Genomic DNA, 105,920 nt, shown 5'->3' with positions numbered 1-105,920 from the left:
GAATGCACAGGTCATGATGGCTGTCTGGCGATCATTGAAAGCGATAAAGGGCTCTGTCACTCCGACGAGCCACGTTAATCCGACAGACTGCTAGATAAAAAAAACGGCGTTCCCCATCACTGTATATACAGCAAGGAATAAACACCGTTATCAAAAACCACTTGATGAGCGTCTGACCTCAGGTCGACCCACAAAAATAAAGCAGGTTTTATGCCAGGATATCGACTGCAAGGGTGAGTCGAAGGGCAACAGCACCGGTTGCAGTCACCGACGTTGATCTATGTTGGGTCAGTGGTCAGTCAACACCACAGCGCTCCCACCGGCGTATCGACCGAAAACCGGTCTGCGACCTGAGCCTGCAGCAGTTCGGCACAGGCCAGCGCATCGGTCAGGGCATGGTGAGGGCGATAGTGAGGCAGATGATAGCGCTCACGGCTCTGTGCCAGACGGATCGACAAGGGCCTGCGTCCACGCAGACGATCCCAGAGGCTCAGGGGCCTGCGCCGGTGCAGACGGGCTTCAAGCTCCATGGTATCGATCACCGGAAACTCGATCCCTTCGCCGATCCTGGCCTGCAGTGCCGCATTGAGAAAACTGCGTTCAATACCGCGATGATGCACCACTCCAACCCTGCCGCGCAGCTGTTCCAGCAGCTGATCCAGAATCTGGGACAGATCGGGGGCCGCCGCTATTTCGGAGTGGGTAATGCCATGCACCACCACCGACTCGGTGCTGAGCCGGGCGCGGGGCTTGACCACCCAGTGCCGTGCACCGGCACAGTGAATACGGTTCAGGTTCATCGGCATCAGTCCGATGCTGACGATACCGCCCTTGCGCGGATCCAGCCCGGTGGTTTCGAAGTCGACCGCCACCAGCGGCACGTCCTTCAGCGGTGTGTCCGGCATCACTGCACCGGCCTGATAAAAGTCCTTCAGGGCCGGATAGCGTGCCTGCCTGGCCAGTTCGGCAAACCGGGCCGACCAGTCACTCACCTGTGGATCCTGGGCATCCCGTGCCGGCTCATCCTGGAGTGCGTTTCGATCCAGATAGAACATCAGTTCGAGCGCCCGGGCTGGTAGCGATATTTCAGAAACTTTTGTGCATGGCTCAGTATCTGGAAGGCATCCTTGAGATTCTTGCGCTCGAAATCGGACAGGTTTTCCGGTTCCACGTTATTGTCCGGCTCCTGTCCCGCTTCAAGATCAAGTGCCTGATGCCGGATCCGAACCATGGAGATCAACTCCAGCGCATCGCGCAGGTCCGGCCCACGTCCGGGCGGCATCACCGCTGCATCAATCACATCACGCAGACGCTCGAAGGAGTTTCGCGCCCGAGACCCGACCGCCAGTGCATGCACGCGAATCAGATCCGCCACCGGTGCCGTGCCGCGCCGTTTCATATTGATCGAGTTGGTATGGCGGCCGTCGGTCTCCATCACGAAGTCCTTGAAGAACCCCAGCGGTGGCGTACGCAGCAAGGCATTGCGTGCCATGCAGGCCAGGAAGCGCGGATTGCGCTGCGACTTGCGCCGGATCAGATCGTTCAGCATATCCGCCCAGCGCGTTTTCCCCCAGACCCCTTCAAGATCGAAGAAGATGGCACTGTTGAGCAGAAACTCCGGCGTCGGCTTTTCGATCCACTCGGTGAAGTACTGCTCCCATACCCGCAGTGGCTGACGCCATTTCGGGTTGGTGGCCATGATCTTGCCGCTGCAATAGGTGTAGCCACAGGCATCCAGCCCATCACAGACAAACTCCGCCAGCGCCTTGAAGTAGCTTTCATGCTCTTTTGGGTCGTAGCGATTGTCGAGAATCATGGCATTGTCCTGATCGGTGACGATCAGCTGCTCTTCCCGCGCCATTGAACCCAGTGCCAGAAAACAATAGGGCACCGGGGGGGGGCCCAACTCCGCCTCGCCCAATTCCAGCAGGCGCTGCTTGAAGCTGCGACCGATCACCGCCATGGCGCCGCCGATCATGCGCGAGTTGGCATCCTCGTTCACCATACGAGTGAAACAGGCACGTACATCCTGCTTCAGCGCCACCAGCTCTTCCACACTCTGCGCACGGAAGATGCTGCTGACCACAAACAGGCTGTTCTGCGATTCATAGCGAATGATATCCGACAGGGCAATCACCCCGATCGGCTGCCGGTGTTTCAGAACCGGCAGATGGTGCACATTGAAGCGCAGCATCAGCAGCATGGCTTCAAACACGAATTGTGAGTGATCAACGTACCGGAGTTCAGCGGTCATGATCTCGGTCACCGGTGTGTCATACGCCAGCCCCGGCGTGACCAGCCGGTTGCGGATATCCCGGTCGGTGATGATACCCGCCATGCGACTGTCCCGTTCGGGGTCTTCAACTTCATCCAGAATCAGCAGTGAAGAAACACCCTCATCGGTCATCCGAATGGCCGCTTCGCGTGCCGTCGCGGTCACCGGCAGGCACACCGGCTCACGGCTCACCAGCGTATCAATCCGAGAGGTCATCAGCTCGTTGGCATCCTCGCGCCGTGCCACCGCATGGCGCAGGCGGGTGCGGTCTTCCACCTCAACAATATCGGCAAAGCCTTCGTTATTATCGAACAGGTCGTTGAACAGTGGCTCCGCAATCAAATAGACCAACGTGTCTTCCAGTGCCACCACCGGGAAACGCACCCGCCTGTTCCGCAACAGGCCGAACTCACCGAAGAAACCGCCTTCACTCAGGCGGTTGTAGAGATCACCGTTGCGTCTGAACACTTCCACGGCACCGCTGCGGATGATGTACCAGTCGCTGATCTCTTCACCAAAGTTCAAAATCCGGGTGCCCGCCTTGAAGTAGGCGACCTCGACCTGCCCCGCCACCTGCCCAAGGGTTTCCTCGGGCAGCTCCGTAAAGGGGGCGGTACGGCGCAGGAAGTCCAGAATCTCGATATGTTCAGCCTGCTGCGTCTCGACCATGGTTGATCACGCCCTCGGCTCTGAGGCGAGTCCTTTCACCATCGAAAAGGCCGCGACCAGCAACACGATGGTGAACGGCAGACCGGTCGACACCGCCATCGCCTGCAGCGCAACCAGCCCCCCACCAAGGATCAGTGCAATGGCCACCAGCCCTTCAAACGTACACCAGAACACACGCTGAGGCGTCGGCGCATCCACCTTGCCGCCGGCCGCGATTACATCAATGACCAGCGAACCGGAATCGGATGAGGTGATAAAAAACACCACCACCAGAATGATCGCGATGAACGAGGTGATCTGCGCCAGCGGCAGCACGTCCAGCATGGTGAACAGCTGCAGCGGCAGTTCCGCTTCGGCCACGGCGTTGTAGCCGGCATTCACCACCTGGTCGATGGCGGTGGTACCGAACACGGTCATCCACAACACGCAGGCCAGCGATGGCACCAGCAGTACCGAGATGATGAATTCACGCACGGTACGTCCACGGGACACACGCGCAATGAACATGCCCACAAACGGACACCAGGAGATCCACCAGGCCCAGTAGAAAGCGGTCCAGCCGGATGCGAAGTTGCTGTCCTCACGCCCGACCGGATTGGCCAGTTCAGGCAGATAGGTCAGATACGCCAGCAGGTTGTCGAAAAAGCCGGTGGCGATGGCCAGAGTCGGCCCAACAATGATCACGAACGCCAGCAGCAAGACCGCCAGCACCATGTTGATCTGCGACAGCCGCTTCACCCCGGCGTCCAGCCCGGCCAGTACTGAAACCAGCGCTATGGCGGTGATCCCGATCACCAGTACAATCTGGGTCGTGTTGCCCAGCGGAATACCGAACAGATAGTTCAGACCCGATGCGGCCTGAGAGGCACCAAACCCCAGCGAAGTGGCCAGACCGAACAGGGTCGCCAGCACGGCCAGAATGTCAATGATATGTCCCGGCCAACCCCAGACTCGCTCGCCCAGAATCGGATAGAACACCGAGCGAATGGTCAGCGGCAACCCCTTGTTGAAGGAGAAAAGCGCCAGCCCCAGCGCCATGACGGCATAGATCGCCCAGGGGTGCAGCGCCCAGTGATAGATGGTGGCGGCCATGCCCAGACGCGCGGCCAGTTCGGCATCCCCCCCTGCGGCCCCAAGTGGCGCCCAGTCAGTGCGCACACCGTTCTCAACACTGATACCGCCAAAGGCCGAGCTGAAATGGGACAGCGGCTCTGAAACGCCGAAGAACATCAGGCCGATACCCATACCCGCGGCAAACAGCATCGAAAACCAGCCCGCATAGCTGTAGTCCGGCGTGGCTTCAGTCCCCCCCAGGCGCACACGCCCCAGCGGCGTAAAAATCAGCACCAGACAGATAATCACGAAAATGTTGGCTGCACTGATGAAAAACCAGTCCAGATTGGTGGTCAGCCAGCCACGCAGGCTGCTGAACAGAGGTTCCACCTGGCTCTGAAACACCAGGGTAAGCAGTACGAACGCGATCACGGCAAGACCGGAAATCGCAAAGACGCGGTTGTGGATATCCAGGCCAAAAGGGCCTACGTTGACAACGATGTTGTCCTGACCGATCTGGTAATCAGTATCGATCGGGTTCACATCACCATCGGGGATCATGGGGTCTTTGTTGGCCGCCATCCGGTTTATCTCCCTCAGGTCAGATTTGAATCAAATGCTTTTTTAGTATGTTGGATCAGGCCGGGCATTCGCAAGTCGCAGTCTGTCGACAGCAAGGTCCTGTGCGACCCTTTGCCGCACATCTGCCGGATCACATCAGCCATATTGACAGGTATACTGCCCCATTCACCTTAGCGTAATTCCTCCGGGGCTGCCGTGTTGAGCGGATTTCACCACCACCTGCTGCAACTGACCTATATCCGTACTCTGGTGCTGTTTGCCCAGAGCGGTACCCTGCTGTTCGCCGTGTTTGTGCTGCATCTTGTACTGGATGTTTGGCTGCTGGGCTCGACGCTGGCAGCACTGGCATTGCTGAATCTGGTGACCTTTGCACGCCTGCACTCGCGCTGGCCGGTGACCGAACTGGAGTTCTTCAGCCAGCTCTGTGCCGATGTAGTGCTCTACGGCTGCCTGCTGTATCAGAGCGGCGGCGCCACCAACCCGTTCATCTTCATGCTGCTGATTCCGCTGCTGGTCAGCGCCGCCACCCTCAGCGCCCGCTACACCCTGTTGATGGCCGCCATGCTGGTGGTGCTGTATACCTCACTGCTGCGCCACTACATCCCCGTACTGGGACTGGAGCAGGGACACCAGCACCGCATTCTTGATCTGTACGATCTTCACATCACCGGCATGTGGATAAACTTTCTGTTTACCGTTCTGCTGATAAGCTGGTTTATCGTGCGCATGCAACAGACTCTGCAGCGCGGTGAACAGCGGCTGCAGGCTGAGCGCGAGCAGCACATTCGTGATCAGCAACTGCTGGCGCTGGCCACACTGGCCGCCGGCACTGCACATGAGCTGGGAACCCCACTGTCCACCATGCAGGTCACCCTGCGTGAAATGGAGCTGGACCATCCTGATGACGCATTGCTGCAGGACGACATCGCCCTGCTGCGTCAGCAGGTAGCCACCTGCTCGGCACGGCTGCAGCAGATGAGTCGCAGCGTGCAGGAAGAACAGCAACGCAGCCATAGCCGCATCGCCGTTACCGAACTGCTTGAGCGGGTGATTGAGGAATGGACCCTGATGCGCCCCGAGATCAACTACCGCATGCAGCCTTTTCCCTCAGGCCAGGTACCAAAGGTGAGTGCCTCAACCACGCTGCAACAGGCATTACTCAACCTGTTCAATAATGCGGCCGATGCTCACCCCGAGGAGATCGAGATTGCGCTGAGCTGGGACAGTGCACACATCTGTCTGCAGGTGCATGACCAGGGGCCCGGGCTGCCGCTGGAGCAGGCCGACCAGCTGGGCAAGCCGTTTGTGACAACCAAGGGACGAGGGCTGGGTATCGGTCTTTTCCTGACTTCTTCGACACTGGCACGACATCAAGGCGAGGTACGCCTATACAATCACCCCGATGGCGGCACGCTGACCGAAGTCATATTGCCGATCGGCCCTGCAGCAGCGGAAGGAGTTGAGCCTTGAGAGAACATTTTCTGATTGTGGATGATGACCCCGCCTTTACCCGTGTGCTGGCCCGTGCCATGACGCGCCGCGGATTTGAGGTTCAGGTTGCCCGCGACGTAGCAACCGCCGTTGCGCTGGCCCAACAACAGGCACCTGACCTGGCCACTGTAGATCTGAAGATGGAGGGTCCATCAGGACTGAGTCTGATTCCGCAGCTGGCCGCGATCAATCCGGACATGCGAATTCTGGTGCTGACCGGTTATGCCAGCATTGCCACCGCTGTCGAGGCAATCAAGTCAGGGGCACATAACTACCTGCCCAAGCCGGCGGATGCCGATCAGATCCTGCGGGCACTTGAAGGTGAAGCAGAGGCTTCAGAGCTGAACAGCGACATTCCGGACACACCGATGTCGGTCAACCGGCTGGAATGGGAACATATCCAGAAGGTTTTGCATGAACACGAAGGCAACATCTCAGCCACGGCACGGGCGCTGGGGATGCATCGCCGTACTCTGCAGCGCAAGCTTGCCAAGCATCCGGTGCGGCGCTGACGTCGACAGAGCTACTGCTCATCAATGTAATGGCGGGCGTCGAAAGTACGGATCCAGTCAGGATGAAACACCATCATACCGGTCATGATAATGCCGTTCAGCAGTCCTTCGGGGAACATGATAAGCGGCAAAAAGCGCACGTACTCCAGATAGATCTTGGCCCAGGGATACACACCATCCACCCACAGCAGAAGTGCCATCGCCATGCCGCCAACGGCAGTTGCCACACCGGCACCGAAGAAGGCACACAGAAACAGATAGACAAAGAAGTTGCGCGGCAATTTTGCTTCAACCAGGCGCAGTACTGCCATACTGGCAAGCGCCGGCAACACCACTGAACAGAGCACATTGACACTCAGCGTATCCCAGCTTTCCCGCCCGATCAGGGTCATGCCCAACAATGACAGCGTGCCCGACAGAATGGCCAGGTCCCAGCCAAACATCAGCGTCAACGTGGTCATACCGAGAAAGTGAATGCCCAGCCCAGGCGAGATACCTGCACGCATGGTCCACATCAGCATCAGTACAACGGTAGCGCCAAACAGCAGATGCTGCAGCCGGCGCTGCTGCACCAGCACTGACCAGGGAGCGGTCTTCAGCGCCAGCAACAGCACCAGCAGCGCTGCCAGGCTTGCTGCCCAGAGCCAGCCACCACTGATCAACCCCTGTGTCAGACTCATTCCGGCTCACTCCCCTTTCAAGGTTGCCAGCTGAACAACAACGCATCTTCACGCGCGTCACCCAGAGGGTAGTAGTTTTTTCGTCGACCGCAGGGCTGCCAGCCGCAACGATGGTAAAGGGCCTGCGCGGCGCAGTTGGATGCGCGTACTTCAAGGAAAAAGCGGGTTATCCCACGATCAGCCAGTGCGCCCTGAGCCTTGTGCAGCAAGGCCGCAGCCAGCCTCTTGCCGCGCTGTTGCGGGTCAACCGCTATGCGCAGCAGTTCTGCTTCACCCATTATCTCGCTGAACAGGCAATAGGCGACCGGCTGCCCCTGCCAGGACATAATCCAGCTGCTGGCCCCGGCGGTCGTCAATGCCTTCTGCCACCAGGCAGCCGCAAAAGGTTCGTTCTCGAAACAGATCGCATCAAGCTTGAGCACCGCATCCAGCTGCGCTTTCGCAAGCAAATGCAGCTGCAGATCAGTCACTTGAACGGGCCAGACGCAGCGGCTGAATATCACGCCAGGCTTCAGCTTTACGCTCGGGCAGCCGCAGCAGTTCACTCAGGCTGAGGGTTACCACCACCGGCAGCCCTGAGGGCAGTTTGAAGCTGCGCCCCTGCAGCGCATCCAGCGGCGCGGTTTCCCCAAGTACCCAGTGGGCGGCAGCCTCCCCCATCAACAGCACCTGAGTGATACGGCGATGTGACTCCAGCGTACGCCGGAGTTTGTGCTGCACGGCCCGGCGTGCCTCTTCGGCGCCCTGATCCAGCGTGCGGCTGGCCAGCATCGGCCAGGGCAGCATCATGGCATCGCTGAGTTCAGTATCAGCTTCAGCCCCCAGCGCGGTCGTAATTCCGGTCAGCAGTGAGCGGTGGTGTCGACTGAACCCCTGCGGTTGGTGCGGCGGCAGCGAATCGACAATCAGCAGATCCTGCCGCAGCACAAAGGCCAGCTTGAAACGCGGCGCTTCAACCACTGTTGAGGCCGGCGCCGTGCGAACCGATCGCTCAACCGCTGTCGGTGTCGCTTTCGGCACAGCGGCAGGCCGCTGATCCAGCAGGGTATCGGTGTCAATTCTGGCACGTGCAGCGACAGGTTTGGGAGCAGGGGTCGAAGCAGGTACCGCCTGCTCCTCAACGCTTTCGGCAACCTCTTCCAGCCAGGCATCGGTCTGGGCATCATCAGGGTAGCAAAATGATTCCACCCAGGGCGCGATCTCGGCCGCACCGGGCAGACTTCCACGCGGCAGCCAGCTGTCGACACCCAGTGCCTCCAGCCAGCGGTGACGATTCTGTTCCTGTGCCGCCAGCGTCATACCGGCCTCACACCTGCGGATGGGCTTTCTGGATGTTGGCATCCAGCAGGTTCAGTGCGTGCAGGTACGCCTTGGCCGAGGCGATGATAATATCGGTATCGGCGCCCAGACCATTGACAATGCGACCGGCCTTTTCCAGCCGCACGGTGACTTCACCCTGAGAGTCTGTGCCGCTGGTGATCGCGTTGACCGAATACAGCTGCAGGTTGGCACCGGAGGCGGCGACCTGCTCAATCGCCTTGAAGGCCGCATCCACGGGACCGCTGCCGGAGGCCTCGGCGCTGTGTTCCTGCGTATCCACGGACACCACCAAGTTAGCCACCGGCACTTCACCGGTCTGGGAAGTTACATTCAGACTGCTCAGTTTGTACTTTTCATGACCAGCAGAAGCACGCGCATCACTGACGAGCGCCACCAGATCATCATCAAAGATTTCGCTCTTCTTGTCCGCCAGCTCCTTGAAGCGGGCAAAAGCCGTATTCAGCTCGGCATCGGTTGCAAACACAGTGCCCAGCTCTTCCATGCGGGCGCGGAAGGCGGCACGACCGGACAGCTTGCCCAGCACCATGCGGTTGGTGTTCCAGCCCACATCTTCCGCGGTCATGATTTCATAGGTTTCACGGTGCTTGAGTACGCCGTCCTGATGAATGCCGGACTCATGGGCAAAGGCATTGGCACCGACAATCGCCTTGTTGGGCTGTACCGGGAAACCGGTGATGCTGGAGACCAGACGCGACGCGGGAACGATTTGAGTGGTATCGATACGGGTTTCCAGACCGAAGCAGTCCTTGCGGGTGCGCAACGCCATCACAATCTCTTCCAGCGCCGCGTTACCGGCACGCTCGCCCAGACCGTTGATGGTACATTCCACCTGACGCGCACCGGCATTGACGGCTGCCAGCGAGTTGGCCACCGCCAACCCCAGGTCGTTGTGGCAGTGAACCGAGAAGATCGCCTTGTCGGAGTTGGGAATGCGCTCGATCAGCTGACGAATGGTGTTGCCGTATTCGTGCGGTACTGCGTAGCCCACGGTATCCGGGATGTTGATGGTGCGAGCACCGGCTTCGATCACCTGCTCGATGATATGGCACATGAAATCCAGCTCGGAACGGCTGGCATCCTCCAGCGAGAACTCCACATCGCCGACCAGATTGCGCGCCCGCTTGACCGCGCGCACGGCGTTTTCCACCACCTGATCCGGCTCCATCTGCAACTTGTACTGCATGTGGATCGGCGACGTTGCAATGAAGGTGTGAATACGACCCGAAGCTGCATTTTTCAGCGCTTCACCGGCCCGGTCGATATCAGCGTCCAGCGCACGGGACAGAGAGCAGACGGTGCTTTCCTTGATGGTATCGGCGATCGATTTCACCGACTCGAAGTCACCGGGGCTGGCGATGGCAAAGCCCGCTTCGATCACATCCACGCGCAGCTTTTCCAGCTGTTTGGCGATGCGCAGCTTTTCATCCCGGGTCATGGAGGCACCGGGGCTCTGCTCACCGTCACGCAAGGTGGTATCAAAAATAATGACGCGATCGTTGCTGCTCATGCTGGCTACTCCCTTCTATACAGGCTGACAACCATCGCCTGCATGTAGATACTGAAGCTCTGATTGTAATATCGGACATTAACCCGAGTGAAAAACAGGATCAGGGCTGTGTTATGGCTATCATTGTATCATCAGATTGTCGTTGACCGCAGACCCGGCAAGGCCCGATAAGGGAATACCGATGAAGGAGTACCGATGAGCCCAACCCGTTTCGACCAGCTGATTGACCGCCGCGCCACATCCAGTGAAAAGTGGGAAAAATATGCCGACACGGAAATTCTGCCGATGTGGGTGGCCGATACCGACTTCATGGCACCTGAGGCCGTGATTCAGGCGCTGCATCAGCGCATCGACCATGGTGTATTTGGCTATACCAGCACCCCTTCCGAATTGAACCGGCTCGTGATTGAGCGCATGCAACAGCGCTACCAGTGGTCACTTCAGAGCAACGATCTGGTCTGGCTGCCGGGGCTGGTGTGCGGTCTCAACCTGGCCTGCCGTACGGCAGGCGAACCTGGCTCAGCCGTGATCACGCCGGCACCGGTCTATCCACCGTTCATGTCAGCACCGCGCCTGTCCGATCGGACACTGATCAAGGTACCGCTCAAGCGGGATACACTGGGCCGTTCGGTAATCGATCTGGACGCGCTCGAAGCCGCCATTACACCCGATGCCAAACTGTTGCTGTTCTGCAACCCGCACAACCCGGGTGGCACTCTATACCGCCGCGAGGAACTGGAAGCACTGGCCGAGATCATCATCCGTCACGACCTGATCATCTGCTCCGACGAGATTCACTGCGATCTGATTCTGGAACCGGGCCTGACACACACACCGATCGCCTCGCTGGGCGACAAGATCGCCGACCGTACCATTACCCTGATGGCACCGAGCAAGACCTACAATATCGCAGGCCTTGGCTGCTCCTTTGCCATCATCCAGAACCCGGAATTGCGCCAGCGCTTCCAGCGCGTACGCAAGGGAATCGTGCCCGATGTCAACCTGCTCGGCTATACCGCCGCACTGGCGGCCTACCGTGACGGGGATGAATGGAACCGTGCCCAGCTGGATTACCTGCGTGGCAACCGGGACTATCTGATCAGCGCCATCAACGCCCTGCCCGGCCTCAGACTGGATCCGATCGAAGCTACCTATCTGGCCTGGATCGATGTCTCCGCCGCCTGCCTGGAGAACCCGCCCCATTTCTTTGAACAGGCCGGTGTCGGCATGTCACCGGGGCGGGACTTTGGCGATGACCGCTTCATGCGCCTGAACTTCGGCTGCCCAAGGGCACTGCTGGAAGAGGCAGTGGAACGGATACGACGGGCATTATTGAAGGAGCTGCCGGCCTGAGCCTGCGACTGGCTCAAGCCCGCTCATGCATGAACGACACCACCTGATCCAGCCCATCGGCGCCCAGCGCCAACATCACCAGCCGGTCAACGCCGAGGGCCACACCGGCACAGTCCGGCAGTCCGGCTTCCAGTGCCTGCACCAGTCGCTGATCCAGTGGGCGCTGCGGCAGTCCCAGTGCAGCGCGCTGCTGTTGGTCGGCCTGCAGCCGCCGTGACTGTTCCGCCGCATCGGTCAGCTCATGGTAGCCATTGGCCAGCTCGATGCCGTTAACGAACAGCTCGAAGCGGGCGGCCACCGGGCGGCCCTGCTCATCCTCACGTACCCGTGCCAGCGCTGCCATGGAGGGCGGGTAGCTGTGGATAAAGACGGCACCCTGCAGGCGCGGTTCCAGCACATGCGACATCAGCAGGTTCAGCCAGGTATCGCGGTCATCATCCTCGAAAGGCGCATCCACATGTTCACGGCAAACTCGCTGTAGCTGCTCAAGACTGGCCGTGTGCGGGTCCAGCCCCAGCTCGGACTCGAACAGCTGAGCATAACTGAGATAGCTCACTTCAAGATCAGGCATCACCGAGCGCAGCAGGGCATCCACTTCCGCCATCAGCCGTCGATCATCAAGCCCCAGACGATACCATTCCAGCATGGTGAACTCGGGATTGTGCCGCCGCCCGGACTCGCCGTTACGGAACACCTTGGCCATCGAATAGATATCACCACTGCCCGCGGCGAGCAGGCGTTTCATGGCGTATTCCGGCGAGGTTTGCAGATAGAGCCGTTCATCCTCGATCCCGGGCTGAAAACCGAAACTGACTTCGAGGCTGTCGATAAAGGGATCACTGACGGCGCAATGAGACAGCACCGGGGTTTCGACTTCGAGTACGTTACGCTCGGCAAAGAATTGACGGATCTGAGCCAACACTCGGGCTCGGACGCGCAGATTGTGAATCGGGGCGTTGGGGCGCCAGCATGACTCTTGCATCGGAATTTTGCTCAAAGACAAGAACGGCAGCCGAAGCTGCCATTTCATAAGCGAGCGGATGCCGGTGAAGGTTTACGGACACGCCATGAATACATCCCTGTAGGCTTGACTGCGGCCATCCCTGGCCGCAGACAGTCCGTAAACCTCCTCCGGCTCCACTTCAGCAGAATCAGTTGGCGCGGCTGACGTACTCGCCGGTACGGGTATCGATGCGCAGCACTTCACCACGTTCGATAAACAGCGGCACACGTACCACAGCGCCAGTGCTCAGAGTGGCCGGCTTGGAGCCGCCCTGGGCGGTGTCGCCTTTCAGACCCGGATCGGTCTCAACCACTTCCAGCTCGACGAAGTTCGGCGGGGTGACGCTGATCGGGTTGTTGTTCCACAGCGTGATGATGCTCTTGTCCTGTTCCTTCAGCCACTTGGCTGCATCGCCTACCGCATTCTTGTCAGCCGCGAACTGTTCAAAGGAGCTGGGGTCCATGAAGTGCCACATTTCGCCGTCGTTGTAGAGGTACTCCATATCCAGATCCATCACATCAGCACTTTCAACCGATTCGTTGGACTTGAAGGTACGCTCCCAGATACGGCCGGTCAGCAGGTTACGCAGGCGCACGCGTGTAAACGCCTGACCCTTGCCCGGCTTTACGAACTCGACATCGACCATGCTACAGGGGTCGCCATCGATCATCACTTTCATGCCGTTCTTGAACTGGTTGCTGGAGTAGTTAGCCATAAATTGAAGATTCCGCGTCTTGGATTCCAGAGCAGGCTTAGCCCTTCTGCAGGGCAGCCCGATAAATTGACAGCCATTCTACTGCAAAGGAGAATGCAGGCCAATTTATCCTGCTCACCCTGCACCGGCACTTTTGATGAATCTGCTCTACCCCACTGCCTCTGACTGGCAGACCGAACTGCGCCAGTGTATTGAAGACCCGGCTGAACTGCTGGAGTTGCTGGAGCTGCCCGCAACCCTGCTTGAGGGTGCTCTGGCGGCCAACCGCGAGTTTGCACTGCGCGTGCCTCGTCCCTGGCTGAGCCGCATCCGCAAGGGCGACCCGAACGATCCCTTGTTGCGTCAGATTCTGCCACTGGCGGATGAGCTGCTGCAGGTGCCCGGCTTCAACACCGATCCGCTGGCCGAGGCCGACGCCAACCACGCCAGCGGGCTGATCCACAAATATACCGACCGGGTACTGCTGATCCTGTCCGGTGCCTGTGCCATCAATTGTCGTTACTGCTTCCGGCGCCACTTTCCCTATGCCGAAAACCAGCTGGGCCCGCGCCAGTGGCAGGCAGTGCTGGACTATCTACAGCAGCACCCACAGGTCAGCGAGGTGATCTTTTCCGGCGGCGATCCGCTTGCCACACCGGATAATCGGCTGCAGCGGATGCTCGGTGATTTGAGTGAAATTCCTCACCTTCAGCGTGTACGCATCCACTCTCGTCTGCCGGTAGTGATCCCTAAGCGTGTGACCGAGACGCTGACAAAGGCCTTGACCTCAACACGACTGCAGCCGGTACTGGTGCTGCATGTCAATCACCCTCAAGAGGTTGATGCTGATGTGGTCGATGCATGCGTGCGCCTGAAGCAGGCCGGCATCACCCTGCTCAATCAGGCGGTGCTGTTGCGTGATATCAATGACAACAAATCTGTACAAAAAATACTCAGCGAGACATTGTTCTCCTGCGGGGTCCTGCCCTATTATCTGTTTGTACTGGACGCAGTCGCGGGCGCTGCACATTTTGACGTTGATGACCGACAGGCGCAGCAGCTGGTGGGTGAGCTGCAAACCGAGTTGCCCGGCTACCTGGTGCCTCGGCTGGCGCGCGAAATTCCCGGACGCCCATCCAAGACACTGCTGTTGCCATTACAGCCGGGGCAGGTTGGCTGAACGCGTTGCTCAGCCGATGTTCAGATGTGAAGCTGCACCTTTGCCCACAGAATTAAAACGAGGATCATGAACTCCATGGAGACCTGCATGACCAGACCTTCAGCCCGTCAGGTGATTCGACTGGGCAGCCTGGCACTGACGGCAGCACTGCTCAGTGCCTGCGCCCAGAAGAAGCCTGAACCAGTTGCACAGCCCAAGCCGGCCCCTGTGCTCAAGCCGGTATTGATGATCAGCGACCACCGTGCCGGTGGCAGCAGTGATGCGCATATCAGCTTTATCAACGGTACGGACAAGACACTGCAGTACGTGATGTTCAAAACCACCGCCTTTACCCGCAACGGTCAGCGTGTGAACTCGAAAAAGAGCGGTCGTCCCGACACCTGGCTGCGTGTTGTCGGCCCCTTTGCGCCAGGCGAGCACAGTGGTGAAAAAGTCTGGAAGCAGGTCTGGCAGCACCGTGATCTGGGCTGTTTCCGGATTGAAGGTGCCGAGTTGATCTATGCCGAAGACCAGAGCGTGGAATACCATGCCACTGAGCGCTTTGCGCTGCTCAACGGCAGCGACCTGCGCAATCGCAGCTGCGGCAACGGCAACCTCACTGCCGAACGTGCCATTCAGTAACCTGTTGTCGCATCACTACTTGTCACGCCGCGGTGGAGCCAGGGGGAAAGCCGCAACATTCCCCTTGGCTTCACTGATTCTGGCCACACCCTCGTTGCGCACCTCGTCAATGCGGATAATGGCCTGCATGGGTATATAGCAGCTGCTCACATCTGCAAATTCCTGCTTCAGCTTTTCTTCACCCGGGTCAACCAGCAGCTCGGAGCGGTTTCCAAACACAAACTCTTCCAGTTGAATAAAGCCCCACATGTCGCTCTGATAGACATGCCGCACATAGACCTCATACACCTTGTCCTGATTGACGAAACTGACACGATAAAGACGCTCTTCACTGGCCATGGCCCGACTCACTCCGACAGAAACTCAATTGCTGCGGCGATTATGGGGGCTGCCCGGGGAAAAACAAGACTGGACATTTTTTGATCAGTTTATAGCCGACAACGCCCCCCTTGGGTATAATTCGCGGTCCTCTTTCGAGGCCCTTTTTATTTTCACGATGCAACACAGGTGATTCATGGCCAAAAAGCTGTTTATCAAGACACATGGCTGTCAGATGAACGAATACGACTCCTCCCGCATGGCAGACCTGCTGGGCGAGAGCCACGCGCTGGAGTTGACGGACAATCCGGATGAAGCGGATGTCCTGCTGCTGAATACCTGCTCAATCCGTGAGAAAGCGCAGGACAAGGTGTTCCACCAGCTGGGCCGTTGGCGCAAACTCAAGCAGAACAAACCCGATCTGATGATCGGTGTCGGTGGCTGTGTTGCATCTCAGGAAGGGTCCGCCATTCTGGAGCGCGCGCCCTACGTCGACATGATATTCGGCCCACAAACCCTGCACCGCCTGCCGGAAATGATCACCGAAAGCCGTAAGGGCAGTGTTGGTATCGTGGATGTCAGCTTCCCCGAGATCGAGAAGTTTGACCACCTGCCCGCCCCCAAGGTGGAGGGCGCCGAAGCCTTTGTGTCCGTGATGGAAGGCTGCAGCAAGTACTGCACATTCTGCGTGGTCCCCTACACCCGTGGCGAAGAGGTCAGTCGCCCGTTGGATGATGTCTTGGCCGAGTGTGTCGAACTGGCGGAACAGGGCGTGCGCGAAGTCAACCTGCTGGGTCAGAACGTGAACGCCTATCGCGGCGCTACCCATGACGGCGACAGCGCCGACCTGGCTGAGCTGATCCGCTGCGTGGCGGCCATCGACGGCATCGACCGCATCCGTTTCACGACCTCGCATCCGGTAGAGTTCAGCGATAGCCTGATCGATGTCTATGCCGAAGTACCGGAGCTCGTGAGCCACCTGCACCTGCCGGTACAGAGCGGCTCCGACCGTATTCTGATGGCCATGAAGCGCGGTCACACGGTACTGGAGTACAAATCCAAGCTGCGCCGCATCAAGAAATTGCGCCCGGACATCAGTTTCTCCTCCGACTTCATCATCGGCTTCCCCAACGAGACCGAAGCCGATTTTGAAGCCACCATGAACCTGATCGCCGAGATCGGCTTTGACGCCTCGTTCAGCTTTATCTACAGCCGACGCCCGGGCACTCCGGCCGCCGATCTGCCGGACAACGTGGACGAAGAGACCAAGAAGCAGCGTCTGAAGATCCTGCAGGATCGCATCACTGCGCAGGCGTTTCAGATCAGTCGCCACATGGTGGGCACCACACAACGCATTCTGGTCAACGGCTATTCCAAGAAGGATCCGGGACAACTGTCCGGTCGCACCGAGAACAACCGTGTGGTTAATTTCCGCTGTGACAACCCTGATCTGATCGGCCACTTTGCCGATGTACGTATCGCTCAGGCCTACGCCAACTCCCTGCTGGGTGAGCTGGTCAGTTCAGAACTTGATCACTGATTTTTCCGAGGAGCATTTTTTGACCCCGACCCAATCCGTCACCCTGCTGCTGGAGCCAAATAATCCGGCAGCCCTGCTGACTCTATGTGGCCAGTTTGACGCCCACCTGAAACTGCTTGAAGAGCGCACCGGTATCGAGATTCGCAACCGTGGCAACCGTTTTCAGCTGGTCGGACAGCCGACACAGGTCAAGGCCCTGACCGCACTACTGGAGCAGCTGTATCAACAGATTCTGGGCGGTGCCGACCTTTCTCCCGAACAGATCCACCTGCAACTGCAGGGCAGCGGCCTTGACCAGCCCAGGCGCGACAAGGCCGAAAGTGACGAGGACAAACGCTACGCCATCCGCACCCGCAAGATGCTGATCCGTCCACGCGGCGGCAATCAGCAGGACTATGTGCAGCGCATCCGCACCCACGATATCAACTTCGGCATCGGCCCGGCCGGCACCGGCAAGACCTACCTGGCCGTGGCCTGCGCCGTGGAAGCACTGGAGCGTGAAGACGTCAGTCGCATCCTGCTGGTGCGCCCGGCGGTCGAAGCCGGTGAAAAACTGGGATTCCTGCCCGGCGACCTGAGCCAGAAGGTTGACCCCTATCTGCGACCGCTCTATGACGCGCTGTATGAGATGATGGGGTTCGAAAAGGTGGCCAAGCTGATCGAGCGTAACGTCATCGAGGTTGCACCGCTGGCTTACATGCGTGGTCGTACCTTGAACGGCTCGTTCGTGATTCTGGACGAGGCCCAGAATACCACCCGGGAGCAGATGAAAATGTTCCTGACCCGTATCGGCTTCGGCTCCACTGCAGTAATCACCGGCGACAAGACCCAGATTGACCTGCCCAAGGGCACCCGTTCGGGCCTGCTGCATGCGATCGAGGTGCTTGATGGCGTGAAGGAGATCGGTTTTACCCTTTTCGGCTCAAAAGATGTGGTTCGCCACCCGCTGGTACAGCATATTGTTGAAGCCTATGAACGCTATGAGAGTGCACAGGAGCAGGACAATTGAGCAGCCGGATTGACCTGCAGATCGCCTGCGAAGCCTCCGACCTGCCCTCTGAGGCCGATTTCACCCGCTGGGTGGAAACCGTACTGAAACAGCAAAAGGCTGCTGGCGAAGTCTGCATCCGCATCGTGGATGCCGAGGAAAGCCGTGAGCTGAATCGCGACTATCGCGGCAAGGATGCACCGACCAATGTGCTCTCCTTCCCGTTCGAGATACCGACCGGCATTCCGGTCACCCTGCTGGGCGATCTTGTGATCTGCGCCGAGGTTGTGGCAGCTGAAGCTCAGGAACAGCACAAGACAGAACAGGCCCACTGGGCACACATGGTTGTGCACGGGACCTTGCATCTGCTCGGATTCGATCATATAAATGACGACGAAGCCGAGGAGATGGAGGCGCTGGAACGCGCCCTGCTGGCCCGGCTGGATATAGCCGATCCCTATGCATTCAGAGGACCCGTATGAGCGAAGACCGATCGAGCGGCACGTCAAAAAGCTGGCTGGAAAAACTGGCCCAGGCCTTTTCTGACGAGCCCCGCAGCCGAGAGGATGTCCGCGAAATTCTGCAGCAGGCCTGCGAATCCGGAATTCTGGACAACGATGCTCATGGCATCATCGAAGGTGCCATTCAGGTCACCGAAATGCAGGTGCGGGATGTGATGATTCCGCGCTCACAAATGACGATGGTGCAGGTCAACCAGACCCCGCGCGAGTTTTTGCCGGTCATTATTTCCAGCGCCCACTCTCGCTTTCCGGTCTGCGGCGAGAACCCCGACGAGGTGCTTGGCATTTTGCTGGCGAAGGATCTGTTGCCCTATATGCTGGAGGATACACTGGATCAGTTCGACATCCGCCAGTGCCTGCGCAAGGCCACATTCATCCCTGAAAGCAAGCGCCTCAATGTATTGCTCAACGAGTTCCGCGGCACCCGCAATCATATGGCGATCGTGGTGGACGAATACGGCGGCATCGCCGGATTGATCACCATCGAGGACGTGCTGGAACAGATTGTCGGTGAGATCGAGGACGAGCATGACGCCGAAGAGGATGACGGCAACATCAAGCCGTTCGACGATAACGGCTACCTGGTCAAGGCACTGACCCCGATCGAGGATTTCAACGCCTATTTTGACGTCGGCTTCTCCGATGACGAATTCGACACCATTGGCGGCATCGTCACTCAACATTTCGGACACCTGCCGGCCAAGGATGAAAGCATTGTAATCGAAGGTTTCAGCTTCAAGGTGCTGTCGGCCGACAACCGACGCCTGCGCCTGTTGCAGGTTACCCGCACCTGAACCGTGAACATTGACCGCATGGCTCGATCACTGATGACAGCCTTTGCTGCACTGGTCGCAGGTGCCAGCATCACGCTGGCACTGGCGCCCTTTGACCTCAAGCCACTGGTATTGCTGGGCCCCGCCCTGCTTTACCTGATCCAGCGCCACCAGACACCCCGACAATCCCTGTTCAGCGGCTATTGTTTTGGCCTCGGGTTCTGGGGTGCCGGGGTCTCCTGGGTCTATGTCAGCATCAACACCTACGGCAACGCCTCAGCCCTACTGGCCTCAGTGCTGACGGGGCTGTTCGTGATGGCGTTGGCCCTGCTGTTTGCACTGCAAGGCTGGTTGTTTGCCCATCTGGCCCGAAACGCCGGACAGCGCTGGCTGGTATTCACGGTTGCCTGGGTGGGATTCGAGTGGCTGCGCAGCTGGCTGCTGACGGGCTTCCCGTGGCTATATCTGGGCTATGCCGTGCTGGATACCCCGCTGGAGCGCTGGGCACCGCTGTTTGGTATCTGGTGGCTTTCACTGATTCTGGTACTGCTGGCCACCGCCAGCGCCCGTGTTCTTGCAGATCGCAAGTGGATGCCACTGCTGCCGGGCGTGTTGCTGGCGGCCGGTTCGCTGCTGCTGCCTCAAAACTGGACCCAGCCAGCCGACTCGCCCGCACTGAAAGTCGTGCTGGTGCAACCCAACATCCCGCAGTTGCAGAAATGGCAGCCGGACCAGCTGGGGTGGATTCTGCAACGACAGATCCAGCTCAGTCGCCAGCACCCTGATGCGGACCTGCTGATCTGGCCCGAGACCGCCATCCCCTCCACCTTCAGTCGTGCAGCCCCCATGCTGGGCCCGTTTCTGGATCAACTTGATCGCAGCGGCATCACCCTGATCAGCGGCTTCCCCTACGCCGAAGCCGATCCGGACAGCCCTTTCGGTCAGCGCTTTCACAACAGCCTGGGTATTTTCAGTACTGGCAGCGACCTGTATCACAAGCAGCGGCTGGTCCCCTTTGGCGAATATGTGCCACTGGAGAAGCAGCTGCGTGGTGTGATCGATTTTTTCAACCTGCCCATGTCCAGCTTCAGCCTGCCTGAAGACAATACCGATGCACTGCAGTTGGGTGACCTGCGCATTGCACCGGCGATCTGCTACGAGATCGCCTACCCGCAACTGGTCAGCCGCCTGACCCGTGACAGCAGCCTGATGTTGACCGTATCCAACGACACCTGGTTTGGGCGCTCCATCGCGCCGGAACAGCACCTGCAGATCGCCCGCATGCGGGCACTGGAAAACGGGCGCTGGCTGCTGCGCGGTACCAACAACGGCTATACGGCACTGATTGATCCCAGAGGCAGGGTCAGTGGACAGGCTCCGCTTGACAGCGTAACCACGCTCAGCGGAGAGGTTCAACCAATGCAGGGCAACACGCCCTGGCAGCGTCTTGGCCTCTGGCCATTGCTGGCAGGGCTGGCAGGCCTGTTACTGCTTGGTTACTGGCGCCCAGGGCAGCGACACCCGCTCAAACACCACCGCACCACAGTGTGAGCAGGCGGCAATCTTGTCGGTTGCCTTGAGCTGCTGGGATTCACCGCACTGCAGACAGCGCAGAGTGCCTGGCGCACTGACTTCGCCTGCCAGATACTGATCTTCATCATGAGCCAGCTGCTCACGCAGCAATTCATGCTGAACGCGAGTCTTGTCGGCCAGATCCAGCAGCGCCTGACGCACCTTCTCCTCCAGCACCCCCAGGTCAAAGTTCAGCCAGGCCGCGAGGCCATCACCGGTTTCATGCGCATAGTAACCGAGCTGTTTCAGATCACGCCGCAGGTAGGCCTTCATTAGCTCTACTTCATCCCGGGTCATCTCTTCGGCTGCCAGCTCCAGCTCCGCCGCTTCCTCGATCTGTTCCTGCAGATAATCCCAACTTACCTCACCGGCCTCATCAAGCCGCTGGCGAAGACGCTCCAGCACCCGATCATAGGCACGCGGTGCCTGCTCAGAATGCTTTGGGGTTTTCTGTTTATGCTCGCTCATGGGCAACTCCTGTGTCAGCGGGCGGGGCCCGATTCTCGCGCCCCTTTTGCATTCAGTATATCCCTGATTGTGGAAAAGCTCAGCGCTGCAGGTCAATCACTGCGATACCGCTCGCGGCCGACTTCTCCCCTGTTGACGAAGAGGGGAATATTGTATGCTATGCCCCATTCAGCCTTTTGCGGCGCAGGCCCGGTGACGACCGGCCACACAGCGCGAATTCCCGTTATCAGTGAGTTGCAGCCAAGCATAATGAACGAACAATATACCCCCCAGGATATCGAGCCCAAGGTACAGCAGCATTGGGAACAACAGGACAGCTTCAAGGCGGACGAAAGCGCGCCGGGTGAGCCCTTCTACTGTCTTTCCATGTTCCCCTACCCCAGCGGCCGCCTGCACATGGGGCACGTTCGCAACTACACCATCGGTGATGTGGTTTCCCGCTATCAGCGCATGCAGGGACGCAACGTACTGCAGCCGATGGGCTGGGATGCGTTTGGGCTGCCGGCCGAGAATGCAGCGATGAAAAACAACGTGCCGCCGGCCAAATGGACCTACGAAAACATCGACTACATGCGCCACCAGCTCAAGCAGATGGGCTTCGGCTACGACTGGTCACGCGAATTGGCAACCTGCCATCCCGAATATTATCGCTGGGAGCAGTGGTTCTTTACCCGCCTGATGAAAAAAGGGCTGGTGTACAAGAAGGAAGCCGAAGTGAACTGGGACCCGGTTGACCAGACGGTTCTGGCCAACGAGCAGGTGATCGATGGTCGTGGCTGGCGCTCAGGCGCGCTGGTCGAGCGCAAGAAGATCCCGCAGTGGTTCCTGAAAATCACCGACTATGCTGACCAGCTGCTGGACGACCTGGACAAGCTGGACGGCTGGCCCGAACAGGTCAAGACCATGCAGCGCAACTGGATCGGCCGCTCGGAAGGGGTTGAACTCAGCTTCCAGGTGGACGGCTATGGCGAGCTTGAGGTGTTCACCACTCGCCCGGACACGCTCATGGGTGTTACCTACGTAGCAGTTGCGGCCCAACATCCGCTGGCGTTGAAAGCAGCTGAACACAACGCCGAGCTGGCTGCATTCGTCGAAGAGTGTCGCCACACCAAGGTCGCCGAAGCCGACATGGCAACCATGGAAAAGAAAGGCATGGCACTGGGTATCGAAGCGGTACACCCGCTGACCGGTGAAAAACTGCCGGTCTGGACAGCCAACTTCGTACTGATGGATTACGGTTCAGGCGCGGTGATGTCGGTACCGGGCCACGACCAGCGCGACTGGGAGTTTGCCCGCAAGTACGGTCTGCCAATCAAGCAAGTCGTCGCTCCGCTGAATGGCGATGTCAGCGTAGACCTGGAAAAGGAAGCCTTCACCGACAAGGGTGTACTGGTCAACTCCGGCAATTTTGATGATCTCGAGTTCGAGATGGCCTTCAAGGCGATCGCCAAGGAGCTGGAGCGCAAGAACAAGGGCCGAACCACCATCAATTACCGCCTGCGTGACTGGGGCGTCTCGCGCCAGCGTTACTGGGGCGCACCGATCCCAGTGATCAACTGCAACAGCTGCGGTGCCGTTCCAGTCCCCGAAGACCAGCTGCCGGTGCGTTTGCCGGAAGAGGTCGAGTTCGATGGCACGGGCTCACCGATCAAGAAGATGCGCGACTTCATCGACACGACCTGCCCCGAGTGTGGCGGTCCTGCCGAGCGTGAAACCGACACCTTCGATACTTTCATGGAGTCCAGCTGGTACTACGCCCGTTACGCAAGCATGAACCCGAATGCCATGCTTGACCCCAGGCAGGCCAATCACTGGCTGCCGGTGGATCAGTATATCGGCGGCATCGAGCACGCCATTCTGCACCTGCTCTACTCGCGCTTCTTCCACAAACTGATGCGTGACGAAGGCCTGGTCGACTCCGATGAGCCGTTCAAGCGCCTGCTGTGCCAGGGCATGGTGCTGGCCGACAGCTTCTACTATGAAGACGAGAAAGGCGGCCAGGTGTGGATCTCTCCGGCCGATGTAACCACAGAGAAGGACGAAAAGGGTCGCGTGATCCGCGCCACCGACGCCGAAGGTCGCGAGCTGAACCATGACGGCATGTCGAAGATGTCCAAGTCAAAGAACAACGGCATCGACCCGCAGATCATGATCGACCGCTACGGTGCCGATACCGTGCGCCTGTTCATGATGTTCGCCGCACCGCCGGAGCAATCGCTGGAATGGCTCGACTCAGGAGTTGAAGGGGCACATCGCTTCCTGCGGCGCCTGTGGAAACAGGTGCATGACCATCTGCAGCAGGGTGTCGAATGCCCGGCACTGAACGTCGATGCCCTGAACGAGACTCAGCGTGACCTGCGTCGAAAGGTACATGAAACCATCGCCAAGGTAAGCGATGACATGGAGCGCCGCCAGACATTCAATACAGCCATCGCCGCCGTGATGGAACTGTCCAACGCCATCGGCCGTTTTGTTGATGTCAGCGAGCAGGGCCGAGCCGTAACCCGCGAGGCTCTGGAAGCCGCAATCCGCCTGCTGTCGCCGATTGTGCCTCACGTTACACATCAGCTCTGGCTTGAGCTGGGCCACACGGATGATTTGCTGCACACAGCCTGGCCACAACTGGACGAGTCCGCCCTGACCCGCGCCAGTGTCGAGCTGGTGGTACAGGTGAACGGCAAGGTGCGCGCCAAGATCACCGTGTCCGCAGACGCGGACGAAGACGTGATCCTGCACACCGCGCTTGCCAGCGAAAACGTACAGAAGCATCTTGAAGGCAAAACGATCCGCAAGAAAATCGTTGTGCCCGGCAAACTGCTCAATATTGTTGTGGGCTGAACGGAGACTGCCATGACCCAGCGCCTGACCCTGCCCCTGCTTGCATTGCTGATGAGCCTGGCGCTCACTGCCTGCGGCTTCAAGTTGCGTGGCCTCTATGATGTACCGGAGGCACTGCGTCAGGTGCACCTGGTAACCGAGTCCACACCCAGCCAGATTGAGCCGGAGCTACGCTCGGCATTGGAAGTAAACCAGATTCGCCTCACGGAGTCTGGCCGCTACCAACTGGACATACTGTCGGAACGTCATACTCGCCGTACCGCTACATTGACCGGTAACGCTGACGCGGCTGAATATGAGCTGCGCTCGGAAATACGCTTCCAGGTACTGGATCGTCAGCGTGACAATGCGGTCGTAATGCCCGCGCGCAGTGTCATGAACGAACGGGTCTATCGCAACGAGCGCGACAACATCACCGCCAGCGGCTCACAGGAGACCCTGATCCGTCAGCAGATGCTGCAGGATCTGGCCCAGCAGATCGTACGTCAGTATCTGCGCATCAACACGGCCCAATGAAGACCCGTGCGGAACAGCTGAATGCTCAGCTGCAGCGACTCACATCCCCTCTACCGGTATTTATGGTCACCGGGGACGAGCCGCTGCAGCATGCCGAAAGCTGTGACGCCATTCGTGCCTGGCTGCGACAGGCAGACTTCACCGAGCGCGATGTGATGCATGTGGATGCAGGTTTCTCCTGGGAACGCCTGCTGGAAAGCGCCAACGCCCTGTCCCTGTTTGCCGATCGCAAGATCATCGAGCTGCGCCTTGGCAGTCAGAAACTGGATAAACAGGCCAGCGTTCTGCTGCAGCGCTATCTCGACAACCCCGCCCCCGACAATGTCCTGCTGATTCAGGCCGACCGACTCGATGCCGGTGCCAAAAAAAGTGCCTGGTTCAAGCAGGTGGAAAAGTGCGGGCTGATAGTAGAGATCTGGCCGGTAGAACCTGAGCAGCTGCCGCAGTGGATCTCGCAGCGCGCAGCTGCTCAGGGGCTTCAGCTCAGTGGCGACGCACTGCAACTGCTGTGTGCAAGGATAGAGGGCAATTTGCTGGCAGCGAAGCAGGAGCTGGACAAGCTCAACCTGCTCTATCCCGACCAGACCATCGATGCCGAGCAAGTGGTTGAAGCCGTTGCCGACAGTTCCCGTTACGACATTTTTGCGCTCAGTGATGCCGTACTGATGCGCGATCCTGCACGCTGCCAGAAGATCCTCCAGGTACTGCGCCAGGAAGGGGTTGAAGCCACACTGGTGCTCTGGGCGCTGACCCGAGAAATTCGCACCCTGCTCAACCTGCAGCGCGGGCTGGCCTCAGGCGTCCCCTACGACACCCTGTGCCAGCGAGAGAAGATCTGGGGCAAGCGCAAGCCACTGATGCGTAAGGCGAGTCAGCAGACGCCAGCCGCAAGACTGGAAGGCCTGCTGGTACTGAGCCATGATATTGATCAGGCGATCAAGGGCCAGCTCAACAGTTGCCCCTGGCTGCTGCTCTCCAGTCTCACCCTGGAGCTTTCCGGCTGCCAGCTGGGCCTGCCACACCCGATACACTGAACTGACAGACTCAGGCCCGGCTGTTAGTATTCAATGGCAGATCTGGTTGAGGAGCCGGCATGAAGCTGTTGCGATATTGTGTTGTACTGATCACTCCCCTGCTGCTGACCGCCTGTGGCGATCCGCCACCCGAGCGGATGAAACAGGGCGACAAGCTGTATGCCTATTACTGCCAGAACTGCCACCAGCAAACCGGGCTTGGCCCCTTTCTGGAGCAGGTTCCGCTCACCGAACGTTCATTGCAGCGACACGAGATCGTCCTGATGATCAAGCATGGTTATGATCAGGGACACAAACACATGCCCACCTTCAGCCAGCTCAGCGACCTGCAGGCCGATGCACTGGCGGCCTTTGTCATTGAGCGACGCAGGGCTCAGGCAAGGGCACCCTCAAACCCCAACTGACGCCAGGCTTCGTAAACCACAACGGCACAGGCATTGGACAGGTTCAGGCTGCGGCTGTCGGCCAGCATCGGCAGGCGCAGGCCTGAATGCTGCTGAATCAGTTCGCCGGGAAGGCCCCGGGTTTCGGGGCCGAACAACAGCAGATCGCCGGGAGCAAAGTCGGCATCGGCGTAACAGCGCTCCGCCTTGGTCGTCAGCGCCCAAACACGGCGTGGCTTTAGCACTTCCAGACAGGAGTGCAGATCATCATGTACCTGTACCCGCGCCCACTCGTGGTAATCCAGACCCGCCCGGCGCAGACGTTTGTCATCCAACTCAAACCCAAGCGGCCGGATCAAGTGAAGACGAAAGCCGGTGTTGGCACACAGGCGGATGATGTTCCCGGTATTCGGCGGAATTTCGGGTTGGTAAAGCGCCAGATCAAGCATCAGAGTCTCCGGTGGATCGGCCCGCCATTATACCGGCCAGCGGCTACTCGTCACCCTCTTCGTCATTAAGACCGGAGGTATCCATCTGCAGCTCCTTGATTTTGCGCGTAAGCGTGTTGCGCCCCCAGCCCAGCAGACGGGCAGCATCACGCCGGCGACCGGCCGTGGCTCCCAGCGCAGCGGTAATCATGACGCGTTCAAAGGCGGGTACCGCTTCCTGCAGAATCCCCTCGGACCCACGCGCCAGCTGCTGCTCTGCCCACAGCCTCAACCCTTCCTGCCAGCTGCAGCTGGTGCCTGCCACCTTGGGATCATGCTGCTGTTGCTCCAGCAACTCCGGTGGCAGGTCAGAGACCAGAACCTCACGCCCGGACGCCATCACCGTCAGCCAGCGACAGGTATTTTCCAGCTGACGCACATTGCCGGGCCATGACAGATCACACATGAACTCGGCCGTTTCCGGTTTCAGTACCTTGGGTTCCACCGCCAGCTCTTCAGCCGAGCTGGCCAGAAAGTGCCGTGCCAGGCGCGGAATGTCTTCGCGCCGCTCGGCCAGCCTTGGGATATGGATACGAATGACATTGAGACGATGAAACAGGTCTTCACGGAAACGCCCTTCCCGTACCAGTTTCTCCAGGTTCTGGTGGGTTGCCGCAATGATCCTGACATCGACCCGCACCGGTGTATGGCCACCCACCCGGTAGAACTCGCCATCGGCCAGCACACGCAGCAACCGGGTCTGGGTGTCAGCTGGCATGTCACCGATTTCGTCCAGAAACAGGGTGCCGCCATCCGCCTGTTCAAAACGGCCGCGACGGCTGGCAGCCGCGCCGGTGAAGGCACCTTTCTCATGCCCGAACAGCTCGGACTCGATCAGATCACGCGGGATCGCCGCCATATTCAGTGGAATGAACGGTTTGTCCGCCCGCGGGCTGTGCTTGTGCAGCGCATGGGCAACCAGTTCCTTGCCGGTACCGGACTCGCCGTTGATCAGCACCGTGATGTTGGAGTGTGCCAGTCGACCGATGGCACGGAACACCTCCTGCATCGCAGGCGCTTCACCGATGATCTCGGCCGCCTGCTCAGGCTGTGGCTGCGCCGTTTGTTCGCGCTGCTCCTGAGCATGCGCAACGGCACGCCGTACCAGTGACAGCGCTTCATCCACGTCAAACGGCTTGGGCAGGTATTCAAAGGCACCACCCTGATAGGAGGCCACGGCACTGTCGAGGTCCGAATGGGCCGTCATGATAATGATCGGCAACTGCGGCATCACCTCATGCAGATGCTGCAACAGCTTGAGCCCGTCCATGCCCGGCATGCGCACGTCGCTCAGAATGGCGTCCGGGTGCTCATCTTCCAGTCTGGCCAGCAGTGGCTGCGCCGAATCGAAGGCTTCGGTCTCGAAGCCTGCCGATGTCAGTGCCTTGTCGAGAACCCAGCGGATCGAGCGGTCGTCATCAACGATCCAGACCTTGGCTGCTTGTGTCATGACTCAACTCCAGTGGTATAAACAGGTTGAAGCGGGTCTGCCCCGGCTCCGACGTAAATTCGATCAGCCCCTTGTGCTGATTCATGATCGACTGGGCGATGGACAGACCCAGGCCGGACCCCTGCGCCCGGCTGCTGACCATGGGGTAAAAAATGGTATCGGCGATGTCATCTGGAATCCCCGGACCGTTGTCGATGATTTCCAGTGAGCACACCAGCCGATGGCGTTCGGTACCCAACGTAATCTGTCGCAGAGCCCGTGTACGCAGCATGATCTGAGGCGCCGATGTCCCGGCCTCTTCCATCGCCTGTACCGCATTGCGGATGATATTCAGTACTGCCTGAATCAACTGACCCCGAGCGCCATCAAATTCGGGAATGCTCGGGTCATAGTCACGCAGAAGACTGACGCGATTGCCGGTTTCAGCCTTTACCAGACTGCAGACATGTTCAAGAATGGCGTGAATGTTCACACGCTCAATCACCGGCAGCTTGTGCGGCCCCAGCAGGCGGTCCACCAGGTGACGCAGCCGGTCCGCTTCTTCAATAATGATCTGGGTGTACTCGTGCAACTCTTCCCGATCAAGCTCGCGATCCAGCAACTGGGCAGCTCCTCGAATGCCACCAAGCGGATTCTTGATCTCATGCGCGAGTCCTCGAACCAGTATTCGCGCACTGGCATGACGGGTGAGCAGTTCCTCTTCCCGCTCAATTCGCATCAACCGGTCACGCGCCTGTATCTCAAGCAGAATGCCCCCATCCGGTATCGGGTTGACGCTGTAATCAACCGTCAACTCCTGTCCGGTCTGCGTCACCAGCCGCGCCTCTCGCTTGCTGTAGGGGTGGCCGCTGCATAACGACTGGCGCAAGACATCCAGTTCCTCTTCACTGGATGACAGCCATTCTTCAATCGGGCGATCCTTCAGCCGTCGCGCACTGGCTTCAAGCAGCATTTCAGCGGCCGGATTCATGTACTGAATACACAGAAACTCGTTCAGCACCAATACCGAGCTGGTCAGGTTATCCAATATCTGCTTGTGTGACTGTGAACGGGACATCGGTTGCTCTCCTTCCTGACCCTGTGCTTGCAAGAAAAGCGCCAGTTTTACTGAAATTTCAATCGCCCGGTATACGGGGGTTTGGCGCCACACCTGCGCTCGCTGAAAGGCTTTTCAAAAAGCCTTACGCACCATAATAGTGCAATGTTTTGATCCGGTGCACACCTGCACCGTAAACGCACAGCCCTGAACGCCGGAGACAAAAAAGGCCTCCCGAGGGAAGCCTTTTTCAGTTCTGCAACTCAGTGCCGATTACACGGAGTAGTACAGGTCGAACTCGACCGGGTGAGTGGTCATGTTGACCTTGGCCACTTCTTCACGCTTCAGCTTGATGTACGCATCCAGCATGTCGTCGGTGAACACGCCACCACGGGTCAGGAACTCACGGTCTTCTTCCAGAGCATCCAGCGCTTCAGTCAGAGAGGCAACAACTGTCGGGATCTCTTTTGCCTCTTCCGGCGGCAGGTCATACAGATCCTTGTCAGCCGGGTCGCCCGGGTGGACCTTGTTCTGGATACCGTCGAGGCCCGCCATCAGCAGCGCTGCAAAGCACAGGTACGGGTTGGCAGCCGGATCAGGGAAACGTGCTTCAACACGACGCCCTTTCGGACTGGTGGTGTACGGAATACGCAGGGAAGCGGAACGGTTGCGAGCGGAGTAGGCCAGCATAACCGGTGCTTCGAAGCCCGGTACCAGACGCTTGTAGGAGTTGGTAGACGGGTTGCAGATGGCGTTCAGTGCCTTGGCGTGCTTGACGATACCGCCAATGTAGTACAGCGCCGTTTCGCTCAGGCCACCGTAGCCGTCGCCGGCAAAGATGTTGGCACCGTCCTTGGACATGGACAGGTGAACGTGCATACCAGAGCCGTTGTCGCCTACCAGCGGCTTGGGCATGAAGGTAGCGGTCTTGCCGTACGCATGTGCCACGTTGTGTACACAGTACTTCAGGATCTGAACTTCGTCTGCCTTGGCAACCAGGGTGTTGCCGCGCACACCGATTTCACACTGACCGGCTGTGGCCACTTCGTGGTGGTGTACTTCGATGGTCAGGCCCATGGCTTCCATCGCATCACACATCGCCGCACGCAGATCATGCAGGGAGTCGATCGGCGGAACCGGGAAGTAACCACCCTTCACACGAGGACGGTGGCCAGTATTGCCGCCTTCGATCTTGTGGTTGGATGCCCAGGACGCTTCTTCAGACTGGATGCTGTAACCACAACCGCTGATGTCAGCATGCCATTCAACACCGTCAAACACGAAAAATTCGGGTTCCGGGCCCAGCATGGCAGAGTCGGCGATGCCGGTAGACTTCAGGTACTCTTCTGCACGGCGAGCAACAGAACGCGGATCACGCTCGTAACCCTGGCCAGTGGCCGGCTCGATGATGTCGCAGCGAACGATAACGGTTGCGTCTTCGGTGAAGGGATCCAGAACGGAAGCACTGTCGTCCGGACGCAGGATCATGTCGGATTCCTGAATACCCTTCCAGCCGGCAATGGAAGAACCGTCAAACATTTTGCCGTCTTCAAAGAAGTCGTCACCCATGTCAGTGACAGGGATGGTCACGTGCTGTTCCTTGCCCTTGAAGTCGGTGAAGCGCATGTCGATCCATTTTGCGCCGCTTTCTTTGATCAGATTCAGAGTCTTCTCTGACATTTGGCTATCCCCACTCGTTATTAAGTATTGCCAGAACAATACTTCTGTCATTACGGATCCGGAAACCGGTTTGCTATTACTTAAGCAAAGGCTGTGCCATGTTGAAAATCACGCTAACCCACTGATTTTCTGTTTTAGCTCACACCCTTTAACAATATATATCGCACCAAAATCGTGCATACCGGAAAACAATGAACCATTAGGGTGCATTGATGGTCGATTTTGGGGCTGCACTGGTAATCGGTAATCCATGATAGTGCAATCAGACCAGAAATGCTGTGCCTGGCACAGGCTTCCCGGCAGCTTTTTTTACCAGTAACCTGTAACGACCAGATGATCAACCACAGGTGATGGACATGGCCCCCAGGGAATTACTGACTGCCACACTGATAACCGCTTTATTGGGAATCAGCACCACCGCAACAGCTTCGAGCGCTTCAGAAGAAAACTACCGCAAACGCTTCCCGGCCCAGTGGCTGGAACGCAACGGTGAAATCAGACTCGAGACGGTTTGCTACAACTATCCCGGCAACAGCTACATGTATCGACTGTGCCGAGAGCAGGCGACCCAGTCACTTCAAGCCCGCTGCAGCCGTTATCGTGCACTGACGGATACCTACAGCGGCGATACCCAAGCGCACTATCTGCGCATGGCACACAAGTACTGCACCGCAAGCGAGCATTACCAGCCACTGCCCGAGGCTGAAAAAGAGAGCGATGTAACACAATAATGATCACTCAGTGATCGCTTGTTTAACCTCCCTTCCGTATAATGTCGCGCTTTACACCATCACAGGGTACACACGCGTGATTGAAAACCTCCGAAATATTGCCATTATCGCCCACGTTGACCACGGCAAAACCACACTGGTCGACAAGCTGCTGCAGCAGTCAGGCACTCTGAACCGCCGCGATGAAAGCGCTGAGCGCATCATGGATTCCAATGACCAGGAGCGTGAGCGCGGTATCACCATTCTGGCCAAGAACACAGCCATCCGCTGGAACGACTACCGTATCAACATCGTTGACACACCGGGGCATGCGGACTTTGGTGGTGAGGTTGAACGTGTACTCTCCATGGTGGACTCGGTTCTGCTGCTGGTGGATGCGGTTGACGGCCCCATGCCGCAGACCCGCTTCGTAACCCAGAAAGCATTTGCTCAGGGCCTGCACCCGATCGTGGTCATCAACAAGATCGACCGCCCGGGCGCGCGTCCGGACTGGGTTATGGACCAGGTATTTGACCTGTTCGACAACCTGGGCGCCACCGACGAACAGCTGGATTTCCCGATCGTTTATGCCTCTGCCCTGAACGGCATTGCCGGCAATGATCCCGAAGAGATGGCCGACGACATGACGCCGCTGTTTGAGGCGATCGTCAAGCATGTGCACGCGCCGCGTGTCGATGCCGACGGCCCGTTCCAGATGCAGATCTCTGCGCTGGACTACAACAGTTATGTAGGCGTTATCGGTGTTGGCCGTGTGTCACGCGGCAGGATCAAGACCAACACCCAGGTGAAGGTGATCGACAGCCACGCCAAGGTGCGTAACGGTCGTGTGCTCAAGATCATGGGCTACCACGGTCTGGAGCGTATCGAAGTTGATACGGCGCAGGCGGGTGACATCATCTGCGTGACCGGTCTGGATGAACTGAACATCTCCGACACCCTGTGCGACCCGGAAGTGATTGAAGCACTGCCGGCACTGTCTGTAGACGAACCCACCGTCTCCATGACCTTCCAGGTCAACGACTCTCCGTTTGCAGGTCAGGAAGGCAAGTTCGTCACCAGCCGTAACATCAAGGAGCGTCTGGATCGTGAGCTGATTCACAACGTGGCCCTGCGCGTTGAACCCGGTGACACTCCGGAAAAATTCCGTGTCTCCGGTCGTGGTGAACTGCACCTGTCGGTGCTGATCGAGTCCATGCGCCGCGAAGGCTTCGAGCTGGGTGTATCCCGCCCCGAAGTTATCCAGAAAGAAGTGAACGGCGAAATCCACGAGCCTTACGAAGTCGTGATGATCGACGTGGAAGAAGAACACCAGGGCTCCATCATCGAAGAACTGGGCAAGCGTCGCGCCGACATGACCAACATGGAAGTGGACGGCAAGGGTCGTGTACGCCTGACCTTCATGATGCCGTCCCGCGGCCTGATCGGCTTCCGCAGCCAGTTCATGACCATGACATCCGGTACCGGCATCATGACATCGGTCTTCGACCATTACGGCCCGGTCAAGGCCGGTGACGTGATCTCTCGTCACAACGGTGTACTGGTTTCCATGGTCACCGGCAAGGCACTGGGCTACGCCCTGTTCAACCTGCAGGAGCGCGGCCGTCTGTTCATAGACCCCAACGTTGAGGTCTATGAAGGCATGGTGCTGGGTATTCACAGCCGCAACAACGACCTGGTGATCAATCCCACCAAGGGCAAGCAGCTGACCAACGTACGTGCGTCCGGCACCGATGAAAACATCGTGCTGACCCCGCCGATCAAGTACTCACTGGAACAGGCTCTGGACTTCATCGAAGATGATGAGCTGGTCGAAGTGACCCCGGCAGCCATCCGCATCCGCAAGAAGCTGCTGAAAGAGAACGAGCGCAAGCGCAACAAGAAGTAATCCGCTTCTCGCGTGAGTGCATGGAAAGGCCGGCGGAGCAATCCCCGGCCTTTTTGTTTGTCTGCCACCCATCTGCAGGTCGATGATGGAGTGCCCACAACAGGAATACCCGTGAACAACAACGATATAATGCGACGCCTGCGCTACACTTTTGATCTCAGGGATTCGGCCATGGTCGAGATCTTTGCAGCAGCCGACCACCCTGTTACTCAGGAGCAGGTCGTCAACTGGTTGCGAAAAGAGGATGACCCCGCGTACTGCGCGGCGGCGGATACCGACCTGGCCCTTTTTCTTAACGGCCTTATCAATACCCGTCGCGGCCGTCGCGAAGGCGAACAGCCTCAACCGGAAAAACGCCTGAGCAACAATATGGTCTTCATGAAGCTGAAAATCGCCTTGAACATGACCTCGGATGATGTGCTCGACACCCTGCAGAGCGTCGGATTCCCTCTGAGCAAGCATGAGCTCAGTGCCTTTTTTCGCAAGCCCGACAACAAGCACTACCGGGAGTGCAAGGACCAGATTCTGCGCAACTTCCTGCTCGGCATACAGCGGCGATTTCGCCGTGACGACTCAGAAGTCATAGACTCAGAGAGCCATTAAGCCGACAAGATCAACACTTTTCACCCGAGCACAGACATCGGTTCACCTGACTGCAGTGGGTCGATATACTGATCCTATTCGTCAACCTCAGGAGAACCCCATGCGCACCCTCTACCCCGAGATCGGCATCAATCATGAGTATTACCTTGAGGTTGGCGACCGGCATACCCTGTACGTGGAGGAGTGTGGCAACCCCAATGGCATTCCGGTTCTGTTTGTACACGGTGGGCCTGGCGGGGGCTGCGGCGCAACTCACCGACGTTTCTTCAACCCCGAACGCTATCGCATCATTCTCTTCGACCAGCGCGGTTGCGGTCGCTCAACGCCACACGCAGAGCTCGAAGCCAATACCACTCAGGTACTGGTGGACGACATGGAGCGGATCCGAGAGTTTCTCAGCGTGGAGCAGTGGCTGCTGTTTGGTGGCAGCTGGGGTTCGACCCTGAGCCTGGTCTATGCCGAGACGCATCCGGAGCGAGTTGCCGGCATGATCCTGCGCGGCATTTTTCTCTGCCGCGACCGGGATATCCAATGGTTTTACCAGCAGGGTGCCAGCGCCCTGTTCCCCGACTACTGGCAGGATTACCTGCAGCCCATTCCCGCTGCAGAGCGAGACGATCTACTCAGTGCCTACCATCAACGCCTGACCGGAAACAATGACCTGGTGCGGATGCAGGCGGCCAAGGCCTGGTCCGTATGGGAGGGGCGCTGCTCAACACTGGACCCGAACCCGGATGTGGTTGAGCACTTTGCCGACCCTCATTTCGCACTGGCGATGGCACGCATCGAGGCACACTATTTTATCCACAAGGCGTTCCTTGAGCCGGATCAGCTCCTGAATGATGCCCACCGACTGACGGACATTCCGATCACCATTGTGCACGGTCGCTACGATGTGGTTTGCCCGCTGGAGCAGGCCTTTGCCCTGCAACAGGCGGCACCGCATGCGCGTCTGCATATCGTTCGAGATGCAGGCCACTCGGCCTTTGAGCCTGGCATTATCGACAACCTGATCCACGCCACCGACGAATTTGCCCAGCGCAGCGCCTGAGGAGCAACACCGTGAAGGGACTGATTCAGCGTGTCAGCCATGCCTGTGTAAAAGTGGATGGTGAGGTAACCGGCGCCATTGATGGCGGCATTCTGTTACTGCTCGGAGTGGAACAGGGCGACAGCCAGGCGACAGCCGACAAACTGCTGCAAAAGGTACTGAACTACCGTATTTTCCCTGATGCCGATGGCAGGATGAACCTGAGCCTGAGCGACACCGCTGGCGGACTGCTGGTGGTATCGCAGTTCACACTGGTTGCCGATACGCGCAAGGGACTGAGGCCCGGCTTTTCCCGCGGTGCAGCACCCGATGAAGGTGAGCGCCTGTATGACCTGTTTGTTCACCGGGCGCGTGAAACGCATGGGGCAGTCGAAACCGGTCGCTTTGGTGCGGATATGAAGGTAGAGCTTTTGAATGACGGGCCGGTCACCTTTCTGCTCGAGGTGCCGCCCGTCGACTGACAGCGGCATCAAGCGATGCAGCTGGGCTCGACCAGATGGTGGGTGACGCGCGTTTCCAGCTTGATGTTGTCATGCAGCGGACAGCGGCCACAGACGGCGTCCAGGAACACCTGTTTCTCTTCATCGGTCATGTCAGCATCGATTTCGGCTGATACCTGGATCTGCTGGAAGCCTGTGCGGTCATCACTGGGCTTGCCCAGCAAACCGGCCGGATTGTAATCACCCTCTACACTGACTTTCATGCCCCGCAGTTCAATCTTCTGCTGCATCGCCGCGATACGGCCGATGGTGCAAATACATCCCCCGAGCGAGAACAGAAAGTACTCCAGTGGAGTGGGCCCCTGGTTCTGCCCGCGGGCGGCCTCCGGCTGGTCAATCACCACCTGATGGCCGCGGATATCCGCGCGAACGGCAAAGCCCTCTGCCATCTGGGTGTTAACACTTACTCGCTTGTCGGCACTCATGCACGGCTCCTCATATATTAGTTAAGAATCAACTAATATTATTGATTCCCGCAAGCAGATGCAAACGCTCGATACCTGTAAGAGAAGGTCCGCTTCAAACACCAGTGCCAGCGCTCAGAACAGGCCGCCCGGATCGATCGGTGCCCCTTCCGTGTCACCTTCGGGGCGTGACTGCAGTCGGTCCAGCGCTTCTTCGGCATCACCCTTCTGAATGACAATTTCCACACGACGGTTGCGAGCCCGCAACTCTGCCGTGCTGTTGGGTGCCAGCGCGCGCGTATCGGCATAGCCGGTAATATTGAAGCGGGACTGGTCAATGCGGCGGTCAGCAAAAAGTTCATGCGCCACCGCCAGCGCCCGCGCGGCTGAAAGATCCCAGTTGGATTCAAAACGCCGCCCGGAATAGGGGATGTTATCGGTGTGACCCTCAATGGCCACCTTGCCACTGATACTCAACAACAGGTCACGTATTTTGGCAATCACCGGAATGTACTGAAACTTGAGTTCGGCCGATCCGGAATCAAACGAGCCCCGCTCCTTAACCCGGATGATGATGCGGGTACCATCGGTTTCAACCTCGATACTGCCTTCACCGATTTCGGCCGCCAGCGCCTGGGCTACGGCAACCGCTTCCTGCTGCGCCTGCTCTTCCTGCTGCCGGCGCAGCTCTTCAAGCCCTTTCAGCTCGTCTTCGATCTGAGACTCGCCCTCGCGCGAGCGCACATCCAGACTGTTGAGGTCATTATTGATCGTCATCTGACGAACTTCATTCAACGGGGTGGGCTCCGGGCGGCCGGGGCTGAATTCCTGCGCAATGATGGAAGTGCCCTTCGGGATATCTTCCACCTTGATCTGGTTCTGAACGCCGAACGCCTCACGCATGGAACCGGCCAGCTGCTTGAACTTCAGTACATCCATCTCGGAAAACGAGAGCAGCAGCACGAAGAAGCACATCAGAAGCGACATCAGGTCGGCGAAGGTCGCCATCCACAAGGGTGACCCCGCTGGCGGACATTTACATTTCTTGTCTTCGTTGTCGTCACTCATAGCCGACTCCCTCAGCTTTCAGCAACGGCACGTTTACGCTCGGGCAGGTAGTTGCGCAGCATCTGATCGATGACGCGCGGGTTCTGACCCGCCTGGATCGCCAGCAAGCCGTCGATGATCAGCGCCTGATTCAGCGCTTCTTCTTCCTTGCGCACATCCAGCTTGTCCGCAACCGGAATGGCAAACATGTTGGCGATCATGGCACCGTACAGTGTCGTCAACAGTGCAACCGCCATGGCCGGACCAATGGATTTTGGATCGGACATGTTGGACAGCATCTGCACCAGACCCACCAAGGTGCCGATCATCCCCATTGCCGGCGCCACATCTCCCATGGCTCGGAATATCTTTGAACCAAAGTCGTGCCGCTCGTATGTAAGGCCAGCCTCTTTCTTTAACAGCTGTTTGACCACTTCAGGGTCATGTCCATCCACCAGCAGCTGAATACCACGCTGCATGAAGTCAGAGGAAACCTCTTTATCCTCAAGTGACAGCAGCCCCCCCTTGCGTGCCGCATCGGCCAGATCAACCGTTTCAGAGATGATGTCCTCAGGGTTAACTGACTTGAACATGAACGCCTTTGCCATGATTTTTCCGGCACCGAGAAACTGCCCGAGGGTGAACTTCATCAACACCACCAGCAGTGTTCCGCCGACAACGATCAGCATGGACGGTGGGTTGACAAAAATACCGATATCACCGCCCAGTACCATCGCGGCAACGATGATAGCAAAAGCCCCTAAGAGGCCAACGAGGGTAGCCAGATCCACTGATCGCTCCTGAAAAATATGTACCGATGCTAATGAAGGGCAAGAACGCTGACTTTGCCAGCAGCAGATCATACCAGAATTAAACATACGTTCACGCTTTGATCAGCTTTTTCCGTGCCTCTGATTGACCCTTGTGGGCAGGTTGGTTAACGTGGACGCCTTAACCGATCAGATGAAATCCGCATGACCCGCAAAGCCGAGAAACCCGACTTCGAACACGCCCTGTCAGAGCTTGAAAGCCTCGTGGTACGTCTTGAGCAGGGTGACCTGCCCATTGAGGATGCCCTCACCTCATTCGAGCAGGGTGTACGCCTCACGCGTGAATGCCAGACCATCCTGCAACAGGCAGAGCAGAAAGTGCAGCTGCTGACTGAGCAGGATGGCGAAATTCTCACCAGTGACTTTCCCGCCCGGGAAGAGTAGGCATGGACATTCAACAGGTACTGGCACAGTACCGCTCGCGCACCGAACTGCAGCTTGAGCAGCTCTTTATGGAAGCGGCATCACTTGAGCCCCGACTGCCCAAAGCCATGCGTTACGGCCTGCTTAACGGCGGCAAACGTGTGCGTCCCGCTCTGGTGTATCTTTGCCACCGCCTCTGCAGCACCAGCGCGTCACCTCATCCCCTGACGGACCGGGCCGCCGTTGCCATCGAATGCATCCACAGCTACTCGCTTATTCATGATGACCTGCCGGCGATGGACGATGACGACCTGCGCCGTGGCAAACCCACCTGCCATATTGCCTTTGATGAGGCGACAGCCATTCTTGCCGGTGATGCCCTGCAGTGTCTGGCATTTGAGCAGCTGAGCGAAATCGTCGACCCGATGCTGGCCTTGCGTCAGCTGAAGATGATGCAGGTGCTGGCGCGCGCCAGCGGTCGGCAGGGCATGGTAGCCGGGCAGGCGTTTGACCTTGGTCATGTTGGCCAGCCTCTGACACTGGAGCAGCTGCAGGCGATGCACGCCTGCAAGACCGGAGCACTGATTACCTGTGCCGTAGAGCTGGGCGCACTTTCAGCCGGTGAGCCGGAAGGCGAACGTCTGGACCAACTGCGCCGCTTTGGTGACCTGATCGGGCTGGCATTTCAGGTTCAGGACGACCTGCTGGATATCGAAGGCGACACCGCCACGCTGGGCAAGCCCCAAGGTTCGGATCAGGCGCAGAACAAGCCCACCTATCCCGCTCTGCTGGGTATTGACGGCGCACGTTCAAAACTGAACCAGCTGCACCAGGAAGCCGTAGCCATACTCACAGGCTTTGGCCCTGATACCGAAGCCTTGATTGCCCTGACCGACTACATCGTTGCGCGTGACCATTGAGCATGTTCAGCCAGATTCCTGACCAACGGCCCGACACTGCGCTGCTGGATCACATTCAGTCGCCAACCGAGCTGCGCCGGCTTAGCCGCACCGAATTGCCTGAATTGGCACGGCAACTGCGTGCTTTTCTGCTCTGGTCCGTGGGCCAGACTGGTGGCCATTTCGGTGCGGGTCTTGGCGTTGTCGAGCTGACCATTGCACTGCACTACCTGCTCAACACTCCGGATGACAGCCTGATCTGGGATGTGGGCCACCAGAGTTATCCACACAAGATTCTGACCGGTCGGCAAGAGCAGATGCGCAGCATGCGCCAGAAAGGGGGTCTGTCCCCATTTCCAAAACGCTCGGAGAGCCCGTTCGACTGTTTCGGTACCGGCCACTCCAGCACTTCGATCAGCGCGGCGCTGGGAATGGCGCTGGGCCACCGGCTGCAGGGACAAAATCGACGCACCGTGGCCGTCATCGGTGATGGTGCCATGACGGCTGGCATGGCATTCGAAGCGTTGAATCATGCCGCCCACACCGGTGCCGACCTGCTGGTCATCCTGAACGACAACGACATGTCGATCTCGCGCAACGAAGGCGGTCTGGCAAGCTATCTGGCACGCAACCTGAAACAGAAAATGGATGGCCCCGTCACCGCCGCCCTGTTCAAGGCACTGGAGTTCAACTACGCAGGCCCGGTCGACGGGCATGATTTCAGCCTGCTGCTGCCGGCGCTGGAACAATCACTGCAACGCTCAGGCCCACAGCTGCTGCATGTCATCACCCGAAAGGGAAAGGGGTTTGCACCCGCCGAAGCCGACCCGGTGGGCTACCATGCCCTGACCAAGATCGAGCCGCTGGCTGCAGCCGACAACACCCCCAAACGCCCCAAATACTGCAACCTGTTTGGCCGCTGGCTGGCAGAGACCGCAGCTCGGGACTCACGTCTGGTCGGCATCACCCCGGCCATGCGCGAAGGCTCAGACCTGATCGAGTTCTCCGAGCGCTTCCCCGAGCGCTATTTCGATGTTGCCATCGCCGAGCAACATGCCGCAACGCTGGCGGCCGGCTTCGCCTGCAGCGGTATGAAGCCGGTACTGGCAATCTACTCCACCTTTTTCCAGCGCGCCTGGGATCAGATCGTACATGATGTCGCGATTCAGGAGCTTGACCTGCTGCTGGCGATCGACCGGGCAGGACTGGTCGGTGAAGATGGTGCCACTCATGCCGGTTGCTTTGATATCGCGGCGCTGCGTTGCCTGCCCGGTATGCTGCTGATGACACCAGCCGATGAGACCGAGCTGGAAGCGATGCTGACATTGGGCTATCGGTACCCGGGCCCTGCCGCGGTTCGCTACCCCCGTGGCAGTGCTGCATTGCCACAGACAGACGAGACCGCTGCACTGGATGTTGGCAAAAGCCGATTACTGCGCAGGGGCAAACAGGTGGCACTGCTCAATTTTGGCCCATTGCTGGACAGTGCACGGCAGGTAGCCGACACGAATGGCTATACATTGGTAGACATGCGCTTTGTGAAACCGCTGGACAGCGGCATGGTCGCGCAATTGGCAGATGAGCATGAACTGCTGGTCACGCTGGAGGATCATGCCATTCAGGGGGGCGCAGGATCAGCGGTAGCCGAGTTCTGCAGCGAAGCAGCCCTTGCGACAGAGCTGCTGCTGTTGGGCATACCGGACCGCTGGATCAGTCACGCCAGTCGCAGCGAGCAGCTGGCCGAGTGCGGTCTGGATGCGCCCGGTATCGAAACCGCGATCCGGCAGCGCCTGCAGAGCTAGTTATTCATCCTTGAAATGGTGTTCGGTCATCATGTGACCGAGCTTGCCCATCTTGGTCTGCAGATAGCTTTCGTTGTGGCGGTTCTTGCCGACCTGCAGCGGCACACGCTCTGACACGTTAACACCGTATTTCTCCAGTGCCGCCACCTTGCGTGGATTGTTGGTCATCAGTTTGACTGCCCTGATGCCCAGATGCTCCAGCATCGGTTCACACATGCTGTAGTCGCGCATATCCGCGGCAAAGCCCAGCTGCTCGTTGGCCTCCACCGTATCGGCACCGCCATCCTGCAGATGATACGCCTTGATCTTGTTCAGCAGACCAATCCCCCGGCCCTCCTGGCGCAGATACAGCAGTACACCCTTGCCCTCTTCCGCAATGCGCTTGAGTGCTTCCTGCAGCTGGAAGCCACAGTCACAGCGCAGGCTGAACAGCGCATCGCCGGTCAGACACTCGGAGTGAATACGAGCCAGTACCGGCTCGTCACCGGCCACGTCACCGAACACCAGCGCGACATGCTCTTTCCCGGTGGCGGGGTCTTCAAAACCCACCATGGTAAATACCCCCCAGGGGGTTGGCAGCCGCGAATCGGCTACATACTGAACTGACACCTTGGTTGTTTCCTCTGCAAATTCTTGTTCTCAGGGTGCGGCGGGCAGCGGCTCAAAACAGCCAGATAATGCCCTGCAGCACCAACGCGGCCATGATTCCGGCCAGCACATCATCCAGCATGATGCCCAGTCCACCATGCACATGGCGATCCACCGGGCCGATCGGCCAGGGCTTCCAGATATCGAACAGGCGAAACAGAATAAAGCCCGCCAGCGCCCAGATCCAGTCGACCGGTACCGCGATCATGGTAATCCAGTAGCCGACAAACTCGTCCCAGACAATGCCGCCGTGGTCATGTACGCCAAGATCCCGAGATGTACGCCCACACAGCCAGATCCCGATCACAAAGGCGACCAGCACCAACAGCAGATAGATCGTCAGCGGGGTCTGTGCCATCAGATACCAGAGTGGCACCGCCGCCAGCGTTCCCGCTGTACCCGGCGCCTTGGGGGAAGCTCCACTGCCGAGACCAAAAGCCAGAAAATGGACCGGGTTTCGCCACACTGAGGCGGGTGCCTTATTCATCTTCACTCCTGAAATGATCCCAACTGCCGGGCAAATCGCCCAACATTGTCGCCCCTGCCTGCAGTACCTGAAGGCCTGTATCAGTGGTTATTTCACCGACATCGGTCAGGCGGATACCCAGCGCTTGTGCCGTTTCCAGACACGCCGACAGCTGCCCGACCGGCACCGTCAGGCAAAGCTCAAAGTCTTCGCCACCGGCCAGTGCCCAGTCTTGCGCCTGCTGTGGATAAAGCTGCTGCAGGGCGGATGAGAGGGGCAATTGATCGGCCTGCAATCGTGCTCCCACCCCGGAAGCGTCGAGGATATGGCCCAGATCACCCAGCAGACCATCTGAGACATCAATTGCCGCATGTACCTGTTCACGCAGGCTCTGGGCCAACTCAAGCCGCGGTTCGGGACGGTAGAAACGTTGTCTCAACTGCTCAACCGGTTCTGACTCTGCGTTCAAGGGCAGCGGTTGCAGCAGCGTTTCCAGACCGCCCCGGCTGTCCCCCAGGGTACCACTGACCAGAATGCGATCACCGGGAACAGCACCACTGCGCAGCCACGCCTGCCCCTTGGGCACCAGCCCATGCACTTGTGCACTGAGGACGCAGACCGGGCCACGGGTGGTGTCCCCTCCCACCAAGGCAATACCCAGCTCACTGCAGCGTCGAGACAGTCCGCGCGAGAACGCCAGCAGCCAGCTTTCATCCGCCAGCGGCAGGGTCAGGGCCAGCGTGAGCCAGGCGGGGGTTGCGGCCATCGCCGCCAGATCACTGACCGCGGCTCCCACAAGGCGCTCGGCCAGTTGTGCGGGCGCGGTATCGGGCAAAAAATGCACGCCCTCCACCAGCGTATCGATCGACACCACCAGCTGCTGGCCTGCAGGCACCTCCAGTACGGCACAGTCATCACCAATGCCGTTGATGACACCTGCACCGGCTTGCTCCTGCATGAAGCAGCGGCGGATCAGCTCGAACTCACCCACGCGGATCTGTCATCGTTCAGTCGGCAGCACGCCGAGCACGAATTTCAGCCGCACGCACGCGCTGGGCCAGCTTGTCGAGAATGCCGTTGACGTACTTGTGGCTTTCCGTGGCACCGAACACCTTGGCCAGCTCAACGCTCTCGTTGATCGCCACACGATAGGGCACCTGCAAACGGTGAATCAGCTCGTAGGCACCGATGCGCAGTACGCTCAGTTCAACCGGGTCAAGATCGGTCAGCGGCCGGTCAAGAAACGGACGATAGGCCTCATCCAGATCCTTGCTGCCAGACGTCACACCGCGCAGCAGCTCAGAAAACAGCTGCACATCGGTTCGGGTCATGTCGTTATCGACCCGAAACTGAGCCTCGATCTCATTGGCACTCTGACCCGCCATGGACCACTGATACAGTGCCTGCAGCGCGAAGCTGCGTGCACTGCGGCGCATTTCGGTCAGGTTGGGCTTGTCCTTTTTACTCGGCGTGGAGTCGTTCATGCTCAAACCTCAAGCTGACGCATCAGGCTGACCATTTCCAGCGCTGACAGTGCGGCTTCCGCTCCCTTGTTACCGGCCTTGGTACCGGAACGCTCAATCGCCTGTTCGATGGAATTCACGGTCAGGATGCCGTTGGCCACGGGAATATCGTAGTCCATGGACACCTGGGCCACGCCCTTGGAGCTCTCTGACGAGACGTACTCAAAGTGCGGCGTACCGCCACGGATCACGGCACCCAGTGCGATAATGGCGTCGTCCTGCTTCTGCTGAGCAACACGCTTGACTGCCAGCGGGATCTCGAACGCGCCCGGTACACGGATGACACGGATGTTGTCTTCAGAGACACCGTGACGCACCAGCGCATCGATGGCACCGTCCAGCAGGCTTTCAACCACGAACGCGTTGAAGCGGCCAACCACAATTGCATACTTGCCGTCGGCGCTCACGAAGTCGCCTTCAAATACTTGTACTGTCATAGACTTGTCCATCAATCCTCGTAGGGGATGTACTCTTCGATCTCCAGATCAAACCCGGAGATCGCGTTGAATTTCATCGGTGAACTGAGCAGGCGCATTTTGTGCACACCCAGATCCCGCAGAATCTGTGAGCCGGTACCCACGGTCATGTAGGCACCGGAGGCACTGACATTGACCTTGGAGCGGGTACGATCGGCGTTGAGCAGGGTTTCGATCGCCTCGCCCAGATCGACACGGGTGTCCTTGTCGATCAGCAGCACCACGCCCTTGCCCTCATTCGCCACACGCTCCAGCGCACGGCGCATGGTCCATTTCACCTCCGGGCCACGGCGCACGCCGACCACATCGCGCAACACTTCAGTACGGACATGGACGCGCACCAGCGTGGACTCGTTCGGGTCGATGTCGCCCTTCACCAGCGCAAGGTGGGTGCAGTTCTGAATTTCGTCACGATAGCTGACATAGCGGAACTCACCAAATTCGGTCGGCAACATACCCTCGCCCACACGCTCGACCGTATGCTCATTGCGGGTACGGTAGTGGATCAGATCCGCGATGGTACCGATCTTGATGCCGTGCTTGGCGGCGAACTTTTCCAGATCGGGGCGACGCGCCATGCTGCCGTCTTCGTTGATGATCTCAACAATGACCGACGCCGGCGCAAAACCTGCCAAACGTGCCATATCGCAACCGGCTTCCGTATGGCCGGCACGGCTGAGCACGCCACCAGGCTGGGCCATCAACGGGAAAATATGCCCCGGCTGAACGATATCTTCCGGCTGAGCATCACTCTTGACGGCCGCGTGTACGGTAACCGCACGATCAGCTGCCGAAATACCGGTGGTCACACCCTTGGCGGCTTCAATCGACAGCGTGAAGTTGGTCGAAAAGGCGGCACCGTTGTTTTGCACCATCAGCGGCAACTTGAGCTGCTCACAGCGCTCGCGGGTAAGGGTCAGGCAGACCAGACCGCGGGCGTGGGTGATCATGAAGTTGATGTCTTCCGGACGCACGCACTGGGCGGCAATCACCAGGTCACCTTCATTCTCGCGATCTTCGTCATCCATCAGGATGACCATCTTGCCCTGGCGGATATCTTCGATCAGTTCTTCAGTTGTATTCAGCTGCATAGTCCTCTCCCGCCGCATCAGCGACGCATGAATCCGTGTTGGGCCAGCATCGCCAGTGTCAGGCCGCCCGCTGTCTCGTCCTCAGCCTGTGGAGCCGCGGCTCCGATCAGGCGTTCAAGATAGCGAGCAATGATATCCACCTCCAGGTGGACCCGACGACCGGCGCTGTAGCGGTCGATAATCGTTTCCTGTGCCGTGTGCGGCACGATATTGAGCCAGAAGCAGTCGCCATCGAGGCTGTTGACGGTGAGGCTAACCCCATCCACTGTGATCGAGCCCTTGGCAGCCACATAACGCTGAATGGATAGCGGCATACGGATTTTCAGCTGCACCGAACGGGCATCATCCGCACGCTCCAATACTGTACCCACGGCATCCACATGACCGGTGACAATATGCCCGCCCAGACGGCTGTCGGGGCGCAGCGCTTTTTCCAGATTGACCGCCTCACCCGGCTCCAGCTCTTCAAAACGCGAGTGGGCCAGGGTTTCCAGCGATACATCCGCGATAAAGCCATCACCGGGCAGCTCAACAGCGGTCAGGCAGACACCGTTGGTGGCGATGCTGTCGCCCAGCTTCACATCGCCAAGGTCCAGCGTGCCGGTGCGAACATACAGCCGCATGTCGCCACCGATCATGCGTTTGTCGGCAATCTCACCGATCGCTTCGATAATTCCGGTAAACATCAGTTGTGCTCTCCACCACAGCTCAAGGTCAGACGCAGGTCATCCCCCAGCATGCGGCTATCGATCAGTTTCAGCCGCTGCTGCTGTGCCATACGATCCAGGGACAGCTCCAGCAGTGGGCGGGCTTCGCTGCCCAGCAGGGTGGTCGCCATATACAGCACCAGTTCATCCACCAGCTCGGCCTGCAGCGCAGCACCGGCAAGGGTCGCACCACACTCCAGCAGCAGTTCATTGCACTGGTATTCCGCGGCAAGCAGAGACAGCAGTGCGCTCAGATCCACCCGCCCCTCAGCGCCCGGCAGACTCAGTATCCGCGCCCCGGCCTGGACCAGAGCGGCGGCGCGAGGATGATCCTGCGACAGTGCGGTGGCAATCAAAATCTCGCCGGGCAGGTTCAGCAGTTGTGCCCCTGCCGGCAGACGCAGCTGGCTGTCCAGTACCACTCGCAACGGCTGACGGGCCGCCGCCTGTTCAGCCAGCTCGGGCGACAGCCCCAGCTCAGCGGCACGAACCGTCAGTGAGGCGTTATCATGTAAGACGGTTTCTACGCCGGTGACAATGGCTGAGCTGCGCGCGCGCAGGCGCTGCACATCGGCACGAGCGGCGGCACCAGTGATCCATTGTGACTCGCCGCTGCGCATGGCCGTACGTCCATCCAGACTAGCCGCCAGCTTCAGCCGAACAAAGGGACGCCCTCGCCCCATTCGGCTGATAAAGCCGGGGTTGAGCCGGCGAGCCTGTAGCTCCAGCAGCCCCGAGGCCGTGTCGATCCCTGCGGCGGCAATGCGCGCCAGCCCTTGCCCCGCCACCAGCGGATTGGGGTCCTGCATGGCCACAACAACCCGGGCCACGCCTGCCTTTACCAGTGCATCCGCACAGGGCGGGGTACGGCCATGATGACTGCAGGGCTCCAGTGTGACATAGGCGGTAGCACCCTCAGCCTGTTCACCGGCCATACGCAGGGCATGTACTTCGGCATGAGGTTCACCTGCCTTCAGGTGAGCGCCTTCACCGACCACAACACCATCACGCACCAGCACACAGCCGACGCGCGGATTGGGGTCCGTGGTGTACAGTCCCTGCTCCGCCAGTTGCAGCGCATACGCCATGTAACGATGATCGTCGCCGCTGAAGTGATCAGTCATGCTCCGCTCCAGACAGGCGCTCGATCTCTTCACGGAATTCGTTGATATCCTGGAAACTGCGATAGACCGAGGCAAAGCGCACATAGGCGACCTGATCCAGCTTGCGCAGCTCAGCCATGACCGCCTCACCCACTTCCCGCGAGGGCAGCTCACGCTCACCAGTGGCACGGAGGCGCTGCTTGATGCGAGTGATGCAGGCTTCGATCTCTTCGATACTGACCGGCCGTTTTTCCAGCGCCCGCTGAATACCGGCACGCAGCTTTTCTTCGTCAAAGGGCTGGCGCGAGCCATCGGTCTTGATGACGCGCGGCATCAGCAGTTCGGCCGCTTCGTAGGTGGTAAAACGCTCATGGCAGCTGATGCATTCGCGCCGCCGTCGGATCTGCTGCCCCTCGGCCACCAGCCGGGAGTCGACAACTTTGGTTTCATGGGTGCCACAAAACGGACAGTGCATGGGTTGCCTCAGCGAAAGAGCGTTTCCCCGAAGGGTCAAGGAGGGGGACAGACCCCAAACAAAAAGGGCGGCCGCAGCCGCCCCTGCTATTCTACCGGCTTACTTGTAAACCGGGAAGCGGGCACAGATTTCCTGCACCTGGCCCTTCACACGTGCAATGGTGTCTTCATTGCTGATGTCGTCAAGGATATCGCAGATCCAGTTCGCCAGCTGTGTCACTTCCTCTTCCTTGAAGCCGCGACGGGTCACTGCCGGGGTGCCGATACGCAGACCGGAGGTCACGAACGGCGACCGCGGATCATTCGGCACGGAGTTCTTGTTTACGGTGATGTTGGCACGGCCCAGGGCAGCGTCCGCATCCTTGCCGGTGATATCCTTGTTGATCAGGTCAACCAGGAACAGGTGGTCTTCAGTACCGCCGGACACGATGTTGATGCCACGATCCAGGAATACCTTGGCCATGGCCTGAGCATTCTTGACGACCTGAGCCTGATAGGCTTTCCACTCCGGCTCCATCGCTTCCTTGAAGCAGACAGCCTTGGCCGCGATGACGTGCATCAGCGGGCCGCCCTGGGATTCAGGGAATACGGCGAAGTTCAGCTTCTTCTGCAGATCTTCATCAGCATTGGCAGAGAGGATCAGGCCGCCACGCGGGCCACCCAGCGTTTTGTGAGTGGTGGTAGTGACAACATCAGCGAAGGGCAGCGGAGTCGGATAAACACCTGCCGCAACCAGACCGGCGATGTGTGCCATGTCGACGAACAGGTAGGCACCGACCTTGTCGGCGATTTCACGGAAACGCGCCCAGTCCACGATCTGGGAGTAGGCCGAGAAGCCGGCCACGATCATCTTCGGTTTGTTCTCAACCGCCAGACGTTCGACTTCGTCGTAGTCGATGGCACCGGTTTCAGTGTTCAGGCCGTACTGAACCGCCTTGTAGATGCGGCCAGAGAAGGAAACGGCAGCACCGTGGGTCAGGTGACCACCATGGGCCAGACTCATGCCCAGCACGGTATCGCCCGGCTGGCACAACGCCATGTACACGGCAGCATTGGCCTGGGAGCCGGAGTGCGGCTGGACGTTGGCATAGGTCGCACCGAACAGTTCCTTGGCACGCTCGATCGCCAGTTCTTCAACCACGTCGACGTATTCGCAACCGCCGTAGTAACGCTTGTGGGGGTAGCCTTCAGCATACTTGTTGGTCAGGACCGAGCCCTGAGCTTCCATCACACGCGGGCTGGTGTAGTTCTCGGAAGCGATCAGTTCGATGTGCTCTTCCTGACGCGTCGCTTCGGACTGCATCGCAGCGAACAGATCCGGATCAAAACTGGCGATAGACATATCTTTGCTAAACATTGCTGTCCCCTGAAATGGCAAAAGTAGCGGCAAAGTCGGCGCAGGTAGTGATGGACTGACCTGTAGCTGCCTCGAAAAAGATGCGCATTATAGTCTAAAAATCATACGGAAGGCACATGAAAAGGGGTCAGTCCATAACGCAAAAGTTTCATTCAGCTCATCTCGCCCTGCAGCAAATGGCATTCGCTTTCGGCCACAGGTAGAATCTGGCTGTTTTTTAACCCCAATCGACAGGCATATTGATGGCTCAGTACGTATTTACGATGAACCGAGTGGGCAAAGTGGTACCGCCCAAGCGTGAAATCCTCAAGGATATCTCTCTGTCCTTCTTCCCCGGCGCCAAGATCGGTGTGCTTGGCCTGAACGGTGCCGGTAAATCCACCCTGCTGCGGATCATGGCGGGTGTCGACAAGGACTACACCGGCGAAGCGCGCCCCATGCCCAACATGAAAGTGGGCTATCTGCCGCAGGAACCGGAGCTGGACGACAGTAAGACCGTACGCGAAGTGATCGAGGAAGCTGTCTCCGACGTCAAGAACGCCCTGGCCGAGCTGGATCAGGTCTATGCCGCCTACGCCGATCCGGATGCGGACTTCGACGAATTGGCCAAGAAGCAGGCCGAGCTGGAAAATCTGATCACTGCAAAGGACGGTCACAACCTGGATCAGGCACTGGAGCGCGCCGCCGATGCCATGCGCCTGCCGCCCTGGGATGCGAAGGTCGAGCACCTCTCCGGTGGTGAGCGCCGCCGTGTCGCCCTTTGCCGCCTGCTTCTCGACCACCCGGACATGCTGCTGCTGGACGAACCGACCAACCACCTGGATGCCGAATCAATCGCCTGGATCGAGCGCTTCCTGCAGGAATACACCGGTACCGTGGTGGCGATCACCCATGACCGTTACTTCCTCGACAACGCCGCCGGCTGGATTCTGGAACTGGACCGCGGCCACGGCATCCCCTGGGAAGGCAACTACTCCAGCTGGCTGGAGCAGAAGGAAGCCCGCCTTGAACAGGAATCCAAGTCCGAGGCCTCACACCGCAAGGCGATGAAAGCCGAGCTGGAGTGGGTACGTCAGGGAGCCAAGGGGCGTCAGACCAAGTCCAAGGCGCGTCTGAAAGCATTTGAAGAGATGAATTCGCGCGAGTTCCAGCAGCGCAACGAAACCCAGGAGATCTACATTCCGCCGGGGCCGCGTCTGGGCGACAAGGTGATCGAGCTGCACAACGTCACCAAGTCCTACGGCGACAAGCTGCTGTTCGAGAACCTGAACCTTGCCATCCCGCCGGGTGCCATTGTCGGTATTATCGGTCCCAACGGTGCCGGTAAGTCGACCCTGTTCCGCATGCTGACCGGGGAAGAGAAGCCGGATTCCGGCGAGATCGAGATCGGCTCCACCGTGCAGCTGTCCTGCGTCAATCAGTCCCGTGAGCTGAACGGCAACAACACCGTGTTCCAGGAAATTTCCGACGGTCAGGACATTATCACCGTAGGCAATTACCAGACCCCGGCCCGCGCCTACTGTGGACGCTTCAACTTCAAGGGCTCCGACCAGCAGAAGTTCGTCAAGGATCTGTCCGGCGGCGAGCGCAACCGTCTGCACATGGCGAAGCTGTTGAAAGAAGGCGGCAATGTACTACTGCTGGACGAACCGACCAACGACCTGGATATCGAGACCCTGCGTGCGCTGGAAGAAGCGCTGCTGGCCTTCCCCGGCTGTGCCGTGGTGATCTCGCATGACCGCTGGTTCCTCGACCGTATCTGTACTCACATCATCGCCTATGAGGGTGACTCCAACGTGGAGTTCTTTGAAGGCAACTACAGCGAGTACGCCGAGGACTACAAGCGCCGCTACGGCAAGGACCATCAGCCGGAGCGGATCAAGTACCGCCGCATGAGCTGATCCGCGTCTTATACAAAAAGGGCCGCTGCCAGAGTGTCTGCCAGCGGCCCTTTTTCATTATGGCTGTGCTTTATGCGTCCTGCTCAACCCCTGTTGCATCACCCGCCAGACAGTAACGGTCCCGCCCCGTATCCTTGGCTTTATACAGTGCCTCATCAGCCCGCTGAAGTACCGCAGAGCGATCTTCCCCCGCCAGCAAGGTGGCAATACCAATACTGGTCGTAAAGCTGACCTCTTCACCGGTCGGGACTTTCAACCGAGTCTGGTGGCAGGCGTTGCGGATCTGCTCAGCCAGCTCAATCGCCTGTTGCTGATCAGTATCCGGCAGCGTCAACAGAAACTCCTCACCGCCAAAACGCCCGGCCAGATCCGTCTTGCGCTTGGCGTGATCCTTCAGAATGCGGGCAAACTGTTTCAATACGATATCACCGGCTGCATGGCCATGGTTGTCGTTGAAACTTTTGAACTTGTCCAGATCGAACAGCAGCACGGTCAACGGCGCGTGATTGGCATGCGCATCCTCGATATCACCATCAAGCTGATCCATCACCTGACGCCGGTTGGCCAACCCGGTAAGCGGGTCACGCGTGGCCTGGCGATAGAGAATCAGCAGCATGCTGAGCTGATTGACCGATGCCCAGCCCGCGATCAGCCCCAGCACCGCTAACAACCAGAGATCATTCAGCCCCGGCACCAGTCCAAACTTGCCGCTCCATAACTGGGTGACCAGCTCCACCAGCAGCACGAACGTGGCAAACCCGGCCACTTCAAATATGGTCAGCGGGAAAATCGCCAGCATGGTGATGATCATGAAGGGGAAAAAGGCATACCCCGCCAGCACCTCCGAAGCAAAGCCTTGCTGCACCAGAACGGTATTGCTCCAGGTCTGGAACAGCGTGAGGACCAGTACCAGCAATAACAGTCGAATCAAGGAGACTTCAAGCCTGTAAGGGTGGGAACACCAAATGGCCAATAGCAGACAGCATGCACTGGCGGCGATACGGCCGTAGGCAATGGTGCTGCTGACCGCCTCCGGCAGCAACAGCCAGTCGATCAGAATCCAGCCGCTCTGCAACACCATCAGAATCAGGGCGATGAGACGCACGCGCGTGAAGAGATGGTGACTGCGCGTATGGTTGAAGTAGCGCGAGTGTCGCCCCGCTCTCAGCAGATCATTCATGACTTCGAACATACCTCGCCTCGATTACTGTCTGTTACAGGATACGCCAGCCTAGCGGAAGCTGTCACAGGTCATATTGATCTGGGGCAGCCGGGCTCCACAATGTTGGCAGAGTGTAATACCATGCCTGAAGCAACTTCGATCAGCGAGGATTCCGAGCGTGAATACCAATAACGAACGCCGCCGTTTTACCCGCATCCCCTTTGACGCCGAGTGCGAACTGCACAGCGACAAGGGTTCGGCCGTGGTGCAGCTGGTCGACATCTCCCTCCGAGGCGCCCTGGTTGAATCAAACCACCCCCTGCCTGTCGGCATGAACGACCACGTCAAACTGCATCTGTATCTGGCCAATGACATCCTGATCGAAATTCCGGCCATGCTCACCCATGCCCAGCCCCCCCAATATGGTTTCACCGCCGGCGAAATGGAGATCGACAGCATCACCCACCTGCGCCGGCTGGTTGAGTTGAACCTGGGTGACGAAGCACTGCTGGAGCGCGAGCTGGAACAGCTGCTGTCAGATGACGAGGACGCTCAGGCCTGATCAGATCGCATCCAGCGCTTCCGACAGGGTTTTGACCCCGACCACTTCCATACCACTGAGCGGCTCACGCGGCACATTCGCCAACGGCACGATTGCTCGCTTGAAGCCATGCTTGGCCGCTTCACGAATTCGCTCCTGACCATTGGGCACCGGTCGTATCTCACCGGACAGCCCAACCTCACCAAACACCATCAGCTCCTGCGACAGCGGCCGATCACGGAAACTGGACACAATCGCCAGCAACAGTGCCAGGTCAGCGCTGGTCTCCAGCACCTTGACCCCGCCCACCACGTTGACGAATACATCCTGATCCCCTGTCATCAAGCCACCATGACGGTTCAGCACCGCCAACAGCATCGCCAGACGATTCTGATCCATCCCTACCGCCACGCGACGCGGGTTGGACAGGTGCGAAGTATCCACCAGTGCCTGCAACTCAACCAGCAGAGGCCTTGTCCCCTCCCACACCACCATCACCACGCTGCCGGGGCTGGGCTCGCTGCCACGGCTGAGAAAAATGGAGCTGGGGTTCTTCACCTCTTTCAGGCCGTTTTCCAGCATGGCAAACACGCCCAGCTCGTTGACGGCACCGAAACGGTTCTTGTGGCTGCGCAGGGTACGGAAACGGCTATCGGATGAGCCCTCCAGTTGCAGCGAACAGTCGATCATGTGCTCCAGCACCTTGGGACCGGCCAGCGAGCCGTCCTTGGTCACATGCCCGACCAGAAACAGAACAGTGCCGGTCTGCTTGGCATAGCGGGTCAGAAACGCGGCACTTTCGCGCACCTGTGATACCGAGCCCGGTGCCGACTGCACATCAGTCACATGCATCACCTGAATGGAGTCGATCACCATCACCTTCGGCTGCAGTTCATTAGCCAGGTCACAGATCGTTTCCACCGAGGTTTCCGACAGCATCTGCAGCTGGTCCGCTTTCAGCCCCAATCGAGACGCGCGCATCGCCACCTGCTGCAGCGACTCTTCACCCGTGATGTACAACGCCGGCATATGTGCCACCAGATGACACATGGTCTGCAGCAGCAGGGTACTTTTGCCCGCCCCCGGGTGGCCACCGATCAACACCGCCGAGCCCGGCACCAGTCCACCGCCGAGCACCCGATCCAGCTCACTGCTGCCACTGGAAAAACGCGGCATCTCTTCCAGTGCCACCTCACTGAGCGTGACCACCTTTTTCTGCTTGCCGGCACCACCGGCATAACCTTCAAACCGGCTGCTGCGGGCACCACCGGCATCCGAGCCAAGACGCACTTCAGTGATGGTATTCCAGGCCCCGCAGGCGTTGCACTGCCCCTGCCACTTGCGGTAGTCGGCGCCGCAATCATTGCAGACAAAGGCGGTTTTCGGTTTGGCCATCGGGGTGTCTCCTGAAGCGTTAGGGTTTACACTGAGCGTCTGTTTACGTGGACTCGATTGTAGCAAGCGGCGGTGTCTCGGGTCAGCCTCGGCACCCGGACACCGCCGCCGGATCAAAACAACAAGGAACCAATCCCAATGAAACTGGAAACACTCGCTCTGCATGCCGGTTATGAGACTGACCCGACCACCAAGTCAGCGGCCGTACCCATCTACCAGACCACCTCCTATGCATTCGATGATGCCCAGCACGGTGCCGACCTGTTCGACCTTAAGGTGCCGGGCAACATCTACACCCGCATCATGAACCCCACCAACGATGTGCTGGAAAAGCGTGTCGCGGCACTGGAAGGCGGAATCGCGGGGCTGGCTGTTGCATCCGGCATGGCGGCCATCACCTACACGGTGCAGACACTGGCCGAAGTGGGTGACAACATTGTATCGACCAGCGAACTGTACGGCGGCACCTACAACCTGTTCGCGCACACCCTGCCGCGTCAGGGTATTGAGGTACGCTTCGTCAACAAGGATGATTTCGCCGGGCTGGAAAGCAAGATCGATGCACGCACCAAGGCGATCTACTGCGAGTCGGTTGGCAACCCCTCCGGCGGTATCGCCGACATCGAAAAGATGGCCGAAATCGCGCACCGTCACGGTGTACCGCTGGTGGTGGACAACACCGTTCCGAGCCCGTCACTCTGGCGCCCGATTGAACAGGGTGCCGATATCATCGTGACCGCCGCCACCAAATATATCGGTGGCCACGGTACCACCATCGGCGGCGTGATTGTCGATTCCGGCAAATTCCCCTGGGCCGAGAACAAGGAACGCTTCCCGCTGCTGAACCAGCCGGATGTGTCCTACCACGGGGTGGTCTACACTGAAGCATTCGGCCCGGCCGCCTTTATCGGCCGCGCCCGCGTGGTGCCGCTGCGCAACATGGGCGCGGCCCTGTCGCCGATGAACGCTTTCATGCTGCTGCAGGGCCTGGAAACCCTTTCGTTGCGTATGGAGCGCATCTGTGAGAACACCCAGAAAGTGGCCGAGTATCTGGAAAACCATCCGGATGTGACCTGGGTGAACTATGCCGGTCTGCCCAGCCACAAGGATTACGCCCTGGCGCAGAAGTATATGGGCGGCAAGGCATCCGGGATTCTCAGCTTTGGTCTCAACTCAGGCCGCGAGGGCACGCGCAAGTTCTACGATGCGCTGCAGATCTTCCTGCGTCTGGTGAACATCGGTGACTGCAAGTCGCTGGCTTCCATTCCGGCCGAGACCACGCACCGCCAGCTGAATGACGCAGAACTGAAATCCGCCGGTGTTTCACCGGAGATGGTGCGCCTGTCGATCGGCATCGAGCACATTGACGACCTGATCGCCGATCTGGATCAGGCACTGGCTCAGGCCCACAACTGATCTGACACTCTGAACCGGACAGCCGGCGCACACGTAAGTGTCAAAAACGGAGAACAACATGAAACGTTTACTGACAACTCTGTGTGCCCTGCTGTTCGGCCATGCCGCTTCGGCTTCAGAGCCCGACACGGATACCCTCTATAACCACCAGCTCAAGCGATTGCATTCAGCCGAGATGGTTGATTTGCGCGAACGCTTTGCCGGCAAACCCATGTTGGTGATCAACACCGCCAGCTTCTGCGGCTTTACCGGCCAGTTTGAAGGACTGGAAGCACTGCATCAGCGCTACAAGGATCAGGGCCTGATGGTCGTTGGCTTTCCCTCTGACGACTTCAATCAGGAAGCCGGGGAAGAAGCCAAAAGCGCTGAAGTCTGCTTCGTCAATTATGGCGTGACCTTCGACATGTTCAGCCCGATCCACGTCAAGGGCGACAATGCCCACCCCCTCTTTCGCGAGATCGCCCGCCAGAGTGGCACACCGCCGCGCTGGAACTTCTACAAGTATGTGATCGACCGTGATGGCAAAGTCACGGCGGCGTTTTCGAGCATGACGTCACCGGACAGCGATAAGCTTAGAAAGGCGATTGAAGCTGTTCTTTGAGGCTTTCAGACCAGCTAGATCCAGCGTCTTGTTGCACGACAGTATGCCTCATACTCATCACCAAACAGCTCCTTCAGCACCCGCTCTTCCGGCCGGATCTGGAACCGTGTGATATACGCCACAAACCCCGCCAGCCAGAGCGGCGACAGCAGGTGCCCGAGCTGCAGCATCCATGCGGTCAGCAACAGCAGCAGTGACAGATACATCGGGTTGCGGCTGAGCCTGAACACGCCGTAGGCCACCAGACAGCGGGTCTTTTCCGGGCAGTGCGGATGCACCGTGGTGCGCGCACGAAAGCAATGCAATACCGCCAGGGTACCGATCACACCGGCCAGCACCACCGGGACCAGGACCCAAGGCAGCGGTAACTGAAACAGCCTCCCGCCCGGCCATAGCCAGATACTCAGCCAACCGAGCCCGGCCGCGGCCAGCATCACCACTGGTGGCGGGATCAGCAGCTCAAGCGGGTGTTGTTTGCGCATGCTTTATTCCTTATTCGATACAGTGTGATTCGACCGTTGATCTCTGCCCTGCTCGCTCAACAGAGATACTTCACCGTTGCGGGCGATGGTGTAGGGTTTAACTGACAGGATACTAACAGCCCCGGCAGACCATAGCAGTTATCGCCATGCACATGGGTGGTCTGGATCGTCTGCAGCTGCAGTAGCGTCAGATGCGTGCGCTGCAACTGATGCTGGGGCTCTTCACCGCAGTCCACCAGCACCCACTGCCGCCCCTGCTCGGGCTGGATGGCGGTAGCACTGACATTGCGCTGTCGGGTGGGAGCACCGGATGAGGTGCCGAGAAAGGTGAGTTGCATGGGCGAGCTCAACCCTTGTTCTGTAAGCAGATCTCGCGCAGGGTATCCAGAAAAACGACCGCCTGCTCGACCAGCAGTTCGGCGTCCGGGCGCTCGACTGCCTCACCGTTATAGTCCGCAATCAAACGGGTCTCATGCGCACGGTTGAGCATACGACCGATATCTTTTGGAACGATGTCATTTTTAACCAGATGTAATCCGAAAGCTCCTATCAAGCCACTGTGTGTCCTCGTGACATTGGGATCAATGGATGCATTTGTAGCCAACAAGGCAGCGCGGGCGGCACTGAACATGGCATAGTAAGCACGATTGGCAGCACCATCAAAGTCACCCGTTTCAAGTAACAGCCTGGCCGAACGCAAAGCTCTCGATGCCTTGGCCAACAGCACGTCTGCAGCCAACTCCTTTTCTCTCAAATCCGTACTCCATCACGCTCTATATTGTGCAACAACGCCGGGTTCGAATAGTTCTCCGGATGTGCCCATTCATCAGACCAGATGGGCAACGGAGAAATGAGCACGCCGGTCTCAAGCAGTACATCAAAAGCGATATCCGCCATTTCCAGTTTGACTGGCAGTAAGCGTTGGTGGTCGCCACGCAATAGAACTGCCACATCTGCATCGCTGTCAGTACGGTGAGTACCGCGTGCACGACTGCCGTAAACCAACACATCCGCAATATCATAGCGATCGGAAATTATCGCCACAAAGCGTTTTACGGCTGTTTCGGTTGCCGAATCAATGCGCCTCATATCAGCCTCATCTTGGGTACCCACTACAACGTCAATTCTTTACTGCTTCCAGCTTAGGTGCAAAGGGCCTGGCAGTCCATCCACCTCTATACTTCTGCACCCGGGTGTTACGAGTTGAACCAGCACTCAATCCACTTGCGCACAGGTGAGCCCGCACTGAACGCCTCCACTGCACCCATGCGGCAATGCTCGGTATAGGGCTTCAGACCCGGGCCGAGCAGACGGTCATAGGGGCAGGTGTCTGTCGGATCAATATAGAGTATGGTCGCTGCGCCGTTGCTGCCACTGTAGGCTTCAAGGCAGAACTGAACGACCGTCTCGCTGCTGCCAACCACCAGTACCAGATCATGCCGAGTCAGCGACTGCATCAGCGTAAACAGATCACGGTAGACCGGGGCCACTTCACCAAAGAACACCACATTGGGCTTGAACTGTGGCGGATGGGCCGCATGATCAAACGCCTCATAGCCGATCGGCAGCACAGCACCTTCGGCCAGGTTAACCAGCTCCAACAGATTGCCATGGATATGCACCACCTCGGGGCTGCCGGCACGTTCGTGCAGATCATCCACGTTTGTCGTCATCAAGTGCACCTGATCGCCATACCGTTGCTGCAGCTCGGCAATCGCTTGATGCGCGGCATTCGGCTCTACCCCCTGCAACGCCGTGCGACGGGCATTGTAGAAGGCATGCACAAGGTCGTAATTCTGTTCAAAGGTGTCGATATGGCAAACATCTTCAATGCGGTGGTTATGCCAGAGGCCATCCGGCCCGGTACGAAAGGTGGGCACACCGGACTCGGCGGAGACACCGGCGCCGGTAAAAATGATCAAACGTTTGGACATGTTGACCTGCTTCATGACCCGTTAACGGTATTCAGAACCTGCCGCTCCAGCTCGGCTGCCAGTGCCGGTTCGAGCTGCAGTGCGGTTGCCAACTGGTTGAGCCAGGCCCGTTCCATGGGGTTCTGCTCATCAATGATCGCCACACTGACGGCATAGATTTCACGTCTGGCCTGCGGAGAATCGGCACTGCGCGCCAGCGCATCGGCATCCAGCGGCGCATCAAACTGCTGCTGAATCCAGGCATGCAGTTCATCATCCGGCCCCAGGCTTTCGATTTTACTGGTCAGCAAAGCGCGCTCGGCCGCATCAACATGACCGTCTGCACGGGCGGCCATGATCATGGCCTGCAGTATCTCCAGCCCACGCCGCTCCTGATCCGGCCCCTGCAACTGTTCAAGCGGCTGCCCTTCCGGCTGGTTGTCGGCTGCTGTACTCGCTGCCGATGCCGGCGACTGGGACTGATAGTTCTGATACGCCTTCCACGCCAGCACGCCCACCCCGGCCAGCGCACCATACTTCAGCGCTTTGCCACCCATTTTGCGACCACGCTTGGACCCCACCAGCAGCCCCAGCGCACCGCCACCGAGCAAGCTCTTCATATCGATACCACCGACACCACTGCCGCTGGAACCGCCCTTGAACTGCGAAGCCAGCTGGCCAACCATGTGGTTAACGTCACTGCCCCCGGCAGAACCGCCCTGACCACCGGAGGCCTGGTTCATCAGTTGCTTCAGAATAGACATGGCATTCATAGGCTTTGCGCGAGAGCCCCGTTCCGGCCTGACTGTTGGCCTGAAGTACGGGGTGGGATAGCACGGGGTTGGGCCCCACCTGTTCTCGCTCCTCCCTTTTGGCTTGCTATCTTGGGTTGGGGTTTGTAATGGTATGTGGATACACCGGCTGTTGCGATTTATCAACTGCCAAAGCAGAAACAGTACTGATATGGGAAATACTCTCGGGCGCTTGGGGAGAAGACTGCTCTCATCCCTATGGATACTCACCCGTTGGCCACTAATCGAATTCCGCAAGGGTGGTTGATCCCCGTGCCTACGGGGAACGCGCTGACGGCCAACCTCAGCTGCAACAGTTGAGCCGGTTGATCCCCGTGCCTACGGGGAACGCACTTGCACGAGGAGTTCAGGCGAAACCATTTACGGTTGATCCCCGTGCCTACGGGGAACGCGAGATTCACATTCACCACCTGCACCTGCTCACCGGTTGATCCCCGTGCCTACGGGGAACGCTTTATATCAGGTATTCTCGGAAGGATTGATCACGGTTGATCCCCGTGCCTACGGGGAACGCCGCTGGATGATCTGGGCGATCTGGTGCAGATGCGGTTGATCCCCGTGCCTACGGGGAACGCATGCCATCGATGCCGGTGGCGCAGCGGCAACACGGTTGATCCCCGTGCCTACGGGGAACGCAGAGAGACGCTGCCATCTCATCAGCGCCAACACGGTTGATCCCCGTGCCTACGGGGAACGCCGCTCTTGCTGCGGCTCTTCCACCGTTACGGCCGGTTGATCCCCGTGCCTACGGGGAACGCGATAACCTCCCGCAATTGCCGGATATGCAGCGCGGTTGATCCCCGTGCCTACGGGGAACGCTAATTGTAATCACGCCAGATACTGAAGCCGATCGGTTGATCCCCGTGCCTACGGGGAACGCTCCAGCACAGCCAGCCGTTGTTCGGCGGATAGCGGTTGATCCCCGTGCCTACGGGGAACGCCTGCACTGGGGTGGTTCGCTGTTGTCTGGTGTCGGTTGATCCCCGTGCCTACGGGGAACGCAACTCGCATAGTTGTGCTGTGCATATAGACGCCGGTTGATCCCCGTGCCTACGGGGAACGCGGTATCTATGCAGCGCATAGTTTTGCCAATGTCGGTTGATCCCCGTGCCTACGGGGAACGCTTATTGATCAGGATAGAGGTAAACTGGCGAGTCGGTTGATCCCCGTGCCTACGGGGAACGCATCGAAAACAAAGGTGCCGCCAGCGCTGCCACCGGTTGATCCCCGTGCCTACGGGGAACGCCGAATACTGGAAGGTAGGCGATGGCGTTACCGCGGTTGATCCCCGTGCCTACGGGGAACGCTTTCACCGGTGCTGGTGATGGTGTTGTTGATGCGGTTGATCCCCGTGCCTACGGGGAACGCGCCTGCTGAATTCTCGCGCGCCAGCAGCCCGCCGGTTGATCCCCGTGCCTACGGGGAACGCGAATGAAGCGCCTGAAGCTGACCATGTTTTTACGGTTGATCCCCGTGCCTACGGGGAACGCTAGGCCCGTTGAGGTAACTTCACCTGATTATACGGTTGATCCCCGTGCCTACGGGGAACGCCCCTGCACACCGCGTAGGAGCTGGCTGGATCGCGGTTGATCCCCGTGCCTACGGGGAACGCGCATGCAAAACTTCGGTTCCGTATCTCTATCAGCGGTTGATCCCCGTGCCTACGGGGAACGCATCCACGTCGATCCGTGCAACGTGTTCATCCTCGGTTGATCCCCGTGCCTACGGGGAACGCTCCATGTCTGCCAGTCGTGCGTTTTCCAGCAGCGGTTGATCCCCGTGCCTACGGGGAACGCTCATACCACGGCAACCTGTATTTCGATGAGCTCGGTTGATCCCCGTGCCTACGGGGAACGCGGATTCAAACCGCTGGACCAGCTGCTTCAGTGCGGTTGATCCCCGTGCCTACGGGGAACGCAATACCTGGTTGCCGGACAGCTTGGCGGTTTCCGGTTGATCCCCGTGCCTACGGGGAACGCTTTGAAAAGTACATATGTCAATCTCCTCAGAACGGTTGATCCCCGTGCCTACGGGGAACGCATGGATCGGAGCGCCAGCACCAGATTCCAGCGCGGTTGATCCCCGTGCCTACGGGGAACGCGCAGGCACTAACCGAGAGGTAGAGCATCGTCCACGGTTGATCCCCGTGCCTACGGGGAACGCGCCACTGATCTGCAGCGCACGATCGAGATCATCGGTTGATCCCCGTGCCTACGGGGAACGCTCATCCTTATCGAAGGTGAACCGATAACTGCGCGGTTGATCCCCGTGCCTACGGGGAACGCTCCCGGAGTACGCAAGGCGAAAGCCCCGTCCACGGTTGATCCCCGTGCCTACGGGGAACGCGAATTCGGCTGGGCCGTTTGCTCTGACTGGTGCGGTTGATCCCCGTGCCTACGGGGAACGCTGGGCCTGGCTACCGAAGAGCACGGCGCACGCCGGTTGATCCCCGTGCCTACGGGGAACGCGCTGCGAGCAATTCAAAAAAGCGGTTGCAGATTACGGTTGATCCCCGTGCCTACGGGGAACGCAAACCACGTCACTGAGTTGATCTGCTCGATCTCGGTTGATCCCCGTGCCTACGGGGAACGCGTTGCATGATGCCGGTCACGGTTTCGGTGTGGCGGTTGATCCCCGTGCCTACGGGGAACGCATTGCAAGAAGAGAAAGGGATGCAATAGCTGGCGGTTGATCCCCGTGCCTACGGGGAACGCTTTTTATCCTGTATCGAAATGACGCGCCGGGGCGGTTGATCCCCGTGCCTACGGGGAACGCCCGATCAGCACGACACAACCTCCGAGCATGGCCGGTTGATCCCCGTGCCTACGGGGAACGCTTTATCCGACTCCACCCCTCCCGACATTCGAGCGGTTGATCCCCGTGCCTACGGGGAACGCTGCAATCGTAAAGCTGCACAGGTAGCAGGCTACGGTTGATCCCCGTGCCTACGGGGAACGCGCACGAGGAGTTCAGGCGAAACCATTACGCGGCCGGTTGATCCCCGTGCCTACGGGGAACGCCTCAGTCATTTGTGCCGGAGCCGGTGGGGCCGCGGTTGATCCCCGTGCCTACGGGGAACGCTTGTGCCAGGATGTCTAAATGATATCAAAAGGCGGTTGATCCCCGTGCCTACGGGGAACGCCTGAAGGCGCGTACAAACACAAAAACAAGGCCCGGTTGATCCCGTGCCTACGGGGAACGCACATCCAGAGGATCGCCGATGGATTCACGGTACGGTTGATCCCCGTGCCTACGGGGAACGCTTACAAGGGAGAGGCCGCCTGATGTTCCGACACGGTTGATCCCCGTGCCTACGGGGAACGCATCCCCGAACTGTTCCTGCTGGCCCTGATGCTCGGTTGATCCCCGTGCCTACGGGGAACGCGGCGGTGCTGTAGTGCTCATTACAGCCTGTGTCGGTTGATCCCCGTGCCTACGGGGAACGCCTTTTTTCGGCCTGCTGGCACTGGCATGGGCTCGGTTGATCCCCGTGCCTACGGGGAACGCGCAGACAGCGGCAACCAGCTCACGGTTATCAGCCGGTTGATCCCCGTGCCTACGGGGAACGCCAGAGTTCTGTGAATTAGACGCATAAATACCAGCGGTTGATCCCCGTGCCTACGGGGAACGCCATAGCATCATAATCAACGGGATCTGACGGGACGGTTGATCCCCGTGCCTACGGGGAACGCCCGGTCGCTCTAAAGATGGTCGCATCCAAGCACGGTTGATCCCCGTGCCTACGGGGAACGCCGATGGTTCGCTTGACTCGTGTGGACATTGCCCGGTTGATCCCCGTGCCTACGGGGAACGCGTAATCAACGGGATCGAGAGGGTTTTCAGGATCGGTTGATCCCCGTGCCTACGGGGAACGCTTGGAATGGATGGTGATTCAGCTGATCCAAACCGGTTGATCCCCGTGCCTACGGGGAACGCATAAACGTCCTGTATTGAATAGGCATTAAACCCGGTTGATCCCCGTGCCTACGGGGAACGCCATTTCTTTTCTCCCATCATCACCGGATCAATCGGTTGATCCCCGTGCCTACGGGGAACGCATCGTACAGTTCAGACCAGTTATCGGAGGTCACGGTTGATCCCCGTGCCTACGGGGAACGCAGGTGCCAGCTTTAAGATTTCTGATACTGGAACGGTTGATCCCCGTGCCTACGGGGAACGCCATTGACGCACTAAGGGAAAAGCAAAAACTACCGGTTGATCCCCGTGCCTACGGGGAACGCCTCCTCGCTGTAGTCGTTGCCGTTGTGATCTCCGGTTGATCCCCGTGCCTACGGGGAACGCCGATGTTCAGGCCGCCTGCACCGAGGTCGATGCGGTTGATCCCCGTGCCTACGGGGAACGCCTCGCACCACTCGGACCCTGCGGGCCGGTGCGCGGTTGATCCCCGTGCCTACGGGGAACGCCCAAGCTCATCATCTGGCCAGTCCAACGTCTGCGGTTGATCCCCGTGCCTACGGGGAACGCGTCAGAGTGCAGGTCCAGAATGTAGGGCGCGGTCGGTTGATCCCCGTGCCTACGGGGAACGCTCGATGAGTTGGCGGATGTAGGGCATATCGAGCGGTTGATCCCCGTGCCTACGGGGAACGCCAGCGCCGCTGACTGAGACCCGCCATGAGCGACGGTTGATCCCCGTGCCTACGGGGAACGCTCGGTGCCATCTGGCAGGACGTAAAAGCCGCACGGTTGATCCCCGTGCCTACGGGGAACGCTTTTTGGGCCGGTAAATTGGCGCCATCGGGTACGGTTGATCCCCGTGCCTACGGGGAACGCGCATAGGCCAAGAACACTGACGCAATCGTAAACCGGTTGATCCCCGTGCCTACGGGGAACGCCCGGTATTCGAGGAATATCTGCAGCCTGCCCGCGGTTGATCCCCGTGCCTACGGGGAACGCAGATGGCCCGTCGAGGCGTCAAGTCGCCCAACCGGTTGATCCCCGTGCCTACGGGGAACGCACTTAATGGATATGTTTGATTTAAAAAGCTTTTTCAGACTTTAAAAATCCCACCAAGTTTTAGGACTATAAAACTGCTTGTTAAAGAACGCTAACTTATTGTTTTTCAACAGGCAGAAACGAGACTAGCCTGAGTCCATCGTGATCTACCGGCACCCGCCGGTTGGTGCCATAAGTTTGGAACTCAAAACCAGACTCAGTATTGGTTGCCCAAGCCATCACCACATTGCCTTCATCTGCCAATGCGTTGACTTGCGCCCAGATCATTTCCCGAATACGACGTGACACATCACCAACATAGACACCCGCACGCACTTCCAACAGCCAAATCGCCAAGCGGCCCCGCAGCCTGGGCGGTACGTTTTCCGTCACCACCATCAGCATGCTCATTTGTGACTCCTGTGGCCAATATCGCCTGTTGGATTAGGCTCAGGGATAGCTGGAGGCTGGCTGTCTGCCGGCGGCTCGGGCGGTTGGATTTCACCGGCCGCCAATACATCTTCGATTAGCGGTATCAGACGATCCAGGACCTTGTTGCTGCGGAAAATATCGCGGCAGGCCAGGCGCACAGCACGATCGGGTTGTTTTGGGGTAGTGGCCGCAATTTCAAAGGCCTTGGGGACCACCTCATCAAACTTGATGATATCGGCGATATCATACACAAACGACAAGGGCTTGCCTGTGTGGATAAAACCAATGGCCGGGGCGTAACCGGCGGCCAGCACCGCCGCCTCAGTGATACCGTAGAGACAGGATGTGGCCGCACTGATGCATTGGTTAACCTTATCTCCTTTATTCCAGTCGTTGGGATCATAACGACGCCCATTCCACTTGACACCGTGACGCTGGGCCAGCAATTTGTAGGTCTCACGCACCCGGCTGCCTTCAATACCACGGAGTTGCTCAACTGAGCGACGGCTCGGCGCCGGCTCCCCAAAACGCAGTTCGAACATCTTACGGACCACTTTGAGACGCAACTCCTCATCGAGGGCGAGTTTAGCCTGATAGAGCAAACGATCCGAACGCGCACCGCCAGGTTGCCCTGAAGCATAAAGCCGCACACCAGCCTCGCCCACCCACACAAGCAAGGTGCCAACCTGTGCAGCCAATTTGATGGCGGCATGAGAAACGCGGGTGCCCGGCTCCAGCATGATGCAAGCAACAGAGCCGACTGGCACATGGGTACGCACACCGTTCTTGTCGATCAGAACGAAAGCGCCATCCAACACATCGACCTGCCCGTATTGCAGGAAGATCATCGATACCCTGTTTTTGATCGGGATGGGGTTCAGCGGAGTAAACGACATTTCAGCCTCCAAATGCAGGCTTGATCATCATCAATCCACAGCCGAACCCTTTTGCTGGTCCAATCCCGTTGTGGATAAGTGCTCGCAGCCTGTCCGGTTCTTGAACAATCAGCTCACCGGCCAGATCAACGGTGCAAAACCGCGCACTATGTCCCTTTTCCGGCAGGGCGTGGGCCTGGTAGCCACTCCACTGGAAGAAGGGACGTTCATATTCACGATCCCGCTCTTCATCAAAAACCTTTCGTGTCGCTAACGTGAATATCCCCTGCCGGGACTTGTTATCCGAGAGCCAAGACGCAAGCCGCAAACCAGTGCGTTCCTGCAATACCTGCTCCAGCACCTCCGCTGGCTTACCAGCCAACACTTCAGGGAAATTGGTCGAATATTCCTGCAAAAGATCGTGTAATGGAGCGGCAACTTCAGACGCCAGCAACTGTCGACGCAGCGCCTTTTTGGTGCCATTGTTTGGCAGCCCCAAACGAGCTGCCAGCTGGCGATAGAGGCTCAATTGCTCATCCATCACCAAATCATGCCGTTTGCCGCTGCGTGTCACCACCGGGTTGACCCTCAGGCGGAACGCCAAATGCTGACCAGCTTGCAACTGTGGCTCAAAAGGCCTGCTGTCAACCGCAAAAAGAGGAGCCTCTTTAACCGGTGGCGTTGCTGACAGCAGATACCAGACCGCCCCCCCCTTGATACGGTTATGATCACTTAATTGGGACTGCGCCAGCTCTTCACGGTAGAGAAAGCGGGCCTGGCTATCGGGAAACAGATCCCACAACAATTGATGTACGCCGTAGGTATTGCGCTGCAGCATTCGCCCCAATTGGCTCTGGCGATCAATTTCTGGCCTGATGCGAACTCTGGATAGATACATCCTGATTTACCTCCCTGTACCGATAGATTTCGTTGCGACCAAACTGCCAACGGTGTCGCGAAAGCAAGCGATCATGCCGAGTCAATTGCATCAGCTGGCGGGCATCCAACTGCTGTGGATCAGCAAAACTCTCTACTTCGCCTTCCCAGTAATAGTCTGTGTACCCCGCCGAGTGCAGCACACGATTATCAGACAGAGCCGATTGCGCTGGTTGATACTGTGCAAACGCCACAGCAAAACCATCGGCACTGACGATCTCGGGCTGCAAGGGTGCTGCCAGTGGACAGGATTTGCGCCCGAGATAGAGGATAAATTTGGGCTTCAGCAGCGCCGCCTGTAACTCGGCCAGGCTAAAGGGCGCACTCTCCAAACACTGGATTGCAACCACTGCTTGAGCATCTGTGCGATAGTCGCGACTGGAAAGTACCGTTCCCAAACGATCACGTCCGGTGACCAGCTCATCCCGCCGGGTGCGATAACGCGCTTTACCCACGGAGTCCGGAGCCTGCACCGTGTGGTAATCACGCAGCAGGTCACCCTCGCTCAATACGGCACTGGCCATACGGTAACCCTGATTCAAAGCAAGGTGCTGCGCCTCTTGCTCACGATCAATGCCCAGCGCTGCCGCCACCAACCCCATGACAGCCGCCTTGGTAGGGGCCGCCTGCACATGCCGCGACTCCCCCACCGCAATATCACCCCAGGCCGTCATCGGGCCATAGAGGCGAAACAGTAGATAGTCCATACTGCCTCCTTTATTCGGCAGCAAATGCCAGCAAAGCATTCATCTCGCCTTTCTGCTCGGCAACGGAGAGTTCATAACGGGCAGCGGCACAGTCGCCATAGACCTTGTCAAAGTTGTCGCACTGAGCCCGAATCGCACTGACAGCCTGAGTCAGATAATCGTCATCGTTGCGACCACGGGTTTCGATCGGCTTGAGGAAAGAAACCGACAGCGAGCGTGGCTGCTGATCACCTGACTCCGCCAGCACGTAACTGGCATATCCCTGATGGGCAAAGCTGTTCTGTTTACCGGACGGTGGCACTTTGATGGCGGCCTCTATCAATGCTGCAATTGCCTTGTCAGCTAGTGCCTTGTCACCATTGAGGTTATCGATCAGCTGCTCACGATTGATGCAGATATAGGAATAGAACAGGCCTGACGCGAACCCGGTTTCGCCAATGTGCGCCGAGCCGGTATCTTCACTGCGATCATTGAGATCATCCACGGCCGTAAAATAATCATCCTCAATCACCACCGGATGCACGCTGATGGCATGAGCAACCTGGCAAGCCGCCTCAACATTGAAGGACGGTTTGGAAGCCAACATACGACCGAACAGCGCAATATCGGCAGCACTAGTGTTGTGCCTTAACAGGTCCAACTCTTCATTTTCCGGGGCTCGGTTTTCGCGAATCAGAACCTGCGCTAGCTGTTCTACCGCCTTACGCTCATCCTGGCTGACATGCACCAACTGCTCGATCTCCAGTTCATTTAACGGGTCGTTTTTATCGGCCTTCTTACACTTGCCGAACACCCCGGCAATCTCGCCTGCCCACTTGAGTGCATCTTTTTCTTTTACACCACCGACAACAAGCTGCTGATAAACCTCAACACCCAGTCGCTTGGTACGCGTACCGACATGGTCCCCCAACGCGGTTTGAAACAGCTCCGAGGTACGCCAATGGCGTTTGAGGCTCTGAGATGAAACGCGCAGACGGTCCACACCGCCCATGCGAGCGGTCTTTGGGCGCCCTTGATCATCTCTGTTCAGGTTCGCGGGTGGGTAAGCGGTCAGCAGGTGCAGTTGTAGAAAACGGTTCATTTCATGTACTCCTTCACATTTAAATTCAGGCCTTGAGGTGGCTGTAGTATTCACGGGCCCAGATCACACCCAGGCGATTGCGGGGGTTGGCATCGGGGCCAAAGTGATATTCCTGATGCCAATGCAGGATGCCCTGCGTCAACGAAATAACATTGACCTTACCGTCCAACATTCGAATGGCTCTTAAAGTGCGGCGAAAAAATTCCTCCGGCGAGCGGCTTTTCAATAGCTGACGAAAACGAAGTTCGCTCATGGCAGGCTTATCACCACTGGCCAAAGCTTCTGCAAAACCTGATTTGTCATCGCTGCGTACATGACTCAGCAGGGTAGCTACGCTGGCAGATGCGTAGAGTTTGTCTGCCTGCGCCCAGGACTCCGGTAGCCGATGCAGAAAATGAAAGAAGGCATCAGTCAACAGCGCATCATCGGGCTTGGCCGCGCGGCGTAATCGAGCACGCTCACCGCGGTGGTCATCCAAAGAATGCCACCAAGCCATCAAACTGGCTGGATCGGCACCGTGCAATCGTTTATCAAGCATGAGTTACCTCCTCCATGGCGGGCTGAGCAAACTCCTTCAGCTCCTTAATCGGTTTCAGGGTATAGATGCGCTTATGCAGTTGTTCCCGTGCTTTCATCACCCGCTTCAAGTCCAGCGCTTCGACCGAAGTGTGCAGGGTAAAATGATCGAACAGCTGCCGCGTGGTATTCATCAAAGTGTTGTACCAGCGCAGGTAAAGCGCTGCATCGACACGTCCCTGTTCAGCCTCGGCAGCAAAATTTGACAGCAGGCGATAAAATTCGGGTTCAGTGCGCTGCCAGAAGGCCTGGTCAATCATTGAAGTGTCTCCCTTATGATCCTCGGGACGGCGGAACCAGGCACTTTTGACCTGCTTGCGCAGCTCCGGCAGCAATGCGCGAGCACAACTGACCAATATCTGGGCCAGCCCCTTGATTAGGTCGGCTTGTCCGGGCGGTACTGAAAACAATGGCAGGCGGTGCTCATACCAGCCCCTGGCTTTCATGTTGTCGAGGTCAAAACCGAAGCACCATAGCTGCGGTAGCATACCGTTCTGAAGGTCAACGGCTCGGGTACTGATGTGGTTACTCACCACCTGCGCGGCCCGATCACCATTATCGTCGTCCCTGAACGCCAAACCCAGCCAGTGGCGATAGCTCAGACCACCTTTTTGCCCCTTCAGTGACAGCGGCGGCTTTTCCTTTTTTGGGTCTTCGCGGTAGGGCGTCAGTGGATGTGTCCAAGGGCCTTCGTAGTTAACCCCATAGTTGCGGGTACTGAATCCGGTAACCAAACTCTCGGACGCATCTCCGCACAAATCACAGTGACAAGGCTGGGCCTCAAGCTGTAGCCGGATACGCCGTGGCATACCCCAATAAGCCTGCAACTCATTCACATCGTCGGGAAGCGTGGCCGTACCGTTTTTGTCGGAAAGCCGGGCAGGCGCCAGCCAAGGGAACACAGAAGCATCGCAAGCCGGTTCGTCATACCATTCACCCGGCAAAGCCTCCTTCTCCAGCACATTGAGCCAGAGCTTGTGCCACAAGGTATGGGCACCATCCGCGGGCATCACCAGCGTGGTCAGTGGACCGCCACCGCGCAGACCAACCCGATGCCCTACCCCACCACTTGGGGCGTTGGTTTGCAGCGTAAACAGGGCTTGGGCCGCACAGGCAGGGCAGATGCGGTTAAAGCGTCCACCTTTAACAAAAAAATCAAGATTATCCTTGAGCGTCTTGCCACCCGGCGCCTCGATCAACAGGCTTTCGACAGGCTTGTCCTCTCCATCAACCAGCTCAAGATCCTGCAGGAATGCTGGACTGCCTGGTTCCGAGAACAACTCAAACGCTGGGGCACACTGTTCCATCAGGGCTTTCAGTTCTTCAGGTTCTGGCGGTTCATAATACCAGTCGAACCAGCCATCCAGATCCTCTGGTACACAGCAAGTTTGCAGCAAGCCGATCAGGAACTGGTACAGTCCGCCCTGAAAATCAGGTCGGGACGCATCCAACTCCATCACCGGATTATCCCGTTCAGATACCTGCCAGGGTGCAATTCGACAGTGGCTACCGTCTTCCCTGATAACAGGAATCCAAGGCATGTGTATTAGATTCACGCGCTTTCTCCTTGTGTGCCTATCCATCCCTTAGAGGGACAGTAACAAGACTTCAGTTCATCTACCAACGGAAACAGCCTGTGCCACTTCAGCGCTGGCTGTGTTTCCCTGAATGTTTCCAGCTGTTTAGCAATATCACCCGGAATCTGTTGCTCTGCCTGATGCCAGAGCTTTTCTCTCAGGCTCAGGGTGCTCAAATCCCAACTGTGCTTTGCGACCTGAGCGTAGGGTTTCCAGCCACCCTTCCCGTCAGGCACAACCAGTACAACCGAACAGGTTTCGTCACTCAGGCGTGTCGGCACGTTCACATCTTCAGTCCAGCCCTGCTGGTTGCTTTGGGCACTGTAGCCCTTGGTAAGATCCAGCTGATTGAAACCAGCCATACTGCTGCTGGCACGCTGCTCTCCCTCGGCGCGCAATGACGCCTGAAACAAGGGTTCAGGCGTATCCAGCTCGGTGTCCGGGTTGTAGACTGACTCAATCAGGTAGCGTGCATCATCGGGCATGCGGAAGCCGCCGTTTTGCAGCACGATTACAGCAGAACGCCACAGCATGCCGGGGTCACGATAGACCGCTTCGGTGCCGCGTTGAGGTGCCAGCCAACTCTCGTCCACTTCGGCAAAGGGGTCGGGAGTGTGCAGATACAGGGTGGGCAGGCCACGGTCACCGCGCTGGTGTCGATGCAAACGCCCGGCTCTCTGAATGATCAAATCCACCGGTGCCAAATCCGTAATCATCAGGTCAAAATCCAGGTCCAACGATTGCTCAACAACTTGAGTACTGACCAGTAATCGACTGTGCCGGTCTTCCGGTGTGGAATCTTTGCCAAACCATCTTAAAACCTCTTCTTCAACGCGCTGCCGATCAATCATGGCAAAACGACTGTGGAACAGGTGGACGCGCTCAATATCAAACGCTGGTAAAGAAGTTGCGTGAGCATAGGCCCCGCTGGCCGCATCCACCGTATTACGAATCCAGCACACTGCCTGGCCTGCCGCTACCGCCTGCTCAATCACCTGCCATACGGCCTCTTCATCACCCAGCTGCACAACCCTGACCTGACGTGCCACTGTAGAGCGAGTCGCGACCGGGTATTCATGCACAGCTTTCGGTGCCGGGAACTGCGTCACCAATGGGTAGCTCTGCTCAACCAGTGCTGGAGAAGCATGCCCCAAACCTCTGGCGTAATGCTCAACCAGCAGTTTTTTCATTGCCTGTGGCAGAGTCGCGGATAGCAGGATGGCGCTGCCACCCTGTTGAGCATGCATCTCCAGCAGTGCCTGCAGCAGTTTTTGCATATAGGGGTCATAGGCATGCACTTCGTCGATCACAATGATTTTGCGATGCAAGCCCAGCATCCGCAGCGATTGGTGCCGAGCGGGAAGAACGGCGAGCAACGCCTGATCAATGGTACCTACCCCCACATCAGCAAACAGAGCTTTCTTACGGCTGTCCGCCACCCACGCATTGCAATACACCGAGGCTGAGAGTTCATCCCTGGCATAGGTACGGTCAGGGGCTTGTGTCGACAGTTCGGTCTTGTCAGTAAATGCGGCTGCAACCGACTGACTGAAGGTATCAGACAGGTGCCGGGCACCATGCGACAGCACCAGGGACGGCTGGGCATCATCCGCGAATAAGCGTCGGTAACACTCACCCAAGCGGCCATACATGGCATTGGCCGTCGCCATGGTCGGCAGGCCAACATACACACCTTGTGCAAGCCCCTGAGACAGCAGACGGTGCACTAACAACATGGCGGCTTCCGTTTTGCCCGCCCCGGTAACATCTTCCAGAATAAACAGCTGAGGGCCATCGACCAACGGTTGCTCGATCGCAAACCTCTGTAAAGGGGTCGGCATTTGCAGGAAGGAAAACAGCTCCTTGGCGTTTTGGAAGGGACGCGTTGGCAGGGCTTTCAGTGGCAGTGCCTTAATCGAATTTGCCGCCTGCGGCAGCGCGTACTCATGCCAATACTTATCTATCGGCATGGGACGATCAACGTAGGGAAAGTGATTCTGGTTGGAGCCGGTCCAGTCTGCCAAAACCGCTAACCCAGCCAACTGCCAAGAAACTGATTTCAGCGGTTTGCTCAATTCCTTACGCTGCAATAGCTCACGGTCGTCAAGCGTCAGTAGAAGATCTGCCGCCTGCTGCATGAACTCTATTGCTGCCTGCATATCTTCGGGCAGGCAATAGTTCAGAAGCATGCCCGGTTGCTCCTTGGGTGGCTGGCCGTGATGCCCGGTCACTACTTTGAACAATGGGTCTAGATGGCCTAAACGCAGACGTTTTTGCTCACCACAGAGCAGCTCGACAAACGCTTGCCGAAATTCAGGTGACTGCCACAGCCAATAACCCAGAGAATCGTGGCGAACTTGTGCGTAGGATAACCCTTTCACGGGTGCTACCAACGCATCGCTCAAGTCAGGCGCCAGGTTTTGAAAGGCACGAAAAAATTTGCCCAGATCGTGCAGGACAAGAAAGAAAATCAGAATACGGCGCAGCTGTTCAGGTTTAACGGTTAAGGCTTCAGCCAGCTCGCGGCACCAAGGATAATCATCCGACAACAACTCGTACCCACAGGCCGCCACGTCCAGACTATGCCATACCAGCAAATGATATCCGGCCCCTATGGACTCTTTGCCCCGAGCTTTACCCCAATAACGGAAGTACGACTCTCCACACACATCCTCGCCAACTTGACTCACGGTCGCCACTCCCTTTTTTCATAGCACTGCTCTGTTGTAACTGCCCGTCACTTGACCCTCAATACTGTACAAATCCACCTGTCGCCTCACTGTACAGGTTCAGAACAGCCACTGACGGACTTCATCCAGGTTCACCAGAATCAGCTGTTGGGCCTCCGGTGTGCCATCCAACATCTTGTAATTCACCTGCATCTCTTGCAGTAGGTAGTTGGCCAGTGCCGCGCGGGTACTCAGTTGCAGTTGCTCGTTCTGCATACCGTAGTCCTGTTCAATGACGTTGCGCTTGGCAGGGGACAGACGCGGATCAGGGGCCAATATGAGTTCGATTTCAGTCTGCCACGCCAGATCCTGGCCTGCCCCCTGAGGCGACAGGTCAAGCAGTTCAGCTTCGGCTCGAAAACGGCTGAGCACAAAATCGCGATAGCCCTGTGACTTTTCGCACCAGGCACGCAGATGCCAGCGCAGCCCGGTGTTAACGAAGGTGTGCGGCACGATCACACGCCCTTCATGGTCGGGATTGGACAGGGAGACATAGTCCACTTCAATGCGGCGCTGCTCACGAATGGCCTGTATCAGCTTGCGCATCAGAGGCGCGGCGACCTTGCGAGGCGGATGACGCAGGCACTGATAGGGCAGCACACTGCCGGCAGTGGTCGGGGCGCGTTGTCCGCTGACCCAGTCAAGGTATTCGGCCACATCGCCGCTGATCAGGCCACAGACGAAATAATCCGTGGGCTGGAAGGTTTTCAGGGATGAGCTGTAGTTCAGGTTGGTGCTGAAACGTTCACGATAGGCGCTCAAATCTTTGGTAGCCTGCTGGCGGCCAATACCACACAGCGCAGCAAGTCCGGTTGCATTGATGCCACCCTCCCAGTAGCTGATGAGTTCAATCAACCAAGCCCTGCGATCTGTATCCGTTTTCAGCATCTGCTTTTCCCTGTGATTTGAGCCACAAAGTCATTCTGACCAGAACAGGCACTTTTGCAACCTCAAGATCCCCCCACCCCTGCCGATAAACGTCTATTATCTGAACAGAGTACCGAGCCCCCGAGGTTGTTATGAAAATCCAGTCCCCCCCGACCCAGATCTACTCTTCTCGTCCACAGATGGACTCGGTTGCCGAGCGCAGCAGTGGCAAGTCGCAGGATGCGACGCAGGTGTTGCTTGGCAAGCTGGCCGAGAAGATTCCCGGGATGACCACGGAAAAGCTGTCCGGGCTGGACGCGAAAAACTTCACGCCGGACAAGGTTGCTGACCGGATCAGTGACTTTGTAGCCTCGGGTCTTGATGCCGCCAAAAGTCGCGGCGCCTCTGACGAACGCCTGCAGCAGATGTACGATGCCGCTGTAAAAGGCGTTGAGAAGGGCTTCAAGGAAGCGCGTGAGATTCTCGATAATCTCAATGTGCTGCAGGGTGACATCAAGACTCAGGTGGATGAAACCGAACAGAAAACCTTTGATGCACTGGCAAACATTGCGCCGGGCAGCCGCGAGGCAACCGCTCAGGCAGTGCTGGGTGCAGCCGAACGCTACCGCAACTCGGAAGACATGTCGGTGAAGGTGCGAACCCAGGATGGTGATGAAGTCACCATCAGCTTCAGCCGCAACCAAAGTTACGATGCCACTTATGGCGCCGGAGCTGACAATCAGGGCAACTCTGTTGCGTGGATGGATGTGAGCCGCAGCGAAAGCACCCAGTACCAGTTCAGCGTTCAGGGCGAGCTGGATGAGGGCGAGATCGATGCACTGCAGCAGATGGTGCGTGATATTTCAGGCGTTGCCGATGAGTTTTTCAATGGTGATGTACAGAAGGCGTTTGATCAGAGCGCCGGTATCCGCTTTGACGCGTCCGAGTTGAGTTCGATGGAGCTCAACATGAGCTACAGCCGTTCACTCTCGCAGGCCGCCAGTTATGAGCAGGTTGGCAGCCTGGAGCAACCGGCAGACAAGCCGGGGCTGCGTCTGGGTCAGCTGATGAAGGATCTGGCCGAAAGCGCGGGCGCGCCTTCGCTGGGGTTCCTGCAGTCGCCGGCACAGGCAGGGCGTGACCTTATGACCGGACTGGTCGAGCAGGACAGTCGCTTCTCGGATGCGATGAAAGAGCTGCAGGACAGCTACCGCAATAACCTGAAGCAGTTGCTCGATGCGGTATTGCCGCTGAATACCGAAGCGACTGCTGATGCCCCCACCGAGGCTGAACCAGACGCTCAGGCCTGATCAACCAGGCACACCTCTGCGGGGGTGTGCCGGTCACGGGTTTGCGTAATGCTGATCCAGTGCCTGCCTGATCCGTTTTACGGCTTTGACCGACTCGGCGTTATCGCCATGCACGCACAGCGTATCGGCTGAGAGCGAAACATCAGTTCCATCCAGCGTGGTGACAACACCCTCCTTTGCCAGTCGCAGGGACTGCTCCACTATGCGGTCCACATCGTGGTAGACCGATCCCTCCACCGAGCGCGGCACCAGATAGCCACGGGCATCGTAGGCTCGGTCGGCAAAGGCCTCAAACAATAGCGCCACACCAAACTCGGCGGCAATCGTTGCCACCGGGCTGTTGTCCGCCGTGGCCATCAGCATCAGTGGCAGGCTGACATCGTACCGGGCAACACCCTCCAGCACAGCACGCAGAATGTCATGGTCCCGCATCATGTCGTTGTACAGCGCCCCATGGGGTTTGACGTGGTTGAGCGTCAGTCCGTGCGCACGGGCTATACCGGCCAGCGCACCGGCCTGGTACTGGATCAGCGCAACGATTTCCTGCGGGTGGCACTGCATGCTGCGCCGGCCAAAGCCGACCAGATCCGGATAGCTGGGGTGAGCGCCAATGGCGGTACCGGCATGTTTGGCCAGCATGACGGTGCGTGTCATGGTGACCGGGTCAGAGGCATGAAAACCACAGGCCACGTTGGCCAGCTCCACCAGCGGCATCACCTGATCATCCAGCCCCATGTGCCAGGGGCCGAAGCTTTCGCCCATATCGCAGTTGAGCAGCAGGCGTTTGGTCTCAGTCATTCAGTTGCCTTGTCAGATCAAGCAGCTCGGTCATGCTGTGGATATCATTGCGCTGCAAAATCAGTTCGCGTCCCAGCTGCAGTGCCATGGCTTCACACCTGCCGCGCAACGCAGCATCGTCAATCGTTTCCAGATCCGCCACATGGGCAAGACCGATGGTCCGGCGGATCAGCTCGGTGCCGGCAAATCCCAGCGTATCTCGCCAGATCTGCAGCAAACGACGCGCCTGCCAGTGCGCATTCTGCAGGCTTTCATCCTGAGTCTGTTCAGCCATCAGACGGCTGAACTCACGGCTAAACTCATGCCACAGCCTGTCGACCTGAGCCAGCAGCCAGTCACGCCAGTGCTGGCGTTCCTGCACGTCACCGGCCTGCTCATGCTGACCACACCAGTTCAGCAACAGGTTGCCGATGACACTGCCTACATCAAAGCCGATGGGGCCAAAATAGGCAAACTCCGGGTCGATCACCTTGGTGCTGGCTTCTGTCACAAAGATGGAGCCTGAGTGCAGGTCGCCGTGCAGCAGGGCTTCAGCCCGGTTGAGGAAGGCATACTTGAGATCGGCCACCTCGACCTTCAGCCGATCATCCTGCCACAGGGCCTCGGCCGCCGGGCGCAGCGGCGGATTGATGGCGTTGCGCTCGTGATCGCAGTAGGGGTCGAGGAAGAACAGGTCTTCGGTGATCTTGCACAGATCCGGATTGATGAACCGCTTCACCAGCGTTTTTTTCTGGTGCGCATCCAGATGCATGTCGCTGGTGTGGAACAGGGTTCGCGCCATGAACAGGCCCAGGTGCTGTGCCAGCAACGGCAGTTTGCGCCGTGCAATCAGGGCGTGACGCAGGTTCTGGTGATCACCCACATCCTGCATGATAATCGCTGCCAGATCATGCTCGTAATGATATACCTCGGGCACCCATTCTCCGGCGTGTTCGGCTTCCAGCACCAGCGATTCCGCCTCGATTCGAATACGGTCAAGCGACAGTGGCCAGTCTTCACCAATGATGCGGACATAGGGCAGTGCTTGCTTGACGATCACACTGGCACCACCGGGTTCGGCCACGCGGTAGACGAAGTTGATATTGCCATCGCCGATCTCGGTCACGATCAGGCTGGCATCGTCATGGAAAAGACGTGTATGACGACGAACAAAGGCGATAACAGCCGCATCATCCGAGAACTTGTGTTTAGTCATGGGCATTCCCGTACCATAATATTGATGACTCAATTCTGACAAAAAACGACGTCTCTGTAAGCGCCTCAGCAAGACTCTTTTCTCAGCGGTTTATAACGCTTAAGCTCTGCCCCTCTATTCACCAGCCGGATCACTTCAATGAAAGACCTGATCTCCACCGCCCTGCGCTACCGCAACCACCGCCTTGAACTGCTGGATCAGCACCAGCTGCCTGACCGCGAGCTCTGGCTGCACTGTGATTCGGTAGAGGCGATGGTGGCGATGATCCGCAAGCTGCAGATTCGCGGCGCGCCATTGATCGGGATTGGGGCGGCACTGCTGCTGGCACACCTGGCGGAGCAGGGTTTAAGTGAAGATCAGCTGCGCGAAGCTGCGGCCACTCTGCGTGAAGCTCGCCCCACTGCCGTCAACCTGATGAACTGTCTGGACCGCATGCTGGCGGTGATGGATCAGGGAGCCGATGCGCTGGTGGCCTGTGCCGAGGATCTGTTCGAGGAAGATGTGGCCCTGTGCCAGCGCATGTCTGAACACGGCGCAGCCCTGCTGCCGGAAGGCGCTCAGGTGCTGACGCACTGCAACACCGGCAGCCTTGCCACCGCCGGTGCCGGCACCGCTATCGGGGTGATTGCCGAAGCCTTTCGCCGTGGCAGGTTGAGTCATGTCTGGGTGGATGAAACCCGCCCGCTGTTGCAGGGTGGCCGTCTGACCGCCTGGGAGATGTGCCGGTTGGGCATTCCGCACCAGATTCAATGCGACAGCATGGCCGCAATCCTGATGCGCGATGGTCAGGTGGATGCGGTGCTGGTGGGCTCGGATCGCATCGCCGCCAATGGCGATTTTGCCAACAAGGTGGGCACCTACAATCTGGCGGTCAACGCGCACTACCACAACATACCCTTTTATGTGGTAGCCCCCTGGACCACCGTTGACCCGCACTGCGCCAACGGCGATGCGATCCCGATCGAGCAGCGCAGTGCCGAAGAGATAAAAGGTGTAAGCGGCAGCTTTGGTGAAGTACGCTGGAGCCCGCTGGAATCGGAGGTATTCAACCCCGCATTCGATGTCACCCCCGCCGATCTGGTGACCGGCTGGGTGCTGGATACGGGAGTGTATGATCGTGCTTCAATTGTGCAGGCGATCGCAGCCACCAAGGCTAAAGCCTAAGCGGTCTTTTCAAAGCGTGGGTGGCGGTCGGCTATATCACTGCCGGTCAAATTGGCCACCCAGCCTTCCGGGTTATTGAACAGGCGCAGGGCGGTGAAACGCGGCGCCGGTCCCATATCGAACCAGTGGGTCGTATTGGCCGGTACCGAGATCAGATCGTTCCTGCAGCAATGCACTTGATACACCTTGTCTTCCACGTGCAGATAGAACATGCCTTCGCCGTCGACGAAGAAGCGCACTTCGTCTTCGGAGTGAGTGTGTTCGCTGAGGAATTTATGCCGTAGGGCTTCGCGGTCGGGATGATCCGGCTGCAGGCTGATCACATCCACGGTGACGTAGCCTTCCTCGTTTTTCAGCCGTTCGATCTCCTTGCGGTAGGCCTCAAGTATCTCTTCGTTGGCCATGCCCGGCACAATCTCCCGGTCCGCTTCCCAGCGCTCGAAACGCACGCCGATGCCACTGAGGATCTGCCGAATCTCGTTGAAGTCGGTGCTGCTGCCGAGCAGTTCGGCGCTCTGGTCGGCATGGATATGGATGGCGCTCATCGGCGATTCCTTAATCAAGTGTAATCTGGTCAAAGTTTTCCACAGCGCTGTGGCGTGCGGCCCCGTCCGGTCGCTCGCCGCGCACCAGCAGGCAGGTCTGCATACCCGCAGCCCTGGCCGCGTCCAGCTCTTCCACCACGTCCGACAGGAACAGAATCTGACTCGCAGGCAGGCCAATACTGGCACTGATGCGTTCATACGCGATCGCTTCGCGCTTGGCGCCGGTGGTGGTATCAAAGTAGCCGCTGAAAAGCGGTGTCAGGTCGCCGAAGTCACTGTAACCGTACAGCAGTTTCTGCGCCTTCACCGAGCCTGACGAAAAAATGTGCAGTTGCTTGCCACTGTCGTGCCAGCGTTTAAGCCCTTTACAGGCATCGGGATAGAGGTGGCCGGTAAAGTCGCCATTCTCGTAGCCCTGTACCCAGATCAAACCCTGCAGTGCCTTGAGTGCGGTTTCCTTTTTGTCCTGATCGATCCAGTCGATCAGGCCTTTGGCAATGGCATCGAGATCATCGGCGGCAACACCCAGTGCTGCCGCCGCGTCTGCCACGGCGGGCTCACTTGGGTGGCTGTGGATAAAGTCCGCCATCCGTTCACGAGCATAGGGGAACAGGGTCTTGTGGACAAAATCGATATCGGTGGTGGTGCCTTCAATATCGGTCAGGATGGCGTCGATGCCATTGAACGTGGCTGTAGATGTATTCAAGCGTGCGCTCCCAGTCGTCGCATTTCCAGTTCACAGGCAAACAGAAATTCCAGCCCTTCCAGATGCCGGCGGGCCTCATTCATGTCATGCCCCCAGGTGTAGAGACCATGGCCACGCACCAGAAAGCCCCATTCGAGCGGCTCGGGTTGCCAACGCTGGCTCAACTCGGCCGCCAGCGCCTGCATGTCTTGCGCATTATCGAGAATGGCGATGCGGATGCTGGCATCATGGGTATGATTGCCACTGAGCGACTTCTGCATCTCATAACCGCTGATCGTGAGCCAATGGCTCGATTCCAGCCGGGACAGCACCGTTGAGGCAACCGAGTGCGTATGCAGTACCGCACCAATCTTACTGTACAGCTGATACAGGCTCGTGTGCAGCAGAGTCTCGGCAGAAGGCTTGAGTACACTGGCCTGTGGCTGACCATCCAGATCCACCTGCAACAGCTGCTCCGGTGTCAGATGCCCCTTATGACAGCCCGATGCCGTAATCAGGGCAGACTCAGGCCCAAGACGGACGGAAAAGTTGCCGCCGGTGGCGGGGCACCAGCCCTGAGCATCGATCCATTGCCCGGCGTCGATAATCTGTTGTGCGGCGGTATCGATCATGCAAAGTCCTCCTCGTTATCGGAGAAAATGCCGAACGCATCCGCATCCTGCCAGGCGGGGAAGTTATCGCGAAACTGCCGCAGGTCTTCGGCATTCAAGGTTCCGGTTTTGACAAATGCCTCACCGGCAGGGGCATCCAGCAGGGCCTGTCCTTTGGGGTCAACCAGCAGGCTGTCGCCACTGTACTCCAGCCCCTTGCCATCCTCACCGATGCGGTTTACGCCCGCCACGTAGCACTGGTTCTCGATCGCCCGTGCCAGCAGCAGCGTGCGCCAAGCATGGCGGCGCGGCGCGGGCCAGTTGGCCACAAACAGCATCAAGTCGTAATCATTGCGGTTGCGACACCAGACCGGGAAGCGGAGGTCGTAACAGACCTGCGGCAGGATGCGCCAGCCCTTGTACTCGATCACCGTGCGAGTATCGCCAGCGACATAATACTGGTGCTCATTCGCCATGCGAAACAGATGGCGCTTGTCGTAATGCTCAACGGCTCCGTCTGGTGTTACAAACAGCAGTCGGTTGCGGTAGCCCTGATCCTCAATCACTACGCTGCCGCACACGGCGGCGCCCAGTGTTGCCGCCTGATCCCGCAGCCATGCCAGGGTCGGGCCGGACATGGGTTCGGCAACAGCCTCAGGCTCCATGGTAAAACCGGTGGTGAACATCTCGGGCAGTACGATCAGGTCGGTCTGCCCGGCCAGCGGCGCCATCAACTCAGCCAGCCGGTTGCGATTCGATTCGGGCTGCTGCCAGTCCAGCGGAGTTTGGATCAGTGAAATTCTCAGATTCTGCATAGTCGCTCCGCAGCCTCATCAAGGGTGGTTTCGCTTTTGGCAAAGCAGAAGCGCACCAGGCGCATCTCAGGGGGCTGTTGATAGAATACCGACAGCGGAATGGCGGCCACACCCGCCTGTTCGATCAGCCAGATAACAAACTCGGTATCGGGCAGATCACTGATGGCACTGTAGTCCATTACCTGAAAATAGGTGCCCGCTGCCGGTGTGAAGCTGAAGCGACTTTCGGCCATGCGGGCGTTGAAGCGATCACGTTTGGCCTGATAAAACGCTGGCAGTGCCTGATCGTGTTGCGGGTCATCGTTCAGGTAATCCGCCAGCGCCAGCTGCATCGGTGTGCTGGTACTGAAGGTCAGATACTGGTGGATCTTGCGCAGCTCGGCACTCAAGGGGGCCGGGGCCACGCAGTAGCCGATTTTCCAGCCGGTGGTGTGGTAGGTCTTGCCGAAAGAGGAGACCACGAAGCTGCGCTCGGCCAGCGCCGGGTAGCGATTGATGCTCTGATGCACCTCACCGTCAAACACGATGTGCTCATAGACTTCATCCGCCAGCAACAGGATATCGGTGCCGGCCACCAGGTCGCTCAGCGCCTGCATATCGGCGGCGGCCAGCGTCTGCCCGGTCGGATTGTGCGGCGTGTTGAGGATGATCATCCGGGTATTGGGGCTGATCGCCTGTTGCACCTGCTCCCAGTCAATCTCGAAAGCGGGCGGCAGCAGCGGAATATGCACCGCCTTGCCACCATTGAGCGCAATTGCGGGGTCGTAGCTGTCATAGGCGGGGTCAAACACCAGCACCTCATCCCCAGGACGCACCACGGCCGAGATGGCGGCAAACAGGGCTTCCGTTGCCCCGGAGGTCACCGTTACCTCGCTTTCGGCATCCACTCTGCGGTCGTAACAGCGCTCCACCTTGGCGGCGATCGCACTGCGAAGGCTTGGCACACCGCTCATGGGGGCGTACTGGTTGGCCCCTTGACGAATGTAGTGATCAACCCGTGAAAGCAGGGCCTCCGGGCCGTTAAAGTCGGGAAAACCCTGCGACAGGTTAATCGCCTGGTGCGCTTGCGCAAGGGCTGACATGCGGGTAAAGATGGTCGTGCCGACCTGTGGCAGCTTGGTATCGGGGTAATGCATGACGGGCTCGGTTTGTGATAGAGGTCAAATAGTACCGGAGAGGGCCGGACCCGCTCAACAAATGCGCTGGTCTATCAGCGCCCGACAGGTAGAATAGCGCATGCTGGACTGGATTCTGGAGCACAACGGCTTCATTCTTGAAGCAGCCATACTGGCTTTGGTCGTGTTGTATGTAGGACTGAAAATCAAATAACTACTCTGTCCGGAGTTGCAATGACAAATCGCAAACCCCTGTATTGGCTGGCGCCGCTGCTGGCCCTTGGGCTGACAAGCCCCGCTCTGCAGGCTGACGAGAGCCTGTACCTGAGCGAACAGGATTTCCTCACCGACATTCCCGAAATCACCTCTGCCACACGACTGACCCAGAAACTCACCGAAGCCCCCGCCTCCATCAGCATTCTCGACCGCCAGATCATTGCCGCCTCTGGCGCCCGGAATATTCCCGATCTGCTGCGGCTGGTCCCCGGCTTTCAGAGCTATCATATCAGTGCCAACAAGTTTGCCACCACTTACCATGGCGCCAGCGACAACTTTCCACGCCGGCTTGAAGTGATGGTCGATGGTCGCAGCGTGTACCTGCCGCTGCTGGCCACCGTGGACTGGACCTCACTCGGCATTAATTTGCAGGACATTGAGCGGATCGAAGTGGTGCGTGGCTCCAACGTGCCAACACAGGGCTCCAACGCATTTATGGGCTCGATCAACATCATCACACGCTCACCGGCTCTGCTCAGCGGCGGCTACATCAGCGCCACCGGTGGCAGCATGGACACGCGCGATCTGCAGTTTGGCCATGCCGATCAGTTGAGCAACTGGAACTATCGCCTGTCGGGCGGTCATGAGGAAAATGACGGCACCGATCTGTATGGCGATGCCATCAAACGAAACTATCTCAGCTTCAGTGGCAGCTACACGCCGACCCTGACCGACACCTTCTGGATTCAGGCGGGCGTGGACCGTGGGCATACCTATGTGGGGCAATCGGACAAACTGGATGATCCGTTCCATAAGCGTGAACATGATTCCAGCTATCAGTCCATCCGGTACCAGAACCTGTATTCAGATACAGGCACCCTGCAGTTAAGGGCTCACCATAACTACCTGGACCTGGAAACACCTGCCATGAGCTTTGAGCGAGTTGCCGAATATACTGGGATGTCAAATCCGGCCATCGTAAATGAGTTTATAGCCCTGAACGCTCCACGCGAGGACTCCGAACATGGTACGACCCATAGCTACGACACTGAGTTACAGATAACGGATCGAATTGGCTCTCTGGAACTTGTTGGTGGCCTGGGTTACCGCTACGAAACAGCAGAAAGTGATGTATTGCTGCAAAGCGGCAAGGTGACCGAGGAACGCTGGCGTCTGTTCAGCAACCTGGATTGGGATTTTGCATCTCGCTGGAGCCTCAGTACCGGTTTCATGTACGAAGACAGTTCAGAAAACAGCGATGCTCTGTCCTATCGTCATGCGCTGATTCACCGACCCGATGACCAGAGCAGTTTTCGACTGGGCTACTCCATCAGTGAGCGTCTGCCCTCATTGTTGGAACGCCATGGGAATAACACCATTTATGCGCCGGCAGCACTAACTGGCACAGTACAGGCCTATGACAAAGACAAGCAGGCCAACCCTGATCTTGGGCCTGAACGGATAAAAACCTATGAAATTGGTTATTACAGGGCCTTAGGTAATCAACAGGGCCATCTTGATCTACGCTTGTTCCATGAGCGCCTGACCAACGTTATCGGCTCCTACTACCTTCCAGCCGATGAACTTGCACCTCCTCCTCACCCAATGACCGAGGGACGCGTATCCACCAGCATGAACAATTTCAGCTGGGAAAATCAGGGCATCGAAATTCAGCTCCAGAAACAGCTGGGTAGCCAGTTCTCCGCACTGCTGAACTACACCTATACCAACACGCTAACTGATACTTGGGAGACCAACAAGAACCTTGCCGGTGAAACCATTTCGTTCCGTGACTCGGTCACCCCCGAGCACACCGCATCAGTTATGCTTAACTGGACTCCCACTTCTGATTTAAACTTGAGTTTGATGCACTACTATATGGATAGCGTGCACTGGTTTGAGGGTGGCGTACGCGACAGCTATCAGCGCACCGATCTGCGTGCGGCATACGACTGGCAGCTGAGTGGCGGTACCGAGCTGGAAGCAGCACTCACAATTCAGAATGCTTTTGGTCCAACGTACGAAGAGTTTTACCAGTACAACCTGTTTGACCGCCGAGCCTGGCTGCAGCTGACACTCAGGTATCATTAATCAGGAAGCAGAGATAATTGCAGGGATGTCACGTTTACGCAGGACCACGCCCCGATTGAAACACTGGCTGCTGTGCAGCCTTGTGCTCTTGCTTGCGCCTTTTAAGGCGCTGGCCGGGGAATCGCTGGTTGTGCTCAGTGACTTCAGCCCCAGCTACAATCAAGTCTTGTCGGCCATCAGGGAACATGCCGTACACCCAACCCGCGTATTGACCCTGGATCAGCTCAAGACCGGTGACAGCCGCGCACCTGTTATTCTCGCAGTGGGCACTCGAGCCTGCGAACGCATGCTGGAACGCTACCACCCCGAGTCGAAACTGATCTGCGCTTTCCTGCCATCGGCCACTTTTGATCAGCTCAAGCGCAAACTGCTGCCGACGGGCTCTTATGCAGCGGTCAGTGCCATTTACATTGATCAACCCCTTGCACGCCAGATTCGGCTGGCGCGTCTGGTCAGCCCGGAGGCGGCTACGCTGGGCACCGCATTGGGCAGTAACAGTCTCAATATGCGTGATGGACTGGAGCAAGGCGCTCAAGCCGAGGCCTTCGAGTTGTCTCTGGTTGAGCTGACCCGACAAGACAACCCGGTTCAATTGCTGGCGCCGGTGGTGGAAGGCAGCGATCTGTTTCTGGTCATCCCTGACAGCTCGGTGTTCAACCGTGCCATTTCCAAGTGGCTGCTCTACCTCTCATTACGCCACAAAGTACCGGTGATCGGTTTTTCAGCCAGCTATACCGAAGCCGGTGCTGCGGCATCCGTTCACTCGTCTGCATCGCAGATTGGACGCCAGAGTGCCGAGTGGCTCAATCTTCTGCAGGATGGTGGCAACCTGCCCAACGCAAGCTTCCCGCGTTACTTCGATGTCAGCGTTAATCCGGTTGCAGTACGCACACTCGGCATCGAGCCACTTTCTGCCGAGTTGCTGCAGGAAAGACTGGCCCGTATCGAGGCCGGTGGCTAATGCCGGGTACGCGTAGCCGGTTGAGCATTCGCAACCGCGTTCTTCTGCTGTCGATCATTCCAATGCTGGTTCTGGCGACCATTCTCGGCAGTTATTTCATCTACAGCCGCCTTGCGGACAACACCGACAAGCTGATTGAGCGGGGCCAGATCATGGTCGATCTGCTTGCATCAGCAGCAGAATTCGGTGTCATCAGCGGCAATCAGTATCAGCTTCGCGTTCTGAGCCAGAAAACCCGGCGCAGTCACACTGAGGTGCTGGACATCCTGTTCTATGATGACAACTTCGATCTTTTGCATCGCAGCGACCATTTCACTGTCGGGCTCAGCCCTGAAAGCCCTGCCCTGCAATCGACGTCGAATCAGTGGATCTTTCTATCGCCCATAGTCAGCAGTGCTCTGTTGACGGACAACAATCCTGAACTGAACATCCACGCCAGCGAGCCCGAACAGATTGGCTGGGTAGCGGTTGTACTATCAACCCACAGCAATATCGCTGCACGTCAGGAGATGCTGCGCAACAGCCTGCTGCTGATCAGTCTGGGGTTGATGCTGACCGTCATTCTTGCCAGCCGTTTTGGCCGCCGCATCACCCAGCCTATCCGAGGCCTGAGCCAGGTCGTCGAGCGTCTGGAAGCGGGCCATCTGGATACCCGTGCGGCCACGACTCACACCGCTGGCGAGCTGGGCCTGCTGGCACGGGGCATTAACCGTATGGCCGCCAGAATTCAGGCATCCAGCCAGGAACAGGAGCAGCAGATCAACCGAGCCACCCGGCAGCTCACCTCAACCCTGCGCCACCTGGAGCGACAGAATGAGGAACTCACCGTTGCCCGCCGTGAAGCGGATGAGGCCAACCGTTCCAAGGACGAATTTCTGGCCCGCATGAGTCATGAGTTGCGCACCCCGCTCACGTCTGTACTGGGCTTTTCACGCTTGCTGGAGCAAACCGGCCAGTCTGCCGAACAGCGTCACTACTGCAGCATCATCAACCAGACGTCCAGCCTGCTATTGACCATTATTGACGATATTCTCGACTTCTCTCGCCTGCAGTCCGATGCCATCCAGCTGGAGCAGATCCCGTTCGATCCAACCCGGTGCTTTAGCAATCTGCTGCAGATGCAGGCACCGATGGCACAGGAAAAGGGACTGCAGCTCAGCTCTGATCTGGACCCGGAACTGCCACCGGCACTGTTGGGCGACCCCACCCGAATCGGGCAGATACTGACCAACCTGTTGAGCAACGCAATCAAGTTCACTGACCATGGAGAGGTCTGCTTCAGAGTCAGGGCACAGCGGCAGGCCTCAACCTGTCGTCTCGAGTTGAGCGTACAGGACACGGGTATCGGCATCTCAGAACAGCAGCAACAGCACCTGTTCAAGGCTTTCATTCAGGCGGATAACACGATCAGTCGTCGTTTTGGTGGCTCGGGGCTCGGACTGGTCATCGCCCACCGCCTGACCCAGCTCATGGGCGGCGAGATCAGACTCAGCAGTGAAGCGGGCCGTGGCACCTGCGTACACTTGAGCCTGAGCCTGCCTCTGGCAGATGTGGATACTGTCGTCTCGTCACTTCACCCCGCCGAGACATGGCCCCATACAGCATCCAGTTATCAATTGCCCTGCAGGTTGAGGGTGCTGCTGGCGGAAGACAATGAGTTCAATCGACTGCTGCTGCACAAGGTACTCAGTCGAGCTGGCGCCGAGGTGGTTGAAGCCCGCACGGGCGTAGAGGCGTTACAGATTTTCCAGCAGCAGCCGATCGACATGGTTTTGATGGATGTGCACATGCCGCAGATGGACGGCATTCGGGCCAGCCGAGAGATCCGTCGGCACACGGCATCATTGCCGATCATCGCTCTGACCGCCAACGTCATGACCCATGAGCATGAGGCGCTGCTGCAGGCCGGAGTGAATGAAATTCTGCTCAAGCCTGTGGATCTGAGTACCCTGTTCAGGCTGATGTCGCTTCATTGCCCGGTGGGTGAGGGCACCGCTGCCGGCGGGCATGTGTGCGCTGCGGTACCTGCACTGCTGGATCAGGTCGATACCGGTGAGTTGCATACGGAACTTCAGCAGCAGGCACAGTCCGTTTGTGCAGCGGTGAGGTCGGGTCGGTTTGAGCAAATACGTACCCACACCCATCAGTTACTGGGACTTGCCGGCCTGTATCAGCTGCCGGAGCTGGAAACGGTGGTGGCCGAATTGCATCAGGCAGCGGTTGCCGAAAGCCTGGAAAGCTGCTGGCGCAGCAGTTATCGTCTGACACGGCTGATTGAACACCGCCAATATGTGTGATCAAAAACGCCGATAATAAGGCTCCGACGCGATCAGCTGCTCCAGATCGGCCATGATCAAGGCCAGTCGGGCACGGGCCTCACGATCATACAGGTAGGGTTCAAGCCCCTCTCTTGCTGGCGAGTGATCTGCATCGCCTTCATGCACCGCCACACAGCGGCGCCTGATCTCTTCCAGTTCGGGGTCATGCAGCGCGGCAATGCCAATGAACAGTTCCCACTCTTCACGACGGGCCGTGCCATCCTGCAACCGCTGCATGAGGTGAAATACCGCGCGTCGATCAGGTCGCCAGGTGGGCGCACGCCCATACGTCAGGGAGATCACCAGCCCCACGACCAGCAGAAGCGAAATCAGAAACGTGAGCAGAAATTCCATTTCCGATCAGCTCAGATACTGGCCGCTGCTCAGTGCCTTGGCCGCCCCCTGTATTGCCTCCAGATGCCCGCTTTCAAGCTGCTCCATCTCACGCTGATACTCCAGTTTGAGCTTTTTCGGCAGGGCCTTCCATTCGTCCTTGATCGGAATGTGACTGGTTTTGTCATGCACTTCCGTGATCACCTGCAAAGACGCTTCCTGCAGCAGCTGGGGACGAAAGTTCTCCAGCAATACCTTAAGACGGATGCAGCCCTCGGTTGCCGTCATTTTCTCGTCATGCAAAATCGCATGTGCAACCAGTCGGATACTTTCACTCAGGTACTCCTGCCGTGCATCAAACTGCTTCAGCCACTCAGCCTCCTGAGCCGCTTGCCGGGTTTTGCGTGCTTTTTCCTGCTGCAGTTGCCGGAAAATGACCGTTGCCAGTACGGTGATCACAACCAGTCCGGCTGCAATCAGACCGTAGATCAGTGTATTGTTCATGCTAAACCTCAAGGACAGATGAGTGCCGTTTGCAGCCTATTATGCCAAATACGGCCTCTTCTGACTCATTACGGAGTTGTCATGTCGAGCGATCAACATTACGAGCGTTTGATCAGAATGTATCAACAGGCCCCCATCAATCGCCTGTATCCGTCACAGCTTACCCTGGACAAGGGGCACGCCCGCATTGAGTTGGCGCCTGACCCGGGGCTGTGCCATGCGGCAGGAACTCTTCACGGTTCAGTATTGTTCAAGTTACTGGATGATGCCGCCTATTTTGCTGCAGCAAGCCGCGTACAGGACCAGTTTCTGGTAACGGCCAGTTTTCATACGCTGTTCATGCGACCGGCGAAAGTGGGGGCTCTGCATGCTGTCGGTCGTCTGATCAGTGCCGGGCGCCAGCAGCTGATAGCCGAGGCCAGCGTGTATGACGAACGCAGCCGGGAACTGGCTCGGGGACAGGGCTGCTTCAACCGCAGTGGTATTGTGCTCGATGATGTGGCTGAGCGGGAGAGGTCATAACGACCCCTCCTGGAAAGCGCGTTACTCGAAAGTAAAACTGCGCGGCTTCAGACTGTCCGGCTTTAGGAAAGGCTTGTCGCCGGTATTGTCATGCTGGCCCAGTACCTGGCCGTTGAACTCTGTGCCATACCGGGTGTGCTTGTGGAAATTCAGATGTTTTTCACGGGTCTCGGCGGCGTCACCGGTAAAGCGCGGATCCTGGGGGCGCTCCTGGCTGTTGATATACCAGGCCACATTCCAGGCATCCTGCTCACTCAATGAGCCGGGCTTGCCCAGCGGCATGTTCAGGTGGATGAAGGATGCCGCCGTGAAGATACGGCTGATACCGGCGCCCCAATTGTAGGAATGATCTCCCCAGAGTGCCGGGAACACCACCTTGCCGTTGGCGCGTTGGCCTGCCCCGTCATCGCCATGACAAACGGCACAGTTTTCCTGATACACCACCTGACCGGCTTCATAGCTTATGTCGTCCGGGATGTTTTTGCCCAGACTGCTGAAGCCTCGCCCACTGATGTTACGCTCATACACCGGTGCACCGGTGGCCAGCCACTGATGATAGGCGCTCAGAGCGACCATCTCGTCACTGCCATAGGCCGGAGGCGTACCGTTCATGGAATAGGCAAAACAGCCGGCGATACGCTCCTCCAGTGAGTTCACATGGCCATTCTTGCCACGAAAATCAGGCAACGTGGTGGCAGCAGGCCAGACCGGGCCGGACCAGTTCTGACCACCCTCTCCCATATGGCAGTTACGACAGCTCATGTCATTGAATACATACTTGCCGCGCAGCTGCTGGGTATTGTTGAACAGATCACGTCCCTTGAGGATGACTTCACGCAGTTCGGGGTGGATGCTGGTATCGGCATTCAGATCTTCCAGTGTCGGGGCCTGATGTACATAGGCGCCTTCCTTGTGGGCCGGCAAATTGACAGGGACCTTCGGCTCTGCGGCCAATACAGTCGAGGCCAACACGGAGGCAGAGGCAGCCAGCGTCAACGCATTGAAATGGTTCATTACTGACCTCCTTCGGCAACAGTGACAGGCTGGGCCGCCAGATAGGCGGCGACCGCTTCAATTTCGGTATCGGTCAGGCGTTCGGCAACGCCGGTCATCAACTGCACCGGATCGTTGTGCCGGCTCCCGCCCTGCCAGGCCTTGAGCTGCTGACGAATATAGGTCGGATGCTGACCGGCAATGCCCGGAAAGGCCGAACCGACCCCCGCGTTGCCCGGGCCGTGACAGCTGTTGCAGGAGGGGACATGCTTGCTCCAGTCACCGCGCAGTGCAAGCTTCTCCCCCAGTGCCAGCATCGACTCACTGGCATCGGAAGCCTTCACGGCGGGTACCGGCTGGGACGCATAGTAGGCGGCCACATCCAGAATCTGCTGTTCGCTCAGGTTATCCACATTCGGCTGCATGATTGGGCTTACGCGCGTGCCGGTGTTGTAGTCGCGCATCTGCTTGGCAAGATACTCGGCATCCAGTCCGGCCAGGCGCGGGAAACCGCCGGCATCGTTACCGACACCGTCCATACCGTGACAGGCCAGACAGGGTGCACCACTGCCATCACCCTGCATGACAATTTTCTGTCCATCAGCGGCCACACCCGCTGCCTGCACTGCACCGCTGACAAGCACAGCGCCTGCCAGCATGATGCGTAATCCTGACTTGAACATGGCACTCTCCCCTTTGCTCATGTCTAATTTAGAATAGGCTTAACAGGCATTAGTTTATGCCAAAAGTTGACATAAATCATGGCAAGGTTCCCATCTTTAGTCTGAATAGACGGATTTCTTCTGTTCAAGACGAGCGTTTGAGCCTTTTGCCCAAGCCACTGGCCCGGCGTACCCGAGCGCGCACTGCGTCATCCAATCGGCCCTGATGGCTTAGCAGCAGGGTAAACCAGCGGCTGGCGCGTGTAATGCCAGTGTAGACCAGTTCACGCGTCAACACCGGGTTGACCGTGGGCGGCAGCAGCAGGGCGGTGTGTGCAAACTCCGAGCCCTGTGACTTGTGCACGGTCATCGCGTACACGGTCTCGATCGCCTGCAGCCGGCTGGGCAGTATCCACTTGAGGCCACCGTCCGCGAGCGGAAATACCACGCGCAGTGCAGCCGTTCCATCTGCATTTTGGCGCATCAGGGTGATACCGATATCGCCGTTCATCAGCCCCAGACTGTAGTCGTTGCGCGTAACCAATACAGGCCGGCCCTCATACCATCCTTCGCTGCGGGCGACCAGCCCTGCCCGCAGGAGCTCAGTGGCTATACGTGCATTCAATCCCTCGACGCCCCAGGGGCCGCGACGCAGGGCACATAGCAACTGAAACTGGCCGAAGGCGGTCAGTACCCGTCTAGCCCAGGCATCCTGTGCCTGCTCATCACTGTCTACAGGTCTGAGGGCGTTCAGTTGCTCAAGGTAATCACGGTAGCCCCGAGGCCGGGCGCCTTCAGCCGTGGCCGGCTGGGGGCCGCCATCCAGTATCAGGCGCTCCAGTGCCCGATCGGCATCACCCTTGAGGCGGATCCAGCCAAGGTCGGCATGCCCCTCCGCGAGCACGGTATTTACCGCCTGCGGCTGGCCGCTGTTGACGGCTCGTGCCAGTGCACCGATGCCACTGTCGACACCAAAGCGGTGACTGTGCCTGAGCATCGCAATGGTTTGGGCCAGCGGCTGCTCTGAAGGGCCTCCGGCTTCGGCCTGCCAGCGCGCCACGTCCTGGCCGGTACGCCGCTGCAGCTGCGACAGGGTTTCACGGCTGTAACCGCCTCGTTCGGCATCTTCACACAGGTCGCCCAGTACCGAGCCGGCTTCCACCGAGGCCAGCTGATCCTTGTCACCCAACAGAATCAGCCGTGCCCGGGCCGGCATGGCGGCCAATAACTGATGCATCATTTCCAGGTCGATCATCGAGGCTTCATCCACCACGACCAGATCGGCATGCAGCGGGTTATCCACATTGTGGATAAAACGGCGTGTATTGGGTCGAGCTCCCAGCAGTCGGTGCAGGGTCGTTACCTCCTGCGGGATATCCTGCTGCATCGCTTCAGGCAGGCGTCCAACCGCGCCGCTGATCGATTCGGTCAACCGCGCCGCCGCCTTGCCGGTAGGAGCCGCCAGCCGAATGCGCAGGATGTGTCCTTCATCACGGGCCAGACTCTGCAGCAGTGCCAGCAGACGAACGACCGTGGTGGTTTTGCCCGTACCGGGGCCACCGGTGATGATGCCGAAGCGACTGCCCGCCACCAGCGCACAGGCCAGCTGTTGCCAGTCCAGGCGCCCCGCTTGCGGATGAAACAACTCTGACAGGCGTTGCTGCAGACGAACGTCATCCACCTCAACCGGTTGCAGGCGATCACCTATCCGCTCAGCGACCTCCACTTCATAACGCCACTGGCGGTAGAGATAAAGACGAGTAGTGCCCGGTTCCAGCACCAGCGGTGCGGGCGGATCACCTGCACTGACCAGCACCGTTTCCGCCAGCGCCTGCAGCCACTGACGGCGCTCAAGCCCCTGCAACAACTCAACCGGTCGATCTGGCAGAACTTCGCCAAACTCGCCATCCGGCGGCAGTGACAGTGCGCTGTCCGGTGCCGAGAGCAGACTATCCAGATCAACGCAGATATGTCCCCGGCCCAGCTGGTGGCTGGCCAGCACCGCCGCCAGTATCACCGGCGGAGTGGCGCTGGGGTCCAGGTCATGCAGGAAACGCCCCAGCGCCAGATCCAGCGACCGGATCCAACCCCGCTCCTGCCAGCGCTGCAGCAGCGATTCCAGCGAAGCCCATTCGGTCAGCGCCGGATGCAGAGAAGCTTCGGCCGCGAAAAGATCGACCTGTTCAGACATGAGTGTTCTCCCGGTTGGCCAGCAGCGCATCCAGTGTTTCGATCAACTCTACCGGCGGACGATCAATACAGCAGCCATGCCGTTCCGGCTCTGTGATGCCGCGCAGAAACAGGTAAAGTGCACCGCCCACATGCTGCTCGTACCCCCGGATGGGGTCATCGGCATAACCCGGCAGACGAGCCTTGAGCAGCCGGTGCAACGCCAGCAGATAAAGCACATACTGCACATCGTAGCGCTTATCCAGCACCGTCTTTTGCATCGCCGCAGCGCTATAGTGACTGTTGTCCGGCCCCAACCAGTTGGACTTGTAATCGGCCACCCAGTAGCGCCCCTGATGCTCGAACACCAGATCGATAAATCCCTTGAGCATTCCGCCCAACTGCTGCGGCGCCAGTGCAGGACGCGGCTGGCCCGGCAACACGTGCTGCGTGATCAGACGGTCCAGTCGACTCACCGGCACCTCAGCCACCTCCAGCCAGAACTCCATCTCGGCCTGATACTGTTGCAATTGCGCCAGCGGTACACTTTGCTCAACCAGTGGCAGGGGGGTGGTCAGCAGCTGCTGCAACCAATCGTCCAGTACCGGCAACCAGGGCTGCCATTCCCGCTGCTGGCAGCGCGGTGCCAGAAATTGGTGTCGCAATGGCGCCTCCCGTGCCACTCGCTCAAAGCCCTCTTCCGCCGCCCATTCCAGTATGCCGTGCAGAAAGGTACCCGCCTGAGGACCTTTCCAGAAATGATGCGGATCATGGGCAAACTCAACCACAACGGCACGCGTTGACGGCTCATCCAGACTTTCCCGAGCGGTTTCTTCACGGGCACTTTCTGCCGGCTCAGCCTCAGTGGGCTGCTCCTGCTCGGCTCGTCCCTGCAGTTGACTGATCGCACTGTAACTGGCGATCCACCAGCGTTCAGCTGCAACGGGCCGATCGCAGTGGCGTGCCGGTGCCAGTGCTGTCACAGTGGTCATATCCGGCAGCGGCTCAGCATCGATTGTCGGAGGTGGCTCCATTTCGATCACACCTCCACTGACCAGCGGTTGCAGCCGGGCTTTGAGCGTTGCGCTGTCGGTTTTCGATTCGCACCCCAACAGCTGGCCGAAAGCGCTTTTGTGCAGGCTGAGCGAACGGTTGTATTTGATCGCGGCCACCCCCAGCCAGCACGCGAACACGGGGCGAGTCAGTGCCACATAGAGCAGGCGCAGATCTTCCTGTAGCCTCTCGGCTTCGGCAGCCCGCTTGGCGTTCTCATCCTTGCTGTCCAGCTCCAGTACACTGCCCTGCTCCGACTGATAGCGGTAGCTGCCGTCACTGGCGGTCACTTCACGGTAGGCACAGATGAAGGGCAGAAACACCAACGGATATTCCAGCCCCTTGGACTTGTGAATAGTCACTACCTGCACCAGGTCAGCATCACTTTCCAGCCGCATGATGTGTTCATCACCACCTTTGCCGCTGTCCATGATCTGTTCCTGCAGGTAGCGGATCAGAGCCTGTTCACCTTCCAGCTGGCTACTGGCCGCCTGCAGCAGCTCGGCCAGATGCAGCAAGTTAGTCAGTATCCGCTCACCATCCGCATCCTGTAACAGCCGGGCAGGCAGCTCGAAACTGTCCAGCAGGTGACGCACCATTGGCAGCACACCCTGCCGCTGCCAAATGTCACGCAGATGGCGGAACCGCTCCACTGTCTGTTCCCACAGCTGCTCATCACGGGTTATCTGCTCCAGGTGAACGTAGCCCAGATCCAGCGTTCGACTGGCCAGCGCCCCCTGCAGCGGGCCTGGCTGTTCCGGTTCGGCACAGGCACGTAGCCAGCGCCAGAGGTCCTCAGCTTCGGCACTGGCATAGACCGAAGCCTGATCGGAGAGGTACACGCTGCGAACATTGCGTTGCTGCAGGGCATCACGAATCAGCCGGGCCTCACTGCCGTTGCGCACGAGAATGGCGATATCACTTGGCCTGATCGGGTTCAACTGGCCATCCTCGGAGCGAAAGCCCGCCCGCCGCTGTTGCGACAGTGAGAGCAGGCGACGAATCTCGCTGGCACTGTGTTCGGCCATCAGCCTGCGGTAATCACTGACGGCTATCCCGTCAGCCGCCTCGTCCTCCAGCAGCCAGTGAGTCAGGGCTGATGGTCGTGCGCCTTCAACCTCAAATACCGTTTTGCGGCCGTTGGCATCCACCGGAATAAACGGCAACGGGTTATCACCCTCACGGGCAAAACGGAAGGCACCACTGGCCTGGCTGGCTTCAGCATGCTCAAACAGCCGGTTGACCGCCTCCACCAAAGCCACTGATGAGCGGAAATTGCGCCCGAGGGTATAGTGACACCCGCTGGTATCACGTCGTGCCTGCAGATAGGTGTGAATATCGGCACCACGAAAGGCGTAGATCGCCTGTTTGGGGTCACCTATCATCAACAGTGCGCACTCTGAGGGGTCGGCATCAGGCAGGTTCGTGCCGCGATAGATGCGGCTGAAAATACGGTACTGCAGTGGGTCGGTATCCTGAAACTCGTCGATCAGTGCAACCGGGTACTGACGACGAATGGTTGCGGCAAGGCGATCACCCCCTTCACCCTGCAGTGCGTGATCCAGCCGCACCAGCATGTCATTGAAGCCGAGCGCCGCTGCGCGCTCGCGGGATCGATCAAAACGCTGCTGAATCCATTGCGCCGCATGCAGCTGTACCGGTTGCAGTGGAGGCTGCAGCTGCAGGTAATCCACCAGCTCCTGTAACAGGTCGAATACCGGATGCTCCGGCGTCTGGTCCTGCATTTTTTTGGCAGTTTTATCGGTCAGCTTTACGCGCGCAAAGTGGGCCAGCCTGTCACTCGACAGCGGGCCCCCTTCAGCCCAGACCGTCATGTCAGCCAGCTTTTCAGGCAGGGTTTCCGGCTTGTAGCTGGTGTTATTCAGAATCTTCTTTTGTGCAGCACCGATCAGCAGCGCTTCAATTTCGTCGTGCTCGGCCAGCCAGAGGGTGCGTGCCCGCTGCTCCAGCTGCTGTTTCTGTGGCAGCCAGTCGTTCAACTTCCGGGCATATTCTGCAGGGGACTGGGTCTCGCTGATACTGATGCCCTGATAGCGCACCTGTTGATCACCCGGCTGCAGCAGGGGTTTGACCGCCTGCAGCAGAGCATCGGGATCAGCGGCCAGTTCACTCAGTGCTTCGGCCACGGCCGGCGACAGTGTGTAGCACCAGCTGCGCCAGTAGTCGCGCGCCATCTCGGCCAGCAGCTCACTGTCATCCTGTTCCAACTGCTGGCGGAACAGGCTTCCGGTGTCGAAGGCGTGCTGAGTCAGCATCCGCTGGCACCAGCTGTGGATGGTGTATACCGCGGCTTCGTCCATCCATTCAGCCGCCTGCTCCAGTTTGCGTGCAGCCAATGCACGCGCCTCATGCACGGCAAAATCGGGCTCGGCCAGCAGCTGCTGCAGGAACGGATCAGGCTCGGACTTGCCACGAAATACGCGCGCAGCATCGGTCAGGCGAGTGCGGATCCGATCACGCAGTTCACGGGTGGCGGCATTGGTGAAGGTCACCACCAGAATCTCGGGCGGCAGCAAGTCACGCCGAAAGCGGGTATCGGGATCGCCATGGCCCAGCACCAGACGCACATACAGCGCGGCGATCGTAAAGGTTTTGCCGGTACCGGCGCTGGCCTCGATCAGACGATGCCCGTGCAGTGGAAAGACCAGCGGATTCAGTGTCTGCGGCTGGGCATTCGGTGTGTTCATGCATCCTCCCGTTGCAGCAGTTCGGCCTGATCGATCAGGGGTTGATACAGTGTGCGCGCCCAGCCCTCCAGACCCGCTGCCAACAGGCTGTCAAAGTCTGGCCAGGCCCGCTGCAGGTAACGGTCTCGCATGCCCTCTCCCGGGAAGCGGCTGTCGCCGCTGTAGGCGTGATTGGCTTCTGTAATCGGATCCTTGCCATCAGCAGCCGTCAACAGTGCCAGACCGGTGCGGCAGGCCAGTGGCGCGGGCTGCTCAAGCGCCTGCAGGTAATGGGACAGCAGTGTATTGAGCTGCGTTTGTGCCTGTTCGACAGAGATTGGCCTGATCCGGGCACTGGTATCCGGCCCGACCAGAAAGGTTGTGAGTGAGTACCCGCTTGCACTGACGGCAAGGTGGTCGACCCATGCCCGGACAAGCCGGTGCCAACGTGGCGCCCCCTTGTCGCTGATTGCCTGAGGCGAATGCAGTATCAGAGCCAGCTCCTGCCCGACACGCCGTCGGTAAAGCCCACTGATCCAGTCCTCCAGCATCATCTGCCGCCCCTCTGTCCGCAGACACAGCTGTAGCTCCAGCGCATCGGGCAAGGGTTGCCAGTCGGCGAATAACGGCTGTAGATGACGCAGCGTTGAAGCGGCCGGGCTGACGATTTCTCGCAGCGAACGTTCGCCGTAGGCACCCAGTGGCAATTCCCCCGCCCGCCGCCAGCGTGCCAGCTGCGTCTGGATGCCCAGCTCCGGTGTGTCGGCTTTCAGTCCGGCATCGATCAGGTCAGAACCAAGTCGATACTGGTCAAGCCGGTTAAAACGGAAGGGCTCATGCTCCTGTGGCATCTCTTCCAGCGTATCGAACCAGACATTGAGGCGCTGGTTGAAGAAGATTTGCACCGGGTTGCGCAGGAAACGCTGCAGCGGTTTCAGGCTGAGACTTTCAGGCAACTCCATCGGTGGCAGGTTACCGGCCTGCCCCCTGTCCACAGCCTCATGCACGTCACGCCACTCGCGGGCGTAGGTGAACAGGCGCGGGTTGTGCTTAAAGTAGCGTGGACTGAACGGTTGTAGCGGATGCTCGGTGGTGAGCGCATGTAACACAGCCTTGCCGTCCGCAACAGCAGTTGTCCATCCCAGCTGGATATGGTCACGTAACTGGGCTACCAGTACTGAAGGTGGTTGCTCGGCGTTGTCACGTACGCTGCGCCCCACCCAACTGATATAGAGCGCATCCCGCGCCGACAGCAGCGCTTCCAGAAACAGGTAGCGGTCATCTTCACGCCTTGATCGATCACCGGGACGGTAACGTCCGACCATCAGGTCAAAATCCATCGGCGGCTGTACGCGCGGATAGTCTCCATCGTTCATTCCCAGCAGACACACCCGGCGAAAGGGGATGGCACGCATCGGCATCAGGGTCGAGATGTTGACGGCCCCGGCCAGAAAGCGTTGTGACAGGCTTTGTTCATCGATGCCGTCGAGCCAGCTTTCGCGCACCACTTCCAGCGGCAGTGGACGATTCAGTCCGGCTTCGGTACAAGCCTCCTGCCACTGCTGCAGCCTTAGCCCGAGTCGTTCCAACAGGACCAAATCCTGATCGCTGACCGGGTGCAGAAAGCGTTCCAGCAGATCTGTGAGTATCGAACCCCAATTTGTATGTGACCTGGGGGTAAGCAAGTGCTCACGCAGCTGAAGCAGCGCAGTGACCAGTTCAGCCAGTGGCCCCACCTGTGCCGCCTCCAGCCCCCCGACTTCGCCATAGGCCTCGATATCGGCGAAGGTCTGCTCATCTCCCATCAAGTAACCCAACAGCATGCGGCGCAGGCCGAACAGCCAGGTGTTCTGCTCCAACCCTTCGGGAAGCTCCAGACCTGCGCGCTGGCCGCTGTCCAGCCCCCAGCGGATACCGGATTCACGAATCCAGTGCTGCAACCGAGGAAGATCCGTCTCGGACATGCCAAAACGTTCGCGCAGTGCCGCCACCTCCAGCAGGTCAAACAGCTGACTGACGCCAAAACGCTCCTGCGGCAGCTGCAGCAAGAGCTCCAGTGCAATCAGCAGTGGTGCCTGACCACGGTTCTGCTGGTCATTGAGGGTGAAGGGGATGAAACGCGGGTCCTGTCGCTGCAGGCGACCAAACACGGCACGAATATGCGGTGCATACTGATTGACGTCGGGCACCATCACGATGATATCGCGGGGCCGCAGTGATGGATCCTGTTGAAACCAGTGCAACAGCTGGTCGTGCAGTATTTCGACCTCACGCTGACGACTGTGCGCCACCTGAAAGATCAGTGAGTGATCACTTTCACTCCAAACCCGAGGAGCATCGGGTGTTGGCTCCAGCTCCAGAATATCCTGCTGAATCTGGTTCAGCAGCGGCAGAGACTCAATATCGCGTTCGGCTTCATCAAACAGATCGATGCGCTCAAACCAGTCCTGGTAACGCCCGGGTTCATCAAACTGATCCAGCAAGCGGATATAGTCGCGCCCCTGCTTGCCCCAGGCTGCCAGCAGAGGCTGTGCATGTAGATGCAGCTGCGCATCACTCAACAGCTCCGGCATCCCATCCTTGCGGGCCTGACGACGCTTTTCGCTGCGCAGCAGCTCCTTGCCATCGATAATATCGGCCCAATAGTGTCGGCAAGGATTATGCACGCACAGTAAAACCTGTGTGTGGCTCGACAGCGCAGCCAGCGCCTCAATGAACTGCTGCGGCAGTGCCGAAATGCCAAACACCACCAGCCGGGGCGGCAGACCCGCCGGGCGCTGATGCAGCGACTTGCAGCCATCAAGGAAGCGCTGCTGCAGATCGGCACGACTCAACATTCGCTGGCGGTCATCGAGGTCTGCACGTATGGCACGCCAGAGCAGTGCCTGCCAGCGCTGATCATCCGGCAACGGCTGCGGCTGGCCATGGGCATCAATCAGGATATCCCGGCCATCGGCCCACGCTTTTAACCAGTCGGCACGGTAGACCTGATACTGGTCAAACAGATCCGCCAGCCGTTCGGCCAGCTGGTATTCCTTGCGTGCACTTTCATCGTCCTTCAGAAAGTGCGACAGCGATTCAAAATCAGGCTGCTTAAGCAGGTCGGGCAATAGTCGCAACAGCCGCCAGGTCAGGCGAGATTTGTCATAGGGTGATGTTTTAGGGACTTCATCAGGACCAAGGACGGCTCGATATGCCTGCCAGAGGAAAGCAGAGGGTAGCTGAATGTCCAGCACAGCCGCGATGCCACAGCCAGGCTGTTCCGGATCATCCGCCGAACGCGCCAACGCCAGTTGTAGCCACTGGGCAATACCGTTGCTTTGCACCAGCACGACTTCGTTTTCCAGCACCCCAAGCGGGTTAAGCTGCATCCATTGCACCAGCAACGTGCGCAATGCCTCAAGCCGATTGCTGTGGATAATTGCCAGCCCTGTGGCCAACGGGGTGTTTGAGTCTTGTGCCATCTGCCAGGCTCCCTGTCATACCGCGTTCCGAACGGACTAGGATACACCGGCCCTTGAAGGCACAACAGGACCGGGCTTGACGTCTTTTTCTGTCTCCAGTGTTTGACAGATATCAACCCTCTACCAATTGCCTGCAGATCAGTTCACACTCTGCGCGTACAATCGCCCGACTATAAATAAAAAACAGCAGTGGTTCATATGTCACGTCAGTCGCCAACCATCCGGCGTTACCTGCTCAACCGCACATTTCTTTTTTCTGCCATCGGATTTCTGGTGTTGCTGCTGGTCTGCCGTCAGGCCTATCAGGCCAGTGTGCGTGACAGTGCGCAGGAAATTGCCCGCTCGGTCGCCGAAAGCACCTTCAACTCCATGTATCTTGTCATGAGTCAGGGCTGGACCCGGCTGCAGCTGGAGCAGTTCATGCGCCAACTGTCCAACACCGAGCACCCCGCTTCCAGCCTTAAAGTCAGCGTGTTCCGAGGCACCAAAGTAACCGAGCGGTTCGGTCCCATCGAGCAGCCCGAGCTGGATGCATTGATGCGCCAGGCAATGCAAAGCGGTGAGATCATTGAGGAGAATGATGGCACTCATCAACGCTATCTGTACCCGCTTCAGGCCCGCGAAGACTGTACCGGCTGCCATACCAATGCCCGCGTCGGTGACAATTTGGGGCTGATCGAGGTGCGTCAGGACCTCAGCCGCCAGATGAGCGTTGCAAATCGAAATCTGCTGTATTACCTGCTGCTGCTTTCCCCTTTGCCCTTCCTGTTTGGTTTCTGGGCAGTGCGGACCGTGACCCTGCGTATCAATCAATCCATAGAAGAGCTGAGCGACAGAATTTCACGGGTCGACTCGCTTGAAGATCTCAGTCAGCTATCAAAAGACAAAAAGGATCTTGGCTTCAGGGAGCTGAATCACATATTCGGTCAGGTCGAAGCGCTGGCCGACAAGTTGCGCACCATCGCCGTTGACAAGGACTTGCTGGAGTTCGAAATCCGTTTGCTGGAGAAATTTGTCATCACATCGGAAGTGGTACGTGACTGGCGCGAATACGTTAATCTGCTGATGCTGGACATCAACCAGGTCATTCCGATCTACACCATGTTCTCCATCTTCAAGGTGGACGATGAGATGTTTGATCTGGAAATTTTCTGGCTGCACCCTCCCTCCAAGGAAACCAAGGAGATGATGGAGCAGGCTGTACTCAATCGCCTGCAGGGCAATGATCACTTTTCGATACCCGGCGAGATCATCATTCACCATAACTCGGTACAGCTTGAAGGTCCCGAAATGGTGCTGAATACCACTGAAATTGAGTTGCAGACCAAGTCCCTGCTGGTCGAAACACCCAAGATCGGGGGCATTGTCGGTATTGGTGTGCATGCCGATATCGTCAAGGACAGCACCAAGGTGCTGGTACTCGAGAGTATTCTGTCCACCCTGCTTAACGTGGTCGGATCGGTCAAGGCGATATACAAGTACACCCGTGACCTTGAATACTATGCAACACGTGATCCGCTGACCAACTTGTATAACCAGCGCATGTTCTGGGAGCTGCTGGACTACGAACTGGATCGCTGCCATCGTCACGATTATCAGGTCGCCCTTTTGATGATCGATCTGGACAACTTCAAGGCGGTCAATGACGGCTATGGTCATGCCATGGGGGACAAGTTGCTGCGGCAGCTTGCGCTGGCCATGCAAGAGGTGCTGCGCACCGGCGATATTCTGGCCCGCTATGGTGGCGATGAATTTGTAGTGGTGCTGCCTGAAACAACACTGGAGCAGACCAGTGACATCTGTGACCGCCTGCTACATTGCCTGCAATCCTTCAGTCTTGAGACCGAGAAAGGCGGTCTGGTGCGCGTTACCGGCTCGATCGGGGCAGGCATCTTCCCTGATCATGCGGATAACCGCAAAGACCTGTTCATGTTCGTCGATAACCTGATGTACCGGGCCAAAACCCAGGGCAAGAACCGCATCAGTCTGCCCCACAAGGAAGATGTAGCGGATATTTTCAACGACCTTAACCAGAAGATGCTGCTGGTCAATGATGCCATCGAGAATCGCAGCGTGGTGCCGGTATTCCAGCCCATTCAACCACTGGATGAAGATACGCCTGCTGTTGAAGTACTCAGTCGTCTGCAGCTGCCGGGTGAAAAACTGATGTCGGCCGGCGAATTCATCGAGATCGCCGAGTCCATGGGCAAGGTACACCTGCTGGACTATATCGTGATGGAAAAGGCGTTCGCCAAGGTTCAGGAAACCGGCTACCAGGGATTGCTGTTTATTAATCTGTCACCCCGTTCGATACTGGTGCGCGACTTCCTGCAAACGCTGCATGAGTTGACTCAGCGGTACCGACTGAACCCATCCCGGATTGTGTTTGAAATAACCGAGCGCGATACCGTCAAGAACATGGGGCTGCTGGAGAACTTTGTCCGCAGCCTGAAGGATTCGGGCTACCTGATGGCCATCGATGATTTCGGCTCCGGCTTCTCATCGTTCCATTACCTGAAGTACCTGCCAATCGATTTCGTCAAGATAGAAGGCGAGTTCATTGCCAACATGGGCAACGATCCGCGTGACCTGGCCTTTGTGGTCAGCATCACCGAACTGGCCAAGAAGCTGAACCTCAAGACCGTGGCCGAATTCGTTGAAACAGAGGAAGTGTTGCAGATGGTGCGTGACGTCGGCATCGATTATGCGCAGGGCTATCACATAGGCCGCCCCTCACGGGAGATGCCGGGCCCGGAATGAGCCCGGCTGCTTCCAATCAACGGGCCTGCTGAATCAGCCTGTCAATGGCGCTGACGATTTCGCCGGACAGCTGCGCCACCTCCTGATACTTGCGCTCAGCTTCGGGCTCATTGCCCCGATGCTTGGCTTCGATGATCTCACCGATCAGCTTATGCAGACGATCATGTGGTTTCTCGATGGCCTGCAAAGCGGAAGAGTTACCGTAGCGTTCCTTGCCGGTGGTGTAGTACCAGCGGCCGAAATCACATTCGTGTGATGATACCGCCTGCTCATGCGGAATATCCGCGTGCCCGTCAAGAAATGCACGCAGCCTCATCTTCCAGGCCTGATGTGCAGCTTTCGCCACTTCCAGCTCAATCACATCGTCCTGCGTCACTCTGAACTTTCGAATCACCCGCATCAACTGCGAAAGTTCAGAGCCTATACCGGCAGCCGACACAAGGATATCCGACGCGCCGACCGAGGTTTCTTCAGCACCGGTACCAACACGCTCGACCGACTGGTTGATCGTCTCACTGACCTGTGTCTGCTCCTCGGCGGCAGACGCGATCTGTGCGGTCATGTCACGAATCTCATCCATGCCCTGCGTAATTGCCTGCAACGCCTCACCGGCACGAGCAGCTGTCGACACTGTCTGCTCCGACTGTACCTGACTCCGCTCAATGACCTGAACCGTATGCCCGGTTCCCTCCTTGAGTGCCGTGATCATCTCGTTGATCTCGGCAGTAGAGTTCTGAGTCCTGTGCGCAAGCGCTCTCACCTCATCCGCCACTACCGAGAAGCCGCGCCCCTGCTCACCTGCGCGGGCGGCCTCTATTGCGGCATTCAACGCCAGCAGGTTGGTCTGGTCGGCAATATCACGGATAACATCAAGAATGGTATTTATTTTTTCACTGCGGGTTTCCACATCCCGTATCACATCACGCATGGATGCAACATCCGCCGCCAATGTGTTGATGGCGTCGATGGCATCTTCTACAACCCGGTGACCTATACGTGCCTCTTCATCAGCCTTTTGCGTGACCTCTGCAGAGCTGGCTGCACTGCGCGCTACCTCTTGAGCCGTTGCGGTCATTTCATTCATGGCCGTAGCGATCTCAGTCGTTTCGCGCTGCTGCCGATTGGCAAGTTCGAGCGTGTGGTCACTGACATCAAACAGGTGAGAACCGGAACTGGACACTGAGGCGACTGCCCGCATCAGCTCCTGAATCAGCGCCTCAATTCGGCTGATGAAATGGTTGAACTCGCTTGCAATGTCAGTCAGTTCATTTCTGCCATTGACAGGAAGCCGCTGCGTCAGGTCACCGTCACCACTGGATATGTTTTTCATGGCATGCGTGATCTGCAAAAGCGGCTTTGCCACACTGCGACTGATATAAAGGGCAATCAATACCCCCAGCAGCAGAAATGCACCGATAATTGCCAGTAATTCATAAAAAGCACGTTCATACGCATCAATGTAACTGTTGCGGTCCATTGCCAATGACAGCACGCCAATCGCCTGACCGGAAAAGTCCTGCAGCTGACTGGAGTAGATCGCAACTGGGGAGCCCTTCAGTTCTCCTACCCCCATCTGCCCCTCTCCCTGAAGTGCAAGGTTGAATACATCCGGAGCAAGCAGGGCCTGATCACCCCAGGTAGACGCAAACAGGGACTGCTGACCCGCGTTGTGCAGGATCAATGCAACATCCAGCCCGGTTTCCTGCTTGATCTGGTCAAAAAAAGGTTGCCCCAAAGAGAAACCAAACTCTACTGAGCCCCAATGACGCCCCGCCACCTCCAGAGGTACCATGCCACGGATTCCCAGGCCAGCCACCCCCTGTTCAACACCGCTGACGGCCTGTCGACCCTGATTGGTTTCCACTACGGTCTGGCGGAAACCGGACAGGTCGTCTCCATACTTATCCGGTCGATGAACTCGCAGCCAGGAAACCGCAGGCGGTGTGTGAAACTGTAATTGGCGCAATCCAAAATCTGACTGCAGGCGGGCGAAGGCTTCTTCAAGCTCTGCCAGTACCCGGTCACGAGCTCCATCAGACAGGGCTGCCTCTATGCTCGGCTGATTGGCGACCAGTGTCGCCATGGCCATCGCCAAACGACGTTCGGACTCTATCCGTTCAAGTACTTTATCGAACTGAACTTTCAGTTCACGCTCTTCAGCTGAATGGATCAGGTTATTGAAGTCACGCATGACAGCCGGCAGCACCAATAGCGCGACCAGCAGGAGCAAGAGGCAAAACCCTCCTATGACACGCATTCGGATACTGAGATGATTGAGCATAAGAGGATCCTTTCTTCAGCTTTGGTTCACTTTTAACCAGATCATACCTGCTCAACCACACCAAAAACATGGATATGAAAGTTCAGATTACCCTCAGTTACAAATATTCATGGTTTTAACCATACAGTCACCGAACCTTGATGAGATAATGATCTCGAACGTAAATCAGACCCCCATGGAAGCTGAAATGATAGATTTGACTGGAAAGCGCGGTGTTATATTCGGCATCGCTAACAACAAAAGCATCGCCTATGGCTGTGCTGAAGTCCTCAGCAACCTTGGTGCGGAGCTTTGCATCACCTACCTGAATGACAAGGCACGTCCATTTGTAGCACCTTTGGCAGACCAGCTGGGTGCCGCTTTGGTACTGCCTTGCGATGTTGCCACCGAGGGCGAGCTTGAGCAGGTTTTTGAACGCCTGAAGCAGGAGTGGGGACAGATCGATTTTGTTATCCATTCAATTGCCTGGTCACCTCTGGATGAACTGCATGGCAAACTGGTGGACTCCTCATCCGAAGGCTTTTGCAAGGCGATGGATATCTCTTGCCACTCTTTTATACGAATGGCGCGGCATGCGCGTGCATTGATGCCCCAGGGAGGCTCACTCCTGACCATGAGCTATCATGGAGCTGAACGTGTAGTGGACCACTACAACCTGATGGGGCCCATCAAGGCAGCCCTTGAAAGCTCCGTACGCTATCTTGCAGCAGAGCTTGGACCAGAACAGATCAGGGTGCACTCTCTGTCCCCTGGACCGATGCCAACCCGTGCAGCCAGCGGCATTGATTCCTTTGATGAACTAATGGGCGATGCCATTGAACGCTCCCCCCTGCACCGGTTAGGATCTCCTTCCGATGTAGGGAAGCTGGCCGCATTTCTGATCAGCGAGCACTCATCAGCCCTCACAGGCACCCGCATCTATGTTGATGCAGGTCATCATCTTATGGCCTGATAGCGCAATATAGGAATTTTTCCTATATACCCGCGTAGATCACATGCCTATTATGCCCCTGAGGTTCACAGGATGTGATCAAGACGACAGGAGTTCGTGCCTCACCGCCTGCTTCGGGACTGAAGCAGCGGCTGACAGGGAAGTCAGTGACAGGGCCCGCCGCAGGGAGAGCGCCGGGCCCTTTCTTTTGCCTGGCGTTTATCCGCCCCAATGCAAAAACCCCGGCCTCAACGA

Annotated in this window: 94 protein-coding genes and 2 CRISPR repeat arrays; of the genes, 34 read left to right on the top strand and 60 right to left on the bottom strand. The window is 58.2% G+C overall.

Features of this window, described 5'->3' with window-relative positions; all coding sequences use genetic code 11:
• Positions 1-299: 299 nt before the first annotated feature.
• From ABIE60_RS14730 to ABIE60_RS14720, 3 genes are read right to left on the bottom strand one after another with little or no spacing between them, the layout of a single operon-like run.
• A complete protein-coding gene (locus tag ABIE60_RS14730) occupies positions 300-1,055 on the bottom strand; it encodes a 3'-5' exonuclease (protein WP_354470279.1) in 756 nt (251 codons plus the stop codon).
• Entirely contained in the window at positions 1,055-2,944 is a 1,890-nt protein-coding gene (locus tag ABIE60_RS14725; protein ID WP_354470278.1) for a DUF294 nucleotidyltransferase-like domain-containing protein, read from the bottom strand. Before ABIE60_RS14725 ends, ABIE60_RS14730 begins: the two co-directional genes overlap by 1 nt.
• A 6-nt stretch (positions 2,945-2,950) precedes the next feature.
• Positions 2,951-4,579: a BCCT family transporter gene (locus ABIE60_RS14720; RefSeq protein WP_354470277.1), complete on the bottom strand. Its 1,629-nt coding sequence runs from the start codon at positions 4,577-4,579 to the stop codon at positions 2,951-2,953.
• Between the two features lie 198 nt (positions 4,580-4,777).
• On the opposite strand from ABIE60_RS14720, the gene ABIE60_RS14715 reads away from it, so the two are divergent.
• Complete coding sequence (locus ABIE60_RS14715) at positions 4,778-6,049, top strand: ATP-binding protein (RefSeq protein WP_354470276.1); 1,272 nt, start codon at positions 4,778-4,780, stop codon at positions 6,047-6,049.
• The gene (locus ABIE60_RS14710) at positions 6,046-6,582 is read left to right on the top strand and encodes a response regulator transcription factor (protein WP_354470275.1); all 537 of its coding nucleotides are present in this window, start codon (positions 6,046-6,048) and stop codon (positions 6,580-6,582) included. Before ABIE60_RS14715 ends, ABIE60_RS14710 begins: the two co-directional genes overlap by 4 nt.
• Before the next feature lie 11 nt (positions 6,583-6,593).
• On the opposite strand, the gene ABIE60_RS14705 is transcribed toward ABIE60_RS14710, so the two are convergent.
• The 4 genes from ABIE60_RS14705 to ABIE60_RS14690 are packed head-to-tail and all read right to left on the bottom strand — an operon-like array spanning position 6,594 to position 10,110.
• Positions 6,594-7,262, bottom strand: coding sequence for an energy-coupling factor ABC transporter permease (locus tag ABIE60_RS14705; protein ID WP_354470274.1), 669 nt, complete (start codon positions 7,260-7,262; stop codon positions 6,594-6,596).
• Between the two features lie 17 nt (positions 7,263-7,279).
• The gene (gene rimI / locus ABIE60_RS14700; protein ID WP_354470273.1) at positions 7,280-7,732 is read right to left on the bottom strand and encodes a ribosomal protein S18-alanine N-acetyltransferase; all 453 of its coding nucleotides are present in this window, start codon (positions 7,730-7,732) and stop codon (positions 7,280-7,282) included.
• Positions 7,725-8,561 (bottom strand): uracil-DNA glycosylase family protein, encoded by an 837-nt coding sequence (locus ABIE60_RS14695; protein ID WP_354470272.1) that lies wholly within the window; start codon positions 8,559-8,561, stop codon positions 7,725-7,727. The genes rimI and ABIE60_RS14695 overlap by 8 nt, the downstream gene beginning before the upstream one ends.
• 7 nt (positions 8,562-8,568) lie before the next feature.
• Entirely contained in the window at positions 8,569-10,110 is a 1,542-nt protein-coding gene (locus ABIE60_RS14690; RefSeq protein WP_354470271.1) for a 2-isopropylmalate synthase, read from the bottom strand.
• A 195-nt stretch (positions 10,111-10,305) separates the two neighbouring features.
• Between ABIE60_RS14690 and ABIE60_RS14685 the strand changes: the two genes are divergently transcribed.
• Positions 10,306-11,463, top strand: a complete 1,158-nt coding sequence (locus ABIE60_RS14685) for a MalY/PatB family protein (RefSeq protein WP_354470270.1) — start codon at positions 10,306-10,308, stop codon at positions 11,461-11,463.
• Between the two features lie 13 nt (positions 11,464-11,476).
• On the opposite strand, the gene epmA is transcribed toward ABIE60_RS14685, so the two are convergent.
• Both epmA and efp read right to left on the bottom strand, forming a co-directional pair.
• Entirely contained in the window at positions 11,477-12,445 is a 969-nt protein-coding gene (epmA, locus tag ABIE60_RS14680; RefSeq protein WP_354470269.1) for an EF-P lysine aminoacylase EpmA, read from the bottom strand.
• Positions 12,446-12,614: 169 nt separating this feature from the next.
• Positions 12,615-13,181 carry an elongation factor P gene (gene efp, locus ABIE60_RS14675; RefSeq protein WP_354470268.1) on the bottom strand — a complete coding sequence of 189 codons (567 nt, stop codon included), beginning with the start codon at positions 13,179-13,181 and terminating at the stop codon, positions 12,615-12,617.
• 136 nt (positions 13,182-13,317) lie between these two features.
• Here efp and epmB point away from each other — a divergent pair, with 136 nt between their 5' ends.
• Positions 13,318-14,340 carry an EF-P beta-lysylation protein EpmB gene (gene epmB, locus ABIE60_RS14670; protein WP_354470267.1) on the top strand — a complete coding sequence of 341 codons (1,023 nt, stop codon included), beginning with the start codon at positions 13,318-13,320 and terminating at the stop codon, positions 14,338-14,340.
• An 87-nt stretch (positions 14,341-14,427) separates the two neighbouring features.
• Positions 14,428-14,961: a hypothetical protein gene (locus ABIE60_RS14665; RefSeq protein ID WP_354470266.1), complete on the top strand. Its 534-nt coding sequence runs from the start codon at positions 14,428-14,430 to the stop codon at positions 14,959-14,961.
• A 15-nt stretch (positions 14,962-14,976) separates the two neighbouring features.
• Here the strand turns inward: ABIE60_RS14665 and ABIE60_RS14660 are convergent, their stop codons facing one another.
• Entirely contained in the window at positions 14,977-15,300 is a 324-nt protein-coding gene (locus ABIE60_RS14660) for a DUF1820 family protein (RefSeq protein WP_354470265.1), read from the bottom strand.
• A 175-nt stretch (positions 15,301-15,475) separates the two neighbouring features.
• On the opposite strand from ABIE60_RS14660, the gene miaB reads away from it, so the two are divergent.
• The 5 genes from miaB to lnt are packed head-to-tail and all read left to right on the top strand — an operon-like array spanning position 15,476 to position 20,652.
• On the top strand, positions 15,476-16,819 hold the full coding sequence (gene miaB / locus ABIE60_RS14655) for a tRNA (N6-isopentenyl adenosine(37)-C2)-methylthiotransferase MiaB (protein ID WP_091826846.1): 1,344 nt from the start codon (positions 15,476-15,478) through the stop codon (positions 16,817-16,819).
• Positions 16,820-16,838: 19 nt separating this feature from the next.
• A complete protein-coding gene (locus tag ABIE60_RS14650; RefSeq protein WP_354470264.1) occupies positions 16,839-17,828 on the top strand; it encodes a PhoH family protein in 990 nt (329 codons plus the stop codon).
• Complete coding sequence (ybeY, locus tag ABIE60_RS14645; protein ID WP_354470263.1) at positions 17,825-18,289, top strand: rRNA maturation RNase YbeY; 465 nt, start codon at positions 17,825-17,827, stop codon at positions 18,287-18,289. The genes ABIE60_RS14650 and ybeY overlap by 4 nt, the downstream gene beginning before the upstream one ends.
• Positions 18,286-19,122, top strand: coding sequence for a CorC family transporter (locus tag ABIE60_RS14640; RefSeq protein ID WP_354470262.1), 837 nt, complete (start codon positions 18,286-18,288; stop codon positions 19,120-19,122). Before ybeY ends, ABIE60_RS14640 begins: the two co-directional genes overlap by 4 nt.
• Positions 19,123-19,140: 18 nt before the next feature.
• Positions 19,141-20,652 carry an apolipoprotein N-acyltransferase gene (gene lnt / locus ABIE60_RS14635; RefSeq protein WP_354470261.1) on the top strand — a complete coding sequence of 504 codons (1,512 nt, stop codon included), beginning with the start codon at positions 19,141-19,143 and terminating at the stop codon, positions 20,650-20,652.
• Here lnt and ABIE60_RS14630 read toward each other — a convergent pair.
• Positions 20,587-21,141 (bottom strand): zinc ribbon-containing protein, encoded by a 555-nt coding sequence (locus ABIE60_RS14630; protein WP_354470260.1) that lies wholly within the window; start codon positions 21,139-21,141, stop codon positions 20,587-20,589. The genes lnt and ABIE60_RS14630 overlap by 66 nt on opposite strands.
• Before the next feature lie 249 nt (positions 21,142-21,390).
• Between ABIE60_RS14630 and leuS the strand changes: the two genes are divergently transcribed.
• The 4 genes from leuS to ABIE60_RS14610 are packed head-to-tail and all read left to right on the top strand — an operon-like array spanning position 21,391 to position 25,933.
• Positions 21,391-23,979 (top strand): leucine--tRNA ligase, encoded by a 2,589-nt coding sequence (leuS, locus tag ABIE60_RS14625; RefSeq protein WP_354470259.1) that lies wholly within the window; start codon positions 21,391-21,393, stop codon positions 23,977-23,979.
• A 12-nt stretch (positions 23,980-23,991) separates the two neighbouring features.
• On the top strand, positions 23,992-24,495 hold the full coding sequence (locus tag ABIE60_RS14620; RefSeq protein ID WP_354470258.1) for an LPS-assembly lipoprotein LptE: 504 nt from the start codon (positions 23,992-23,994) through the stop codon (positions 24,493-24,495).
• Positions 24,492-25,529 carry a DNA polymerase III subunit delta gene (holA, locus tag ABIE60_RS14615; protein WP_354470257.1) on the top strand — a complete coding sequence of 346 codons (1,038 nt, stop codon included), beginning with the start codon at positions 24,492-24,494 and terminating at the stop codon, positions 25,527-25,529. The genes ABIE60_RS14620 and holA overlap by 4 nt, the downstream gene beginning before the upstream one ends.
• Positions 25,530-25,588: 59 nt before the next feature.
• Positions 25,589-25,933 carry a c-type cytochrome gene (locus ABIE60_RS14610; RefSeq protein ID WP_354470256.1) on the top strand — a complete coding sequence of 115 codons (345 nt, stop codon included), beginning with the start codon at positions 25,589-25,591 and terminating at the stop codon, positions 25,931-25,933.
• Here ABIE60_RS14610 and trmL read toward each other — a convergent pair.
• The 4 genes from trmL to glnA all read right to left on the bottom strand — a co-directional run bounded on the left by trmL (position 25,903) and on the right by glnA (position 30,566).
• Complete coding sequence (gene trmL, locus ABIE60_RS14605) at positions 25,903-26,361, bottom strand: tRNA (uridine(34)/cytosine(34)/5-carboxymethylaminomethyluridine(34)-2'-O)-methyltransferase TrmL (RefSeq protein WP_354470255.1); 459 nt, start codon at positions 26,359-26,361, stop codon at positions 25,903-25,905. The genes ABIE60_RS14610 and trmL overlap by 31 nt on opposite strands.
• 43 nt (positions 26,362-26,404) lie before the next feature.
• Positions 26,405-27,850 carry a nitrogen regulation protein NR(I) gene (ntrC, locus tag ABIE60_RS14600; RefSeq protein ID WP_354470254.1) on the bottom strand — a complete coding sequence of 482 codons (1,446 nt, stop codon included), beginning with the start codon at positions 27,848-27,850 and terminating at the stop codon, positions 26,405-26,407.
• On the bottom strand, positions 27,819-28,907 hold the full coding sequence (gene glnL / locus ABIE60_RS14595; protein WP_354470253.1) for a nitrogen regulation protein NR(II): 1,089 nt from the start codon (positions 28,905-28,907) through the stop codon (positions 27,819-27,821). Before glnL ends, ntrC begins: the two co-directional genes overlap by 32 nt.
• 252 nt (positions 28,908-29,159) lie before the next feature.
• Positions 29,160-30,566 (bottom strand): glutamate--ammonia ligase, encoded by a 1,407-nt coding sequence (gene glnA / locus ABIE60_RS14590; protein WP_354470252.1) that lies wholly within the window; start codon positions 30,564-30,566, stop codon positions 29,160-29,162.
• Positions 30,567-30,922: 356 nt separating this feature from the next.
• Here glnA and ABIE60_RS14585 point away from each other — a divergent pair, with 356 nt between their 5' ends.
• The 5 genes from ABIE60_RS14585 (at position 30,923) to dtd (ending at position 35,297) form a co-directional block, all read left to right on the top strand.
• Positions 30,923-31,297 (top strand): hypothetical protein, encoded by a 375-nt coding sequence (locus ABIE60_RS14585; RefSeq protein ID WP_354470251.1) that lies wholly within the window; start codon positions 30,923-30,925, stop codon positions 31,295-31,297.
• 76 nt (positions 31,298-31,373) lie between these two features.
• Positions 31,374-33,182, top strand: a complete 1,809-nt coding sequence (gene typA / locus ABIE60_RS14580) for a translational GTPase TypA (protein ID WP_354470250.1) — start codon at positions 31,374-31,376, stop codon at positions 33,180-33,182.
• Positions 33,183-33,293: 111 nt separating this feature from the next.
• Positions 33,294-33,785 (top strand): YehS family protein, encoded by a 492-nt coding sequence (locus ABIE60_RS14575; protein ID WP_354470249.1) that lies wholly within the window; start codon positions 33,294-33,296, stop codon positions 33,783-33,785.
• A gap of 100 nt (positions 33,786-33,885) precedes the next feature.
• A complete protein-coding gene (pip, locus tag ABIE60_RS14570) occupies positions 33,886-34,836 on the top strand; it encodes a prolyl aminopeptidase (protein WP_354470248.1) in 951 nt (316 codons plus the stop codon).
• 11 nt (positions 34,837-34,847) lie between these two features.
• Complete coding sequence (dtd, locus tag ABIE60_RS14565; protein WP_354470247.1) at positions 34,848-35,297, top strand: D-aminoacyl-tRNA deacylase; 450 nt, start codon at positions 34,848-34,850, stop codon at positions 35,295-35,297.
• Positions 35,298-35,305: 8 nt separating this feature from the next.
• Here dtd and ABIE60_RS14560 read toward each other — a convergent pair whose 3' ends face one another.
• From ABIE60_RS14560 to pomA, 3 genes are all read right to left on the bottom strand, one after another.
• Positions 35,306-35,761, bottom strand: a complete 456-nt coding sequence (locus tag ABIE60_RS14560) for an OsmC family protein (RefSeq protein WP_354470246.1) — start codon at positions 35,759-35,761, stop codon at positions 35,306-35,308.
• Positions 35,762-35,875: 114 nt separating this feature from the next.
• A complete protein-coding gene (locus tag ABIE60_RS14555) occupies positions 35,876-36,808 on the bottom strand; it encodes a flagellar motor protein MotB (protein ID WP_354470245.1) in 933 nt (310 codons plus the stop codon).
• A gap of 11 nt (positions 36,809-36,819) precedes the next feature.
• Positions 36,820-37,578 carry a flagellar motor protein PomA gene (gene pomA, locus ABIE60_RS14550; RefSeq protein WP_354470244.1) on the bottom strand — a complete coding sequence of 253 codons (759 nt, stop codon included), beginning with the start codon at positions 37,576-37,578 and terminating at the stop codon, positions 36,820-36,822.
• A gap of 183 nt (positions 37,579-37,761) precedes the next feature.
• Here pomA and ABIE60_RS14545 point away from each other — a divergent pair, with 183 nt between their 5' ends.
• From ABIE60_RS14545 to dxs, 3 genes are read left to right on the top strand one after another with little or no spacing between them, the layout of a single operon-like run.
• Positions 37,762-38,001, top strand: a complete 240-nt coding sequence (locus ABIE60_RS14545; RefSeq protein ID WP_354470243.1) for an exodeoxyribonuclease VII small subunit — start codon at positions 37,762-37,764, stop codon at positions 37,999-38,001.
• Positions 38,002-38,003: 2 nt separating this feature from the next.
• The gene (locus tag ABIE60_RS14540) at positions 38,004-38,900 is read left to right on the top strand and encodes a polyprenyl synthetase family protein (RefSeq protein ID WP_354470242.1); all 897 of its coding nucleotides are present in this window, start codon (positions 38,004-38,006) and stop codon (positions 38,898-38,900) included.
• Between the two features lie 2 nt (positions 38,901-38,902).
• Positions 38,903-40,681, top strand: a complete 1,779-nt coding sequence (dxs, locus tag ABIE60_RS14535; RefSeq protein ID WP_354470241.1) for a 1-deoxy-D-xylulose-5-phosphate synthase — start codon at positions 38,903-38,905, stop codon at positions 40,679-40,681.
• On the opposite strand, the gene ribA is transcribed toward dxs, so the two are convergent.
• The 10 genes from ribA to glyA all read right to left on the bottom strand — a co-directional run bounded on the left by ribA (position 40,682) and on the right by glyA (position 48,526).
• Complete coding sequence (gene ribA / locus ABIE60_RS14530) at positions 40,682-41,290, bottom strand: GTP cyclohydrolase II (RefSeq protein WP_354470240.1); 609 nt, start codon at positions 41,288-41,290, stop codon at positions 40,682-40,684.
• Positions 41,291-41,342: 52 nt separating this feature from the next.
• Complete coding sequence (locus ABIE60_RS14525) at positions 41,343-41,816, bottom strand: phosphatidylglycerophosphatase A family protein (protein ID WP_354470239.1); 474 nt, start codon at positions 41,814-41,816, stop codon at positions 41,343-41,345.
• On the bottom strand, positions 41,809-42,786 hold the full coding sequence (gene thiL, locus ABIE60_RS14520) for a thiamine-phosphate kinase (protein WP_354470238.1): 978 nt from the start codon (positions 42,784-42,786) through the stop codon (positions 41,809-41,811). The genes ABIE60_RS14525 and thiL overlap by 8 nt, the downstream gene beginning before the upstream one ends.
• 16 nt (positions 42,787-42,802) lie before the next feature.
• Complete coding sequence (nusB, locus tag ABIE60_RS14515) at positions 42,803-43,279, bottom strand: transcription antitermination factor NusB (protein ID WP_354470237.1); 477 nt, start codon at positions 43,277-43,279, stop codon at positions 42,803-42,805.
• Positions 43,280-43,281: 2 nt separating this feature from the next.
• A complete protein-coding gene (ribH, locus tag ABIE60_RS14510; RefSeq protein ID WP_354470236.1) occupies positions 43,282-43,755 on the bottom strand; it encodes a 6,7-dimethyl-8-ribityllumazine synthase in 474 nt (157 codons plus the stop codon).
• Positions 43,756-43,766: 11 nt separating this feature from the next.
• Positions 43,767-44,885 carry a bifunctional 3,4-dihydroxy-2-butanone-4-phosphate synthase/GTP cyclohydrolase II gene (gene ribBA / locus ABIE60_RS14505; RefSeq protein WP_354470235.1) on the bottom strand — a complete coding sequence of 373 codons (1,119 nt, stop codon included), beginning with the start codon at positions 44,883-44,885 and terminating at the stop codon, positions 43,767-43,769.
• A gap of 17 nt (positions 44,886-44,902) precedes the next feature.
• On the bottom strand, positions 44,903-45,571 hold the full coding sequence (locus ABIE60_RS14500) for a riboflavin synthase (protein WP_354470234.1): 669 nt from the start codon (positions 45,569-45,571) through the stop codon (positions 44,903-44,905).
• Positions 45,571-46,716: a bifunctional diaminohydroxyphosphoribosylaminopyrimidine deaminase/5-amino-6-(5-phosphoribosylamino)uracil reductase RibD gene (gene ribD, locus ABIE60_RS14495; protein WP_354470233.1), complete on the bottom strand. Its 1,146-nt coding sequence runs from the start codon at positions 46,714-46,716 to the stop codon at positions 45,571-45,573. Before ribD ends, ABIE60_RS14500 begins: the two co-directional genes overlap by 1 nt.
• On the bottom strand, positions 46,709-47,170 hold the full coding sequence (gene nrdR / locus ABIE60_RS14490; RefSeq protein WP_354470232.1) for a transcriptional regulator NrdR: 462 nt from the start codon (positions 47,168-47,170) through the stop codon (positions 46,709-46,711). Before nrdR ends, ribD begins: the two co-directional genes overlap by 8 nt.
• Positions 47,171-47,269: 99 nt before the next feature.
• The gene (glyA, locus tag ABIE60_RS14485; RefSeq protein ID WP_354470231.1) at positions 47,270-48,526 is read right to left on the bottom strand and encodes a serine hydroxymethyltransferase; all 1,257 of its coding nucleotides are present in this window, start codon (positions 48,524-48,526) and stop codon (positions 47,270-47,272) included.
• Positions 48,527-48,768: 242 nt separating this feature from the next.
• Between glyA and ettA the strand changes: the two genes are divergently transcribed.
• On the top strand, positions 48,769-50,427 hold the full coding sequence (gene ettA / locus ABIE60_RS14480; RefSeq protein WP_354470230.1) for an energy-dependent translational throttle protein EttA: 1,659 nt from the start codon (positions 48,769-48,771) through the stop codon (positions 50,425-50,427).
• A gap of 70 nt (positions 50,428-50,497) precedes the next feature.
• On the opposite strand, the gene ABIE60_RS14475 is transcribed toward ettA, so the two are convergent.
• Complete coding sequence (locus ABIE60_RS14475; RefSeq protein ID WP_354470229.1) at positions 50,498-51,607, bottom strand: GGDEF domain-containing protein; 1,110 nt, start codon at positions 51,605-51,607, stop codon at positions 50,498-50,500.
• 160 nt (positions 51,608-51,767) lie between these two features.
• Between ABIE60_RS14475 and ABIE60_RS14470 the strand changes: the two genes are divergently transcribed.
• Entirely contained in the window at positions 51,768-52,151 is a 384-nt protein-coding gene (locus tag ABIE60_RS14470; protein WP_354470228.1) for a PilZ domain-containing protein, read from the top strand.
• Here the strand turns inward: ABIE60_RS14470 and radA are convergent, their stop codons facing one another.
• Complete coding sequence (radA, locus tag ABIE60_RS14465; RefSeq protein WP_354470227.1) at positions 52,152-53,525, bottom strand: DNA repair protein RadA; 1,374 nt, start codon at positions 53,523-53,525, stop codon at positions 52,152-52,154.
• 138 nt (positions 53,526-53,663) lie between these two features.
• Between radA and ABIE60_RS14460 the strand changes: the two genes are divergently transcribed.
• Positions 53,664-54,941 carry an O-acetylhomoserine aminocarboxypropyltransferase/cysteine synthase family protein gene (locus ABIE60_RS14460; protein WP_354470226.1) on the top strand — a complete coding sequence of 426 codons (1,278 nt, stop codon included), beginning with the start codon at positions 53,664-53,666 and terminating at the stop codon, positions 54,939-54,941.
• Between the two features lie 58 nt (positions 54,942-54,999).
• Positions 55,000-55,542, top strand: coding sequence for a glutathione peroxidase (locus tag ABIE60_RS14455; RefSeq protein ID WP_354470225.1), 543 nt, complete (start codon positions 55,000-55,002; stop codon positions 55,540-55,542).
• A gap of 14 nt (positions 55,543-55,556) precedes the next feature.
• Here the strand turns inward: ABIE60_RS14455 and ABIE60_RS14450 are convergent, their stop codons facing one another.
• The 15 genes from ABIE60_RS14450 to ABIE60_RS14380 all read right to left on the bottom strand — a co-directional run bounded on the left by ABIE60_RS14450 (position 55,557) and on the right by ABIE60_RS14380 (position 73,503).
• Complete coding sequence (locus tag ABIE60_RS14450; RefSeq protein WP_354470224.1) at positions 55,557-56,024, bottom strand: methyltransferase family protein; 468 nt, start codon at positions 56,022-56,024, stop codon at positions 55,557-55,559.
• A 56-nt stretch (positions 56,025-56,080) separates the two neighbouring features.
• Positions 56,081-56,362 carry an MBL fold metallo-hydrolase gene (locus ABIE60_RS14445; protein ID WP_354470223.1) on the bottom strand — a complete coding sequence of 94 codons (282 nt, stop codon included), beginning with the start codon at positions 56,360-56,362 and terminating at the stop codon, positions 56,081-56,083.
• A gap of 8 nt (positions 56,363-56,370) precedes the next feature.
• Complete coding sequence (locus ABIE60_RS14440; protein WP_354470222.1) at positions 56,371-56,778, bottom strand: HEPN domain-containing protein; 408 nt, start codon at positions 56,776-56,778, stop codon at positions 56,371-56,373.
• Entirely contained in the window at positions 56,775-57,113 is a 339-nt protein-coding gene (locus ABIE60_RS14435; RefSeq protein WP_354470221.1) for a nucleotidyltransferase domain-containing protein, read from the bottom strand. The genes ABIE60_RS14440 and ABIE60_RS14435 overlap by 4 nt, the downstream gene beginning before the upstream one ends.
• 107 nt (positions 57,114-57,220) lie before the next feature.
• On the bottom strand, positions 57,221-57,958 hold the full coding sequence (locus ABIE60_RS14430; protein ID WP_354470220.1) for an SIR2 family NAD-dependent protein deacylase: 738 nt from the start codon (positions 57,956-57,958) through the stop codon (positions 57,221-57,223).
• An 11-nt stretch (positions 57,959-57,969) separates the two neighbouring features.
• Positions 57,970-58,710: a tellurite resistance TerB family protein gene (locus ABIE60_RS14425; protein WP_354470219.1), complete on the bottom strand. Its 741-nt coding sequence runs from the start codon at positions 58,708-58,710 to the stop codon at positions 57,970-57,972.
• 279 nt (positions 58,711-58,989) lie between these two features.
• Positions 58,990-61,891: a CRISPR direct-repeat array (repeat unit 29 nt; unit sequence CGGTTGATCCCCGTGCCTACGGGGAACGC).
• Positions 61,892-61,982: 91 nt separating this feature from the next.
• Positions 61,983-63,724: direct repeats of the CRISPR family, unit length 29 nt; unit sequence CGGTTGATCCCCGTGCCTACGGGGAACGC.
• Between the two features lie 95 nt (positions 63,725-63,819).
• The gene (gene cas2e / locus ABIE60_RS14420) at positions 63,820-64,113 is read right to left on the bottom strand and encodes a type I-E CRISPR-associated endoribonuclease Cas2e (RefSeq protein ID WP_354470218.1); all 294 of its coding nucleotides are present in this window, start codon (positions 64,111-64,113) and stop codon (positions 63,820-63,822) included.
• Positions 64,110-65,030, bottom strand: a complete 921-nt coding sequence (gene cas1e / locus ABIE60_RS14415; protein WP_354470217.1) for a type I-E CRISPR-associated endonuclease Cas1e — start codon at positions 65,028-65,030, stop codon at positions 64,110-64,112. The genes cas2e and cas1e overlap by 4 nt, the downstream gene beginning before the upstream one ends.
• A gap of 1 nt (position 65,031) precedes the next feature.
• Positions 65,032-65,907 (bottom strand): type I-E CRISPR-associated protein Cas6/Cse3/CasE, encoded by an 876-nt coding sequence (gene cas6e, locus ABIE60_RS14410; protein WP_354470216.1) that lies wholly within the window; start codon positions 65,905-65,907, stop codon positions 65,032-65,034.
• A complete protein-coding gene (cas5e, locus tag ABIE60_RS14405; protein WP_354470215.1) occupies positions 65,870-66,652 on the bottom strand; it encodes a type I-E CRISPR-associated protein Cas5/CasD in 783 nt (260 codons plus the stop codon). Before cas5e ends, cas6e begins: the two co-directional genes overlap by 38 nt.
• Before the next feature lie 10 nt (positions 66,653-66,662).
• Positions 66,663-67,733 (bottom strand): type I-E CRISPR-associated protein Cas7/Cse4/CasC, encoded by a 1,071-nt coding sequence (gene cas7e, locus ABIE60_RS14400; RefSeq protein WP_354470214.1) that lies wholly within the window; start codon positions 67,731-67,733, stop codon positions 66,663-66,665.
• Between the two features lie 25 nt (positions 67,734-67,758).
• Positions 67,759-68,271: a type I-E CRISPR-associated protein Cse2/CasB gene (gene casB / locus ABIE60_RS14395; protein ID WP_354470213.1), complete on the bottom strand. Its 513-nt coding sequence runs from the start codon at positions 68,269-68,271 to the stop codon at positions 67,759-67,761.
• Complete coding sequence (gene casA / locus ABIE60_RS14390; RefSeq protein WP_354470212.1) at positions 68,264-69,865, bottom strand: type I-E CRISPR-associated protein Cse1/CasA; 1,602 nt, start codon at positions 69,863-69,865, stop codon at positions 68,264-68,266. Before casA ends, casB begins: the two co-directional genes overlap by 8 nt.
• On the bottom strand, positions 69,862-72,555 hold the full coding sequence (gene cas3, locus ABIE60_RS14385; RefSeq protein WP_354470280.1) for a CRISPR-associated helicase Cas3': 2,694 nt from the start codon (positions 72,553-72,555) through the stop codon (positions 69,862-69,864). Before cas3 ends, casA begins: the two co-directional genes overlap by 4 nt.
• Positions 72,556-72,675: 120 nt before the next feature.
• Complete coding sequence (locus tag ABIE60_RS14380; RefSeq protein WP_354470211.1) at positions 72,676-73,503, bottom strand: helix-turn-helix transcriptional regulator; 828 nt, start codon at positions 73,501-73,503, stop codon at positions 72,676-72,678.
• A gap of 131 nt (positions 73,504-73,634) precedes the next feature.
• Here ABIE60_RS14380 and ABIE60_RS14375 point away from each other — a divergent pair, with 131 nt between their 5' ends.
• Entirely contained in the window at positions 73,635-74,792 is a 1,158-nt protein-coding gene (locus ABIE60_RS14375; RefSeq protein WP_354470210.1) for a DUF5610 domain-containing protein, read from the top strand.
• Positions 74,793-74,825: 33 nt separating this feature from the next.
• Here the strand turns inward: ABIE60_RS14375 and ABIE60_RS14370 are convergent, their stop codons facing one another.
• Together ABIE60_RS14370 and mtnK are read right to left on the bottom strand one after the other, a co-directional pair.
• On the bottom strand, positions 74,826-75,590 hold the full coding sequence (locus ABIE60_RS14370; protein WP_354470209.1) for a 5-oxoprolinase subunit PxpA: 765 nt from the start codon (positions 75,588-75,590) through the stop codon (positions 74,826-74,828).
• On the bottom strand, positions 75,583-76,785 hold the full coding sequence (mtnK, locus tag ABIE60_RS14365) for an S-methyl-5-thioribose kinase (protein WP_354470208.1): 1,203 nt from the start codon (positions 76,783-76,785) through the stop codon (positions 75,583-75,585). Before mtnK ends, ABIE60_RS14370 begins: the two co-directional genes overlap by 8 nt.
• 138 nt (positions 76,786-76,923) lie before the next feature.
• Between mtnK and mtnA the strand changes: the two genes are divergently transcribed.
• Positions 76,924-77,949, top strand: a complete 1,026-nt coding sequence (mtnA, locus tag ABIE60_RS14360; protein ID WP_354470207.1) for an S-methyl-5-thioribose-1-phosphate isomerase — start codon at positions 76,924-76,926, stop codon at positions 77,947-77,949.
• Here mtnA and ABIE60_RS14355 read toward each other — a convergent pair.
• The 5 genes from ABIE60_RS14355 to ABIE60_RS14335 are packed head-to-tail and all read right to left on the bottom strand — an operon-like array spanning position 77,946 to position 81,741.
• A complete protein-coding gene (locus ABIE60_RS14355; protein ID WP_354470206.1) occupies positions 77,946-78,494 on the bottom strand; it encodes a 1,2-dihydroxy-3-keto-5-methylthiopentene dioxygenase in 549 nt (182 codons plus the stop codon). The genes mtnA and ABIE60_RS14355 overlap by 4 nt on opposite strands.
• Before the next feature lie 10 nt (positions 78,495-78,504).
• The gene (gene mtnC / locus ABIE60_RS14350) at positions 78,505-79,200 is read right to left on the bottom strand and encodes an acireductone synthase (protein ID WP_354470205.1); all 696 of its coding nucleotides are present in this window, start codon (positions 79,198-79,200) and stop codon (positions 78,505-78,507) included.
• Positions 79,197-79,811, bottom strand: coding sequence for a methylthioribulose 1-phosphate dehydratase (locus ABIE60_RS14345; RefSeq protein WP_354470204.1), 615 nt, complete (start codon positions 79,809-79,811; stop codon positions 79,197-79,199). Before ABIE60_RS14345 ends, mtnC begins: the two co-directional genes overlap by 4 nt.
• Positions 79,808-80,605: an amidohydrolase gene (locus tag ABIE60_RS14340; protein WP_354470203.1), complete on the bottom strand. Its 798-nt coding sequence runs from the start codon at positions 80,603-80,605 to the stop codon at positions 79,808-79,810. Before ABIE60_RS14340 ends, ABIE60_RS14345 begins: the two co-directional genes overlap by 4 nt.
• Positions 80,593-81,741, bottom strand: coding sequence for a pyridoxal phosphate-dependent aminotransferase (locus ABIE60_RS14335; RefSeq protein ID WP_354470202.1), 1,149 nt, complete (start codon positions 81,739-81,741; stop codon positions 80,593-80,595). Before ABIE60_RS14335 ends, ABIE60_RS14340 begins: the two co-directional genes overlap by 13 nt.
• A 213-nt stretch (positions 81,742-81,954) precedes the next feature.
• Between ABIE60_RS14335 and ABIE60_RS14330 the strand changes: the two genes are divergently transcribed.
• From ABIE60_RS14330 to ABIE60_RS14320, 3 genes are read left to right on the top strand one after another with little or no spacing between them, the layout of a single operon-like run.
• A complete protein-coding gene (locus tag ABIE60_RS14330) occupies positions 81,955-84,027 on the top strand; it encodes a TonB-dependent receptor plug domain-containing protein (RefSeq protein WP_354470201.1) in 2,073 nt (690 codons plus the stop codon).
• A gap of 55 nt (positions 84,028-84,082) precedes the next feature.
• Positions 84,083-84,988, top strand: a complete 906-nt coding sequence (locus ABIE60_RS14325) for an ABC transporter substrate binding protein (protein ID WP_354470200.1) — start codon at positions 84,083-84,085, stop codon at positions 84,986-84,988.
• On the top strand, positions 84,988-87,285 hold the full coding sequence (locus tag ABIE60_RS14320) for an ATP-binding protein (protein WP_354470199.1): 2,298 nt from the start codon (positions 84,988-84,990) through the stop codon (positions 87,283-87,285). The genes ABIE60_RS14325 and ABIE60_RS14320 overlap by 1 nt, the downstream gene beginning before the upstream one ends.
• Here ABIE60_RS14320 and ABIE60_RS14315 read toward each other — a convergent pair whose 3' ends face one another.
• Both ABIE60_RS14315 and ABIE60_RS14310 read right to left on the bottom strand, forming a co-directional pair.
• Positions 87,286-87,660, bottom strand: a complete 375-nt coding sequence (locus tag ABIE60_RS14315; protein ID WP_354470198.1) for a hypothetical protein — start codon at positions 87,658-87,660, stop codon at positions 87,286-87,288. It abuts the gene before it with no gap.
• A gap of 6 nt (positions 87,661-87,666) precedes the next feature.
• Positions 87,667-88,143, bottom strand: a complete 477-nt coding sequence (locus tag ABIE60_RS14310; protein WP_354470197.1) for a DUF2489 domain-containing protein — start codon at positions 88,141-88,143, stop codon at positions 87,667-87,669.
• Positions 88,144-88,224: 81 nt separating this feature from the next.
• Here ABIE60_RS14310 and ABIE60_RS14305 point away from each other — a divergent pair, with 81 nt between their 5' ends.
• Entirely contained in the window at positions 88,225-88,665 is a 441-nt protein-coding gene (locus ABIE60_RS14305; protein ID WP_354470196.1) for a PaaI family thioesterase, read from the top strand.
• A gap of 21 nt (positions 88,666-88,686) precedes the next feature.
• On the opposite strand, the gene ABIE60_RS14300 is transcribed toward ABIE60_RS14305, so the two are convergent.
• The 5 genes from ABIE60_RS14300 to recC form a co-directional block, all read right to left on the bottom strand.
• Positions 88,687-89,679, bottom strand: a complete 993-nt coding sequence (locus ABIE60_RS14300) for a c-type cytochrome (protein WP_354470195.1) — start codon at positions 89,677-89,679, stop codon at positions 88,687-88,689.
• Positions 89,679-90,341: a c-type cytochrome gene (locus ABIE60_RS14295; RefSeq protein ID WP_354470194.1), complete on the bottom strand. Its 663-nt coding sequence runs from the start codon at positions 90,339-90,341 to the stop codon at positions 89,679-89,681. Before ABIE60_RS14295 ends, ABIE60_RS14300 begins: the two co-directional genes overlap by 1 nt.
• 124 nt (positions 90,342-90,465) lie before the next feature.
• Positions 90,466-92,511 carry an exodeoxyribonuclease V subunit alpha gene (gene recD, locus ABIE60_RS14290; protein ID WP_354470193.1) on the bottom strand — a complete coding sequence of 682 codons (2,046 nt, stop codon included), beginning with the start codon at positions 92,509-92,511 and terminating at the stop codon, positions 90,466-90,468.
• Positions 92,504-96,250 carry an exodeoxyribonuclease V subunit beta gene (gene recB / locus ABIE60_RS14285; protein WP_354470192.1) on the bottom strand — a complete coding sequence of 1,249 codons (3,747 nt, stop codon included), beginning with the start codon at positions 96,248-96,250 and terminating at the stop codon, positions 92,504-92,506. The genes recD and recB overlap by 8 nt, the downstream gene beginning before the upstream one ends.
• Entirely contained in the window at positions 96,247-99,693 is a 3,447-nt protein-coding gene (gene recC, locus ABIE60_RS14280) for an exodeoxyribonuclease V subunit gamma (protein WP_354470191.1), read from the bottom strand. The genes recB and recC overlap by 4 nt, the downstream gene beginning before the upstream one ends.
• A gap of 198 nt (positions 99,694-99,891) precedes the next feature.
• On the opposite strand from recC, the gene ABIE60_RS14275 reads away from it, so the two are divergent.
• Positions 99,892-102,453, top strand: coding sequence for a putative bifunctional diguanylate cyclase/phosphodiesterase (locus ABIE60_RS14275; RefSeq protein ID WP_354470190.1), 2,562 nt, complete (start codon positions 99,892-99,894; stop codon positions 102,451-102,453).
• Between the two features lie 16 nt (positions 102,454-102,469).
• On the opposite strand, the gene ABIE60_RS14270 is transcribed toward ABIE60_RS14275, so the two are convergent.
• Positions 102,470-104,683: a methyl-accepting chemotaxis protein gene (locus tag ABIE60_RS14270; protein ID WP_354470189.1), complete on the bottom strand. Its 2,214-nt coding sequence runs from the start codon at positions 104,681-104,683 to the stop codon at positions 102,470-102,472.
• Positions 104,684-104,921: 238 nt separating this feature from the next.
• On the opposite strand from ABIE60_RS14270, the gene fabI reads away from it, so the two are divergent.
• On the top strand, positions 104,922-105,686 hold the full coding sequence (gene fabI / locus ABIE60_RS14265; protein ID WP_354470188.1) for an enoyl-ACP reductase FabI: 765 nt from the start codon (positions 104,922-104,924) through the stop codon (positions 105,684-105,686).
• Positions 105,687-105,920 lie beyond the last annotated feature (234 nt).

It is taken from the genome of Marinobacterium sp. MBR-109 (assembly GCF_040547565.1).
Classification (GTDB): Bacteria; Pseudomonadota; Gammaproteobacteria; order Pseudomonadales; family Balneatricaceae; genus Marinobacterium.
The sequence above is the reverse complement of the archived record's forward strand: the minus strand, read 5'-3'. Positions and strand labels throughout refer to the sequence as shown.

Coding starts and splice junctions, on each gene's coding strand:
- fabI (WP_354470188.1), top strand. CDS start 104,922: ATGATAGATTTGACTGGAAAGCGCGGTGTTATATTCGGCATCGCTAAC.
- ABIE60_RS14370 (WP_354470209.1), bottom strand. CDS start 75,590: ATGACTGAGACCAAACGCCTGCTGCTCAACTGCGATATGGGCGAAAGC.
- ABIE60_RS14725 (WP_354470278.1), bottom strand. CDS start 2,944: ATGGTCGAGACGCAGCAGGCTGAACATATCGAGATTCTGGACTTCCTG.
- ABIE60_RS14475 (WP_354470229.1), bottom strand. CDS start 51,607: ATGAATGATCTGCTGAGAGCGGGGCGACACTCGCGCTACTTCAACCAT.
- recD (WP_354470193.1), bottom strand. CDS start 92,511: ATGTCTGAACAGGTCGATCTTTTCGCGGCCGAAGCTTCTCTGCATCCG.
- ABIE60_RS14310 (WP_354470197.1), bottom strand. CDS start 88,143: ATGAACAATACACTGATCTACGGTCTGATTGCAGCCGGACTGGTTGTG.
- ABIE60_RS14340 (WP_354470203.1), bottom strand. CDS start 80,605: ATGCAGAATCTGAGAATTTCACTGATCCAAACTCCGCTGGACTGGCAG.
- ABIE60_RS14640 (WP_354470262.1), top strand. CDS start 18,286: ATGAGCGAAGACCGATCGAGCGGCACGTCAAAAAGCTGGCTGGAAAAA.
- ABIE60_RS14665 (WP_354470266.1), top strand. CDS start 14,428: ATGACCAGACCTTCAGCCCGTCAGGTGATTCGACTGGGCAGCCTGGCA.
- ABIE60_RS14435 (WP_354470221.1), bottom strand. CDS start 57,113: ATGAGGCGCATTGATTCGGCAACCGAAACAGCCGTAAAACGCTTTGTG.
- nusB (WP_354470237.1), bottom strand. CDS start 43,279: ATGAACGACTCCACGCCGAGTAAAAAGGACAAGCCCAACCTGACCGAA.
- miaB (WP_091826846.1), top strand. CDS start 15,476: ATGGCCAAAAAGCTGTTTATCAAGACACATGGCTGTCAGATGAACGAA.
- ABIE60_RS14540 (WP_354470242.1), top strand. CDS start 38,004: ATGGACATTCAACAGGTACTGGCACAGTACCGCTCGCGCACCGAACTG.
- mtnK (WP_354470208.1), bottom strand. CDS start 76,785: ATGACTAAACACAAGTTCTCGGATGATGCGGCTGTTATCGCCTTTGTT.
- recB (WP_354470192.1), bottom strand. CDS start 96,250: ATGAACACACCGAATGCCCAGCCGCAGACACTGAATCCGCTGGTCTTT.
- ABIE60_RS14330 (WP_354470201.1), top strand. CDS start 81,955: ATGACAAATCGCAAACCCCTGTATTGGCTGGCGCCGCTGCTGGCCCTT.
- ABIE60_RS14585 (WP_354470251.1), top strand. CDS start 30,923: ATGGCCCCCAGGGAATTACTGACTGCCACACTGATAACCGCTTTATTG.
- pip (WP_354470248.1), top strand. CDS start 33,886: ATGCGCACCCTCTACCCCGAGATCGGCATCAATCATGAGTATTACCTT.
- leuS (WP_354470259.1), top strand. CDS start 21,391: ATGAACGAACAATATACCCCCCAGGATATCGAGCCCAAGGTACAGCAG.
- glnL (WP_354470253.1), bottom strand. CDS start 28,907: ATGTCCCGTTCACAGTCACACAAGCAGATATTGGATAACCTGACCAGC.
- ABIE60_RS14305 (WP_354470196.1), top strand. CDS start 88,225: ATGTCGAGCGATCAACATTACGAGCGTTTGATCAGAATGTATCAACAG.
- cas5e (WP_354470215.1), bottom strand. CDS start 66,652: ATGGACTATCTACTGTTTCGCCTCTATGGCCCGATGACGGCCTGGGGT.
- glyA (WP_354470231.1), bottom strand. CDS start 48,526: ATGTTTAGCAAAGATATGTCTATCGCCAGTTTTGATCCGGATCTGTTC.
- ntrC (WP_354470254.1), bottom strand. CDS start 27,850: ATGACACAAGCAGCCAAGGTCTGGATCGTTGATGACGACCGCTCGATC.
- ABIE60_RS14560 (WP_354470246.1), bottom strand. CDS start 35,761: ATGAGTGCCGACAAGCGAGTAAGTGTTAACACCCAGATGGCAGAGGGC.
- cas2e (WP_354470218.1), bottom strand. CDS start 64,113: ATGAGCATGCTGATGGTGGTGACGGAAAACGTACCGCCCAGGCTGCGG.
- holA (WP_354470257.1), top strand. CDS start 24,492: ATGAAGACCCGTGCGGAACAGCTGAATGCTCAGCTGCAGCGACTCACA.
- ABIE60_RS14450 (WP_354470224.1), bottom strand. CDS start 56,024: ATGCGCAAACAACACCCGCTTGAGCTGCTGATCCCGCCACCAGTGGTG.
- ABIE60_RS14455 (WP_354470225.1), top strand. CDS start 55,000: ATGAAACGTTTACTGACAACTCTGTGTGCCCTGCTGTTCGGCCATGCC.
- glnA (WP_354470252.1), bottom strand. CDS start 30,566: ATGTCAGAGAAGACTCTGAATCTGATCAAAGAAAGCGGCGCAAAATGG.
- cas1e (WP_354470217.1), bottom strand. CDS start 65,030: ATGTCGTTTACTCCGCTGAACCCCATCCCGATCAAAAACAGGGTATCG.
- epmA (WP_354470269.1), bottom strand. CDS start 12,445: ATGCAAGAGTCATGCTGGCGCCCCAACGCCCCGATTCACAATCTGCGC.
- ABIE60_RS14525 (WP_354470239.1), bottom strand. CDS start 41,816: ATGAATAAGGCACCCGCCTCAGTGTGGCGAAACCCGGTCCATTTTCTG.
- casB (WP_354470213.1), bottom strand. CDS start 68,271: ATGCTTGATAAACGATTGCACGGTGCCGATCCAGCCAGTTTGATGGCT.
- cas7e (WP_354470214.1), bottom strand. CDS start 67,733: ATGAACCGTTTTCTACAACTGCACCTGCTGACCGCTTACCCACCCGCG.
- ABIE60_RS14295 (WP_354470194.1), bottom strand. CDS start 90,341: ATGTTCAAGTCAGGATTACGCATCATGCTGGCAGGCGCTGTGCTTGTC.
- ribBA (WP_354470235.1), bottom strand. CDS start 44,885: ATGCAGCTGAATACAACTGAAGAACTGATCGAAGATATCCGCCAGGGC.
- efp (WP_354470268.1), bottom strand. CDS start 13,181: ATGGCTAACTACTCCAGCAACCAGTTCAAGAACGGCATGAAAGTGATG.
- lnt (WP_354470261.1), top strand. CDS start 19,141: ATGGCTCGATCACTGATGACAGCCTTTGCTGCACTGGTCGCAGGTGCC.
- ABIE60_RS14555 (WP_354470245.1), bottom strand. CDS start 36,808: ATGAGTGACGACAACGAAGACAAGAAATGTAAATGTCCGCCAGCGGGG.
- ribH (WP_354470236.1), bottom strand. CDS start 43,755: ATGACAGTACAAGTATTTGAAGGCGACTTCGTGAGCGCCGACGGCAAG.
- ribD (WP_354470233.1), bottom strand. CDS start 46,716: ATGACTGATCACTTCAGCGGCGACGATCATCGTTACATGGCGTATGCG.
- ABIE60_RS14500 (WP_354470234.1), bottom strand. CDS start 45,571: ATGTTTACCGGAATTATCGAAGCGATCGGTGAGATTGCCGACAAACGC.
- recC (WP_354470191.1), bottom strand. CDS start 99,693: ATGGCACAAGACTCAAACACCCCGTTGGCCACAGGGCTGGCAATTATC.
- ABIE60_RS14355 (WP_354470206.1), bottom strand. CDS start 78,494: ATGAGCGCCATCCATATCCATGCCGACCAGAGCGCCGAACTGCTCGGC.
- ABIE60_RS14315 (WP_354470198.1), bottom strand. CDS start 87,660: ATGGAATTTCTGCTCACGTTTCTGATTTCGCTTCTGCTGGTCGTGGGG.
- ABIE60_RS14345 (WP_354470204.1), bottom strand. CDS start 79,811: ATGATCGATACCGCCGCACAACAGATTATCGACGCCGGGCAATGGATC.
- ABIE60_RS14335 (WP_354470202.1), bottom strand. CDS start 81,741: ATGCATTACCCCGATACCAAGCTGCCACAGGTCGGCACGACCATCTTT.
- ABIE60_RS14320 (WP_354470199.1), top strand. CDS start 84,988: ATGCCGGGTACGCGTAGCCGGTTGAGCATTCGCAACCGCGTTCTTCTG.
- ABIE60_RS14445 (WP_354470223.1), bottom strand. CDS start 56,362: ATGCAACTCACCTTTCTCGGCACCTCATCCGGTGCTCCCACCCGACAG.
- ABIE60_RS14620 (WP_354470258.1), top strand. CDS start 23,992: ATGACCCAGCGCCTGACCCTGCCCCTGCTTGCATTGCTGATGAGCCTG.
- epmB (WP_354470267.1), top strand. CDS start 13,318: ATGAATCTGCTCTACCCCACTGCCTCTGACTGGCAGACCGAACTGCGC.
- ABIE60_RS14705 (WP_354470274.1), bottom strand. CDS start 7,262: ATGAGTCTGACACAGGGGTTGATCAGTGGTGGCTGGCTCTGGGCAGCA.
- radA (WP_354470227.1), bottom strand. CDS start 53,525: ATGGCCAAACCGAAAACCGCCTTTGTCTGCAATGATTGCGGCGCCGAC.
- ABIE60_RS14380 (WP_354470211.1), bottom strand. CDS start 73,503: ATGCTGAAAACGGATACAGATCGCAGGGCTTGGTTGATTGAACTCATC.
- ABIE60_RS14375 (WP_354470210.1), top strand. CDS start 73,635: ATGAAAATCCAGTCCCCCCCGACCCAGATCTACTCTTCTCGTCCACAG.
- ABIE60_RS14460 (WP_354470226.1), top strand. CDS start 53,664: ATGAAACTGGAAACACTCGCTCTGCATGCCGGTTATGAGACTGACCCG.
- ABIE60_RS14730 (WP_354470279.1), bottom strand. CDS start 1,055: ATGTTCTATCTGGATCGAAACGCACTCCAGGATGAGCCGGCACGGGAT.
- ABIE60_RS14685 (WP_354470270.1), top strand. CDS start 10,306: ATGAGCCCAACCCGTTTCGACCAGCTGATTGACCGCCGCGCCACATCC.
- ABIE60_RS14430 (WP_354470220.1), bottom strand. CDS start 57,958: ATGTCCAAACGTTTGATCATTTTTACCGGCGCCGGTGTCTCCGCCGAG.
- ABIE60_RS14660 (WP_354470265.1), bottom strand. CDS start 15,300: ATGGCCAGTGAAGAGCGTCTTTATCGTGTCAGTTTCGTCAATCAGGAC.
- ABIE60_RS14690 (WP_354470271.1), bottom strand. CDS start 10,110: ATGAGCAGCAACGATCGCGTCATTATTTTTGATACCACCTTGCGTGAC.
- ABIE60_RS14610 (WP_354470256.1), top strand. CDS start 25,589: ATGAAGCTGTTGCGATATTGTGTTGTACTGATCACTCCCCTGCTGCTG.
- cas6e (WP_354470216.1), bottom strand. CDS start 65,907: ATGTATCTATCCAGAGTTCGCATCAGGCCAGAAATTGATCGCCAGAGC.
- ABIE60_RS14300 (WP_354470195.1), bottom strand. CDS start 89,679: ATGAACCATTTCAATGCGTTGACGCTGGCTGCCTCTGCCTCCGTGTTG.
- ABIE60_RS14720 (WP_354470277.1), bottom strand. CDS start 4,579: ATGGCGGCCAACAAAGACCCCATGATCCCCGATGGTGATGTGAACCCG.
- mtnA (WP_354470207.1), top strand. CDS start 76,924: ATGAAAGACCTGATCTCCACCGCCCTGCGCTACCGCAACCACCGCCTT.
- ABIE60_RS14425 (WP_354470219.1), bottom strand. CDS start 58,710: ATGAATGCCATGTCTATTCTGAAGCAACTGATGAACCAGGCCTCCGGT.
- ettA (WP_354470230.1), top strand. CDS start 48,769: ATGGCTCAGTACGTATTTACGATGAACCGAGTGGGCAAAGTGGTACCG.
- ABIE60_RS14630 (WP_354470260.1), bottom strand. CDS start 21,141: ATGAGCGAGCATAAACAGAAAACCCCAAAGCATTCTGAGCAGGCACCG.
- nrdR (WP_354470232.1), bottom strand. CDS start 47,170: ATGCACTGTCCGTTTTGTGGCACCCATGAAACCAAAGTTGTCGACTCC.
- ABIE60_RS14545 (WP_354470243.1), top strand. CDS start 37,762: ATGACCCGCAAAGCCGAGAAACCCGACTTCGAACACGCCCTGTCAGAG.
- ABIE60_RS14695 (WP_354470272.1), bottom strand. CDS start 8,561: ATGACGCTGGCGGCACAGGAACAGAATCGTCACCGCTGGCTGGAGGCA.
- trmL (WP_354470255.1), bottom strand. CDS start 26,361: ATGCTTGATCTGGCGCTTTACCAACCCGAAATTCCGCCGAATACCGGG.
- ABIE60_RS14275 (WP_354470190.1), top strand. CDS start 99,892: ATGTCACGTCAGTCGCCAACCATCCGGCGTTACCTGCTCAACCGCACA.
- dxs (WP_354470241.1), top strand. CDS start 38,903: ATGTTCAGCCAGATTCCTGACCAACGGCCCGACACTGCGCTGCTGGAT.